Below are 115,343 nucleotides of genomic sequence, written 5' to 3' on the forward strand. Positions count from 1 at the left end.
CCCTCTCCAACGTCGATCAGCGATACCAATCCTCTGTTCTCGCTACTGCTTGCAAAGAAGATGTGGCATCGGTATGACTGGGGCTCGGTGATTAGTCCGCCGTTACGAAAGAGCGGACACAGAATCGCAGTCGATCCCGCCGCAACCTCGCTCCGAAGTGCGTCGTGTGAACTCCAGCGAGCTGACCACCCGCGGTGTCGGTTCTCTTCATTGATGCGGACCAAGTCTTCGAGGCTGGCCATGCGAACGCCGAAATCAGCGTCACGTGGACCGATCTTGGACTCCTGCCGGTACGCCGAGTCGCCCGGCATCAGTCAAGGTCCCAGAAATCGCTGAGATCCCGGCGGTATTCTTCGATCCGAACCTTAGTACTTCCCGTAATCCTCTTGTTGTTGGGATCGTCCGCTCGTCGAATGATCTCATTGATCCGGTGGTGCCCGTTCACGATTGTTCCGCTCTCATTGATTCGCGCTACTCCACCATCACGAGGGGTATTGAACGACGCCAAGAGGTCGTCGTCACTCCAGGTTTGCATGTCCGCAGCCTTATCTGGATCAATGCCGTGCCCCTCAATCGGCTTAGCATTGCGAAGATCATCAACTGAGGTCCCGCAGTTGTGCACGAGCACCGGGGTGTTGCCGGCGACCACATAGTACGTGTGGATGTCGTCGATCGTGAGGTTGTGGACCTGTGCCGGCTCCGTCCACTGCCGGGTCGCGCTGATCTGCACGTGGGTGCCGGCCGAGGTGCGCAGCCACTGACCGGCCCGCAGATCGGCGGCATCGACCCACTCGTCGAGGCCGGGTACCCAGAACGGGTGGTTGTCGGTGGCGACCACGCGCTCCGTGGCGTCGCCGCTGTCACCGTCGGGATCGATGGTGACTTCGACCAGGTTCTTGCTGCCCTGACCGATGATGGTCGCCACCACCGGCTTGATCGTCGTCTTGCCGGTCACCGGATCGGTCACCAACACGATGTCGCCGGTCTTGACGTCCTCGATCGGCTTGCGCGACCCGTCGGCCATCACCACCAACGTGCCGGGCACGAAGCTGTTCTTGCACTTGATGAACGCCTTGGCGTTGTCGACCAGGTCGATGAGCAGGCCCTTGACCCGACTGGTCAGGTTGGCGAGTTTCTTCCACTTCCATGGAGCGCCGTATCTGACTGCGAGTTTGCCCAGCGCACCACCGATCGCCGCACCCGCGACGTTGACTGCCGTGGCCAGGCAGCCGCCCATGTCGCCCTTGAGGAAGCAGTCCAGGGCATCGGTGATGCCCAACTCGTCCATCAGGATCTTCGCCAGGGCCTTGGCGGCGTTGAGCATCTTCGCCTTGGCCGCGGCGATCCGCCGCTGCCTCTCCTTCTCCGCCGCCGCCCGCGCGGCCGCGGCCCGCTCCTCCGCTGATGCCCGCGGGTTGTTGTGGACGTTGATCGTGGGCTCGTCCGGGTCGTACGCGCCCGAGCAACCACCGCAACCGTCGTTGTGGCCCTTGACCTTGTGGTAGTTGCCGTACATGTCCTCGTAGTCGGCGCCCGGCCCGCAGGCGTCGTCGGAGCAGGCCTTGAGACCGTCCGGGTCGGAGAACGAGATCGGGTTGTTGTTGGCGTACGCGTACCCGTTCATCTGCTGCGGGTCGTTGACGTCGATGATCGGGTCGACCGAGATGAACCGGCCGGTGATCGTGTCGTACTCCCGCGCGCCGATGTTGACCAGGCCTGTCGTGGAATCGATGTTCCCGTTGACGAAGCCCTTCTCTGTCGGCCACTGACCTGGCGAAGCGCCCCGGTTCTCGCCGTACGGGGTCATCCGCCGATGCGTGACAGCGCCGCTCTGGTCCACGACTGCCTGGCCGGTGCCGTGGTGGTCGTTCGCGACGTACCGGAGGCCGTCCACCTTGCGGACCAGGCTCGCCCCGCCCGGAAGCGCGTAGTACCGGGTGGCGTCGGTGGACCGGGTCTGGTGGTTCAGCCGGATCTCCATGCCCGGCAGGTAGAGCGTGGTCGAGGCCGGCTCCTTGCGGAGCATCCGGGAGCCGTCGACGTCATAGAGGAAGCTGGTCTTCTTGCCGGCTTCGGTGACCGACTCGAGGTTGCCCTCGGCGTCCCAGACCAGGGTCTGGTCCTCGCCGGCCCTCGTCCGCTTCTTCGTGTTGCCGGCCGCGTCGTACTCGTACGAGTACAGCCGGTCGCCCTGCGGAGTCTTCTCCGTCATCTGGCTCAGCGTGTGCGGCTGCGCCTGGCCGGCGGCCGGATAGGTGTAGCTGCGCTCGATGAGCGGAGTGCCGTTGGTCCCGTACTGGACCTCGGTCTTGCGGTTGCCCGTGACGTCGAAGGTGTAGGCGTGGTGGTAAGGGGCCACGCCGCCCACCCCGGTGACCGAGGGCCCACCGGCGCACGGGTCGGTCGCGGTGCTCGCCGACGTCCAGGCCCGCTCCATCCGGCGCAGGTAGTCGTACGTGAAGCACTGCGTGTCCTGCGTCCCGGACGGGTTGTTGGCGATCCGCAGGATGTTGCCGGACTGGTCGTACGTGTAGCGGGCGTCGATGTCCACGACCGGGGCCGACTCGCGGTCCAGCCGTTGCCGGGTGAGCCGCTTGGAGCCCTGCTCGTACTCGTAGGTCGACCAGACCTTCCGGGTGCCCACCCGAGCCTCGGTCTGCAGTACCTCGCCGGTGCCGGCGTACTCGACGTCGGTCAGGTAAGGGGCGTCACCGGTCGTCGCGGTCAGGCGCTCAAGATCGTCGTAGGTGTAGGCGATCGTCTCGAACGGCAGCCCACCGCCGTCCGACATGCTCACCGACTGGATGCTGCCGTCCCGGTTGTACTCCGTGCCGAAGGTGTAGAAGCCGGCCAGTTCGGCACCGGCGTGCTCGGGCACGGAGTAGTAGGTGGCGTGCGGCCGGTAGAACTCGTCGTAGATCGAGAAGTACGTGGCGTACTCGTGTCCCTCGATCCAGCGGCTCGTCGAGGAGAGCTCACCGAGCATCTCCAGGTCGTACGTCCAGCTGCTCAGCAGCTCCCCGGTGTCGGCGGCCCCCTTGTAGACGGCGATCTTGCGGCCGATCTCGTCGTACTTCGTGCTGATCGTCTGGTTGAGGGCGTTCGTGGTGCTGGTGAGCCGGTCCAGGTCGTCGTAGCCGGACGTCGACGTGCCGGCGTCCGGGTCAATCGACTTCGTCTTGCGGCCCAACTGGTCGTACTCGTGGGACCAGACGTTGCCGGCCGGGTCCTTGACCGTCTTCAGCTGCCCGGCGTGCGTGTAGGTGTACTCGGTCTTGTCGAAGTCGCCCGTAGGACCGCTGCCCTTGTACTGCCGCAGTTCGGTGGTCTTGCCCAGGGCGTTGGTGATCGAGGTCGTCGGGGTGCCGCCGGCCGGCGGGTCGACCGAAACCCGGTCGCCGCCGTAGGTGGTCGTGGTGCGCCACTTCTCGTTGCCCGCGACCGCGAAGATCTCCGCCGTGACCCGGTCCGCGCCGTCGTAGACGTACAGCGTCTGGCCGTTGACGTCACCGTTGACGGCCGGGTAGATCACGTCGGTGGGCGTGCCCGCGACCGTGTACGTCGCGTACGTCTTCGCCAGCTGGCCGGTGCCGGTGTAGAAGGTGTCGGCGACCGTACGGGTGCCGTCGGGGCCCTCCGACTGCACCTGGCGGGGCCGGAGCAGACCGTCGTGCAGCTTGTACTCGACGCTGTAGGAGCCGTCGTTCTGCCGCCGCTCGGTCTTGATGGCGACCGGCTTGTCCGTGCGGACCAGGTAGCTGTAGCGGATGCTCGGCTCCAGCCCGCTGGCGCCCGTCCGGTCCGGCATCCAGACCTTCGCCAGCCGGCCCAGGGCGTCGTACTCCAGGACGCTCTTGAGGCCGTTCTGGTCCACCTGGCCGACCGGCACACCCCACGCCGGGGCGTAGTCGGTGGTGGTGACGAACTGCAGCGGGTTGGTCTCCTTGACCTTGGTGGTCAGGCCGTTGGTGTCCGTGTACACGGTCTTGGTGACCCGGCCCAGCGCGTCGACGGCGGTCAAGGGCCGGCCGTACGCGTCGAACGTGCCCTCCGAGGCGCGGATGTAGGTGGCCGTCGTGCCGTTGTGGCTCTTCAGCCGCTCGGTCCGGGTCGGGTTGCCCAGCGTCGGCGCGACGCCGAACGCCTTGCCGTCGTAGAGCGTCCGGGTGTCGGAGATGACCTGCTTGCTGCGGTCGGGGGTGGCCGAGCACGCCACCGACACCGACTCGACCCGCGACACCAGGCTGTACAGGTGGGCGGTCGCGTTGTCGGCGTACGTGGTCCGGCTGCATGCCTCGTCGCCGGTGACCGCCACGTCACCCTCGTTCTCGGTCTCGGTCACCCGGCCGAAGCTGGTCTCGAAGGTCGAGGTCTGCTTCGTCTCCCGCCACCCGCCGGCGGCCAGGGCGACCAGGCTCCGGGCGGTGGTGGTGTTGATGAACCAGGCCTTCTTGCTGCCCCAGCTGTGGGTCTCCGTCGCGGTGTTGTGCCGCCACGGGACGGCGATGCTCTTGCTGACCGCGTCGGCGCCGTCGTAGACGATGCTCTCCAACTGGTGGCCGGAGAACTCGTTGTGGTCGGTGTGGCTCCCGCCGGTCGAGTCGGCGACGCTGACGGTACGCGTGCCGCCGTCCGGATCCTTGTCGCCGTGCATGCCGCGCAGGTAGCGGTACTCCGTCTTGGTCGTCTGGACCTGACCGTCGCCGGCCGTGACGATCACGCGGCCGTAACCGCGCCAGTCGCTCCAGGTCAGGTCCTTCGGGTCGGAGATGCCGTCCGGGTCGGCGTGCCGCCAGGCCGCACCGTCCAGGTACTGGTAGCGGGTCACCATGTCCGGCGCCCCGCCGGTGCGGTCGGTCTCGACGACCTGCTCGACCACGTACTTGTGGAACCAGTCGGTGATCGGGTCGCCGCTGCCGAGCGGGTTCCACTTCACCGGGTAGCAGCGCCTGGTGCTGTTGCCCGGCGTGGGCAGCGTGCTCTTGGTGCAGTCCGGGGTGGCGTAGTTGACGTCGATCTGACCGCCGGCGTCGGTCCACACGGTCACCAGCCGGAAGCGGACCAGCGGGGCGATGTTGTCGCCGTCGCGGTCGATCCGGTTGGGCAGCTGCAGGCCGCCCAGTTCGACCGACGGCATGGCGATGTCGGCGCCCGGCCCGTAGAGGCCGGTGTGGGTGATCTTGTGGAGCCAGAGGGTCCGCGAGCCGTCACCGTTGTCGGTGAGCAGGTGGTCGAGCTTCCAGTTGTCCACCGGCGTCCAGCCGGTGCCCTCGCGGATCTCGGTGGTGATGCCGGTCAACCGGGCCCGGGTCCAGAACGTCGGGGTGATCTGGTCGAGCTTGCACTTGGTGTCCTTGGCGCAGTTCCGGTCGAACGGCACGTCCGGCCAGTAGGGCGCGGTGGTGGTGTTCAGATCCTGCGGGTCGCAGTCGACGTTGCCGGACGGCAGGCACCGTTCCTTGGTCTCGAAGCGCACCCGGGCGGGGGCGTTGGTCGTGTAGACGGCCTCGTGCCGCTGGCCGTAGTCGACCCGCTTGAGCCAGCCGCCCCGGACGTACGGGACACCGTTGACGTCGGTCTTCTTGCCCCGGGCGTAGTAGTTGATCTCCTTCTCGTAGAAGTACGAGGTGACGTTGCCGTAGCGGTCCTTGACGTAGTCGAGGCTCCAGCGCCACGCCTGGTCGCAGTAGGCCGACGTGAACGTCGCGTTGTAGCAGGGCTCGCCCGAGTCGTCGCCGTAGATCGGCACGGTCCAGGTCGAGCCGGTCTCCTCCTTGCCGGAGGTCCAGCCGGGGAGCCGGTTGAGGCCGAAGTGGTACTGGGTGCCGTCGGTGGTGGTGACCCGCCAGTACTCGCCGTCGTTGTCACCGTTCACCGCGCCGGTGAGCCGCTCGACCTTCGAGCCGTCGTCGGTCCCGAACCGCCAGGTGTCACCGGTCTTGACCAGTTCCGTCGACTTGCCGTTGAGCAGGATGGTCGCGTTGTCGTACGCCCAGCACTGGTCGGCGTACTGGTCGTGCCCGTCGTCCGAGCAGGGCTTGTACCGGCGCTCGATGTGCCCGGGCTCGTAGTTGAAGCCCTCACCGATCCACGAACCCTGGTTGTTGGTCGTCGCGGTCCGGCCGTCGACCGACTGCGACGAGTAGGCAAGCGCGATCGGCGGCGCACCACCACCCGGCACCGGCGGGCTCCGCAGCGGGTAGCTCCAGGAGAAGCCACCCGTGGAAGGGGCCACCGACCACTTGGACGACGGGGACAGCTTCGTGGCGCCGTAGTCACCCTGCGAGGAGGAGTCGGTGGCGGTCATGGCGAAGAGCGCACCGGTGCCCGCCTCGGCGGAGAGCGTCTCGGCGGCGCTGTCGTTCGTCGTCGGCAGCGGAACCGGGGCACACTGGGCCTTTTCCGGCGTGGTCAGCGCGCACTCCGGCAGGCGGACCAGCCGCAGCCGGGCGCCGAAGTCGCCACCGAACGCACCGGCGACCCCGCCGTAGCCGAGGGCGAGGCGGACGTTCCCGGCAGCGGCCTGACCGTCGGCCCGGTCGAGCCGGACGATCGGGCCGTCGACCTTGGCCTTCTCCGAGGCCTTCCGGTCGAGCACCTCGATGCGTACCTTGCCGGGAGCGGAGGCCGCCGGACGGGCCGAGTCCGGCGCGGCGGCCGCCGCGGCGGGTGCGGCCGACACCGCGACCGGCAGGCCACCGATCTTGGCGGTGGCCGCCGGGGCCTTCGAAGAGCCGGCGGTGGAGCGGGCCGACGCGGGCGCCGGCACGGTGATGTCCGCGGCGCCGGCGGCGGGCCAGGTGACCTTCGCCGGGGCGGTGGAGGCGGCAGCCACCGCCGGGTTGGCCGCCTTCGGCTTGGCCGGCAGCGGGTCGCGCTTGGGCAGGACCTTGGACGCGTCCGAGGTCGACGGACGGTTCGGCTTCGCCTCGGCCGAGGCGGGTGGGGTCGCGATCTGGATGAAGCCGGCGGCCATGACACCGGCCATCGCCCAGGAAACCGGTCGTACGGTGTGGCGGACGAACCCGCCGGACCGGACCAGGAGTCGGGAGAACATCACCCCTCCAGGGGTTACGGGAGAAGAACGGGAAAGGTCTCGCGTGCCGGTGGGCCCGCCCGGGAGCGGGCGGACCCACCGCCTGTCACGTCAGAGCGAGAGTTGTTCGCGGACCTGGACGTTGAGCTTCTCGATCAGGACCTTGTCGGCGACACCGTCGTAGACCCGGACGTCGTCGACGGCGCCGGACAGGTGCTCCTTGAAGGCGCCGTCGAGCCAGGCGCGCCCCAGTTGCACCCCGCCGGTGGCGACGAACGGCGACACCAGCTGGATCGCCTCGGTGAAGGACCCGTTGACGTACAGGGTCACTTCGCGGGCGTAGCCGTTGTAGACGAGGGTCAGATGGTCACCCTTGCCGACCAGCTTCGGCGCCTCGTCGGTGGCCTTCGTGGTCCACTCCGGCGCCACCGTGTCGGTGCTCGCCATCGCCAGCTCCCACTGCCCGGCGTTGTTGCAGCGCACGACGACCGAGCTGCCGTTGGTGCCCTTCTGCGAGAAGACGGTCATCGGGGTACCGGCACAGTTGCTGGTCAGCTTGACCCGGGCGCTGATCGAGAAACTGCCCGCCATGTCCGCGTTGGTCGATGTGCTGGCATAGCTGTCCGCGTTACCGGTCAGCGCGAGGTGACCACCGCCGAGCAGGGACAGGACCGGGTGCTTGAAGATGGTCGCACCGGTGCCCAGGGTGAGCCCCGCTCCACCGCGCTCCTCGGGGCTGACCTTGCTGGTCTCCGCGTTCAACCGCCAGTACGCCTTACGGCTCGGAGCGGTCTTCTGCAGACCGGTGACCTCGTCGGCGATGATCAGCCGGTCGAAGACCGAGACGTCCGCCATCGCCCCTCCCCAGTTGTCGGCGTAACCGCTCTTGGTGAGCACACGGCCGATCTGGAGCGGACCGCGCGACTTGGTCAGCGACCTGCGCTGGGCGACGCGCGGGGCGTTGTTCCCGACCTGGAGCGACATCTCCTTCTTCGCACCGTCGAAGATGGCGGACACGTACGTCCAACCCGTGGTGGCCGCCGCACCGTCCACCTGCCAGCGGCCCAGTGAGTTGACGTCGTTGACCGGCATCCGGAAGAACCAGGTTCCTCCCTCGACCCCCAGCGCGAACCCGGGCTCACCGGTGCCGTCCTGGCTGACCGCCACCTGCCGGCGGCCGGCATCGTCGATCTTGAACCAGCCGGTCACGGCGAAGCTCGCCGACGTGTCGGTCAGGACCGGCTTGCTGGTCGTGAGGTGGGCGTCGGCCGTCCCGTCGAACCGGGCGGCCGTGTCGGACGTCCCACCCGGACCCTCGACCCCGAACGTGACGCCGCTTCCGGCCGTCGCGTCGTTGTCACCGAGCCCGTCGCCGGCACCGTCCTCGCCCGCGACCTCGCCGAGCGACCACTGGGCGGTCGGCGGTCGCTTGCCCACCCGGAACGTGCACGAGGCGATGCTGCTCGACCGGCCGGCCCGGTCGACGGCCTGGACGTTGATCGTCCGCGGGCCCTCCTTGTCCGGGTACCAGTTCGGCAGGGTGACCGGCCCGCCGTCGGTGGTGGGCCGAAGCACGTTCACGCCCGGCGCCGGGTTGGTGTTGAAGCCGTACCGGTACTCCACCACGTCCGTGGCAGCGGAGTCGAAGACGAAGTTGCCGGGTACACCGATCGAACCCAGCCACTCGTCGCTCTCGATGCAGTTCGACGCGCTCGCCGTCCCGTTGTCGGCCGCGTCCTGCGGCAGGTACACCGCGGAGTCGACGTCGGGCGCGCTGGGGCTGGTCTTGTCGTAGAGGAACTGACAGACGTTGCGCGAGCCCTCACTGCTCCACGGACCCCAGCTGGTGTTGTCGCTGGCCCGTACCTCCCAGGAGATGGGGACGTTCTGCGCGATGTCACTCGGGACCGTGTACGAGAAGACCGATCCGCTGGCCTTCAGCGGAGTGGTGTACGAGCGCGTCTGCAGCGTCCCGCCGGCCGGCGTCCAGGTCACCTTGAACTCGGCCTTGATCTGCTCGGTGTGGGCCGAGGAGTGGTCCGGGTCCCGCAGCACCGCGTTCAGCCGCGGCGGCACGTCCACGTAGGGCGCGCCGGAACCGTAGACACACTGCCCGCCGGGGGACATGGTGAGTTCGTTGAGGTTGGCGATCACCGGCGCCCGGTTGTAGCGGACCGAGAGGACGCCGTTGTCGCAGAACCGCTTGGTGTGCGTCGAGTCGCTCTCACTGACCGACCGCAGGCCGAGTGTCACGTTGCTCCAGCCCTTGGTCACCGCCTGCTGCACCGCGGCCTTCGCGTTCCACTCCGTGTTCTGGTTGGTGGAGGTACAGGTGGCCTGCGTCTTGGTCGGTGAGCTGGTGGCGAGGTGCGTCGCTCCGGACCAGCCCGAGCCGCCGGGCTGGTTGCTCCAGTTGGTGGAGGAGGTGATCCCGGCCGGCATCAGGTAGAGCGCCGCCGCCCGGGCGGTCGAGTTGTAGACGTGCTGCAGGGTGACCCGGAAGGTGGCCTCCAGGATCGTCTTGCCCGAGTACGGCGTGGCGAGCCGGTAGAACAGGCGCTTGACCTTCGAGTTGTTGCAGGAACTGGGGCAGAGGCCGATCCGTTCGTGCCGCTTGCCGTCGAACTTCCAGTACTCCTCGTTGGGGTAGCCGCTGTCCACCATCGCCCAGGCGCTGTTGGTGCTGCTCTGCCAGACCGGGTCGATGTACAGCGGGAACGAGGCCTCCGGATCGGTCAGCATGGACCGGTCCGGGGTGAGGGTGAGGGTGTTGTCCGAGTAGTCGAGGCCGACCGGAGCCACCTCCGACGTGTCGCCCGGTCCCTCGGCCGAGGCCGCGCCCGGGTCGGTCGACGAGGTGTCCAGCGACCGCGCCGCGGCCGCATCGCCCCCCTCCTGGCTTCCGCTGTCCCACATGGTCGGCGCGTCCGCCTCCAGGACCGGGTTGTCGGTGACCGGGTCCAGGGCCACCACGCCACCCTCGGCCGTCTCCTCGATGGTCAGACCCACCGCGGCGACCCCGAGCCGGAGATTCTGGAGCTCCGGCAGATCGGCCGCCTCCGGCGTCTTGACCACCAGTACGTGCGAGAAGCCCTCGACGGTGACGTTCGTGACCAGGTCGACATCCTGGAAAACGTTCGGGTAGGTCGCCTTGCTCTCCTCGACCACGGGAGCGGGAAGCGGCCCGTGCGGCCAGGTCAGGGTCATGCTCTTCTGGTCCCGGGTGACCACCATCAGCGGTGCGGTGCCGCCCTGGGAGAGCTGCATGCCGAGCAGCGCGGCCGCCGGGGCGTACGAGCCGTCGGGCTGAACCACAAGGGTCGAGTCCGCGGGCACCCAGGCGTCCCCCTGGGTGACCCGCACCGGCTGCGTGTGGCCGTTGGCGATGAGCGTGCCGTCCGGCTGCGCGAAGACGTCGCGGTACTCCGTGCGGTGCGCCAGCACCTCGACCGGCTGGTTGAGTGCCCTCGCGGCCACCAGCGCCTCGGCCTCGGTGTCCCGGACGAGGTCCTCCGAGGCCGCGGCGGTGCGCGGCGCCGGCTCCGGCGGCTGGACGAACACCGCAGTGGACATCAGGCCGGCGAGGCCGAGCGTGAGGCCGAGCGTGAACACCCGGCCCCGTTTTCTCGTACGACGGGCCACCCTCTGGTCCTCCCCCGCTGGATAACTGCTCATGTCGATGGTCTTCATCAGCTGATCGCCGCCCCGAACGCGCTGTGCCCGGTGGGGAGACCGCCCTGTCCCGGCTGCCAGGTGACGCTCGGGACCGTGTTGCCCGCGCTCAGGTCGGACCAGGTGAACCCGTAGACGGCGTCGGCACCGTAGGGAGTGCCGACATAGAGCCGCTGCGAGGTGGCCGAGAGCGAGGTGCCGACCAGTTCCTGGGCGCCGGCCGTCCCCGGCATGCCGCCCGATTCCCGGTGCAGCGTGGTCGGGGTGCCGATCGGATTGGCCAGCGCCGGGAAGACACGTACCCGTCCGGAGTCGGCCACCGACGTGCCCGCGTCCTCACCCGGCACGCCGATCGCGACGAACATCGTCGCGTTGGTGCCCTCGCTGCCCGGCGCGGTGTTCACCACCACGACCTTCTCGCCGAGGTAGTCGCCGTCCTCCGAGGCGTACGTGATCGCGGGCAGTTCGGTGAAGGTGTTCGCGGCCGTGACGTGGAACCGGTGCACCAGCCCGGCGTCCGGCGCCGGGGTGTTGGTGGCCGCGACGACCAGGTCCTCACCCGGCACACCGACAACGACCAGCGAGTCGGCCTGGCCGGCGGGAGCACCGACGGGCCGGTACGGCGCAATCGAGATCGACTTGCCGAAGTTGTCGTTGGCCTCGGCGTCGTTCGAGACGTTGGCGACGTTCTGCTCCAGGCCGGCGGCGAGGGTCGGCAGCCCGTTGCTCAGCGTGTGGCTGAAGACGTTCACCGCTCCGGCGAAGACCTCGGTGCCGATCGCCTCGCCCGGGGAACCGACCGCCCAGTGGTGGGTGGAGGCGGCCACCGCATAGCCCGTCCGGTCGTCGATCTCGGCCGCGCCCGGGATGCCGCTGCCCTGGGACATTGCCACGTTCACGGTGCCGCGCATGTAATGCACGATCCCGGTGACCGGGTTGGCCAGCCCTTCACCGGGCGCGCCGATGACGAGGTACGGCTCACCGCTGGCCGTCCGGCTGCCGGCCACGGCGTAGCCGAACCAGTCGTACGCCTCGGCCGCGTCGGGGACGTTGGCGCTGTCCTGGTGGTACGAGACGGCGGGCGGGCCCTGCGCGAGGCCGGCGGGTGATCCGAGCAGTACGTACACGACACCGGCCTGGGCCTGGCCGCTGACGGCCTGGTTCGGCACGCCGACCGCCAGGTCGGTGCACCCGTCGTTGTTGGCGTCGTACGCGGCGATCGACGTGCCGAAGCGGTCACCCGCCTCGGCTGCACCGGGCATGTTGGCCCCACCCTCGTGCAGGGTGTGCACCGTCGTGCCGCCGCCGTACGTAACGTTGATGCGGCCGGCACGGATCTGGCCGTTGACAGTGGCCTCCGGGTCGGCGATCGCGATGTCGGCGACGCCGTCGCCGTTGAAGTCGCTGTCCGTTCCGCCGGTGCAACCGGTGACCGGAGTGGCCGTGGTGTACACCTGCATCTCACAGAACGACGACCAGATGTCGCTGCCGCTGACCCCGTCCGCGGCCTTCACCCGCCAGCGGTAGATGCCGCCGTCGACGAAGGCCCCGGCCGGCACGGTCGCGGCGGCGGTGGCCCCGGAGGCGACGCCGCTGAGGCTCGCCGCACCGATCGGCCCGTCGGCGTTCATCGCCCACCACTCGAAGGTGACAGTCATCGCGGTGCCGTCACCATCGGTGACTGTTGCTTTGAGCTGCGGCGTGAGGGTGTTGACGAGCGGACGACCCGACCCGGTCGCGCACGTGGTGGCAGGGACGGTCGACCGGGCCGTCACGGTCGGCCACGAGTTGTAGGTGACGCTGGCCTTGGGCACCTCGGCACTGGCGGTCGCGTTGCGGGAGCGGAACTGCTTGAAGGACTTCGAATCGGTTTCGTCGGTGGCCCGTAGGCCCATGTCGGCGCGGGTGTCACCGGCGTTCGCCGCGCGCTGGAAGAACTTGGTACCGCTGATCCCGACCCAGGCGTCGTTGCAACTGGCGTCGTAGCCGGCAGTCGCCAGGGTGGTCGCCTCCTGGTTGTTCCATGCCGGCTGGGTATCCCAGATCATGTCGTCGGCCACGGCCCCCACGGTCCAGAGCTCCCACGACCGGCCCTCGCACAGCGGCGACCACCAGTTCCAGAACGAGACGGTGGCAGAGGTGATCTGCTTGCCGACGAGGGCCGCGGTGTCCCAGCGCAGCAAGGACCGGGTGACGGGCCCGGTCGGACCGAGCCGACCGAGCCGGAGGTCGTCGGTGCCGCCCCGGTTGACCGTGTCGCCGGCCTGGATGAACGTGTCGAAGGTGGTGTACAGCGGGTTGATCGTCGGGTCGATGACGATCGGATACTCCCGCTCGGAGTCGGTCAGCCAGCGCATGTCCGGGGTCAGCGTCAGGTCGAGCCGGCCGGTTCCACGGGCCCCGGCGGCAGGGGCGATCGTGGATGCAACCGCCGTCTCGGCGGTGGGATTGCCGAGCGCGTCGACCCGCGCGTCCCACATTCGCAGTGCGGGAGTGCGCGCAACCACCCGGCCGGCGGTGTCCTGGATGGCGGTGTTGCCGCCGGCGTCGCGGACCGCCCGGGCGGCGTTCGGCCCGGTGATCGGCAGCGTGAGCCGGGCGACCTGCTTCACGGCGCTGCGGTCCTTGACGACGAAGAACGCCTCCATCCCGGCGCGGGTCGCTTCGACGATCAGGTCCACCCCGGGCAGCGTGTCGACATAGGTGGCCCGTCCGCCGTCCAGCTTCGGCTCGGGCAGCCGACCGGCCCAGCCGACCGCGAGCCGGTCGGCCCCGTGGCCGAGGACTGCCAGCTCCTGCGTCCCGCTCGGCTGCGCGCCGGAGACGACCAGATCGAACGGGTGGGCGACGGCGGCAATCCGCCCGTCCGCGCCCTTGCGCAGGGTCAGATCGACCGGAACCCACTGGTCACCGCGCCGGATCCGGCTCGCGCCGACCGAAAGCTCGGCCCGGAACTGACCGTCCGGTAGGGCGAAGACCTCGGTGGTCTCCGATGTGAGGCTCTTGACCTGCACTGGCTTGCCGGACTCGCGGGCGGCCCGAAGGGACACCGCCTCATCGGTCCGGCTCTCCACGCCACCTGTCACGCCGTCCGGTCCAGCGGCGAGAAACTCCGCCGGTTCTCCCGGTACGCCCGCCAACGCGGCCGCCGTCAGTACGGCGACGCCCGCAGCCAGGCACGAACGGACAGTGGCCGTCACTCGACGTGCCACAAACCCTCCCCCGTGTGCTTTCCAGTTGTGCGAGCGGGACTCTAAGGGCGTCCTGCCTCAGCGCACAAGGTCGGACACGTTCTGTCAGGACGGATTACGGCGAACTGGACATCCCATCGATCGATCAACACGCTCGGTAGTCGATTGCGTCTTCCACATTGGAGCGTTCGGCGACTGCCGCACCCACGAGTGGTGGCGTCAGGCGGTCGGATCGATCTTCAAAACCGCAGATCAGTAGATGGTTGCCGCAGTCAACTGACGCCGCACGGGCCACTTCACCATTGCGAACTACTTTCACGCATCACCATCTTCGAATATGACACGGCGTAGTTGCCATTGATCGAACAATCAGCCGATGCGGCACTCGCCCATCGGGAGACAGTGCCGGACCAATCAGACTCATGGACGCACCGAAATGGCGGCGGGCGGCATCACGCCAGCCGCTCGGGCAGGTCATCGGTCCAGCACGGAGCACCGAACAGCGACAACGGAAAACCGATTCGTGTCGTCAGAACACCGAGCGATATTCGCCTCATTCGGGCGTCGGGATCGCCCTCGTCCGCGGAGTGACGCGTCGGTGATCATCATGCGCGACGCGAGCGAGGCAATCGGCGAAGACGATTACCAGTCGAAAGCACTGGGGCACCGATTTCGTCAGGGTTGGCCGACCTTCTGACATCCGGGCTGCGGGCGGGTTCAGCGCTCAAGGTCCTCCGTGGGTGACCCCGGCCGGCGTTCGACGGGCGCGCTGCTCAGCACGCCGTCGGGGCGGACCTCCTGACGCAGACGCGCCAGGTTCACGAACCGGTCGCCGTCGACAGGGGCGGCGTCGAGCAGGCGCAGGACCACAGTGCAGTACTTGGCCATCGTGTTGCGGCCCGGCATGAAGATGGACAGCTCGTCGTGGGCGTCGGGCGTCTGCACGATCAGGCCGGCGGGCAGGGACGGCAGTGTCTCCGGGGTGCCATCCACAGCGACCTTGACCGTCCAGAACGGCCCGGTGCCGTCGAGTACGCGCCGGTCCTGCTCCGGCGTCTCCAGTGCCAGCGTCCGCCACGGCTCACCCCGGCAGGTGACGCCGGCCTGCCGCACGGTGGTGACCAGGTCGGCCGCCGCCGCCGTGATGATCTCCTCGGCCCGGTCCCACTCCTGCGCGTCCCGGCCCAGCGGTGTGCCGGGCACGAGCCGCGCCACCGCAGTCGTGGCCGGCACGTGCCGCAACCGCGGTTCGGGCTGCGCCTCGAAGACGGCGCGGGCCGCAGCGATGGCGTCGGCCTGAGCTTGCCGTTGCCGGCTGACCTCGTCGCTGTGCCGGTCGAGCAGGGCGACCGCCTGGTCCGGTTCGTCGAGGGCGCGCCGGACCAGCTTGACGCTCATCCCGGTGTCCCGCAGCAAGGTGATCAGCATGGCCCGTTCCACCTGGTCGAAGGCGTACGAGCGGTGGCCGGTCCGGTCGTCGATCCCGGCGGGCACGAGCAGCCCCTCGGCGTGGTAGAAGCGCAGCGCCTGCGGGGACAGGTGGCACATCTGGCTGAACTCGCTGATCGACAACATGACCCCAGACTGCCCCTTGCAGTAACCGGAAGGGCAAATGACGCTGGCTAGCGCCTGTCGTCGTCGCACCCGTCCTGAGGCAGTCCGGAGGCAGCCGCGATCGCCTCCACGGCCTGGTCCAGACCGGCGCTCTCCGGGAGGACGAGTTCGCCGGGCCAGCCCAGGACGTCGTGCGCGGCGTACCAGCCGCTCATCTGCGCGGCGGTGAAGTCAGCGGCCTGCGGGCGGGTCAGATGCCGGCGCAGCGTCTCGGCCAGCGACACGTCGAGGTAGCAGAACAGCGACCGCCCCCGGTGACCGTCCCGCAGCGAGGTCAGCACGTCGCGGTAGCGGCCGGTGTACAGGATGCCTTCCAGGACCACGTGGTAGCCGTGGTCGAGTGCGAACCGGACGGTCTGCTCGATCAGGGCGGGCGCCACGCCGCCGGGCTTGTCCCGTTCGCGCAGGACGATGCGACGCAGGTAGTCCTGTTCGACGAGGGCGCAGCCCCGGCCGTGCCGGCGTCGCAGCTCCCGGGCGATGCTGCTCTTGCCCGAGCCGGAGTTGCCCCGGATGCAGACGAGGATCGTGTCCGAGCTGCCGGCGGGTACGGCGCGCACTGTCCCTCCCTGGCGCGAGGAGCGATGCCGAAGGCGGGTGGACGCCCGCCGGTGCCGCTCCTGGCAGCCCGGCGGGCGACCGCACTAGCCCTGGGTCTTCACCAGGAACGCGTAACCGATCACCTTCGTGCCGTCCCAGTTGTACATGGGACGGCACGCCTGCGGCTTCGTCCACGACGACTGGTACTTGGGCCGGGCCTCGTTGCAGGCCTTCAACGTCGAGTAGGTCGGGCTCGAGTAGTCCGCGTACGCGGGCGCACCCAGACCGAGCACCAAGGCGCCCACGACCGAGGTGGCGGCGACGAGGCTGCGGATCCGCGGCCGTCCGAAGGCTTTCATGTCTTCTCCCGTCCTGATCGTCGTCACCCGACCATCCATCGTGGCCGTTACGATCATGATCAGATTAGGGCGACCGCACAAGCGGCGCCGACGGGCGGACCGCGCCTCGGTGGAACGTCATGGGTGCCCTGCGGCCGGTGTGACGCACGTGGCGTCCCACCCACGGGCGGCCACCCCGGCGCGCACCGGGGCACCGTACGCGAAAAAGGCCCCGACCGGCGTGAACGCCTGGTCAGGGCCTTGCTCGTTGGTGCGCCGCCAGGGACTCGAACCCCGAACCCGCGGATTAAGAGTCCGCTGCTCTGCCAGTTGAGCTAGCGGCGCTCGCTGACAACGGGAAGAAGATTAGCACGCCCGCCGAGGCGGGTTCCAATCCGATACCGGGGTCCACCCTTCGGACGAGCTTAACCGGCGAAAGCGGCCAAAACGGTCACCTGATCCGGCGCGGGGGCGGGCGCGGGAGCGTCGATACGGCACGATGTCCGCCAGGCACGCGAGGACAGGGGTGGGCATGGGCAGGTTCGCGCGGGCCGGGGCGACGGTGGGCGCCCTGGTCCTGACGGCGTCGCTGGCACTGACCGGGTGCGGCAGCGGCGGCGACGAGGGGAAGAAGCCGGAGTTCGTGCCCGGCCAGCAGCAGGTCGGCGGCGTCTCGTCCTCCGCGCCCGACCCGAGCGTCGCACCCAGCGACAGCGCCGCCGCGCCGCCGCTGACGGTGAGCCCGGCCGACGGCGCGAGCGGCCGGCCGGTCAGCACCGAGATCAGCGCCCGCATCCCCGGCGGCGGCACCGTCTCGAAGGTGGCGCTCGCCACCGCCGACGGCGCCAGCGTCGCCGGGCGGATGCGGCGCGACGGCTCCAGCTGGGTGCCGTCGGCCGCACTGAAGTACGGCACCAAGTACACCGCCACGGTCACCGGCGCCGGCAAGGACGGCCGGACCTACCAGGGCACCAGCACGTTCACCACGATGGCCAAGCCCAAGTCGATGATCGGCTCCGGCCTCTACATGTTCAGCGGCAAGACGTACGGGGTGGCCATGCCCGTGGTCGCCGAGTTCTCCCCGGGCATCCCGAAGAAGGACCGGGCGGCGGTGCAGAAGCGGATGTTCGTGCAGACCGACCCGCCGCAGCCCGGCGCCTGGCACTGGGTCGACAACGGCACCCAGGCGTACTACCGGGCCCCGGAGTACTGGAAGACCGGCACCACGATCACGGTCCGGCTGGCGCTGGCCGGGATCCCGCTGAGCAACGGCCGCTACGGCAACATCGACCGCAGCGCCACCGCCGAGATCGGCCGCGCGTTCGAGATGACCGTGGACAACGCGACCAAGCAGATGACGGTCTCCGAGAACGGCACTGTCATCCGTACGCTGCCGGTCAGCCTGGGCAAGAAGAGCACTCCCTCCTCCAGCGGCACGATGGTGGTGATGGAGAAGAAGGAGTCCACCGTCTTCGACACCCGCAGCGAGCCCGACCCGGCCAACCGCTACGTCACCGAGATCGACTTCGCCCAGCGGATCACCTGGGGTGGCGAGTACATCCACGCCGCTCCGTGGTCCGAGGGCGTGCAGGGGCGCCGCAACGTCTCGCACGGCTGCGTCAACGTGTCGATGGCCAACGGCCGGTGGCTGTTCGGCAAGACGATGGTGGGCGACCCGATCACGGTGAAGGGCACCGAACGCCGCCTGGCCCCTGGTAACGGCTGGACGGCGTGGAGCATGAGCTGGTCGCAGTTCGTCGCCGGCAGCGCGCTGCCGGTTCCGCAGGGCGGGCAGCCGGCGCCGTTCTGACCGGCGTAACGTGGTCGGACATGCCACCTCCGACAAAGCGCCGGACGACGGCGGAATCGTTACACCCGCGCAGGGTGTTCCGTTTCACGTCCGGCAACGCGTACCCGCTCCGGCGCGTCTGACCAGAGACGACGGGGCACGGCATCACTTTGTGAGGGACTCATGCGAGCTGGCCAGGACGAACCGATCCGGGGCGCGAGCGCCCGACGCGTCGGCCGCCGCCGTGCGCTGGCGGCCGGGCTGCTCGCCGCCGCGATGGCCCTGACCGCCTGCACCAGCGGCGGCGGCGACAAGCCGTCGAGCTGGCAGGGCGGCGGCGACGAGGGCGAGAAGGCCCCGAAGGCGGCGGCCACCATCAGCGAGCCCGCCGCCGACGCCAAGGACGTGCCCGCGTCCACCGCCATCACCTTCACCACGAAGGAGGCGCAGGAGACCACAGTCGAGCTGAAGGACGCCGCCGGCAAGGTCGTCGACGGCACGCTCGCGGCGGACAGCGCGAGCTGGCTGCCGTCCTCGGCCCTGGAGTACGGGCAGACGTACACGGCGACCGTCACCGCGACCGGCGACGACGGCAAGCCCGCCACCGCGACCAGCACGTTCACCACGATGGCGAAGCCGGCCAAGCAGATCCGGGTCACCAGCTTCCTGGGCGACAACCAGGTCGTGGGCGTGGCCATGCCGCTGATCGTGAAGTTCGGCCGGGCCATCCCGGAGGACTACCGCGACGACATCCAGCGCCGGATGACTGTCACCTCGAAGCCCGCCCAGGAGGGCATCTGGCACTGGGTGAGCCCGACCGAGGTGCGCTACCGGCCCAAGACGTTCTGGAAGGCCAACAGCACGGTCAGCTACAAGGTGCAGGCGGGCGGGCTGCCGCTGGGCGGCGGCTGGTACGGCCGCGCCGACCTCAGCGTCGACGTCAAGATCGGCCCGTCGTTCGTGATGACAGTCGACAACCGCACCAAGCGGATGACTGTCACCCGCGACGGCAAGGTGGTCAAGACCATCCCGGTGAGCCTGGGCAAGAAGAGCACCCCCTCCTCCAGCGGCACCATGGTGGTGATCGAGAAGCTCCGGCACACGGTCTTCGACACCCTGGAGGAGCTGGGCCCGGAGGAGGGCTACCGCACCGAGATCGACTACGCCCAGCGGCTCACCTGGGGCGGCGAGTTCATCCACGCCGCGCCCTGGTCCGAGGGCGTGCAGGGCCGCACGAACGTGTCGCACGGCTGCGTCAACGTCTCGATGAAGGAAGGCAACTGGCTGTTCGCCAACACCCGCATCGGTGACCCGATCACCGTCAAGGGCACCGAGCGCAAGCTCCAGAACGGCAACGGCTGGACCGACTGGAACATGAGCTGGGACGAGTACGTCAAGGGCAGCGCCCTGCCGTACGAGCCGCCGTCGGACGACACCACGCCGGACGCCGGTACGCCGAGCGTCGAGCCCACCCCCTGACCCACGCATACGACGAAGCCCCCTCCCGGAGGAGGGGGCTTCGTGTTGGGGTGACTGATGGGAATTGAACCCACGACAACCGGGACCACAACCCGGTGCTCTGCCAACTGAGCTACAGCCACCATGCTCGCCGCTCCGGTCGCCCGGGCGGTGCGCGGACTAATCATAGCCACACTCCGGCCGACCCCGTCCACCGGGTTCGGCCGGGGCGTCAGAGCTGGGCGGCGATCGCCTTCGCGGCCTCGACGTCCGGCCCCGGCAGCGGCACGAACACGGTCCGCCGGTAGTACTCCAGCTCGCGGATGCTCTCCCGGATGTCGGCGAGCGCCCGGTGGGCCAGGCCCTTCTGCGGCTGCCCGAAGTACACCCGCGGGTACCAGCGCCGGCACAGCTCCTTGATCGAGGACACGTCGATCATCCGGTAGTGCAGGTGCGCGTCGAGCCGGGTCATGTCGCGGGCCAGGAAACCCCTGTCGGTGGCGATCGAGTTGCCGCACAGCGGGGCCGTACGCGGGTCCTTCACGTAGCTGGTCACGTAGTCGAGCACCATGTCCTCGGCCTCGGCCAGCGTCACCGTGGAGCGGCGTACCTCCTCGGTGAGGCCGGACTTGGCGTGCATGGTCCGCACGATCTCCGGCATGCCGTCGAGCGCCTCGTCGTCGGCGTGGATCACCACGTCCACGCCGTCACCGAGCACGTTGAGGTCGGGATCGGTGACGAGCGCGGCGACCTCGATCAGGGCGTCCCGCCGCAGGTCGAGCCCGGTCATCTCACAGTCGATCCAGACGAGAAGATCAGCCACCGGAACAGACTACGCGCCGCCGACGCGCCCGCGCCTCGGCCCGGCGGCCGAGGTGGACCGCTAGGGTTTCCTGCGTGCCAGCCGAACCCGTCGCCCCACCCGCCGTCCCCCGTGACGACGCGGGCGGGCGTACGGCCCGCCGGGTGGTCGTGGTGCTGGCGCTGATCGCGATCATGCCGGCGCCCTACCTGCGCAACCTGCGGCACGACTATTACGACCAGAAGATCTACATGTCGGCGATGGACTGGTGGGCGGCCGGGCACCCGCTCTACGACTACGTCCAGCCGGACCGGGTGCAGGGGGCGCTCTACTTCACCTATCCGCCGTTCGCGGCGCTGCTCCTGGCGCCGTTCGGGTATCTGCGGCTCGGGGTGGCCATCGCGGCCTTCGCGGTGCTGACAGTGGCCGCGGTGGTGGTGACCACGCGCTGGCTGGTACTGCCGGTGCTGCGGCGGCACGACCTGCCGCGGGGGTTCGGCCTCACCGTCGCCGTGCTGCTGGTGCTGGCGGTGGAGAGCACCCGGGAGACGATCACGCTCGGGCAGATCAACATGCTGCTCGTGGTGCTGATCCTCGGCGACCTGCTGTTCGCCGTACCGCAGGGCCGGCGCTGGGCCGGCGTGGGCGTGGGACTGGCGGCGGCGCTCAAGCTCTTTCCCGGCATCTTCGTGCTCTACCTGCTCGCCGCGCGGAAGTGGCGGGCGGCGGCCGTGGCGGCGGTGACAGCGGCGGTGGCCACGCTGCTGGCGGCGGCGGTCGCGCCGGGCGACTCGTGGCGCTTCTGGACTCACGAGCTGTGGGTGACCGACCGGGTGGGCCGCCCCGACTACACCGGCAACCAGTCGCTGTTCGGGCTGCTCAGCCGCCTGACCGCGCCGGCCGAGCCGGACCGGCTGCTGTGGCTGCTGCTCGCGCTGGCGGTGGCCGCGTTCGGCCTGTGGCGGGCGGCGCGCGCGGCCCGGGCGGGGGACGCGCTGGTGGGTCTCACCCTGACCGGGCTGGTGGGCGGGCTGGTCAGCCCGATCACCTGGATCCACCACCTGTACTGGTTCATTCCCGCGGTGGTGGTGCTCGTCGACGCGGCACTGGACGCCGATCCGGCGACGCCCGCCGGGGCCCGCCGTCGCGGCGGCCTCTTCGCGCTGGCCGCCGTCGTCGGCCTGCCGATCGTGTACGGGTTGGTGACGTTCCAGGACTGGGGCACCGCCATCGTGCACACGGACGACCCGGTCGACTTCGTGGTCCGCAACATGTACGTCCTGCTGAGCCTGCTGGTGCTCGCGGCGCTGCCGATCCGTCGGCACGCGGACGAGAAACCGATGACCCGGACTGAACGGACACACCTCGCAACAAATGGCGATCAGCGCTAATCTGGTATCAACTACCTCAGTTTTCTCCCAGGTAGCACCGATCCCCCGGTGAAGAACGGCCCTCCGCGTCGGCAGCGCGGAGGGCCGTTCGGGTTCTCGTCGTCAGTCCCGGCCGTCGGGGCACCGGCTGGGCGGCGCGATCGCCGCGCGGGTCCGCCCACCGGGCCCGGAGCCCACTGCCACCAGGTGCCGCTCGGGTCGCGACGCCGGGCCCGGCTGGCGGCCCAGCCCGCTCAGCGAGGTGACGCCGAGACGCCCGGCCAGCACCGGCACCTGGTCCGGCTCGACCACGAAGACCACCTCACGCGGCCGCAGCGGACGCAGCAGCACCACCACGGCGAGGATTACCAGCAGCGTCCCGCCGGCCAGCAGCGCCCACGCCAGCCCGGGGAACCACCCGGCCCGCAACTCGGCACGCATCCGCAGGTCGAGCCCGTCCGCGCCGTCCACGCGCATGACGACCAGGCTCAGCGACCGGCCGGACAGCTCCGCCGGGCTCCACTCCAGGGAGCCGACGCCCTCGCGTACCCAGAAGGGCTGAGTCATCGGCACGGCGGTGCCGGTGCCGGCGGTGGCCGGGTCCAGGTCGACCGGCAGCGGGCCCCGGGTGACCGCCACGCGGCGCACGGTGCTGTGCGGGACGTCGGCCAGCCACCCTCGCACCTGGTCGGTCGGGGCGAGGCCGAGGAAGACCGGGCCGTCGTCGTCCCGCGCGGTCAGGTGCAGCCGGGCCTGTCCGGTGCGCGCCAGCGGCAGGTCGGCGCGCAGCAACGCGTCCACGTCGGTCACCAGCACCGCGCGGGCGGGCGTGCGGACCGGCTCGAACCGGGCGTCGAAGCCGCCGTCCGGGCCGGCGTGCCGGGCGGCGAGCCAGAGACCTCCGCCTGCCAGCAGCGCCGGAATCCCCAACGCCAGCAGCACCATGCCGGCGATCGTGCGTACGAAACGCATTCGCGTCGTCCCTCTCGGTAGCCAACTACCCGGCCGACCTTACCGACGCGCGTCGGCCGATCGCCGGATATCGGCGGCACCCGTCCGGGACGGCGACCGGCCCGGCGGATCGTTCCGCCGGGCCGGTGCGTCGCTCACGTTCAGGACTTCGCGGCGGGCTCCCGCCGGGTACGCGCGAACGCCAGGCCGCCGAGGGCCAGGCCGCCCAGTCCGGCGACCAGGCCGGCCACGCCGAGGGCGACGGCCGCGCCGGAGCCGGCGTCGTCGTCATCGTCGTCGTCGGCCGCGGCGGCAGCCGGCGCACTCGCGCCCGCCGAGGCGGGCGCCGAGGCGGCCAGCTTGAGCACCGGCGCCGGGTTCTCCGGCTCCTCCGCGCCCGGCGTCGGCTCCTCGATCCACCGGGAGACGTTGCCGTCGGAGTACGTCTGGAGCACCTTGAACACCATCGTGTCGGCCTGCGGCAGCGGGCCCATCGACACCGGGAACTCCTGGAACTCGCCCGGCTTCACGCCGCCGTTCGGCGCGGCCGTGAAGGTCAGCTTGGAGACCGCCTCGGTGAGCTGGCTGCCGTGCACCTCGATCGGCGGGTCGACCTTGCGCTTCTCCACCGCCACCGTCCAGCCCGCCACCGGCATGGTGGAGACCGAGCCGACCGGCGCGTTCTCCGGCAGGTTCACCTCGACCTTGACTGTCGACGCCGTGTCGCTCTCGTTCGGCACCCGGAACGCGAACCGGCCGTAGCCGCCCTGCGTACCCTCGGCCGGGTTGATCGTGACGTGCGCCGAGGCCGGACCGGCCAGGCCGAGCACAGCCATGGCGACGGCGGTGAGGGTCAGCGCGGCGATCGTCGCGGGGCGCCGGAGACGGATCATCAGATGGGACCTTCCGTTACTTGATCGGCACGGTGGCGGTCACCGTGGCCTGGTCGATGTCGGTCGTGCGGACGGTGATGCGCAACTGCCAGTCGCCCCGGGCCGGCAGGTTGACCTCGCCGGTGGCGTGGTTGTCGCTCAGCGGCAGCAGCGGGACGGTGATCGGCTCGATCCCGGCCGACGGCAGCGCGGCGGTGACCTTCCACTCCTGCACCGGCTGGGGGCGGCTGTCCTTGGTGTAGGCGTACAGGTGCATCGAGTTGTTGCCGGTCTCGGCCGGGTCCAGCTGGACCTCCAGCGAGTAGATCGGGCTGCTCAGCGTGGTGGAGAAGTAGCCCTGTTCGGTTCCCGCGACGTTCGCGGCGGCGGTCCGCGCCGGGGTGGTCTGCACGAGCGTCGCCGACACGCCCAGCACCACCGCCGTGATCACCAGCTCGGCCACCACGGCCCGCCGCATCGCGCCCGGCCGCCCGGCGGCGACCCGCCGCCGCACCAGCGCCCGGGAGTACGCGGCCACGCCGATCACCAGCGCGAACAGCACGATCTTGGCGAGCAGGAGCCGGCCGTACGTGGTGTCGAACAGCGCCTGCAGGCTGGCCACCTCGATCAGACCCTGCACGGTGCCGGCCAGCAGCAGCGCGGCCACCGCGAGCGCGGCCCAGCGGGACCAGATCGGCAGGATCGCGTCCAGCTCGCGCTCGTCGGCCCGGCGCAGCAGGAACACCGCGAGCATCACCAGGCCGCCCAGCCAGACGGCCATGCCGCCCAGGTGGACCGCGTCCACCACCACCGACACCGCGGGCGCGGGCGAGGCCGCCGCGTGCCCGGCCAGCGGCCAGGTGAACAGCGCCGCGCCGCCGAGGACCGCCAGGATGATCCCGTCGGTACGGCCGATCGGACCGGCGAACAGCGGCCGGAGCAGGAACGCCGCCGCGGCGAGCAGACCCAGCCGGACCAGGTGCGTGGTGCCGTAGGCGCTGCCCAGCACGTCACCCAGGCCGGACCCGGTCACGTCGAACAGGCCGCCGCCGTTGACGTACGGCACCTGGAGCCACACCTCGGCCACCGTGGCCACCGCCAGCAGGCCCAGCCCGGTCCAGGCCAGCCGTGCCGGTCCCCGGCGGGACAGCCGGCGCGGCCAGAGCGCGGCGAGCACCAGCGCCGGGCCGACGAGCAGCAGCAAGCCGGTGTAGCCGGCGTACTTCGCCACCTTCACCGCGTTCTCGGTGACCGGGTTCGCCCGGTTGTCCGAGCCGCTGTCGGTGGGCGGCTCCGACGGCGCGCCGACGGAGTAGGTGAAGGCGCCGGAGACCGGGTGGCTGTCGGCCGAGATGACCCGGTAGCTGACCAGGTAGGTGCCGCGGCCGCCGGACGGGTCCACCGGGATGGTGACCTCGGCGCCCTGGAACGTCGGCTCGCCCCGGTCGGCCCGCGAGCCGTCGGGGGCGATCACCCGTACCTTCCCGGGCACCTTGCGGACGCCCTCACTGAACGTGATCACCACCTGCGCGGGCGCCTCGGGCACCACGGCGGAGGCGGCCGGGCTGCTGCTCACCAGCACCGCGTGGGCGGCGGCCGGGGTGGCCGGTGTGAGCAGCAGGGCGACCAGCAGGAGCAGCAGCCCGGCGACGGCCCCGGATCGGGCGGCGACGACCCGGGACGGGCGGCGTACGGCAGCAGTCATGACCGCAATGGTTCCCGAACCGGGGCGGGTCCGGCGAGCCGGTCTCCGGCAGGCGTGACCGAGCGCCCACCCGGTGCGGCGGCGCGCGCCACGCCGGGCCTGCTCGGAGGTCATGGGAGGGTAGTCGGACGGCCGGCGGAAAAAGTTCCCGGCGTGTGCGGGACCACGGAATGGGTCGAAGGACCCTGTCCCCTCCAGGTACGCCGCGTAACCTCGGGTGACGTGATCCCCGGCCCGCGCGACACCGCCGCCGACCGCCCCGAGTCGGCGCCCGACGCTGCCCGGGACGCGGCCACCGGCTGGGCGCTGGCCGCCCGCGACGGGAACCGCGACGCGCAGGCCGCCTTCGTCCGGGCCACCCAGGCCGAGGTGTGGCGCTTCGCCGCCGCGCTCGTCGACCCGGACAGCGCGGACGACCTGACCCAGGAGACGTACCTGCGGGCGTTCCGGGCGCTGTCCGGCTTCGAGGGGCGCTCCAGCGTGCGTACCTGGCTGCTCGGCATCGCCCGGCGGGCCTGCGCCGACCACCTGCGCACAGTCGTGCGCCGCCGCCGGCTCGACGCGCGGCTCGCCGCCCAGGCCGCCACCGACCGCCCCTACCCGGACCCGGCCGGCCAGCTCGGCGCCACCGACCTGGTCCGCCGGCTACCAGCCGAGCGGCGCTCCGCGTTCGTGCTCACCCAGCTGCTCGGCCTGTCGTACGCCGAGGCCGCCGACGTGGAGGGGGTGCCGGTGGGCACCATCCGCTCCCGGGTCGCCCGCGCCCGCGACGAACTGGTCGACGCCGTCGGCGACACACTGGCCGGATAGCGGGAACCTTTCGTGGCGCTCGGACGACGAATGACTGTGACCCCCTCCCCCTCCCGGGCCGGCCGCTGGCAGGCCCTGCGGCCCTGGCTCGGCGTCGCGGCCCGCCTCGGACTGGCAGCCGTGTGGCTGATCGCCGGCGGCACCAAGGTCGGTGACCTGGCCGCCTCGGGCCGGGCCGTGAACGCGTACCAGGTGATGCCGTACGACGTGGCCACTGTGATCGGCGCGGCGCTGCCGTTCGTCGAGCTGGCCCTGGGCGTCCTGCTGCTCGCCGGGCTCGCCACCCGGATCAGCGCCGGCGTGTCAGCGGCACTGCTCGTGGTCTTCATCGCCGGCATCGCCTCGGCCTGGGCCCGTGGCCTGGCCATCGACTGCGGGTGTTTCGGCAGCGGCGGGCAGCTCGCCGCCGGCCAGACGCCCAGCTACCTCCCGGAGATCCTCCGGGACCTCGGGTTCCTGGTACTCGCCGGGTTCCTGCTGATCTGGCCCCGCACCCCGTTCTCCTTGGACGGGTGGCTGGCGGGCGACGACACCGTGGAGGACACCGATGAGTAGTCGCAAGGGGCGCAAGGACGCGGCCCGGGTCGTACGCGAGCAGATCGCCCGGGAGAAGCGGCGCAAGCGGACGCTCTGGACCTCGATCGCCGCGGTGCTGGTGCTCGTCATCGCCGGCGGCATCGGCTGGGCGGTGTACTCCAGCCAGAAGTCCGACGAGTTCACCGCCCCGCCCGGGGCCAACGACGCCGGCACCGGCATCGTGCTCGGCACCGGGCCGGTCACCATCGACCTGTACGAGGACTACCTCTGCCCGGCCTGCAAGCAGTTCCAGCAGATCAACGGCGAGACACTCAACCAGCTCGTCAGCGAGGGCAAGGCCAAGCTGGTGTTCCACCCGGTCGCGTTCCTCAACCGCTTCTCCACCACTGAATACTCCACCCGCTCCTCGGCCGCCTCCGGCTGCGCCGCGCAGGGCGGCAAGTTCCGCGAGTTCACCGACCAGCTCTTCGCCAAGCAGCCGCCGGAGGGCGGCGCCGGGCTCAGCAACGACGAACTCGTCGACATCGGCGCGGGCGTCGGGCTGAACCGGGACGAGTTCGCCTCCTGCGTCTCCGACGGCACGTACCGGTCGTGGACCGAGCACGTCACCGACGAGGCGAGCAAGTCCGGCGTGACCGGCACCCCGACCATCAAGGTCAACGGCAGTGAGCTCCAGGACCGCAGCCCCGAGGGGATCAAGTCGGCGGTGGAGGCGGCCGGCAAGTGATCGCACCCCTGCGCCGGGCCGCGCTGGTGCTCGCCGTCGCGGCCACCGCACTGCTCACGCTCGCCGCGCCGGCCGCCGCGCACGGCGCGGACGCGCCCGACGGCACCGACTACCGCGCCACGATCAGCGGCGTCGACCCCGACCGCCCCGGGCTCACCGCGCGCATGGTGGAGGCCGGCGCGCGGCTGGAGCTGACGAACGACACCGGCGCCGAGGTCACAGTGCTCGGCTACTCCGGTGAGCCGTACCTGCGCATCGGCCCGGGCGGCGTGTACGAGAACACCCGCTCGCCCGCCTCGTACCTGAACCGGACGCTGGCCGGGGAGACCCGGCTGCCGGCCGAGGCGAACCCGGCCGCCGCGCCCGACTGGCGGCGGATCGACGACGGCTCCACCGCCCGCTGGCACGACCAGCGCACGCTGTGGCGGGAGGAGGCTCCGCCGGCCGCCGTCGCCGCCGACCCGGACCGGGAGCACCGGGTACGCGACTGGGCGGTGCCGCTGCGCGCCGGTGACACCACCGGAGCCGTACGCGGCACGCTGGACTGGGTGCCGCCGCCCGACCCGTACCCCTGGTGGGTGGCCGCCACGCTGGGCTTCCTGCTGATCGGCGCGGCCGGGCTGGCGCCTGGTGGCACCGCCGCCGGGGTGCGGGCGCTGCGCGCGGTCGGCGCTCTGCTCGCCCTGGGCGGCGCCGCCACGGTGGCGCTCACAGTCGCCCGCGCGCTGGACACCGGCACCCCCGGCGTCGGCGGAACGCTCGCCGAACTGGTCACCGGCCAGGTGTGGACGCTGCTCACCGGGCTCGGCGCACTCGCCGCGGGCGGGTACGCGCTGGCCCGCCGCCCGGCCGCCGACTTCGTGCTGGCGCTCGCCGGCGCCTGCCTCACGCTGTTCGCCGGGGCGACGAACCTGGCCGCGCTGTCCCGCGCGATCCCCCCGGCCGCCGGCCCGGCCGTGCTGGTCCGGGTGCTCGTGGTGGTCGGCCTGGCGACAGGCGCCGGCGCGGTGGCGGCGGGCCTGCTGCGCCTGCGCACAGCCGCAAGAGCAGCCCGCCCCACCCCCCACCCAACCCCCGTGCCCTGACCCCCGCCCCGCCCCGCCCCGCCCCGCCCCGCCCCGCCCCGCCCCGCCCCGGCGAGATCTTGGTACCAAACGGCCCCTATAAGGGCCCTTTCCTACCAAGATCTCCACCGCTCCCACCACGCGGAACGCCAATCTCGCGCAACGGGAGGCGCTCGCCACAGCAGCCAGCCGAACGAGGAACCTCCGCCCGCCCACCCCCAAACACCGCGATCTCGCACCTTCCGCCCCGGCATCCACGGCGTTCACGACATCTCCGGGGCCGCAACGGCAAGATCACCGAGCGCTGCGAGCGCCGGGCACGCCCGAGTGGAACACCACGGGTGTCAAAACGCCCCCGACATACCCATCACGTTCCACTCCCGCCGCACTCACCCCTGGGCGGCGTGATCTTGCAGTTGCCGCCCCGCGCGTGCGGCTTTTGCCCCGGAATACGCGGACGGAAAGTGCAAGATCGCGGCGGAGGAGGGCGGGAAGGGCGGGAGGGACGAGGGCCGGGTCAGGTCGGGCGGGGGGCGAAGCCGTAGGGGAGTTCCAGGCGGTGGGCGGTCAGCAGTGCCTCGTCGGACAGGAGGTCCGCGGTGGGGGCGTCGGCGACGATGCGGCCACCGTCCAGGATCACCGAGCGGGGGCACAGCTCGGCCGCGTACGGCAGGTCGTGAGTGACCATGAGTAACGTCACCGGCAGGGCGCGCAGGATCTCCGCCAGTTCCCGCCGGGCGGCCGGGTCGAGGTTCGACGACGGCTCGTCCAGCACCAGGATCTCCGGGCGCATGGCCAGCACCGTCGCCACCGCCACCCGGCGCCGCTGCCCGAACGACAGGTGGTGCGGCGCGCGGTCCCGATGCTCGCTCATGCCGACCGCGGTGAGCGCCTCGTCGACCCGGGCGGCCAGCTCCGCGCCGCGCAGGCCCAGGTTGGCCGGGCCGAACGCGACGTCCTCGGCGACTGTGGGCAGGAACAGCTGGTCGTCCGGGTCCTGGAAGACGATGCCGACGCGGCGGCGTACCTCGGCCAGCGTCTCCCGGTCCCGGCTGACCGTCAGGCCGCCGACGGTCACCGTGCCCTCGGTCGGGGTGAGGATGCCGTTGAGGTGCAGCACGAGCGTGGTCTTGCCGGCGCCGTTGGGCCCGAGCAACGCCACCCGATCGCCGCGCGGCACGGTCAGGTCCACGCCGTGCAGGGCGACGTGACCGTCCGGGTACGCGTACCGGACGCCGCTGACGTCGAGGGAGGGCGGCTGCTGCACGTACCCGATCATTGCAGGACGAGCGCGACGGCGGCGATGGTGGCCGCGATCGCCGGCACCGTCGCGGCGGCCACCCACTGGCCGGCGGTGGCCGCGCCGGCCCCCTGCCACACCGCCGGCATCCGGCCGGTGTAGCCACGGGAGAGCATCGCCAGGTAGACCCGCTCGCCGCGCTCGAACGCGCGCAGGAACAGCGCGCCGACGCCGGCCGCGAAGCCGCGCAACTGCCACAGGAACCGCGGGTCGTCGCCGCGCGACACCCGCGCCACCCGCATCCGGCGGGCCTCGCCGACGAGCACCTCCAGGTAGCGCAGCATGAACGTGGCGATCTGGGTGAGGATCTGCGGGCACCGCAGCCGGTCCAGGCCGAGCAGCAGGTCACGCGTCGTCGTGGTCGCCGCCAGCAGGAGCGACGCGAGTACGCCGAGCGTGCCCTTCGCCAGGATGTTGAACGCGCCGTGCAGCCCGTCCACGGACAGGGCGAGCCCCGCCACCTCGACCCGTTCCCCCGCCCCGAGGAACGGCAGGGCGAACGCGAACAGCACGAACGGCAGCTCGATCAACGCCCGGCTGAGCAGCCAGCGCGGGCCGACCCGGGCCAGCGCGGCCACCACGGCGACCAGGAGCGCGTAGCCGCCGAAGGCCCAGTACGCCTCCCGGGGCGTCGCCACCACCGCGACTGTGAACAGCACCATCGCGGCGATCTTCACCTCCGGCGGGAGGCGGTGCACCGGCGAGCCGGACTCGCGGTAGAGGACGTGCGCGTGCCCGGCGCCCATGGTCAGCGGGTGCCGGTGGACGGGGTCGCGGCGTCGTCCGCCGGGTCGGCGCTCGCAGTGGTCGTGTCAGGCGCGGCGGGGCCGGCGGGCGTGGCGGGCGTGGCGGGGCCGCGGCGGCGGGCCAGCCAGAACAGGCCGCCGCCGAGCGCGAAGGTGAGCAGCACACCGAGGACGCCGGAAAGGCCGGTGGACAGGAAATCGTTGCCGATCCCGCGTACGCCGTAGTCGGCCAGCGGGCTGTCCGCCAGCTCGTGGTCCTTGGCCTGCTGGGCCGGGCAGCTGCCGCCGGTGATCTCGTCGTCGGCGTTCACCGTGCAGCCCTTGAGCAGCGACGAGTCGAGGCCGTCCGGGTGCGAGGAGGCGTAGTTGCTGACCACGCCCGCCAGCAGCAGAGCCACCAGCAGGCCGCCGAGCACGAACGGCCAGTGACGCTTGCTCATCGGGCACCTCCGGCGACCGGGACGGCGGGAGCCGGCGTGACCGGCTTGAGGGCGCGCAGCGCGTACACCAGGTCGGGCCGGACCTTCGCGACGGTGACCACCGTGGTCGCGGTGATCAGGCCCTCGCCGATGCCGATGAGCAGGTGGGCGAAGGCCATGGTGCCGGCCAGGCCGGTGAGGTTGCCGCCGAGGTCGGTGGTGCCGCCCAGCCAGTACTGGAGGACGAAGCCCTGGGACGCGACCACCACGCTGACCAGCGCGGACACGAACGCGGTGACCGCCAGCCCGGCCGGGGTACGCGGCAGTACGCGCAGCAGGAGCGCGATCAGCAGGTACGCGGCGGCGGTGCCGAGCAGCGCCATGTTGGTGATGTTGAGGCCGAGCATCGCCACCCCGCCGTCACCGAAGACCAGCGCCTGCACGATGAGCACCACGGCGACGCAGAGCGCGCCGACCCACGGGCCGACGAGCAGCGCGGCCAGCGCGCCGCCGAGCAGGTGACCGCTGACCCCGGCGGTGAAGATCGGGAAGTTGAGCATCTGCACGGCGAAGATGAACGCCGCCACCAGCCCGGCCATCGGGGCCAGCCGGTCGTCGAGGTCGGCGCGGCCCCGCATCACGCAGAACGCGAGCGCGGCGAGGGCGAGAGCCGCGAAGATCGCGGCGACCGGACCGTTGATGATCCCGTTGGAGATGTGCATCGCCAGGGTGTCCACGGGCTCAGCGTATTTCCAGGAAGGCACTGTTGCCAATATCTGGCAACAACCTCATGATGGCCGTCACCACGCCCGCGCGTCGCCGTCCGCCGACCGTACCGGCCCGGCGGTATCGTCACCGCCATGACCGACCGCCTCAAGCCCGGCGACCCCGCCCCCGAGTTCACCCTCCCCACCGACGACGGCGGCACGCTGTCCCTGTCCGGCCTGCGGGGCCGCAAGGTCATCCTGTACGCGTACCCGGCCGCCATGACGCCCGGCTGCACGAAGCAGGCGTGTGACTTCCGGGACTCGCTCGCCTCCCTCCAGGCCGCCGGCTATGAGGTGGTGGGCATCTCGCCGGACAAGCCCGCGAAACTCGCCAAGTTCCGCGACCGGGATGCCATCACGTTCCCGCTGGTCTCCGACGAGGACAAGGCGGTGCTGACCGCGTACGGCGCGTTCGGCGAGAAGCAGATGTACGGCCGCACGGTCACCGGCGTGATCCGCTCGACGTTCGTGGTGGACGAGGACGGCAAGATCGAGCAGGCGTTCTACAACGTGCGGGCCACCGGCCACGTCGCCAAGCTGCGCCGGGACCTCGGCCTCGACTGAGGTCGTCGCGCGGCACGCCCCGGTCGCGGCCCGGAGTACACACGGCTCCGGCGCGACGCTCTAAACTCAGCGGGTCGGCGGGAGTGGCGGAACGGCAGACGCGCAGGCCTTAGGAGCCTGTGTCCGAGAGGACGTGGGGGTTCGAAACCCCCCTCCCGCACCATCAGCGGTGTCACCCGCATCACGAACGCGGGTCCGGGCCGCGTCGCCACGCGCAGGATGGCGTCGTGGACCTGCGTTTCGTACTCGACCCCGACCTGACCCCCGAGCTGCGCGAACAGATCATCGCGCTCTGGGTGGACGTGACGAACGCCGGCGGCGCCGTCGGCTTCGTCGCCCCGGTGACCGCGGACGAGGTACGCCCGCTCGCCACCTCGACACTCGACGAGGTGGCGGACGGGCCGGACCGGCTGCTCGCCGGCTACGAGGGCGAGAAGCTGGTCGCGGTGCTGGTCATCGCCGACAACCGGTTCCACCTCAAGACGCACTGGCGGGTGCTCAAGCGCGTCATGGTGCACCCGGACACGCAGGGACGCGGCCACGGCGCGGCGCTGATGCGCGAGGCCGAACGGATCGCCCGAGGGCTCGGCCTGGCGGCGCTGCACGTGACGGTCCGCGACGGCCTGGGCCTGGACGGCTTCTACAAGCGCCTCGGCTACCGCGAGATCGGCCGCCTCCCCGCCGCGCTGCGCCTGTCCCCCACCGACGCCCGTGACGAGATCCTCATGTGGCTCGACCTCCCCACCGCCCCCTGACCCTCCCCCGCCCCGCCCTGCCCCGTCGATCTTGCACTTTCCGCCCCCGCAAAGCCGCATCCAGGGCAGGTCGAGGGCCACAAGTGCAAGATCAACGCTGTGTGGGCTGGTCGCGAGGCGCCCACTCCCTCGCCCGTCCGCCCGTCCGCTCCCGGCGATCTTGCGGTTGCGGCCCGGGCGAAAGGTGCGTATGCGGCAACAGCGGGGCCGCGAGTGCAAGATCGGCGAGCTGAGGGCTCGGCAGGAGCCCTGGGCGGGTCAGGAGCAAGGAGCCGGGGTGGGAGGGGCGGCGGCTGCCTGCACCAGGGGTTCCGTTGCGGCTGAGGTGGGGGCGGCGGGGGTGGGCGACAGCGTGAGGGAGGTCGGAGGGCTGGGGGTGGGGGTCCTGGGTGTGGGGGTCGGCTTCTTCGGGGTGGGTCTGGGGGTGGCGGGATCGGCGCCGTACATGCGCGTCTTGCTGCGCTGCACCTGGCCGGGGAGCATCCGGATACCAGTTGCTGTCGCGCGGTGGCCGTACACGTCGGTGACCCGGATCTCGTACGGGCCGGGACCGGCCCCGGACGCGATCAGCCAGTAGTTGTAGTCCTGCCGCTGCGCCGCCCGCCACGAGCCGTTCTGCCGCACCTCGACCGAGCGCAACGGGTTGCCGTGGTCACCGACCAGGACGGCGAACCACCACTGCGACGAGCCCTCCTTCATGCGGAAGGTGAGCGGGCCGGACAGCCTCGGGTTCACCACCGCGCGGTAGCTGACCTTCACCACCCCCTGTACCGGGTCGGCGATCCGGGCGAACGCCTCGGCGGAGAGGTCGAGGTGACCGGGCGCGCACTCCGGGCACTGGTCCATCACCAGCACCCGGACGGTGCCGCGTGGGCCGGTGACGTCGAGGAAGCCGCCGCAGGAGGCGCCGGAGGCGTACTCGCTCGGGCCGAGCGCGACGTACATCCGGTCGGCGGGCGCAGCGGGCCGGGAGCAGTTGCCGCCGGCGCCCTCGGAGTCGTAGAAGGTGGCCTTGCCGCTGTGCGTCGCGCCGCCGACGGGCGGGGCGGCGCAGGCGGGGGCGGCGCCTCCGCGTACCGCGAGGGTCACCGCGACCGCGGCGGCGACTGTGACCAGACCGGCGGCGGCCAGGCGGCGACGGCGCGTGGCGGCGCGGCGACGACCGTCCGGGGCGGCGGGTCCGGGCGGGTCGCCGGCTGTCGGCGGGTGGGGTGCGGTGCCGTCGGTCACGCCGGTCGATGCTGCCGGACCGGCGTGCCACCGGACAAGCGAGCTAAGCGAAAGCTAAACCGGGCGCAGCGTACGGGCGGTGGAGACGACACCGGCCAGCCCGCCGGCGAGGTCGGGGTCCTGCCGCAGCGAGTCCTCCAGGCGGACCCGCCAGACGCCGGTCTCGACCGGCAGCCGGGCGTCGCCGGCCCAGCGGACCCGGTCACGGGTCTCGTCCAGGGCCACCGCCGCCGCGGGGCCCATCAGGGCGCCGAGTTCGCCGCGCAGCCAGCCGAACAGGTGCTCGTCGTGGATCGCCCCGCCGATGACCCGGGCGGCGTCCCACGCCACCCGCGGTTGGTGGACAACCTGCATCTCGACTCCTCGGTCGATGTGGCATTCCTCACCATCATCGATCCGGCGGCCGCCCGGCGGCAAGGCCCGGAACCGGCCACCTCGTCGCGGCGGTCCCGCGCCGCCGGGGCGTCACCGTCCGGGCGCGGGTCCACACGGTACGACGTGACTCAGTAGCATCGCGGCATGTCAGATCGCCACCAGCTCACCGATTCCGACCCGCGCGCGCAGGGCTCCGATGTGGAGCCGGGCGGGCCCGCGGAGGAGGAGCGGCCCCGGCGCCGCCGGGGCCGGCGGATCGCCCTGATCGTGCTGCTGGTGGTGGTGCTGCTGAGCGGCGGCACCGCCCTGGCCGGCGGCCTCTACTACCGCTCGGTCGACAAGTCGATCGAGCGGGTCGACGCCTTCGAGGGCGTGCCGGAGGAGTCGCGCCCTCAGGTCGAGGCCAAGGGTGCCATGAACATCATGATCCTGGGCAGTGACTCCCGCGACCCGGAGAGCACCGGCGGCTCGCGCAGCGACACGATCATCCTGGCCCACCTGCCGAAGGACCGGTCGAGCGCCCAGCTCATCTCGATCCCCCGCGACACCTGGACGGCCGTCCCGAAGTCGAAGGAGGGCCGCGGCGGTCGCGACGCGAAGATCAATGCCGCGTACGCCTGGGGCGGTGTGCCGCTGATGGTGCAGACGGTGGAGAAGTTCAGCGGCGTACGGGTGGACAACGTGGCGATGGTCGACTTCGCCGGCTTCAAGGAGATCATCGACGCGCTCGGCGGTGTCGAGATCGACGTGGAGAAGGGCTTCACCACGAAGTACTCGCTGATCGGCACGCGGACCTTCGAGAAGGGCCGGCAGACGATGGACGGGGCCGCCGCGCTGGACTACGCGCGGGAGCGGCACGCCTTCCCGGACGGCGACTTCGCGCGGATCCGGCACCAGCAGCAGGTGATCAAGGCGATTCTGGACAAGGCCGCCTCGGGCGGTGTGATGACCAACCCGGCCAAGCTCAACTCGTTCGTCCGTGCCACGTCCGACTCGGTTGCCGTCGACAAGTCACTGTCGCTGGTGGATCTGGCGATGGAGATGCGGGGCCTGCGCGGCGGCAACCTGACGTTCTTCACCTGCCCGGTCAAGGGCACCGGCCGGGTCGGCAGCGAGAGCGTCGTGTTCCCCGATCCGGCGCGCTCGAAGACGCTGTTCGACGCGGTGCGCCGCGACTCGGTCCCCGAGATCCTCGCCATCAGCGGAAAGTAGGACGTCGATCTGCCATGCCGGTGCTGGCGGCGGGGCGGGGTCGCTCGTATCCTGCGATCGCCGTCGGTCTCTGTATCCGGGCCGGCGGCGTCACGGGGGAGGATCGACCATGCCACGCCTGCCGGCGTTCGAGCATCCGTCTGCGCCGCCGTCCGGTGTGGCCATGAACAGGCCGATGGACAGCGGCATGGACACGACCACGGTGCTGCCGTACGCGGGGTCGCGGGCATCGACGCGTACCCGATGGTTGCGGGCCTGGATGGTGACCGCGCCCATCGACGTCGCGGCGCTGCTCACGCCGCTGCTGCTGACCCAGAACTACTGGCGTGGCACGTTGTTCAACGCCGCGCTCACCGTGGGCCTGTTCGCCGCGGGCGGGCTCTACCGGCCGCGCCGGCACATCAGCATCCTGGACGAACTGCCGAGCCTCGGCGGCCGGTTGCTGGCCTCCGGCGCGGTGGGGGCGATCATCGCAGCGCTGCGGCACGACTCGGTGCCGTACGTCAGCGGGTTCATGCGCGGCGTCGCGCTCTCCGCCGGCCTGGTGATCGTCGGGCGGGCGCTGAACAGCCGGCTCATCCTGCTGGCCCGCAAGCGCCGGTGGGTGGAGCACAACGCCATAGTCATCGGCGGCGGGCCGATCGGCGGCGAGCTGGCCCGGCTGCTGCGGCGCTACCCGCAGTACGGGCTGCGGTTCGTCGGCGCTGTCGACGCCCCGTCGCGGCCGCGGATCGGCGCGTTGCCGCTCATCGGCACGATCGACGACCTGGAGAAGCTCGCCGAGATGCTGGAGTGCGAGGTCCTGGTCATCGCGGACCCGGACTGCTCCGAGGCCGACCTGATGGAGTCGCTGCTGCGTCCGGCCAGTTCGCGCTGTGACCTGTGGGCGGTGCCGCGCCTGTGGGGGTCGCGGTCGCAGGGCGGCTACCCGGACCACATCGGCGCCATCCCGATCGTCAAGATCGGCGACACCACGCTCACCGGTCCCCGGTGGCGGCTCAAGCGCGCCTCCGACGTGGTGTTCGCGGTGACCGCCCTGCTGGTGCTGAGCCCGCTGCTGCTGCTCTGCGTCGTCGCCACGTTCCTCGACGGCGGCCGGGGCGTGTTCTTCCGTCAGGAGCGCATCGGCCGGTACGGCAAGCCGTTCCACGTGATCAAGTTCCGGTCGATGCGCCCGGCCGACGAGCTCGAGTCGCAGACCACCTGGTCGATCGCGCACGACGAGCGGGTCGGCCCGATCGGGCGGTTCATGCGGCGGACCTCGCTGGACGAGCTGCCGCAGCTGTGGAACATCCTGCGCGGCGAGATGAGCGTGGTGGGGCCCCGGCCGGAGCGGCCGTACTTCGTGGAGAAGTTCTCCATGGAATACCCGAGGTACGCGATGCGGCACCGCGTACCGGTCGGGCTCACCGGGCTCGCTCAGGTCAGTGGGCTGCGCGGGGACACGCCGATCTCGGACCGGGCGCGGTTCGACAACTACTACGTCGAGAACTGGTCGCTCTGGCTCGACATCAAGATCGTGCTGCGTACCGTCACCGAGGTCTTCCGGGGCGGCGGCCGCTAGCCGCGGTCGCCGGCCAGCGCCTGCGCCAGGTCCGCCCGCCAGTGGCCCGGCGGCGGCAGCTTCGCCGCCGACCAGCGGCCGTGCGCCAGCACGCCGTACCGGGGGCGCGGTGCCGGGCGCGGGAAGCGGTCGCTCGTCGTCGGCCGGACCCGGTCCGGGTCGAGACCGCGCAGGGCGAAGACGGCGCGGGCCAGGCCGTACCAGGTGGTCTCGCCGGCGGCGGTGCCGTGGTACGTCCCGGGTGCCGCGTCGCCGGCGAGCGCCGCGTCGGCGAGCGCCACGAGACGCTCCGCGAACCGGTACGACCAGGTGGGCTGGCCGCGCTGGTCGTCCACCACGTCGAGCCGGTCGCGTTCGGCTGCCAGCCGCAGCATGGTGGTGACGAAGTTGTGCCCGTGGGTGGCGTAGAGCCAGGCGGTACGCACCACGTACCCGGTCTCCGGCAGCAGCCGGGCCACCGCCCGCTCCCCGGCGAGCTTGCTGCGCCCGTACGCGTTCACCGGGCCGGTCGGGGCGTCCTCCGGGTACGGCTCGGTGGCGTCGCCTGCGAACACGTAGTCGGTGGAGACGTGCACGAGGCGCGCGCCGGACCCGGCACAGGCGTGGGCCAGCGCGGCGACCGCGTCGCCGTTCACGGCTGTGGCGTCCCGCTCGCGGGTCTCGGCTCCGTCCACGTCGGTCCACGCGGCGGCGTTGAGCACCACGTCGTGGCCGCCCACCGCGTCCCGGACCGCGTGCGTGTCGGTGACGTCGAGGTCGGCGCGGCCGGCGGCGGTGACGGACAGGTCCGGCCGGGTCCGCAGCACGGCGAGCAGGTCCCGCCCGAGCATCCCGCCCGCGCCGGTGACCAGGATCCGGGTCATTCGGGGCCGGCCGTCTTCAACGGCTCCCACCAGGCCCGGTTGTCCCGGTACCAGCGGACCGTCTCGGCCAGGCCCCGGTCGAGGCCGATGCTCGGGGCGTACCCCAGCTCGCTACTGATCTTGCCGATGTCCAGCGAGTAGCGGCGGTCGTGGCCCTTGCGGTCGGTGACCGGCACGACCCGGTCCCAGCCCGCGCCGCACGCCGCCAGGAGCCGCTCGGTGAGCTGCCGGTTGGTCAGCTCGGTGCCGCCGCCGATGTGGTAGACCTCGCCGGCCCGACCCTTCTCCTGCACCATCGCCACGCCCCGGCAGTGGTCGTGCACGTGCAGCCAGTCCCGGACGTTGCCGCCGTCGCCGTAGAGCGGCACTGTGCCGCCGTCGAGCAGGTTGGTCACGAACAGCGGGACGACCTTCTCCGGGAACTGGTACGGCCCGTAGTTGTTGGAGCAGCGGGTCACCACGACGTCCAGGCCGTGGGTGCGGTGGTAGGACAGCGCCAGCAGGTCCGACCCGGCCTTCGACGCCGAGTACGGCGAGTTCGGCGCCAGCGGCCAGTCCTCCGTCCACGAGCCGGAGTCGATCGAGCCGTACACCTCGTCGGTCGAGACGTGCACGAACCGGCTGATGCCGTGCCGCAGCGCGGCGTCCAGCAGCGTCTGGGTGCCGAGCACGTTCGTGGTGACGAACGGTGCAGCACCGGTGATCGAACGGTCCACGTGCGACTCGGCGGCGAAGTGGACGACCACGTCGTGGCCCGGCACCACCTCGTCGACCAGCGCCGGATCGCAGATGTCGCCGCGGACGAAGCGCAGCCGGGGGTCGTCGCGTACCGGTGCCAGGTTCGCCAGGTTGCCGGAGTAGGTGAGCTTGTCCAGCACGGTCAGCGCGGCCGGGTCCTCGACCGGTACCCCGGACGCATCGCCGCCGGGCACGCCCAGCAGCATCCGCACGTACTCCGACCCGATGAAGCCGGCGCCGCCGGTGACGAGGATCCTCACGGATGGTGGAGTCTACGCCGTACCGGCAGCCCGGGCGGGACGTCGACGGGCCACGGGGGCGGCGGCGCCGCGGGTAGTCTCCGCGGGTGCGCGGAATCCTTCTCGCCGGTGGCACCGGATCCCGGCTCTGGCCGATCACCCGGGCCGTCTCGAAGCAACTGATGCCGGTGTTCGACAAGCCGATGGTCTACTACCCGCTCTCCACTCTGGTGATGGCCGGCGTGCGGGAGATCCTGGTGGTGACCACACCGGAGGACCGCACCCAGTTCGAGCGGCTGCTCGGCGACGGCAGCCAGTGGGGCCTGTGCCTGACGTACGCCGAGCAGCCCCGCCCGGAGGGCATCGCGCAGGCGTTCCTGCTCGGCGCCGACTTCGTCGGCGAGGAGGCGGTGGCGCTGATCCTCGGCGACAACATCTTCCACGGTGTCGGGCTCGGACGGCAGCTCGCGCAGCACGGCGAACCGGCCGGTGGGCGGGTCTTCGCGTACCCGGTCGCCAACCCGCAGGACTACGGCGTGGTCGAGTTCGACGACGCCGGCCGGGTCCTGTCGATCGAGGAGAAGCCGGCCCGCCCCCGGTCCCGGTACGCGGTGCCGGGCCTCTACTTCTACGACAACCGGGTGGTCGACATCGCCCGCAAGCTGACGCCGAGCGCCCGGGGCGAGCTGGAGATCACCGCGATCAACGAGACGTACCGGGCGTGGGGCGAACTGACGGTGACGGTCCTCGACCGGGGCACCGCCTGGCTGGACACCGGCACGTTCACGTCGATGATGCAGGCCGCCGAGTTCGTCCGGGTGATCGAGGAGCGCCAGGGCATGAAGATCGGCTGTGTCGAGGAGGTCGCCTGGCGGTCCGGGCTGATCGACGACGAGCGGCTGCGGATGCTGGCCCATCCGCTGACGCGCAGCGGTTACGGTGAATACCTGCTGGGCCTGCTGGCCGAGCGGTCCGGTTCGGGGAGCGCGTCGTGAAGATCCGTCCGCTGAGCATCGAGGGCGCCTGGGAGGTGACCCCGCGCCGGCACGGCGACGCGCGGGGCCTGTTCCTGGAGTGGTATCGCTTCGACCGGCTCGCCGAGGCGGTCGGCCGTCCGCTGCGGCTGGCGCAGGCCAACCTGTCCGTCTCGGCGCGGGGCGTGGTGCGCGGCATCCACTTCGCCGACGTACCGCCCGGCCAGGCCAAGTACGTCACCTGCGTACGCGGGGCGGTGCTGGACGTGGTGGTGGACGTGCGGGCCGGCTCGCCGACGTACGGCCGGTGGGAGGCGGTACGCCTCGACGACACCGACCGGCGGGCCGTCTACCTGGCCGAAGGGCTGGGGCACGGGTTCTGCGCGCTCACCGACGACGCGACGCTCAGCTACCTCTGCTCCGCCACGTACAACCCGGCGGCCGAGCACACGGTGCACCCGCTGGATCCGGACCTCGGGATCGACTGGCCGGCGGCGATGCCGCTGCTGTCCGAGCGGGACGCGGCAGCGCCACGCCTGGCCGAGGCGCGCGCCGCGGGTCTGCTGCCCGGCTACGACGCCTGCCGCTCCTTCACCGAAGCGTCGGCGACCCGGCCGTCGGTCTGACCCGGCACCCCGGCCGGACGGCGCACCGTCGTCGCCCAGAGCGCCCGCACGTCCGCGCTCACCGGAGTGCCGGCCCGGCGGTAGCCGAGCACCAACGCGCTGCCGACTCCGAGCGCCAGGCCGCCGAGCGCACCGCCGAGGGCGTACCACTGCCACCGCACCGGCTCGGAACGCGGCGGCGGCGCGGCCGCCCGGACCACTGCGACGTGGGCCTTGAGCCCGAGCCCGGCGGGCGGCAGGTCGCGTTCGGCGATCCGTTGCAGTTCGGCGGCGAGCGCGGCGGCGATCGCGGCGGCGGTGCCGGCGGACCGGTCGGTGACCGTCACGTCGATCGCCAGCGAGTTCACTGTGGACGAGGCGACGACGCGCCCGGCCAGGTCGTCGGTGGTGTACGGCAGTCCGAGCGAGTCGATCACCGGGCGGGTCAGCCGGGGCGTGTTCATCATGGTGGCGTACGTCTTGACCCGCCGCTGCATCAACCGGCCCGCCTCGTCGGCCGGCGGGCGGGGCTGGGGCGCGGCCGACTTCTCGGCGGCGAACGTGACGACCATCTGGGTCTCGGCCCGGTAGAGCGGCGGTCGCCGTTCGGCGAGGACCCCGGTGAACGCGCCGCACAGCAGTGTCAGCGCCAGCACGATCGGCCACCGCCTGCCGATCGTGTCGCGGAGGGAGTGGGCGAGGTCCACGACGCGTCACCCTACCGGCGGCGGGCCGTTGCGGGCGTACCCGCCCGCCGGGTCCATTGCGCAACGGCGCTCATGTCGGGTAGAACAGGCCCGCACACATCCGCGCATCTTGGGGGAAGACGAGTGGATTCCGCGTGGCGGGCTCGCGGCCGGCGCCGGCGCCTGGGCGCCGGGTGTTAGGCCGGGTCCGGCGGATCGTCTCCCCCGAGCGTCTCTATCTGGCCGCCCTGGGCCTGACCGGGCTCGCCGCGCTGGTGTCGGTCACGTTGCCGGCTGCGGAACGCGGTGAGCTCGCGGCGAACATGGTGAGCGCCACTGTGGGCGCGGCACTCGGCGGCCTGTCAGTGGACACGTTCCTGCTGTCCCGTCCGGCCGGCTGGATCATGTCGCGCGGTCGTCTGTGGATCGCCGGCATCCTCACCGTCTCGCTCGGCCTGACCGCGCTGGCCGCGGCGCTGCTGACCACGCTGGCCGGGCTGGGCAGCCACCCGGTGGGCATCGGTGCGGGCTGCGCGCTCACCGTGTTCAACGCGGCTGCGTCGCTCGGCCTGCGCCTCAAGCGGTTCTGGTTCGTCTACACCATGCGGGCACTCGGCGGCGCGGTGCTGGTGGCCGGGTACGGGCTGCTCTGGCTGGGCCACCGGCTCGACGGTGGCCTGTGGAGCGTGCTCTGGCTTGGTGTGCAGGTCGCCACCGCGACGGTGCTCGGGGTGGCGGTGCTGGGCTGGGCGCGGCGGTTCGGGCCGGTGCCGGCGGCGACGGCGGGGCGCACGGAGTACCGCGCCGACCTGCTCGCGGTGGGCCGGCTGCACGTCGGGGTGTGCGCGCAGATGCTGACGTACCGGCTGAGTCAGGTTCTGGTGGCCCGGTTCGCCGGCGCGGGCGCGCTCGGCGTGTTCGCGCTGGCGGTGGCGGCGCTGGAGTTCGCCCAGTCCGGCGCGGTGGTACGGGCGCAGCGGATCCTGGCCGAGCGTGACCCGGACGCGATCGGCGACCACGGCCGCGAGGTCGTGCGCTCGGCGCTGCCGATCGCCGCGCTCGCCGTGATCGGCCTGGCGGTACTCGGCGTGCTGGCGCCCGACTACCGGGACGCCTGGATCTTCGGGCTTCTCCTGCTACCGGGGACGCTGGCGCTGTCGGCCGGCAAGACGTGGAGCGCGGCGCTGCTCAAGCGCGCGGGCGAGCAGGCCACCACCGCCGTGGCCCTCGTCACCATGTCGGTGTCGGTGGTGCTGTACGTTCTGCTCATCCCGTGGGCCGGCGCGCTCGGCGCCGCGGTCGCGTCGTCTGTCGCCTACGGCGTCTACGCGTTGCGCACCCGGCAGCGACTCCAGCGGTCCACGCACCTCCTCGTCAATCGGATGGCCTAGCGGTGGACGTCTCAATCGTCGTGTTGACCTGGGAAGACTTCGAGCGCACCGACGGCTGCGTCCGCTCGCTCCCAGAGGGTGTGGAAGCCGTCGTGGTGGACAACGGCAGCGCCGCCGAGATCAGCGACAAGCTGCGGGCCATGTGCGCCGAGACCGGTGCCCGGTACGTGCGCTCGGAGACGAACCTCGGCTACGCCAAGGGCATGAACCTCGGTGTCCGGCACAGCACCCGGTCCCGGGTGGTGCTGTCCAACAACGACATCCTGGTGCGGCCCGGCGCGATCGAGCGGCTGGTGGCCGAGCTGGACGACCCGGCCGTGGGCGCGGCGTTCCCGAAGGTGCTGGACGCGACCGGCCGGGACCAGACCGCCGCCGGCCGCTTCCTCACAGTGGGCACCGGCGTCGCGCACGCCACCGGGCTCAGCCTGGTGTTCCCGAGGCTGCGGATCGTGGCCCCGCCGGAGCGTGGTGACTGGCTCTCCGGGCCGTTCGTGGCGATCCGGCGGGAGACGCTGGACCGGATCGGCGGCGTGGACGAGTCGTCGTTCTTCTACTCCGAGGACCTGCGGCTGTGCTGGGCGGTGCGCCGGCTCGGGCTGCGCCTGGCGTACCTGCCGGATGCCGTGGTCACGCACGAGGACGACGCGAGCGCGAAGCGCCGGTGGGCGGCCGAGGAGATCTCCCGCCGGCAGACCCGCGAGTTCATCCGGGCCAGCCGTGAACTGGCCGGATGGCGGGGCACTGTGGCGTGCTCCGCGTACACGCTGGGGGTGCTCGCCCGGGCGGCGGTGGGTGGCGGGGCGGCGCGGCGGGCGATCGCCCGCGGCGCCCTGGAAGGCATGGGCGTCCGATGAGGGTGCTGTTCGTCTGCACCACCGGCGGGTCGGGGCGGCGGCAGCTCGGCGGCGCCGAGCGCTTCCTGATCGAGATGCTGCCCGCGCTCGCGGCCCGCGGCGTCGACGTGGTCGCCGCCACCCCTGAGGACGAGGTGGCGGCGGCGTTGCGGGACGCGGGCGTGCCGTGGCGTCCGCTGGGCGCGGCCAAGCGGGTGGACCTGGGGTACGCGCGCGGCATCCGCGCCCTCGTCGAGGAGCTGCGGCCGGACGTGGTGAGCGCGCACCTGCTCTCCGCCGCGATGCACGCCCGCGCCGGGCTGGGCGTGCGGGGCCGCCGCACGCCTCTGGTGGTGACGCTGCACAACAGCCTCTGGCAGTACCGCGACACGGCGGAGACGCTGCGCGCGAAGGCCGCGGTGCAGGCAAACATCAGCACCGACCTGATGTTCCGGCGGCTGCGGCCGCACGCGACGGTCGCGGTCTCCGGCTTCGAGGCCCACGAGCTTCGGGTACGCGGGCGGATCCGCGACGTGCGGGTGATCCCGAACCCGCTGCCGGCCATCTGGCCGCAGGTGACCGACACCGGTGGTCTCGCACCGGACGGCCCGGTGCGGGTCGGCTTCCTCGGCCGGCTGGAACGGGAGAAGGGCGCCGACCTGCTCGCGGACGTCGCCGCCGCGCTGCCGGACGTGGAGTTCCTGGTCGCCGGCGCGGGCACCGTCGACGTCGAGGAGCGACCGAACCTGCACCTGGTCGGCCGGGTCGACGCCGCGCCGTTCCTGCAACGGCTGCACTGCCTGCTGGTGCCGTCCCGGGTGGAGGCGTTCGGGCGCAGCGCGCTGGAGGCGATGTCGCTGGGTGTGCCGGTGGTGCACTCGGGCGCGGGCGGCCTGACCGAGGTGACAGCCGCCGGTGACGGCGTGCTCGCGTACCGGGCGGACCTGACGCCGCAGGCACTGGCCGCCGCCGTGCGGACGGCCACCGACCCGGCCGCGTGGGACGAGCGGCGGCGCGAGCTGGCCCGGCAGTACGCCGACCGGCACTCGTTCGACGGATGCGTGGACAACTGGCACGACCTGTACCGGACGGTCGCCCGTGGCACCCGCTGAGCGACGCCTCTGGTCGGTCGGGATCCCGTTCGCGCTCGGCGCGGCCCTGCTGCTGGCCACGCTCGACGCCGGGTTCGCCGTCGCGCTCGCGCTGACGGTCGGCACGCTGATCGCCGCGCGCCTGCGGATGTGGGCGCTCGCCGCCTGCGCCGCCGTCTGGACCGCCGCACTGCTGGCCGTACGGGTGCTGCCCGGCCCGTACGACTCCTGGGCCGGTCGTGGGGTGCTGCCGGTGCTCGCCGGTTACGTCACGGTCTTCCTGCTGGCCTGGGCGGTGGGCCGGCGGCTGATCGACAGGCGGGACGAGGACGGCGACCGGTCCCGCCCGGCGCTGTCCTGGCCGTCCGAGCGGCGCCTGCTGACGTACCTGCTCGTGCTGCTCGGCGTCGCGGTGGTGACCGCGGCGATCCGGTTCCGGGGCACTGTGCCGCCGCTGCTCGCCGACAACCCGGACGCCGCCCGGCAGGTGCTGCGCGAGCAGTCGAACCTGATCATCGGACTGCTGTCCGAGGCGTGGACGCTCGGCATGGCCGTCTCGCTGCTGCGCGCGTTGTCCGCGCGCGGCCGGGCGCTGCCTGTCTACTACGCGCTCACGGCTGTCTTCACCGTCGGCGCCGCGCTCGGCGCGAGCAAGAACTCGGTGCTGGTGGGCATCGCACCCGCGCTGATCGCGGCGCTGTCGGTCCGGCGTACCCGGGGACGGGCCGCGTCGTTCCTGGCCGCGCGGACGCCTGTGGTGCTGCTGATCGGCGCGGTGGCGCTCGGCGCGGCGGTGTTCCTCGGCGGGCAGCGCACCATGGCCGGCACCGGCGCGTTCGAGACCGAGTTCCGGGCCCGCTACGGCAGTAACGCGCTGACCAGCAGCGCCGGATCGCTTGACCTGTCGCTGAGTTCGTCCACCGAGACGTTCGGGCGGGTGTGGTCGCAGCGGGAGCACCTGGAGCCCCGGTACGGCACGTACTCGCTGACGTTCCTCGGCTCCCGGGTCGAGCCGATCGTCGGCAAGGCGGACCTGTACGGCCTGACGTCCCAGCTCAGCCAGCCGTACCTGATGAACACCGCGACGTTCGTGGCCATCCCGCTGCTCGACTACGGCCCACTGGGGGCGGTGTTCTTCCTGGCCGCGCTGGGGCTGGCGGTGGGCGCGACCGAACGGTGGTTCGAGTTCTCCCGCGCGCCGGCCGGGCAACTGGCGCGGGCGTTCGTCGTCTACTTCGCGCTGTTCGGCGTCTACGAGCTGTATCCGCTGATCTATCCGACCTGGCTGAGCCTGGTGCCCGGCCTCTGGGTGCTGCACCGGCTGGGCAGGAGCACGGCATGACGTTCGACGGGCTCACAGTGGTCACCGTCCTCTACCGGTCCGCCGGCATGCTCGCCGAGACGTTGCCGACCTGGGTCCGCAGCGCCGGTGACCTGCCGGTCCGGTTCGTCTTCGCGGACAACTGGCCCTCCGACGGGTGCGCCGAGGTGATCGCGGGGAACCTGCCGGCCGACCGGTACGCGTACCTGCCCGACTCCACGAACCCGGGTTTCGCGGCCGGCTGCAACCGGGGTGCGGCGACGGTCACCACGAGTCACCTGCTGCTGCTGAACCCGGACGTGTGGCTGCCGGACGACGCGCTGGCCCGGATCTGCGCCGCCGTCGCCGCCGACCCGGACGCCCCGCTCGCTGTCGGCCTGGCCATGCACGGCGGCGAGTACGCGGGCATCGACCTGAACCCGGTGTCGCTGTTCATCGACAGGCGGTCCACGGCGAGTCGTGCCCCGCTCGGCCCGTCCGGCGGCGCGGCGGTCTTCCCGGCCGCGCTGTACCGACGCTTCGGCGGCTTCGACGAGCACCTGTTCGCCTGGGGCGAGGACGCCGACCTGGCGTTCCGGCTCTACGCCTCCGGGCTGCGCACGCGCGGGCTGGACGTGGTGCTGCCGCACGCGGGCGGCCACAGCGTGGACGGCGACGACCGGTTGCAGGGGTTCCGGGCGTTCCTGCTGGCCCGCAACCGGCTGCTGGTCGCGTCCCGCACGTTCACCTGGCCGCTGCTGCTCGTGGCGGTGCCGGTGCTGGCGCTCGCACACCTCGCGCTCGCCGCCCGGCGGATCCGGCAGGGCCTGCTGCGCCCGTTCCTGCGCGGCATCGGACGCGGGCTCGTGGAGGGGCCGGCGGCCCGCCGCCGCTGGACCGGGCCGCGGTTCGGGTTCGCGTCCCTGCTCGGCTACCTGACCGCTCGGAGGGCGTGATGACGGCACAGCCGTGGACAGTGGTGACTGTCAGCTACCACTCGGCGGACACGCTGCGCCGCTGCTGGCGCGGTCCGAAGCCGTACGAGTGGCTGGTGGTCGACAACGCCTCGGCCGACGACTCGGCGGCGGTCGCCGAGGAGCTGGGCGCGCGGGTGATCCGGCTGCCGGAGAACGTCGGTTTCTCCCGCGCCAACAACGTCGCGTTGCGCGAGGCGACCGGCCGGTACGTGCTGTTCGCCAACCCGGACCTGGAGGTGCGCCCGGACGACCTGGACGTGCTGGCCCGGCACCTGGACACGCACGGCGGACTGGTCGCGCCGCAACTGCTCGGCACCGACGGCACACCGCAGGCCAACGGGCGCGGCTTCCCGTACGCGACGGCGAAACTCGGCAACCGGAAGGTGTGGCCGCTGTCCCGGCTGCACGCCGCGTACCGGCTGGTGGCCGCGCCCGGCGAGACGCGCCACGTGGCCTGGGTGATGGGCGCGGCGGTGGCCGGCCGGACCGCCGACGTCACCGAGCTGGGCGGATGGAACGAGCGGTTCTTCCTCTACTACGAGGATCACGAGCTGGGGCTGCGCGCCTGGCGGAACGGGATGCCGGTGGCGGTGCTCGGTGACGTGCGGTGGACCCACCACTGGGCGCGCGCGACCAACTCGGTGCGCTGGTCCCGGGCGCACACGCTGGAGCTGCGCAGCGCCCGGACGTTCTTCGGCATGTTCCCGGAGTTCCTGGTCGGCCTGCCGCGACCGGCACGCCGGCACCGCCGGGCCGCCGGGCTGGTCGGCACGGCGGTCTCCGCCACTCCGTCCACGCCGGACCGCGCCGGCCAGTGATCGAAGCCGGTCGCGGGGCCGCTGACGTGAATGACGCTTTGATACCGTCTCGCCGTGTCCGTGACACGCCCGGCCTTCTCCCCCTCGATGGCGCCCGCGTCGGCGACGCCGGTGCCGTCGCGGCCGGGCACGCCGGTGGCGCTCGTCGCGCTCGCGTGGGACCGGCTGAGCCGGTCCCCGTACTGGTCCGTCGCGGGCCTGCTCGTCGCGCTGGGCGCCGTGCTGCGGATCCGGCAGTGGGCGTACGCGCGCAGCTTCTGGAGCGACGAACTGTACGTGGCGCACAACATCCGGGAGCGCGGCTACCTGGACCTGTTGCAGCCGCTGGCGTTCAGCCAGTCGGCGCCGCCCGGCTGGCTGTGGCTGGAACGGTTCGCGTTCGAGCAGTTCGGCGACGGTGAGCGGGCGCTGCGGCTGGTGCCGCTGCTGTTCGGGCTGGCGCTGCTGCCGCTCGTGGCGTGGCTCGGCCGGGCACTCCTGCCGCCGCTCGCCGCGCTGGCGGCGTTGCTGCTGGTCGCCGTCGCACCGTTCCTCATCGGCTACTCCAACGAGCTGAAGCAGTACAGCGCCGAGGCGTTCGGCGTCACGCTCGTGGTCGGGCTGGCGTTGCTGCTCGTCCGGGACGGCGTCACCTGGGCCGGGTCGGCGGTGTTCTGGTCGACCACGGCGGTCATGGCGTTCGTCAGCACCCTGTCCATTCCGGTCACCGGCGCGCTCGGTGTGCTGCTGGGCGGGTACGCGCTGTCCCGCCCGGATCGGCAGTGGGCGAGCAGGTGGCGTGAACTGGGCCGGTTCCTCGCCCCGGCGCCGGCCTGGGGCGTGGTCGCGCTTGTGGTGTACGTGCTGTTCCTGGCGCCGGGACTCGCCGATCCGCAGCTCGCCGCGTACTGGCGGGCAAAGTCGATCTATCCGGCGCACTCGCTCACCGACCTGACCGCCACAGTGGAATGGCTCGCGGCGACGTACCGGAGTCTCGCCACAGTGCCGTTCGTGGCCTGGTCGGCGTGGGTCGTCGTACCGCTGCTGGTGCTGGGCGCGGCCGCCGGGCTGCGCCGGCTCTCCACTGTGGCGGTGCTGGTTCTGCTCACCCCGCTGGCGGCGGGGCTGGCCGGCGCGGCCGTGTCGGTCTACCCGTTCAACGGCCGGCTGGCGCTCTACGCGGTGCCGGCTTGCCTGCTGCTCGCCGCGCTCGCCGTCGCACCGCCACCGATGCGGGCCGGCCTGCCCGCCCGGATCAGGTGGGTGGTCGGGGTGGTGCTCCTGCTCGCGCTCGCCGTTCCGCAGCTGGCCACCGCAGTGGTGGCGACTGTGCATCCGGCGCGGGCCTTCGCCCAGGGCGGCGGCGCGAACGCTGTCGACTACCGGGGCGCGCTGGGCTACCTGGACGACAAACGCCGCCCGGGTGACCTGGTGCTGGCCACCACGGTCTCGTGGAACGCCCAGGCGTGGTACGGCCCGGCAGCGGACGCCTATGTGGTCGCGGCCGGCCCCGGCGGGTGCCCGGGGCGGACCGTGTCGGCGTTGCTGCCCGGACGATCCCGGGTCTGGCTGTTCCAGGCCACCGACTGGGCCGACGGGGCGAACCGGGACGTCATCGTCCGGCTCGGCGGCAGCGGCGTGGCGGTCACCGAGCGGCAGTTCAGCGGGGCGCGCGTGGTCCGCTTCGACCTGGCCGCGGGCGTCACCAAGGGCAGCGACGTCTGCCTGGTGCCGCCGCCGAACGGCGCCCGCGTCCGCTAGCGGGCGCGCGGCGTCCTAGCTGTGCCGCTGCCAGAGGTCGCGCAGGGCGTCCCAGTTGCCGCCGAGCCCGGCGCCGCACGGCGTCTCCATGTAGATCGCGCTCGTGTTGTCGTCGCGGCCCCACCAGATGCCGCAGACCGGGCGGCCGTCCTGGCCGTTGCCGGCGTACTCGACGTAGCTGCCCTGCGCCCCGCTGACGCCGCCGGTGGCCGGGCCGGCCTCCCGCATACCCGGTGCGAGCGCTCGGCCGATGATGCCCATCTGCTGGCGGAAGGCGCGCGCCGCCTCCTTCTTCTCGGCCGACTCGTACTCGGCGAAGTGCACCGACACGCCCAGGTAGCGGCAGAAGACGTGCTGCTTCTCGCCCGCGGCGAGCCCGGGGCCGCTCTTCTCGGTGTTGATCGCGCAACCGCCCACCCCGTCGAGCCACGGCTCGGCGATCGGCATGAGCGTGGCGTCGAACTTCGCCTTGTTCAGCGACTGCTGGGTGGCCTCGTAGAGCGCCGGGGAGGCGCTGGCCGCCGGAGTGGACGGTTCGCCACCGTCGGCGAGCGACCGTCCGGCGAGCAGACCGGCGCCGCCGGCCAGCACCGCCGCCATGACCAGACCTCCGATCCACAGGCCGGTACGGCTCTTGGGCGGGCGGGCGACCGGTGCGATCCGGGGACCGCCGGTCGGCACGAGCGGATCCGGGGCGGTGGCCTGGGCCGGGATCGCCGGCACCGGCATGCCCGGCGACACCGGCATGCCGGGTGACACCGGCGCGCCGGACGAGACGGGCGCGCCGGAGACCGGCTGCTGCGGCGTCATCGCCCACGGCTGCGGGCTCCACGGCAACTGCGGCGGGGACGAGACCTGCTGCGGCGGCGCGGACACCGGCGGGGGCGGCGGGAGGATCTCGGCGGTGGCGGTGCGCTGGTAGTCCATGCCCAGGCTGCGGAACAGCCGCTCGGCCGCGCCGTCCTCTTCGGACGGGTACGCCACCCAGGGCTGGCCGGCGGCGAAGTCGGAGTTGACGTACCGGTGGCCGCCGGGCGTCTGGGCCAGCACGTTCGCCGCGTTGGTGAACGCCTCGCGCCAGCGCTGGTCACCGGCTGCGGCGCCGTCCAGAACCGCCACGGTCAGCGCGCGGTCCTGCCCGTCGAGTGCGGCCCAGGCCCTGCCGACCTGGCACTCGCCCAGCACCTCGGTGAACCTGTACGGACCTTCCGGCTGCATGCCCCACTCCTCTGCTCACCCGCCGTGCGGATAGTACAGAAGGCGTGCCCGCCCTTTTCTGCGGCAGCTCAGCCCTCCTCATCGATCAAACGGATCTCGCGCAGCACGCGCCGGCCGTAATCGCTGACCCGCCAGCCAGTGCCCGAAGCATCCGCCACGGCCAAAAGGCCTTCGGCGAGCAGCACTGCCATGCCGGCATCCAGCATGTCCTGGCGAGCCCCGTCCATGATCGACCTGATCGAAACCATACTCACCCCGCCCCGGCCGCCGGAGCCGCCGATAGCCTGCTCGGCGGCGTCCTCGACGGCGTCGAGGAGAAGGATCTCCAACGCGTCGATCCGGCTGACCGTGTGGATCACGCGGCGCGCGTACGCCGCGGCCGCCCCGTCGGCGGTAAGGATGCCGCTGGCGAGAACATCGGCCAGCAGGGCGCGCTTGGCCTCGTGCTCGGTGTCGGTCGCCGCGGCCAGCGCGGTCCGGAAGAGGTCGTACGCTCGTGGGTCCTCGGTGACGGCCCTGAGCACGTCCTCCGCGGACACACCGCGCCTGCGAAGTCGCTCGCCGAACGATGCCGCGCGCCTTTCGACCACAGCCGTCGCGGCGCGTTGCACCACCGGAACCGCAGCGGCGCCGAGGATCGCCGCCACCGCGGATCCCTGGAGCGCGACCGACGCGCCGAGCACGTTTGCCGCGAGGTCGGTTGCCAGGGCCACCGCGCCCACCGCGGCGACACCACCGTCGCCCGGATCCGGCCGGTCGCCATCGCGCCTTAATTCGTCGTTGGTCATCGTGGTCCTCTCTTCTCACGACCGACTGCTACCGCAGCGTCGTATGCCTCTCGGATGGCGACCTCCAAGCCCCGCGGCGCCAACGCGTCACCCAGCACCAGAGGTGCGGTCAGTCCCCGCTGGGCGCTCAACTGCCGCACCGAGGCGACGAGACCGAGGTCGGGCAGGCCGTTGACCACGAAGACAATGCGATCGATGTCATCGAGCACACGGAGCCGATTCGTGACCTGGTCGTACAGGGCAAGGTCGCCAGCGGACGACCGCAGCACCTCCGTCCAGGTCAAGAAGTCGACCCCGGCGTCGCGGAGCCGGCTCAGCCTCGAGGTGAGGGTCACCGGGTCCATCCCAAGACCGGGCGCGTCAAAGGGTGTGGCGACCCACGGCACGCTGGCGCCCCTGCCGAGGATCCATTCGGCGATGCCCAGTGCGTCGAGGTGTCTCTCGCCGTCGACCACCAGCACCCGCTGGTTCGCCCAATCATCCCTGGTCATCGCGTCCGCGTGGCTCATCGCCCGCGCATCGTCGGTGAGTGCCTCGGGTATCCGGAAGTTCACCCCGGACGCCACCACCACGACGTCAGGCTCCATCTCGTCGAGCTGCGTCTCGTCGAACCGGATGTCCGTCGTAACGCTGACGTTCGGGAGCCGTCGGACCGAGTCGACCAGGTACGAGACGCCGAGTTCGAACCGACGTCGGAAGGGCAGGTCTGAGCCGGCGAGCATCTGGCCGCCCAGCATCGGGTTTTTCTCGACCAACGAGACCTGATGGCCGCGCGTACCCGCGACACGCGCGAATTCCAGGCCGCATGGACCACCGCCTATCACGAGCACTCGTCGCACCACGGCGCGCGGTCGCGGCGAGAGGTAGAGGTGTTCGCGGCCGGACCTGGCGTTGACCGTGCACCGGACGGGACGGCCGTACCAGGTGTTGCCCACACAACCCTGATTGCAGCTGATGCACGGCCTCGTGGTGTGCTGGATGCCACGGGCATACCTGGAGACCAGTTCCGGGTCTGCGATGTGCGCACGCGTCATACCGACCAGGTCCGCCGACCCCGATGTCACAACGGCGTCGGCGTCCTGCATCGTCAGGATGTTGCCCGCGATGAGTACCGGTACCGACGAGAGGCCCTTGGCGAGCGAGCCCTGTGCCGCGAGCGTGGCAATGGGGAGGCTTTCGTCCGGGTGCCCCTGCCAGTACCCCCAGGCGGACGAATTGGTCGCCGCACTCAGCGAGACGTAGTCGACCAGACCCGAAGCGGACAACGAGGAGATGAGATCGAACCATTCCGCCTCGGAGAACTCGACCGGCAGGCCGGTGCCCTCGGACTCCGGCTGCAGGGCGGGAAGGCGGACGCCGACCACACCGTGCGGCAGCGCCTCTCGTATCGACCGAAGCGTCTCGATCGTCAAGCGGAGTCTGCGGGTGAGATTTCCCCCGTAGCCATCGGACCGAAGATTGTACCGGCGCGAGAGGAACTGGTGATGAAGCTTGCCCTGGTCGCACTTCAGCTCGACCCCAGTCAGCCCGCTGCCGGCGACGCGCCGCGCAGCCAGCCGAAACTGACCGACAATCTCGCGGATGTCACCGCGTCCCAGCCCGACCGGCATCACGTACGACCTGGCGTGGGGGATGCCCGAGGGAGCGAACGCGACCCGCCCTTCCTCGTGCCAGACCTGGCCGCCGGAATCGTAGAGTTGCTCCAGGATGTGACCACCGGTTTCGGACTGCACGGGGGCCAGCAGGTCGTAAAGGCGCGCGATGCTGTCGTCGCTGGTGGCAGCCCCCCAGGCGCTGCGATGCTCGGCACCCTTACAAATGGCCGTCTCGCCGATGATGAGCGCTCCCGCTCCCCCGTGCAGTCGTGCCCTGACATATGCATGCATCGCATCGTCGCCGACGGGCGTGCCATCGATCAGGCCGTACGTGTGTGCCGTGACCACCACCCGGTTCTTGAACACGACCGGCCCGACCGTAAGCGGCGATAGCACCGCAGCGGCTTCCTCCGTGTTCATGGGCGTGCCACCATCTGAGCCGCCTCGTCGCAGATTCTGATGACCTCCACGAACCCGGCGTCAAGCCCTTCCGAGCTCCACTGCGCCCGGAGCGTGTCCTGGTAGCCGAGATCGACGATCACGCTGAGGATGTTCGCGCGCCGAGTTGCGAGGATGTCGTCGAACAGCTCGACGTTCGACCGTGAGTTGCCGAACTTGGCTACGATCACGAGACCGTCGCGCCAGGCGGCATATGCCTCGTTCAACCGTCCTTCAATGAACTTTGCGTCACCGAGCACCATGAGCGTCCGGCCGCGAAAGACGTGGATCCCGCAGCCCCGAAGCTCGTAGGCCTCGATCTCAGCGAGGCACTCGTCGATCTTGGCATACTCGTGCTCAGCCAGGGCGCGCTGGGCGGTGTGCATCAGGCAATCGAGAATCATGTACATGTTGTTCGACCGCTTGGCCTCCGACAGCCCGTTCTCCAGATATGAGTAGGCCAGACCGGTGTTGCCGGCATCTCTTTCCAGGTGGTACATGGTGTGCCAGTGCTCGGCCAACTCCGCGCCAAACCGATAGGTGGAGGCCAGTTCGAACGATTGGGACTGCAAGTCGCGCGCGGTGTCGTTCGCGCCGTCCAGATATTCGAGCCAGGCCCAGTCGGCATAGAGCGCGCAACGGTTGTTGTCGTCTCCCGCCTCCCTGAAGAACGCCTCGGCGGCGCCGTAGCGTCGTCTCGCCGAAACGAAGTCGCCCGTGTCGCGGTAGGTGTTCGCCGAGTAGTAGTCGGCGACTCCCTTGCCCACCGTGATGTTGTGTTCTACCCGCAGGCGGTAGGAGTCTTCGAGTGTGGCTCGGGCACGCTCGAGATCCTGCATCAGCCGGTAGGTCTGCGAAGCCTCCTCCAGGCACCTAACCGCCAACACGAACTGTCCCACGGACTCGGCTTCTTGCCGGATCGACTCGTAGAGCGACAGTGCTTCGAGGTTTCGCCCGACAGACCTCAGCGCGCGGGCGAGGTCGAACCGGGCTTTGTCGAGCAGATGCCGTGAGCCTGCCATTCGCGCCGCCTCGACCGCCTCCCGCAACAGTTGGATCGCCTCGAAGATGTCGCCGTGCGGAACGGGCACCGGATTTGAGACGCATCGGGCCCGCAACCTCAGCCACTCGGCCGTAGCCACCCTGCTGACCAACCGCCTAAGCCGGACGCCGACGTCGTCGAGCATCCGGGCCGCCGAGGGGGTGTCGAACCTCGCGATCATCGCCTCGACCCGGAGCAGGGAGATGGTCACGTCGTGACTCTCGGGCAGGCCGTCGCGATCGATCGTGCCCAGAAGCGACTCGACCTGATCGAAGTCGAACCGCTCGATCGAGTCCCGCACCTCACGGACGAGGTCGTCGATGGCCCCGGCCGCGTCGGCGCGCACCAGACACCCGAGCCTCTCGCTGACCAGAATCCTGCGCTCACCACGATCCGTCGCGTTCATCAACCGGACGTCGTAATAGTCCTCGACCAGGCGCAGCAGTGTCTGGCGCTGTGCCTCTTGGTCCAACCTCGACAGCTCAGCGATGTAGGGGACGACCGCGTCGTGGAGGCGAAGGCCAGCCGATGAGTCGTAGGAGTTGACAAACGGCAGGCGCTGGACCCGGTGGTAGGCGCCCGTCGAGATGTCCCCGGTTTCGGACGCGGCCTCCATCATGGCGATCGTGAATCGCGCCCGGGCCAGCACGAGCATGCTCAGCAGATGCTGCTCGTCGTCCGACAACCTGCCGAACAGCTTCGCGAAGGCGGCTCCGAAGTCGTGCGACGACAGCAGGTCAGCGTTCATGTCGTCGGTCGTGGCCTGCACTAGGGTCGCGGCAAGCAGCGGGTTCGCGTGCGTGAGTTGCAGGACCCGGTCCACGGCCTCCTGATCGTCGATCCCGGCGGCCTGCCCGCAAAGGCTTTCGATGTCCGTGCGTGTCAAAGGGCGAACCCGCAAGATACGACCCACGTCGACATAGCTCGGGTGGCGCGTCGTAACGTACAGCCTCATCTCGGGCCCGATGGCCGCCAGCGTCTCGTACATCCACCTTCGGAAGTCCTGGCCGACCACATCGAGGTTGTCGATGCCGACGAAGACCGGCGCGTCGTCCTCGACTAGGGCGCGCATCCGGTCGGCGAACACGCCGACCACGTCCTCGAACTCGCGCCGCCGCAGCAGATCGTCCTTCCCCTGGTATTCCGACACGGCGCGCAGGAAAGGACGGAAATGAGCTCGACTCAGCTGACGTGCGATCGTGCCGAGCATGCCGAGCGGCGATCGGTTGGTGGTCTGGTCTAGACGAACGAAGGCGCACCGGCGACCTGCTTCCTGCAAGTGGTCGTGCACCATCCCGGCGATGACGGTTTTCCCGATCCCACCTTCGCCCACCAGGCCGATCAGCGTGGGACCACTGGTGTCGGTCGGTTGACTGAGGTATTGGACGGCGTCGTGCACGACGGCCGTCCGAGGGATCTCAACAGTCACCATTCCGGAAGCTCCACCACGAGATCACCCGCGACGGCACCCTGGCAGGTCAGGACATGCCAGTCGAGCAGCCTCCTGATATCGGGATCCTTGTCACGGTTCAGAACCCCTAGCCGCTCCAGTACCGCGACCATGACGGCCGCGGCCGCGTTTTCGCTCCCGCTCGATATCTTCACGGCAACCCCGGTCCCACTGGCCGGCAACGCCGCAGCCCACACTCCGTCGGACCCCGACTTCGCCACAAACGCGTACCTGCGGATCAGATGCGTCTCGATCCGGTCCGTGCCACCGATGTAGAAGGGGGCGTTCAGGTACGCGTCTCGGATCGTCCCCAGTTCATCGCTCGCGGCCTCGGCGAGCATCCGGTATCCCCTCGCTATTCCCAGCAGGGGCACCGCAAGAGTGGGAACGCCGCACCCGTCCAGCCCCGAAGCGGCGTCCGGTGCGTCCAACATCGATCGGACACCGTCCACGACCATTTTCTGAACCGGATGGTCCTGATGCGAGTAGTTCCGCACTCTCGTGCCGGAGTGCACGCACGCCAGCAACATCGAAACGTGCTTGCCGGAACAGTTGTTGGTGAGCGGCTTCTCGACCACCCAGTCGCGGTAGGGATGATGTGTCCCGCATTCCAGGTCAGATTCGGAAATGCCGTTCGCTGAGAGCATCCGGGTCAGTACCGTCGTGTGCTCCTGCTCTCCGTTGTGCGAACTCGCCATCAGCGCGACTTCTTCATCCGAGAACTCCCCTCGCCGCAGCGCCTCGCGGAGCAGCACGGCCAGTTGGAATGGTTTGCCGCAACTGCGCAATGGCACCGGCACGGAAGCGTTTCCGACGACGATCATCCGGTCGTCCCGAACAATGGCGATGGTGCCCCGATGCGAGACTTCACGCACTCCGCACCTGGTGGTGAATGCCAGCGTGGGGCAGTTTTCGGTCATTGCCACACTCGTCGTCGTCCCGCTATGCGATCGTCAGACCGAGAGAGTCGAGGAGGTTGTCGTCGACGTCGAGGAATCCCGCTTCTGCGACCTTCCTCCGGTTACTGTCCGAACCTTCGCCGGGCACCCTGATTGCGTCGAACCCATACGCCAGCGGAGCCGACTTGACCTCGGCCAGGAGCGCGGAGATCGCACTTTCCACGGTGGCCTTCGGTTGGATGGCGTCCTCCCGGAACACGATGGCCAGCGCCGCATCACCGCCAGGCGCCGCATCACGACCGATCTTTCCGCCGACGAACGCGCCGCAGAGAATCTCGACGGCGAGGCCGAGGGCGTAGCCTTTGTGGCCCGCCATGGGCAGTTGACTGCCGTTGTCCGCGTCGTTCGGATCGGTCGACGGGCGTCCGTCGACCGTCTGCACGACGCCTTCGGGGACCGTCCGACCTTCCCGCATGGCAACCCTGAGGTCGCCGTACGACCACGCGGAGGTCGCCAGGTCGGCCACGAAGGGAGTGGTCTCGGACGGAATGCCGATGGCGATGGGATTGGTCCCCAGGATGGCGCGTCGACCGCCGTGTGGCGCGACGGCGTACTCCGAATGGCACATGATCAGCGCTACGAGGCCGTTCGCGGCAGCTCGCCGCGCATAAGCGCCGATCATACCGGTCGTGCCGACGTAGCCCCGAACCCCGACCATGACCAGGTTATTCTCGTCGGCCTCGGCGATGGCGACTTCGATGGCCCGGCTCATCGCCACGATCCCGAGTTGTCCATCGGCTTCGTACAGCTTGATGCCGCCGCCCGTCGCTACGACCCGGGGCTCGGCCACTCTTCCGAACCCGGACGACACCGCCTTGATGCCGGTAAGTCTCATCAGTCCGTGCGACGGGTAGCCCGCGCACTCGGCGTCAACGAGGTGATCGGCGATGAGCACGGCATCCTCGGTGCCGAGCCCCAGCTCGCACAGATAGGAAACGGTGCTCCCGTGGAGGCGCGCCGGTGAGACCTTCATCAAGAAACCCTTCTTTGTCACTGATGGCATCCCGCCGCTGCGACGATGCCGCGCATTGATCGGACGACCGACGACGGAGAGTCGGCAGACTCGGTGAGCGAGAAGATGACTTGCTCTCGTTGCCCTGGGCTTTCCCCGAACCATGTCGTCGACTCGGCGACGACCGGTGAGACCGTCTCAGCCATGGCCTTCAGGTGAGCGGGCCGGAAGGACGTCTCATGTCGTAGGTAGACGACGGCTCCATGCCCAGCACGGACCCTTCCCCGGTTGGGCCCGAGCACGGACAGGAACGGTATCGTGGAGGAGTTGAACCTGGCATTTAGGTCGATCGGAATGAGGTCGGCGCCGTTCGCGGTCTCGATCAGGTCGACTCCCGCGAAGCCCACCCAGTCGAGGGGGAGCAGTTCGAGGCATCTGCGCATCACGTCGGCGAAGCGACTGACGATGTGCTTCTCGTACTCAGGCTCGTATACGTTGCCGGCGTGGTGAGCCTGGTGCAGGATCTGCCGCAGGACGAATAGGGGACGCCGCACCCCGTTAAACGTGATCCAGTGGAAGACCGGCGAGGATCGGGCGGCTACCCCCTCCTGCACGACGAGTGGGTAACCCTCGGTCGCGGAATATAACTCCAACTGCCCCCGGGTCGTGACACGTGCCGTGCGGGAATCGCGCTTCTTGCAGAAGACGGCAGGCCCGAAATCATCGAAGGCATCTGCTACCTGATCAGCACTCCAGCAGACCCGCGTACGGGGCCAACAGTCGGCAGCCGCGGCGAGCGCGCCAAGGTTGAAACGGTGATCTTCATGACGGCGATAATGCTCCGGCGACGGGTGGATCGCACATTTCCCCCCTCTCCGCTCGACCGCTTTTCTGATTTCCTCGAGTTCGACTCGATCGGCGTAGAATGCGGAAATGTCGAGCCTGTTCATCGCCAGCGCCGCGGCCAGACGGTCAATTTCTTCTTCGGATTCCGACAGTTGCGCCAGCGGCGACCTGGCGTCCGGAGGCATCCGCACCACCGCCGGCGAAATCTTTCCTCCTCTGTCTGGAAAGACGGGGGCCGCCTTCGACGTGAGTACCAGTGGGGCTTCCGGCAGGAGCAACGGATGCCCACTCACCTCGTCCCGGTCGCCTTCGAGATCGAGCCAGGTGTCATCGTGGAGGAACGCATGGGATTTCACGTATTCATCGGCCAACGCCAGGCCTTCCGCACGCATCTGCGCCCATGCTCGCACCGCTGAGCCGCCAATCCCTGTCGTCCGACGGTCCCGCCGAAGCCGGGCGACAACATGGGTTCACACCGGCTCGACAGAAGCCACCGTATCCTACGTCGCCGGTAATGAAGTAGGTCGTAAGAGCGTCGATTTCGAACAATCATGCATCGCCTCGTAAAGGTCTGTCCACAGCAAACATCCACACAGGCAATTTGCGCTCGACACGCAATGTGGTAGCGGATCGTGGAGGGCGTGAGGGCGCGCCCGGAGCCGACCCGCCAACGATCTCCGCACTCCTCCCACCCCTTGCGCGCTGAAAGTTTTCATGCATAGAGTCGCGGGGTGAATGAAAGCAGTGCGGCCGCCCCCGACCGCCTGCTCGACCTCTTCCACGGCGTACGGCTCACCCCGACCCAGCGCCGCATCGCCCACTGCCTGGTGCGGCACGCGGGCGCGGCGGCGTACCTGTCCGCCGCCGAGGTGGCCGAGCTGGCAGGCGTCAGCCAGCCGTCGGTGACCCGGTTCGCCATGGCGCTCGGGCACGACGGCTACCCCGCGCTGCGCCGACGCCTGCGGGAACTGACTGTCACCGGGTCGGCCGGACCGGCCGCCGGCAACGCCCTGCAACGGGCGGTGCACGCCGAGCGGGACAATCTCGACCGGCTCGCCGCACAGCTCGCCGACGCCGGCCGGGTCGCCGAGGTGGGGAAGCTGCTCGCGGCCAGCCGTCCGCTGCCGGTGCTCGGGCTGCGCGCCGCCGCGCCGCTCGCCGCGTACTTCGCGTACTTCGCCGCCAAGGTGCACCCGGACGTGCGGGTGCTCGACGACGGCGGCAGCATGCTGGTCGACCGCCTGGACCAGGCGGTCGCGGCCGGCGCGACGGCGATGCTGGCGTTCGTGCTGCCCCGCTACCCCCGCGAGACCCTCGACGCGCTGCGCGAGGCCCGGGACGCCGGGCTGACGGTCGTGGCGATCACCGACTCGCCGGTGAGCCCGGCCACCGAGCACGCCGAGGTGGTGCTGCCCGCCGCCGTCGGCGCCGACCTGGTCTTCGATCTGCACACCGCCCCGATGACGCTGGCCATGGTGGTGCTCCAGGCGATCTGCGACGCCGCGCCGGCCGAGACCCAGAACCGGCTCGAGGCGTTCGAGTCGTCCGCCGCCCGCCGCCAGTTGTTCCTCGGCTGAGAGGAGTACGAGATGCACCAGCCCGTCCGCGCCGCCCGCGGCACCGCACGCACCGCGAAGGGGTGGCCCCAGGAGGCCGCCCTGCGGATGCTGATGAACAATCTCGACCCGGAGGTGGCCGAGCGCCCCGAGGACCTGGTGGTCTACGGGGGCACCGGCAAGGCGGCCCGGGACTGGCCGTCGTACCACGCGCTGGTGCGGACGCTGACCGAGCTGCGCGACGACGAGACGATGCTCGTGCAGTCGGGCCGCCCGGTCGGGGTGATGCGCACCCACGAGTGGGCGCCGCGCGTGCTGCTGGCCAACTCCAACCTGGTCGGCGACTGGGCCACCTGGCCGGAGTTCCGCCGCCTGGAGTCGCTGGGCCTGACCATGTACGGGCAGATGACGGCCGGGTCCTGGATCTACATCGGCACCCAGGGCATCCTCCAGGGCACGTACGAGACGTTCGCCGCTGTCGCCGAGAAGCGCTTCGGCGGCACGCTCGCCGGCACGCTGACGCTCACCGCCGGGTGCGGCGGCATGGGCGGCGCGCAGCCGCTCGCGGTCACCATGAACGGCGGCGCCTGCCTGATCGTGGACGTGGACCGGTCCCGGCTGGAGCGGCGGGCGCACGACCGCTACCTCGACGAGATCGCCGACTCGCTTGACGACGCGGTCGAGCGGGCGCTCGCCGCGAAGCGGGACCGGCGGGCCCTGAGCGTCGGGGTGGTCGGCAACGCCGCCACCGTCTTCCCCGAGCTGCTGCGCCGGGGCGTGGCCATCGACATCGTGACCGACCAGACCAGCGCGCACGACCCGCTGTCCTACGTGCCGGAGGGCGTGGACCTCGGCGACGCGCGGGACTACGCGGCGGCCGAGCCGGCCGAGTTCACCGACCGGGCGCGGGCGTCGATGGCGAAGCACGTGGAGGCGATGGTCGGCTTCCTCGACGCGGGCGCGGAGGTCTTCGACTACGGCAACTCGATCCGGGGCGAGGCCGAGCTCGGCGGATACGAGCGGGCGTTCGACTTCCCCGGGTTCGTGCCCGCATACATCCGGCCGCTGTTCTGCGAGGGCAAGGGCCCGTTCCGCTGGGCCGCGCTCTCCGGCGACCCGAAGGACATCGCCGCCACCGACCGGGCCATCCTCGACCTGTTCCCGGAGAACGAGTCCCTCGCCCGGTGGATCCGGATGGCCGGCGAGCGGGTCGCGTTCCAGGGCCTGCCGGCGCGGATCTGCTGGCTCGGCTACGGCGAACGTGACCGCGCCGGGGTGCGGTTCAACGAGATGGTGGCCTCCGGCGAGCTGAGCGCGCCGGTGGTGATCGGCCGGGACCACCTCGACTGCGGCAGCGTGGCCAGCCCCTACCGGGAGACCGAGGCGATGGCCGACGGCTCCGACGCGATCGCCGACTGGCCGCTGCTGAACGCGCTCGTCAACACCGCCAGCGGCGCGTCCTGGGTGTCCATCCACCACGGCGGCGGCGTCGGTATCGGCCGGTCCATCCACGCCGGGCAGGTCTGCGTGGCCGACGGCAGCGCCCTGGCCGGGCAGAAGATCGAGCGGGTGCTCACCAACGACCCGGCGATGGGCGTGATCCGGCACGTCGACGCCGGCTACGACGACGCCCGCGAGGTCGCCGGGCGCACCGGCGTCCGCGTCCCGATGACCGAAGCGTAAGGAAGGGCCCCTTGTTAACGCATTCGGTAGAGGAAGGGTCCCTTCCTAACGGGTTCCGGAAGCTGTGGGACGAGATCGCGCCGATCGGGCGCGACGAGGGCAGCAGCGGCTACCTGCGCTACGCACTGACCGAACCGGAGCTGCGGCTGCGGGAGTGGTTCCACAACCAGGCCGACGCCCGCGGGATGCCGGTTCAACAGGACGGCAACGGCAACCTGTTCGCCTGGTGGGGCGACCCCGAGACCGGCGGCGCCGTGCTCACCGGCAGCCACTTCGACTCGGTGCCGCACGGCGGCGCGTACGACGGTCCGCTCGGCATCGTCAGCGCGCTCCTCGCCGTGGACGAGCTGCGGGCCGCGGGCGTCACCCCGGACCGGCCGGTGGTGGTGGCCGCGTTCGTGGAGGAGGAGGGCGCGCGGTTCGGCGTACCCTGCCTGGGGTCTCGGCTGCTCACCGGCGAGATCGACGTCGACCGCGCGGCCGGGCTGCGCGACCAGGCCGGGACGACCTTCGCCGAGGCGCTCGGCGAGCGGCCGGCGGGCGCCGACCCGGCGCTGCTTGGCCGCTTCGCGGCCTTCGTGGAGCTGCACGTCGAGCAGGGCCGCGCGCTGGTCGACCTGGACGCGCCGGTCGCGGTGGCCTCCGCGATCTGGCCGCACGGCCGGTGGCGGTTCGACTTCACCGGCGAGGGCAACCACGCGGGTACGACACGGATGGCCGACCGCCGCGACCCGATGCTCACCTACGCGTTCACTGTGCTGGCGGCGAACAAGGAGGCCCGGCTGCGCGACGCGCACGCCACAGTCGGCCGGGTGTCGGTCGAGCCGAACGCCACGAACGCGATCCCGTCCCGGGTCACCGGCTGGCTGGACGCGCGGGCGGCCGAGGCGGAGACGCTGTACGGTCTGGTCGAGGCGGTACGCACCAAGGCCGCCGACCGGGCCGGCCGCGACGGCACCGCGCTGACCTGCACGCAGGAGTCGGCGACCCCGCTCGTCGCGTTCGACCGCGGGCTGGCCGACCGGCTGGCCGCGCTGCTCGACGCGCCGGTGCTGCCCACCGGCGCCGGGCACGACGCGGGCGTGCTGGCGGCGCACCTGCCCACCGCGATGCTGTTCGTGCGCAACCCGACCGGGGTGTCGCACTCCCCCGCCGAGGCGGCCACCGACGCCGACTGCGCCGCCGGGGTGGCCGCCCTGGCCCGGGTGCTGGAGGAGCTGGCATGCCGCTGACCCGCTGGCTGGCCGAGTACGCCTGGCTGCCCGACCGCGCCGAGCCCACCCGGGACGTGCTGATCGAGGCGACCGACGGGCGGCTCACCGCGGTCACCCCGCTGACCGTGGACGGTCCGCCGACCGCCGGGGTCGAGGTGCTCGGCGACGCGGTCCGGCTGCCCGGCCTGACGGTGCCCGGCCTGGCAAACGCTCACTCGCACGCGTTCCACCGGGCGCTGCGCGGGCGCACCCACGACGGGCGCGGCGACTTCTGGTCCTGGCGCAGCCTGATGTACGCCGTCGCGATCCGGCTCGACCCCGATTCCTACCTGGCGCTGGCCCGCGCCGTGTACGCGGAGATGGCGCTGGCCGGGATCACCTGCGTGGGCGAGTTCCACTACCTGCACCACGGTCCCGGCGGCACCCCGTACGACGACCCGAACGCCATGTCCGCCGCGCTCGTGGAGGCCGCCGCGCACGCCGGGATCCGGCTCACGCTGCTGGACACCGCGTACCTGGCCGGGGGCGTGGACGGTGCGCCGCTGGCCGGGCCGCAGCGCCGGTTCGGCGACGGCGACGCGCTGCGCTGGGCGGAGCGGGTGGACGCGTTCCGCCCGTCCGACGACCACGTCCGGCTCGGCGCGGCCATCCACTCGGTGCGCGCGGTCCCGGCCGGGCAGCTCGCCACGGTGGCCGGCTGGGCCGACCGCAACGGACTGCCGCTGCACGTGCACCTGTCCGAGCAGCCGGCCGAGAACGACGCCTGCCGGGCCGTGCACGGGTGCACCCCGACGCGGCTGCTGGCCGACCACGGCGTGCTCGGCCCGCACACCACAGCCGTGCACGCCACCCACCCGACCGCCGCCGACGTGGCGCTGCTCGGCGACAGCCGTACCCGGGTCTGCGTCTGCCCCACCACCGAACGCGACCTGGCCGACGGGGTCGGCCCGGTACGCCGGATGGCCGACGCGGGCAGCCCGCTGAGCCTGGGCAGCGACAGTCACGCCGTGGTGGACCTGTTCGAGGAGGCCCGCGCGCTGGAGATGGACGAGCGACTGCGTACCCGCAGGCGGGGGCACTTCACGCCGGCCGAGCTGCTCACCGCCGCCACCGTCGGCGGGCACGCCGCGCTGGGCTGGGGCGACGCCGGCCGGCTCGCCGTCGGGCAGCGGGCCGACCTGGTCACGGTACGGCTCGACAGCGCCCGCACCGCCGGGGTGCCGCCGGTCGGCGCGTTCTTCGCCGCCACCGCCGCGGACGTGACGAGCGTCGTGGTGGACGGCCGGCCCGTGGTGGACGGCGGCCGGCACCTGACCGTGGACGTACCCACCGAGCTGCGGGACGCGATCGCGGCGGTGACCGCGAAGGAGGACTCGTGACGCGCGGCAGCCTGCTCGTCGACCACATCGGCGAGCTGGTCACCAACGACGGCCGCGACGGCGACCCGCTCGGCATCCGCCGCGACGCCGCGCTGCTCATCTCCGACGGCGAGGTGGCCTGGACCGGTCCGGCCCGGCACGCGCCGGCCGCCGACCGGCGGATCGACGCCGGTGGCGCCGCGGTGCTGCCCGGCTTCGTGGACAGCCACGCCCACCTGGTCTTCGCCGGGGACCGGGCCGCCGAGTTCGCCGCCCGGATGGCCGGCGAGCCCTACACCGGCGGCGGCATCAGGACCACAGTCGGCGCCACCCGCGCGGCCTCCGACGACGACCTGCGCGCCACAGTGGGCAGGCTGCACGCGGAGATGCTGCGGCAGGGCACCACCACCGTCGAGATCAAGAGCGGGTACGGCCTGAACGTCGCCGACGAGGCCCGCTCACTGCGGATCGCCGCCGAGTTCACAGGCGACACCACGTTCCTCGGCGCGCACGTGGTCCCGGCCGAGTACGCCGACCGCCCGGACGACTACGTGGGCCTGGTGTGCGGGCCGATGCTCGCCGCCGCCGCGCCGTACGCCCGCTGGATCGACGTGTTCTGCGAGCGGGGCGCGTTCGACGCCGACCACGCCCGCGCGATCCTCGCCTGCGGGCAGGCCGCCGGTCTGGGCGTACGGCTGCACGCCAACCAGCTCGGTCCCGGGCCGGGCGTCCGGCTCGGCGTGGAGATGGGCGCGGCCAGCGTCGACCACTGCACCCACCTGACCGACGCCGACATCGACGCGCTGGCCGGCTCGGAGACTGTCGCCACACTGCTGCCCGGCGCCGAGTTCTCCACCCGGTCGCCGTACCCGGACGCCCGGCGGCTGCTCGACGCGGGCGTCACAGTCGCGCTCGCCACCGACTGCAACCCCGGCTCGTCGTACACGTCGTCGATGCCGTTCTGCGTCGCGCTCGCCGTACGCGAGATGCGGATGACCCCGGCGGAGGCGGTGTGGGCCGCGACCGCCGGCGGGGCGGCGGCGCTGCGCCGCACCGACGTGGGGCGGCTGACCCCCGGGGCGCGGGCCGACCTGATCGTCCTCGACGCCCCGTCCCACCTGCACCTGGCCTACCGGCCGGGCGTGCCACTGATCCGCCAGGTCCTGCACAACGGAGTACCGCGATGACCACAGTGACCATCCTGTCCACCGGCGTCACAGCCGCCGACGTGCTCGCGGTGGCCCGCGGCACCGCCAAGGTCGTGCTCGACCCGGCCGCCACCGAGGCGATGGCGACCTCCCGGTCCATCGTGGACCGCATCGAGGCGGCCGGCCGCCCGGTGTACGGCGTCTCCACCGGCTTCGGTGCCCTCGCCAACACGTTCGTCGCCCCGGAGCGCCGGGCCGAGCTTCAGCACGCGCTGATCCGCTCGCACGCCGCCGGGGTGGGCGCGCCGATGCCGCGCGAGGTGGTACGCGCCATGATGCTGCTGCGGGTCCGCTCGCTGGCGCTCGGCCGCTCCGGGGTCCGTCCGCTGGTCGCCGAGGCGCTCGTGGACCTGCTCAACCACGAGGTCACCCCGTGGGTGCCCGAGCACGGCTCGCTCGGCGCGTCCGGCGACCTGGCGCCGCTGGCGCACTGCGCGCTGGTGCTGCTCGGTGAGGGCTGGGTGCTCGGCCCGGCCGGTGACCGCCTCCCGGCCGCCGACGCGCTGCGCCGGGTCGGGCTGAAGCCGGTGTCACTCGCCGCCAAGGAAGGGCTGGCGCTGATCAACGGCACCGACGGCATGCTCGGCATGCTGCTGCTCGCCGTCTCCGACGCCCGGCACCTGTTCGCCATGGCGGACGTGACGGCGGCGCTGGCCATCGAGGCGATGCTCGGCTCGGAGCGGCCGTTCCTGCCCGAGCTGCACGCGATCCGCCCGCATCCCGGTCAGGCCGCGTCGGCGGCGAACATCCACCGGCTGTTGCAGGGCTCGGCGGTGATGGACTCGCACCGCGACGACCTGGCGCACGCGGTGCAGGACGCGTACTCGATGCGCTGCGCCCCGCAGGTCGCCGGCGCGGCCCGGGACACGCTCGACTTCGTCGAGGTGGTGGCCGGCCGGGAGCTGCTGTCGGTGGTGGACAACCCGGTGGTGCTGCCGGACGGGCGGGTCGAGTCGACCGGGAACTTCCACGGCGCGCCGCTCGGCTTCGCCGCCGACTACCTCGCCATCGCCGCCGCCGAGGTGGGCGCCATCGCCGAGCGCCGGGTGGACCGGCTGCTGGACGTCACCCGTTCCCGGGAACTGCCCGCGTTCCTGTCGCCGGACGCCGGGGTGAACTCGGGCCTGATGATCGCCCAGTACACCGCCGCCGGGATCGTGGCGGAGAACCGCCGGCTGGCCGCGCCCGCCTCGGTCGACTCGCTGCCCACCAGTGGCATGCAGGAGGACCACGTCTCGATGGGCTGGGCGGCCACCAAGAAGCTGCGCACCGTGCTGGACAACCTGACCAGCCTGCTCGCGGTGGAGCTGCTGGCGGCCGTACGCGGACTCCAGCTCCGCGCGCCGCTGACGCCGTCACCGGCCGGACGGGCGGCGCTCGACACGCTCGGCCGCACCATCGGCGAGCCGGGACCGGACGTGTTCCTCGCGCCGCTGATGGAGGCCGCGCGCGAGGTGGTACGCGGCCCGGAGCTGCGCGCGGCGATCGAACGGGAGATCGGCCCGCTCGCCTGAGCGGGCCGGTCCGGCGTTCTTCGGGTGCCCGGTCGGCGCTGCGGCCGGGTGCCCGGTGGGGGCGGGTCAGGCGGCGGGTGGAAGCACCTTCGCGACCAGCTTGGCCAGTTCCCGCAGCGCCTTGCCACGGTGGCTGACCGCGTCCTTCTCCTCGGGCGTCAGCTCCGCGTTGGTGCGCTCCTGCCCGTCGCCCAGGAAGATCGGGTCGTAGCCGAAGCCGCCGTCGCCGCGCGGCGCGCGCAGCAGCCGGCCGGACTGGCGGCCGTCGACCAGGTGCTCCTTGCCGCCGGGCAGCACCAGCGCGACGGTGCAGACGAACGCGGCGCCCCGGTGCTCGTCCGGCACGTCGGCGACCTGGTCCAGCACGAGCTGGAGGTTGGCCCGGTCGTCGCCGTGCCCCCCGGACCAGCGGGCGCTGAACACACCCGGCATGCCGTTGAGGGCGTCCACCGCCAGCCCGGAGTCGTCGGCGATGGTCGGCAGGCCGGTACGCCGGCAGCCCTCCCGCGCCTTGATCAGCGCGTTCTCGCCGAACGTGAGGCCGGTCTCGGGCAGCTCCGGGTACTCCTCGACGTCGTCGAGGCCGAGCAGGGCGATCCGGTGCGCGCCGAGCGCGCCGTCCAGGATCCGCTGGAGTTCGACCAGCTTCTTCCGGTTCCGGGTGGCGAGCAGGACCTTGTTCATGACGAGAGCGCCTTCCGCTGCGCGTCGGCCAGTTCCAGGCAGCCCGCCACGCCCAGGTCGAGCAGCGCGTCGAGCTGGTCGCGGGCGAAGACACCCGCCTCACCGGTGCCCTGCACCTCGACGAAGTCGCCGGTGCCGGTGCAGACCACGTTCATGTCGACCTCGGCGGTGACGTCCTCGGCGTAGCAGAGGTCGAGCATCGGCTCGCCGCCGATCACGCCGACGCTCACCGCGGCCACCGAGCGGTGCATCACCTTCTCCACCTTGCCGGCCAGCGCCTTGCGCTCGGCCAGCCAGGTCACCGCGTCGTGCAGCGCGACGTAGGCACCGGTGATCGCGGCGGTACGGGTACCGCCGTCGGCTTGGAGCACGTCGCAGTCCAGCACGATCGAGTTCTCGCCGAGCGCCTTGAGATCGACGCAGGCGCGCAGGCTGCGGCCGATCAGCCGGGAGATCTCGTGGGTCCGGCCGCCGACCTTGCCGCGGACGCTCTCCCGGTCCGAGCGGGTGTTCGTGGCACGGGGCAGCATCGCGTACTCGGCGGTCACCCAGCCCAGCCCGGAGCCCTTGCGCCAGCGGGGCACGCCTTCGGTGACGCTCGCCGTGCAGAGGACCCGGGTCGCGCCGAACTCGACGAGCACCGAGCCCTCCGGGTGGGTGCTCCAGCCCCGGGTCAGGGTCACCGGTCGGAGTTGGTCGGGTTGCCGCCCGTCAGGTCGCGCCATGCCTGCACCCTATGCGGTGCGGTGATCGCACCGCCCGCGGGTGCCCGCCGACACGACAGGGCCGCCGCCGGGCTCAGACCTCGTAGCAGGCGCCGGGCCGGACCACGTCCAGCGGCCCGGCGTACGCCCCGGCCGCCGCCTCCACCGTCTGCGACTCGCTGCCCCAGGCGGGCACGAGATGGGTGAGCAGGAGGCGTCCCACCCCCGCCTTGGTGGCCGCCTCGCCGGCTTCCCGGCCGGTCAGGTGCAGATCCGGCGGGTTCTCCACGCCGTCCATGTAGCTCGCCTCGCAGAGGAACACGTCGGCGTCCTGGGCCAGGCGCAGCAGCGCCTCACAGGGCGCCGTGTCGGCGGAGTAGCAGAACACCCGGCCGCCGTGCTCCAGCCGCACCCCGTACGTCTCCACCGGGTGGTTCATCCGGTCGACCGTGACGGTGAACGGGCCGATCGGAAACGTGCCCGGCTGGAGGCCGTAGAACTGGTAGACGTCCTCCACCGAGCCCTCCTCCTGCCCGTACGCGGTGGCCAGCCGGTCGGGCGCGCCGGAGGGGGCGTACATCGGCAGGGGCGGGTACGGCCCGTCCGGAGCGTACCGGCGTACCACCACGTAGGACACGGCGTCGAACATGTGGTCGCAGTGCAGGTGGGTGAGGAGGATGGCGTCGGGGGCGTGCAGCCCGACGTAGCGCTGGAGCGTGGAGAGCGAGCCCACGCCGAAGTCGATCAGAAGCCGGAAGCCCTCGGCTTCCATGAGATAGGCCGAACAGGGCGATTCGGGCCCCGGGAAGCTGCCCGCGCAGCCGAGGACGGTCAGTCTCATCCGGTGGCCTCGATCTCACCATGAGTAGTCGATGCGCCGGCGGCGGCTCCGCCGATGATCTCTACCGACGCGCTCGCCACGCTGCGCAGCCTACGCGTCGCCCCGGTCGAGCAAGAATCATCTGCCGGAAGTTGTCATCAACGTGACACCCATACACGTCCGCTCCGGACGAGACCGGCGGTCCGGCCGGCGGGCACGCCACCGACCGGACCGGCCATCGGTCCGTCAGGCCCAGAGCTGACCCTCCAGGGCCTCCTCCGCGTCGGCGAGGGTGCCGCCGTACGCGCCGGTCGACAGGTATTTCCAGCCGCCGTCGCAGACCACGAACGCCACGTCCGCGCGGCGGCCGTCGCGGACCGCCTCGTGCGCCACCGCGAGCGCGGCGTGCAGGATGGCCCCGGTGGAGAACCCGGCGAAGATGCCCTCCACCTCGACGAGCTGCCGGGTACGCAGCACCGCGTCCCGGGTGCCCACGGAGAAGCGGCGGGACAGCACCCCGGCGTCGTACAGCTCGGGCACGTAGCCCTCGTCGATGTTGCGCAGACCGTAGACCAGCTCGCCGTAGCGCGGCTCGGCCGCCACGATCTGGATGCCCTCGACCTTCTCCCGCAGGTAGCGCCCGGTGCCCATGAGCGTTCCCGTGGTGCCCAGCCCGGCCACGAAGTGGGTGATGCCCGGCAGATCCTGGAGCAGCTCCGGCCCCGTCGTCTCGTAGTGCGCCCGGGCGTTCGCCTCGTTGCCGTACTGGTAGAGCATCACCCAGTCCGGGTGCTCGGCGGAGATCTGCTTCGCGGTCGCGACCGCCTGGTTCGAGCCGCCGGCCGCCGGCGAGAAGATGATCTCCGCGCCGTACATGCGGAGCAGTTGCACCCGCTCGGTGGAGACGTTCTCCGGCATCACGCAGACCAGCCGGTAGCCGCGCAGCTTCGCCACCATGGCCAGCGAGATGCCGGTGTTGCCGCTCGTCGGCTCCAGGATCGTGTCACCCGGACGCAGCCGGCCGGACTCCTCGGCCGCGCGCACCATGAACAGGGCCGCGCGGTCCTTGATGCTGCCGGTCGGGTTCCGGTCCTCCAGCTTGGCCCAGAGCCGCACCGGCGGCGCCCCGGCCGGAACCGTCGGCGAGAGCCGGGGCAACCCGACCAGCGGGGTGCCGCCGCAGGCGTCGAGCAGGCTGTCGTACCGCGCCATCGCGGACCCCTCAGCGGGCGGCGCGCGTGGAGACCGCGTGCGAGGCGATCGCCGCGGCGGCCGCGAAGCCGAACGCGCCGCCGGCGACGGCCGGCAGGATGGTCACGCTGTCGCCGTCGTTGAGCTTGGCGTCGAGCGCGCCGAGGAAGCGGACGTCCTCGTCGTTGACGTAGACGTTGACGAACCGGTGCAGCACGCCCGCCTCGGTGACCAGGCGGGCCTTCAGGCCGCCGTGCCGGGAGTCCAGGTCGGCGATCAGGTCGGCGAGCGTGTCGCCGCTGCCCTCGACGACCTTCGCGCCGCCGGTGTAGCTGCGCAGGATGGTGGGGATGCGAACCTCGATGGCCATGGTGTCTCGTGCTCCTCGTTCGGGATCGTGCCAGGTGACGGGAAAAGGAAGGTGCCGGCGCTGAAGGTCAGCGGTCGGAACACTCGTAGTCGACCGTCGCCGGGCTCTGCCCGAACATGTAGGACTGGACGGCGTTCGGATCCACGGCGGCATCCACGATCTCCACCGGTTCCTCGGTGACCACGCCGTCGACGATCCGGAAGGAGCGGATCTCCTCGGTGTCGGGCTCGCGGGTCGAGACGAGCAGGTAGTGCGCGCCCGGCTCGCCGGCGAAGGAGACGTCCGTACGCGACGGGTAGGCCTCCGTCGCGGTGTGCGAGTGGTAGATGACGACCGGTTCCTCGTCGCGGTCGTCCATCTCGCGCCACACCCGCAACTGCTCCATCGAGTCGAACTCGTAGAACGTCATGGAGCGGGCGGCGTTGTCCATCGGGATGTGCCGGGTCGGGGTGTCGCTGCCGACGGGACCGGCGACCACGCCGCACGCCTCGTCCGGGTGGTCCCGACGCGCGTGGGCGACGATCGCGTCGATGATCGACCGGTCGATGCTCAGCACGCCGCCAAGCCTAGCGCCTGGCCGGCCCGGGCGGCGAGGTGGCGACCGTCACCACTCAGTCGATCAGCGCGTTGAGCAGGGACTCCTGGAGATATCCGAGATAGGCGTAGACCGACAGTTGGAACACCCGGGACGAACCCGGGTCCGCGGCCACCGCGTCGTCGAGCTCCTCGCCCAGGTCGGTGCCGTCCTTGATCTCCAGGCGTACGCCCATCGCCAGCCGGGCGTCGTTCAGCGCCCGCAGCCACGCCTCGGCCGCCTCCGCGTCCAGCCGTACCTCGCCACCGGCGTCACCGTCGGGCAGCGCGGCGAGGACGGCGCCCGCCTGGTCGATCTTGCCGGTCTTCAGGTCGCCCTCGGTGTAGCGGCGGAACTCGGCGGTGCCGGCGTCGTCGTCCGGGTAGACGTCGGGGAAGAGCCGCCCGACCACCGGGTCACCGTGGTCGAAGCCGTCGGTCAGCAGGCCGACCACCTCGTTGGCGACCTTGCGCAGCACCCGGACCTCGTCGACCGCGAACGTGGCCACGTAGTGGTCGCCCCGGCGGCGGAACATGCTCATGACCGGTCCACCGTCGCCCAGAGCCCGTACGCATGCAGTTGCGCCGCGTCGTGCTCCATCCGCTCCCGCGCGCCGCTGGAGACCACGGCCTTGCCCTTGTGGTGCACGTCCAGCATGAGCCGCTCCGCCTTCTCCCGGCTGTACCCGAAGAGCTTCTGGAACACCCAGGTCACATACGTCATCAGGTTGACCGGATCGTCCCAGACGATGGTCACCCATGGCCGGTCGGAGACCGGCACCTCTTCGGTGTCCGGCGTCTCGACCGGCGCAACCTGTGGAGCCGCCATGCCCCCCATCGTGCCACCGGATCCGGGGAACCGATGAACCGGAACGGCGCGCGGGTCGTCGTCACCCGCCCGGGCCGCGTACGCGAGCCCGGGTCGCCGTGTGCCGGCGGCGTGGTCAGGCAAGCAGGATGCCGTGGTCGACCGCATCGGCGAGCACCGCGCCCAGCGAGAGACGGATCACCTCGAAGCGGCGGGACACCTCGCGGGACAGTTCGAGTTCGACCTCGCGCAGCGCGCGCTGGGCCCAGGAACGGGCGGCGTTCGGGTCGTTGTTGCCGGGCGCCCGCCAGTGCTGCCAGCAGCCGCCGTTGAGGGCGACACCGACCGGCGGGAGCACCTCGTCACGCTGCGCGCCGGGCAGCCCGGCCAGCGCGTCCAGGGCGCCCGCACCGGTCAGCCCGGCGACCCCGGCCGTGCTGGTCACCAGGAGCACCCGGTCCAGTTCGGGGCCGTCCGGGTGGTCGGCCAGGCCCCAGCGCACCGCGTGGGTGATCCGCCGGCGTACCCCCTCGGCCAGCGGCGCGCCGAACACCCGGGCGGCGGCCTCGTCGACCAGGCCGCGCACGGCCTCGTCGCACTGGGCGGTGGCGAGCAGCGACAGCGCCTCCAGCTCCCGGTCGAGCATCTGCGGCAGGCCGGCGCAGCCGACCCCGAAGACGATCTCCTGCACCACCCGCAGGTGGATGTTGGCCAGTTCCAGGGCGAGGTGCTGGCGGATCCGGCGGGCGCAGGCGCGGGCCTGGCGGTCGATCCGGTCGGCCAGCTCACCCGGCTCGACACCGGCGAGCACCGGCACCCGGCCGTGCGCGCCGGCCGGCACCGGCGGGCGGGCGCTGCCGCGACGCAGCACCTCGTCGGCCGCCCAGCCGACCAGCGCCCGGCGCAGCTGCGGCAGCTCGGCGCGGCGGGCCGGGAACCACCGGGCCGGGGTGAGCGCCGGCACCGCGGCCAGCAGCGCCGCGCGGTGCGCCTCGATCGAGACCGACACCGGGTCGAGCCGCCGGGTGGGCCCGGTCCGGCCGGACGCCGCCCGGTCCTGGGCCTGTGCGCCGTCGCCCGGCGTCGCCGGGCCGGTCACGCCGGGCGTGACGGCGAAGAACACCTCGACCGGGGTACGCGCCACCTCGGCGAGCAGGTGCAGCTCGGCCGCGCTGAACGCCTGGTCGGCGGAGATCACGAAGAGCAGCGCGCCGGCCCGGCCGACGGCGTCGCGCAGCACCCGGCCGCCTGCGACGCCGAGCGTGCCGGTATCAGGCGTGTCGACCACCGCGAAGTGCCGCAGCAGCGGATCGGGCAGGCTCAGTTCGACCCGGCGCGGCGGCCGGGCCAGTGCCGGGCCGGCGGCGAGCGGGTCGGCGCCGTAGGCGTGCGGCTGGCGGTAGCCCGGGACGTACGCGGCGCGGGTGGCGGTGGCGGCGTGCTGGACCAGCAGGTTGCTTCCCGGCGGTACGGCGAGCGTCGCGGCCTCGACCCCGAGCAGGCCGGCGATCAGCTCGCGCCGGTTCGCGCCGGCCGGACCGGCGACGACCACCGCCATCGGCTCGTCCGGGCCGGGCGCGGTCACCCCGAGCCGAGTCGGCAGCGGGGCACATCCGGGGGGCTCGGCCTGCCGGCGTGGGTCGGGCACGTCGACCGAAGGGAGCGGACCTGGCGTCATCAGGCGGGCCTCCCGGTCGGGCGACCGGGGTACCGGTCGCGGATTCTCCCTGGTTGCAGGGACTGCCGGAAGAGTACGGGTGTCGGCCATCCGACAACCAACACATCCGGTACTCACGGGTAATGAACAGATTACTCAACTTCACTGCGTGACGGTGCGTACGCGGACGGAACACGGTCGATATGCTGCATCGATGAGTAGGTGGGAGTTCGTCGGCCGTACTGATGAACTCAACCGTCTGTTGTCGGCGGTCGGTGGCCCGGAGGGGCGCGGGTTGCTCTTCAGCGGCGACGCCGGGGTCGGCAAGAGCCGGCTGCTGCGCGAGGGGGTGGCCGCGCTCTCCCCCGAGCGGTACGCGATCTGGTCCATCGCGGCCAGCGCCACCACAGCCGCGTTGCCGTTCGGCGGGCTGGTCCAGGTGCTGCCCGCCTCACAGCCGCAGGGCCTGTCCCCCGCCGGGATCCTGCGCTGGGCCGTGGACGTGCTGCAGGAACAGGCCGCCGGGCGGCCCATCGTGCTCGCCATCGACGACGCGCATCTGCTCGACCCGCCCTCGGCGGCGCTCGTGCACCTGGTCGCCCGCTCGGAGAACGCCTACGTCATCGGGACGCTGCGCAACGGCGAGCAGGTCCCGCTGCCGATCCGCGCACTCTGGACCGACGACCTGGCCGACCTGGTCGAACTGCGCCCGCTGTGCCGCAGCGAGACCACCGGGCTGCTCGCCGCCATCCTGGGCGGCCCGGTCGACGCCGGCTCCTCCGACCGGCTGTTCCAGCTCTCCGCCGGCAACCCGCTGCTGCTGCGGGAGCTGGTGCTGGCCGCCGACGACGAGCTGAACCGCAGGTACGGCATCTGGACCTGGACCGGGCGGCTGGAGCTGGCACCCAGCCTCACCGAACTGATCGACACCCGGATCGGCCAGCTCACCGCCGGCGTCCGGGCGGTCGTCGAACTGGTCGCCTTCGGCGAGCCGCTGGGCCTGCAACTGCTGGAACGCGCGGCCGACCCGGCGGACGTGGAGACGGCCGAGGAACGCGGGCTCATCGCGCTGGTCCACGACGACCGGCGGCTCAACGTCCGCCTGGCGCACCCGCTCTACGGTGAGGTGATGCGCCGGCACTGCCCGGTCAGCCGCACCCGCCGGCTCCAGGCCACCCTCGCCGGACTGCTGGAACAGGTCGGCAAGCGCCGCCGGGAGGACCTGCTGCGCGTCGCGGTGTGGCGACTCGACTCGGGTACGGCGCAGGACGTGGCACTGCTGCTCGAAGCGGCGGTGCAGGCGTTCGGCCGGTACGACGTGCCGCTGGCCACCCGGCTGGCCCGGGCCGCGCTGGAAGCCGGCGGCGGCACTGACGCGGCGGAGCTGCTCGCCACCATCCTCATGTTCGGCGACCGGCCGGACGAGGCGATCGGCGTGCTCGACCAGGTCGCCGGTGAGATCCACGACGACCGGCGGCGCAGCCGGTGGCTGACCGTCCGGGGCATGGTCAGCTACTGGGGGCTCAACCGTGAGTCCACCGTGGAGGAGATCGCCGCGCGCGGCGAGGAGCTGAGCGACCCCGCCGACCGGGCCCGCGTACGCGCGTTCGAGGCCACCATGCGGCTGCACCGGCTCGACGTCGACGTCGCGGTACGGCTGGCCCAGGAGGTGCTGGACCGGCCCGCCGCCCCGATGGCCGCCCGGGAGCTGGCCCGCTGCACGCTCGCCCACCTCCAGGCGGCGCAGGGGCAATACCAGCTCAGCGCCACAGCGATCGCCCGCGTGCAGGCCGAGGCGGCGTGCTGGCGGGGCGACATGCCCTACCTCCAGCTCGCCATGGAACTGGCCCGGGGCACCCGGCTGACGCTCTCCGGCGACCTGCCCGGCATCGACGCGATCGTCGCCGACGAGTTCGCCGACCTGGCCGGAGCCGGCGACTTCCGGCTCGGCACCGGCTACCTGGCCATCCTCCAGGCGTACGCGGCACGGCTGCGCGGGCGCGGCGACGAGGCGCTGCGGACCAGCCTGGAGGCGTGCGCGGTGCTCGCCACCAGCCGGGTGTACGCGGGCCTCGCGCACGCCGAGCGCGCCCAGGCCGCCGCGCTGCGCGGGGACGTGACGCACGCGGCCGACGCGATGGCCGAGGCGGACCGGACGCACGCGCCCGGCATGGCCGTGCTCTACCCGTGGCTGGAGCAGGCCCGGGGCGCGGTCCAGGCCGCCACCGGTGACCTGCCGGCGGCCACCAAGCACCTGTGCGCGCTCGCCGACCGGCTGCGCGAGGACGGCCTGGCCGGGCACGAGCTGCTCGTCCTGCTCGACCTGGTCCGGCTGGACCAGGCCGCCGCGCCGGTCGGCCCGACCTGCACCGACGGTGGCCGGCGCACCGTGGCGCAACGCCTGGCCGAACTCTCCGAGCAGGTCGACGGCGTGCTGCCGCCGCTGGTCGCCCGGTTCGGCCGGGCCGCCGTCGACGGCTCACCGGACGCGCTGCTGGCCGTCGCCGACGGCTTCGCCGACCGGGAGCTGATCGTGTACGCGGCCGAGGCGACCGCCCTGGCCCTGCACCGGACGCGACACGTCCGGGCCGGCGCCACCGGGCCGATCCGGGAACGCCTCGCCGACCTGCTGCGCCGCTGCGACGAGATCTCCACCCCGGCGCTGCGGCTGCTGCGCCCGACGCTCAGCGAGCGGGAATGGGAGATCGCCCGCCTCGCGGCCGACGGCGTGACCAGCCGCGCCATCGCCGAGCGGCTGTTCCTGTCCACGCGCACCGTGGAGAACCACCTCCAGCGCGTCTACAGCAAGCTCGGCGTCGCCGGGCGCGGCGAGTTGCGGGCCGCACTGCGGTCGATGCCGGGGCACGACGGCGCGGACCCGGGCTGAACTCTAGGCTGGGGCGGTGAGCACCCTTCGCCCCGCGCTGCTGACCGACCACTACGAGCTGACCATGGTCAGCGCGGCCCTGCGTGACGGCACGGCCGACCGACGCTGCGTCTTCGAGGTGTTCAGCCGGCGGCTGCCGGCCGGGCGCCGGTACGGCGTGGTCGCCGGGACCGGCCGGCTGATCGAGATGATCCGCGACTTCCGGTTCGACCCGGCGGAGATCGACTTCCTGCGCCGTACCGGAGTGGTGGACGACCGGGCCGCGCAGTGGCTGGCCGACTACCGGTTCACCGGCGACATCGACGGCTACGCCGAGGGCGAGCTGTTCTTCCCCGGCTCTCCGATCCTCACCGTGTCCGGCACGTTCGCCGAGTGCGTGGTGCTGGAGACGCTGGTGCTGTCAGTGCTCAACCACGACTGCGCCATCGCCGCCGCCGCGGCCCGGATGGTCACCGCGGCCCGGGGCCGGGCGCTGATCGAGATGGGCTCCCGGCGGGCGCACGAGGAGGCCGCCGTCGCCGCGGCGCGGGCCGCGTACCTGGCCGGGTTCCGGTTCACCTCCAACCTGGCCGCCGGGCAGCGCTACGGCATCCCCACCGCGGGCACCGCCGCGCACGCCTTCACGCTGCTGCACGACGACGAGCGGGCCGCGTTCGCCTCCCAGGTCGCCACGCTGGGCAAGGACACCACGCTGCTCGTCGACACGTACGACATCGCCCAGGGCATCCGCAACGCCATCGCGGTGGCCGGGCCCGAGCTGCGCGCGGTCCGGATCGACTCCGGCGACCTCGCGGTGATCGCCCAGCAGTCCCGCGAGCTGCTCGACTCGCTCGGTGCCACCGAGACGAAGATCATCGTCTCCGGCGACCTCGACGAGTACGCCATCGCCGCGCTCGCCGCCGAACCGGTGGACATGTACGGTGCCGGCACCGCAGTGGTGACCGGCTCCGGTGCGCCCACCGCCGGCCTGGTCTACAAGCTGGTCGAGGTGGAGGGGCGGCCGGTGGTCAAACGCTCCGAGCACAAGGCCACCATCGGCGGCCGGAAGGTCGCGGTCCGCCGGCACAAGCCGACCGGCACCGCCACCGAGGAGGTCATCGTGCCGCAGGGCGTACCGGACCGGCAGCCCAACGACCGGCTGCTCCAGCACTCGTACGTGGTGTCGGGCGAACCGGAGACCCTGCCCACGCTGGAGGAGTCCCGGGACCACCTGCGCCAGTGCCTGATCTCGATCCCGTGGGAGGGGCTCAAGCTCTCCGCCGGGGATCCCGCCGTACCGGTGACCGTCGTACCCGCGAGCTGAGGAGGAACCCGTCAGATGGCGAACGCCCTGATCATCGTGGACGTGCAGAACGACTTCTGCGAGGGCGGCTCCCTCGCGGTCGGTGGCGGAGCCGGCGTGGCCGCCGGCATCTCCCGGCTGCTGGCCGCCGAGCCGGACCGGTGGGACCACGTGGTCGCGACCAAGGACTACCACGTCGACCCGGGCGCGCACTTCGGCGACCCGCCGGACTACGTCGACTCCTGGCCCCGGCACTGCGTGGTCGGCACCTCCGGTTCCGAGTTCCACCCCGAGCTGGTGACCGACCGGGTGGAGGTGATCTTCCACAAGGGCGAGCACGCGGCCGCGTACTCCGGTTTCGAAGGCCATGCGCCCGACGGCGAGTGCCTGGCCGACTGGCTGCGCCGCCACGACGTCGACCGGGTCGACGTGGTCGGCATCGCCACCGACCACTGCGTGCGCGCGACCGCCCTGGACGCCGCCCGGGAGGGCTTCCGGACCACTGTGCTGCTGGACCTGACCGCCGCTGTCGCGCCGGACACGCTCGACGTGGCGCTGCGGGCGCTCGACGGCGCCGGGGTGACGATGGTGGGCGAGCCTGTGATCACTGCCGCTTGACCGGGTAATCGCTTGCGGGTGTCGTACCCCGGCCCCAGGATGGCGCCGGAGGTACGGACCGTCGTGAACCTGAAGCCTTACCGGGAGGCGCTCGCCCTACCCGGTCTCCGATCGTTGCTGCTGGTGTCGGTGCTGGCCCGCGTGCCGCTGACCGCCACCGGTGTGACGCTCACCTTCTACGTGGTGCTCGACCTGGGCCGCGGCTACGGCGCCGCCGGCCTGGTCGGCGCCGCGTCGACGGTCGGCGCGGCGCTCGGCTCCCCGCTGCTCGGGCGGCTCATCGACCGCCGAGGGCTCCGCCCGGTGCTTGTGCTCACCACCGTCGCCGAGGCGCTGTTCTGGTCCGCCGCGCCCACGCTGCCGTACCCGGTGCTCCTACCGGCCGCGTTCTTCGCCGGGCTGCTCGCCCTGCCGATCTTCTCGATGGTCCGCCAGTCGATCGCCGCGCTCGTGCCGGTGGAGAAGCGCCGCCCCGCGTACGCGCTGGACTCGATGGCCGTGGAGTTGTCGTTCATGGTCGGCCCGGCACTCGCCGTGGCACTGGCCACCGCCGTCACGCCGCGCCTGACGCTCTGGGCGGTCGGCGCCGGGATCGTCGCCTCCGGCATCTGCTTCTGGCTGCTCGACCCGCCGATCCGGGCCGCCGACGAGCCGGCCGGGCCCCCGCGCCCGGTGCACCGCCGCGAGTGGCTCACCCCGCGCCTGCTCGCCGTCCTGGCGGTCAGCCTCGCCGCCACGCTGGTGCTCGGCGGCACCGACGTCGCGGTGGTAGCCGTGCTCCGGTCCGGTGGCGAGGTCGGCTGGACCGGCGCCGTGCTGGCCGCCTGGGCGGTCGCCTCGCTGGCAGGTGGCTTCGCCTACGGCGCGGTACGCCGCTCCTTCTCCCCGCTGGCGCTGATGGCCGCGCTGAGCCTCACCACCATCCCGGTCGGGCTGGGCGGGTCGCACTGGTGGCTGCTCTGCCTCGCGCTGATCCCGGCCGGTGCGCTCTGCGCCCCCACCATCGCGTCCACCTCCGACGCGGTCAGCCGGCTGGCCCCACCCTCCGTCCGAGGGCTGGCCATGGGCCTGCACGGCTCCGCCGTGACGGTCGGCATCGCGCTCGGCGCGCCGCTGGCCGGCGCGGTGATCGACGCCTCCGCGCCCGCGTGGGGCTTCGTGGTCACCGGTGCGATCGGCGCGCTGGTGGCGCTGGCGGTGCTCCCGATCGAGCTGCGCCACCGCCGCACCCAACTCCCCACCCCGCCCGTGGACCCCGACCTGGCCCTCGCCTCCCGCTGACCCCCGCCCGGCGTGATCAAGGAGTCCGTGTCTCCCCGAGGCGGGGCCGAAGCCCGCACGGGGAAGTGGCTGCATCCACGCACCCCGGACACCCCCACTCCCCCGACCTGGCTTCGCGCGACGGCCCCAACCGAAACCCCACCCTTCCCCGAAGTTGACCAAGGAGTTGGCGTCCCCTCAGGCAGGCCAAGACGACCCAAACCCCTTGATCACCGGAGCGCCCGAGGCGGGCGAAACCAGAACGGGGAAGTGGCTGCATCCACGCACCCCGGACACCCCCACTCCCCCGAACCGGTGCCGCGACCCCGCCCTCACCTCGGCGATCATGAGGTTGGCGGCGACAAATCGGGCACGAACTGCCGCCAACTTCATGATCAACGGGGACAGGCGGGAGGGGCAGGAGGGCGGGGACGGGGCGGGCGGGGGACGGGGCGGGCGGGGGCGGGGCGGGAGGGAAAAGGGCGGGCGCCGCACCCCTTAGGGGTGCGGCGCCCGGCCTTGAGCTACTGCGTCAGCGCTGGTCGAGGTTGCCTGCGGTGTCCTCCTGGTAGCTGGCGCCACCGTTGACCTCGCTGGTCAGCGGCTTCGCGCCACCCTCGGGCGGACCGGCCAGGCTCTGCCCGGCGGCCAGCTCGGGGAACTTCGCGTCGAACGCCGGCCGCTCGGAGCGGATGCGCGGCATCCGGTCGAAGTTGCGCAGCGGCGGCGGGGAGCTGGTGGCCCACTCGAGCGAGTTGCCGTGGCCCCACGGGTCGTCGACCTCGACGACCGGGCCGGTCTTGTACGACTTCCAGCAGTTCCAGATGAACGGCAGCGTCGAGATACCGGTGATGAACGCGCCGATCGTGGAGATCGTGTTCAGCGTGGTGAAGCCGTCGGCGGCCTGGTAGTCGGCGTACCGGCGCGGCATGCCCTCGTTGCCCAGCCAGTGCTGCACCAGGAACGTGGTGTGGAAGCCGATCATGGTGAGCCAGAAGTGAATCTTGCCGAGCCGCTCGTCGAGCATCCGGCCGAACATCTTCGGGAACCAGAAGTAGATGCCGGCGAACACCGCGAACACGATGGTGCCGAAGAGCACGTAGTGGAAGTGCGCCACCACGAAGTACGAGTCGTGCAGGTGGAAGTCGAGCGGCGGGCTGGCCAGCAGCACACCGGTGAGACCACCGAAGAGGAACGTCACCAGGAAGCCGATCGAGAACAGCATCGGCGTCTCGAAGGTGATCTGGCCCCGCCACATGGTGCCGATCCAGTTGAAGAACTTCATACCGGTGGGCACGGCGATCAGGTAGCTCAGGAAGCTGAAGAACGGCAGCAGCACCTGGCCGGTGGCGAACATGTGGTGCGCCCAGACGCTCATCGACAGGGCGGCGATGGCGATGGTGGCGGCCACCAGGCCCTTGTAGCCGAAGATCGGCTTCCGGGAGAACACCGGGATGATCTCGCTGATGATGCCGAAGAACGGCAGCGCGATGATGTACACCTCGGGGTGACCGAAGAACCAGAACAGGTGCTGCCACAGCATCGGCCCGCCGGTCGCCGGGTCGTACACGTGGGCGCCCATCAGGCGGTCCGCGGCGAGCGCGAACAGCGCGGCGGCCAGCAGCGGGAAGACCAGGATCGCCAGCAGGCTGGTGACCAGCATGTTCCAGGTGAAGATCGGCATCCGGAACATGGTCATGCCGGGCGCGCGCAGGGTCAGGATCGTGGTGATCAGGTTGACCGCGCCGAGGATCGTGCCCAGACCGGAGATGGCCAGACCGACGACCCACATGTTCGCGCCCACGCCCGGGGCGTGGTCGGCGGTGCTCAGCGGCGTGTACGCGGTCCAGCCGAAGTCGGCCGCGCCGCCCGGGGCGATGAAGCCCGCGGTGGCGAGCGTGCCACCGAACAGGTACAGCCAGTAGGCGAAGGCGTTGAGCCGGGGGAACGACACGTCCGGCGCGCCGATCTGCAGCGGCACCACGTAGTTCGCGAAGGCGAACACGATCGGCGTCGCGAAGAACAGCAGCATGATCGTGCCGTGCATCGTGAAGAGCTGGTTGTACTGCTCGGGCGACAGGAACTGCAGGCCCGGTCGCGCGAGTTCGGCGCGCATGATCAGGGCCATCAGGCCACCGATCATGAAGAACACGAACGCGGTGACCATGTACATGATCCCGATCTGCTTCGCGTCCGTGGTGCGCAGCAGCCGCGCGATGGCCGACCCCTTGACCGGCTCCCGGACCGGCCAGGGCCGGGTCACGACCGGCTTGGGTGCGACGGTGGTCACGAGTGGCCTCCGGTTCTGGTTGTCCCGCTCGGCGCGCTGGTCATCGGCGCAGCCGTCATCCGTAGGGAGGATAGTCCCCGGTAGGTGGCCTCGCCGCGTGGGGTGGGCGGCTACGATCTCCCGCCTTTCAGAGCGGGCCGGTCAGGAGCCGGTAGTGCTCCCGGAAGATCCGGCCGCCGCGTCCGCGCAGCAACGGGTCGCGCAGCGCCGGCGGCACGTCGCGGGTGCGGTTGCGGTCCCGGGTCCGGTCCCGCACCCAGCGGGTACGCGGCCGGCGACGACTCTCGTACGCGAGCAGCGCGGCCTCGACGCTGCCGGCGGCCCGCAGCGACTCGGCGAGCACGACGGCGTCCTCCAGCGCCATCGCGGCGCCCTGGGACAGCGTCGGCGCGGTGGCGTGAGCGGCATCACCGACGAGCAGCACCCGGCCGTGGAACCAGCGTCCCAGCTCGACCTCCTCGGTGCGTTCCACTGACACGGTCTCCAGCGCGGCCAGCACCTCGGGCACCGGGCCGCCGTACGAGCCGAACAGCTCGTGCAGGCGGGCGAGCGGGTCGGCGGGCAGTTCGGTGCCGGCCTCGTCGGCGTAGCAGTAGAGCCGTCCGGCGCCGAGCGGCACGACCAGGAACCCGGCCCGCTGGCCGAGCAGGGCGGTCCAGTCCGCGATCCGGGGGCCGCCGCGCACCAGGGCGCGGTAGACCACCTGCCCGGCGGGGCGTGGTGGTCCGCCGAGCGCGGCGAGCGTCCGTACCGCCGAGCGGGGCCCGTCCGCGCCGACGACCAGGTCGTACTCGCCGCTGGTGCCGTCGGTGAAGCCGACGGCGACCCGGCCGGGCAGCAGGTCGACGGTGCTCACCTCGGCACCGTGGCGCACCGCGCCGCCGGCGCCGGTGAGCAGCACCCGGTGCAGTTCGGCCCGGGGCAGCGCCCGGCACTCCCCCACGCCGGCCCAGAGCGCGTCGAGGTCGACCTCGCACAGCGGTGCTCCGGCGGCGTCCAGGAAGCGCTGCCGGTGGATCACCTGACCGAGCGGGCGCAGCGGCCCGTCGAGGTCGAGCCGGCGCATCGCCCGGGCGGCGTTGCCGGGCAGGTAGAGGCCGGAGTCGATCGACTCGGTGGGTGGCAGCCGCTCGGTGACGTCGGGCCGGAACCCCGCCAGGCGCAGCGCCCGGGCCACGGCGAGGCCGGCGATGCCCGCGCCGACGACGAGGATGCGCAGGGGGGAACCACCCATCACGGGGTACGCCTCCGGAGGGGGATCGGAACGCGTTGGAGGCAAGACATTACTCGCCGCAACCAGGCGGCGGAAGTGCCCATGCGCCCTGGCGCGGGCCGCCGGTCGGCGGCACACCCCGTCCCACCGGCAGGAATCCCGCCTCCATCTGGGGGAAGGGGGCGGTCGCGGCTCTCCGCCGTGCCACCGGCCGGACGCGGAGCGTTAACGAGCCCGGCGCAATTGCGCAATGATTTCAGACATGTAAATGTATTCCTTGCATCGTGGGAGCGCTCCCGCCCGTATCACCGACCGAACCGGCGCCGTCCCGCGCCGAGCCAAGGAGCATCATGAAGCGTCCACTCAGGGCCCTCGCGGCAGCCGGACTGCTGGCCGCCGGCACCCTCGTCGCCGTCGCGCTCGGCGGCACCGCCTCCGCCGACACCCAGATCTGCGAGCAGTACGGCTCGACCACCATCGGCGGCAAGTACGTGGTGCAGAACAACCGCTGGGGCACCAGTGCCCAGCAGTGCATCAACGTCACCTCGACCGGCTTCTCGATCACCCGCGCGGACGGCTCCGCGCCGACCAACGGGGCACCGGTCGCGTACCCGTCGATCTTCGTGGGCTGCCACTACACCAACTGCTCGCCCGGCACGAACCTGCCGGTGCAGGTGAAGAACATCAGCAGCGCACCGTCCAGCATCAGCTACAACTACGTCAGCGGCGCGATCTTCAACGCGTCGTACGACATCTGGCTCGACCCGTCGCCCAAGCGCGACGGCGTGAACCAGATGGAGATCATGATCTGGCTCAACCGGCAGGGCTCGATCCAGCCCATCGGCTCGCCGGTCGGCACCGCCAGCATCGCGGGCCGCACCTGGGAGGTCTGGCGCGGCAGCAACGGCTCCAACAACGTCATCTCGTACCTGTCGCCGTCGGCCATCCCCAGCTTCAGCTTCGACGCGATGGCATTCATCAACGACACCCGTAACCGGGGTGCGATCACCAACGACTGGTACCTGACCAGCATCCAGGCCGGCTTCGAGCCGTGGCAGGGCGGCGTCGGGCTCGCGGTGAACTCGTTCTCGCAGAGCGTCAACACCGGCTCGAACCCGCCGCCCACGTCGGCTCCGCCGACCACGTCGGCGCCGACCACGCCCCCGCCGTCGGGCGGCGCGTCGTGCACCGTCACCTACAAGGCGGCGAACGTGTGGAACAACGGCTTCACCGCCGACGTGACGGTCAAGAACACCGGCTCCGGCACGATCAACGGCTGGACCCTGAACTACAACCTGCCCTCCGGGCAGACAGTCACCAACGCGTGGAACGCCACCGTGAGCCAGAGCGGCTCGGCGGTGACCGCCCGCAACGCCGGCTACAACGGCACGCTGGCGCCCGGCGCGTCGACCAGCTTCGGCTACCAGGCGACGCTGAACGGCAGCTACTCCGCGCCGAGCAGCTTCACGCTCAACGGCTCCACCTGCGCCCGCGGCTGACCACCGCACGCGGAAAGGGGCGCGGTCCGCTGCGGACCGCGCCCCTTTCCGCGGGTACGTCTCAGCCGGCGAGCGCGTCGATGTCGCGCATCTCCTCGGCGGTGAGCGAGAACCCGAACACGTCGACGTTGGCACGGATGCGCTCCGGCGTGACCGACTTCGGGATGACCACGATCTCGTGGTCGATGTGCCAGCGCAGCACCACCTGGGCCGGTGACACGTCGTGCGCCTGGGCGATGCGGACCAGCACCGGGTCGGACAGGTCGCTGGCCTTGAACGGGCTGTACCCCTCCAGCGCCACGCCCCGGTCCCGGTGGGCGGCGTGCGTGTGCCTGTCGTACAGCGACGGGCTCCAGCGGATCTGGTTGACCGCCGGCGTCTCCTCGGTGGCCTGGATCAGCTCGTCGATCTGGCCGATCGAGTAGTTGCTCACCCCGACCGTGCGCGCCATGTTCTCGTCCCGCGCGGCGAGCATCTCCCGCCACACCGGGATGCTGTCGCCGGGCGCGGACGGCGGCCAGTGCACCAGCCACAGGTCGACGTAATCGGTGTCCAGGGCGGCCAGGCTGGCCTCGATGGTCTCCCGCTCCCGGCCCACCCGGTCCGGCGGCAGCTTGGTGGTGATGAAGACGTCCTCCCGGCGCAGCCCGCTCTCCTTGACCGCCCGCCCGACCTCCTTCTCGTTGCCGTACATCGTGGCCGTGTCGATGTGGCGGTAGCCGGCGTCCAGCGCGGCGAGCACCGCCTGGCACCCGGCCTCGCCGGTGGCCTGCCACGTGCCGAAGCCGAGCAGCGGGATCCGGACGTCGCCGGCGAGCGGAAGGGTGGGCTGGTCGCTGTCCATGTCCCCCGTTCTACCCCGGTTCGCCGCACACACACCGGCATCCCGGCGCGCACGGCGCGTCTGGGGGAGGATGCGGGGATGGCGGACCGGCTGGAGGAGTACCGGCGGAAACGGGACGCCGCGCGTACCCCGGAACCGGTGCCCGAGCGGGCTCCCGGGCGGAAGCGGTCGGCGCGGCGCGCACCCCGCTTCGTCATCCAGCAGCACCACGCCCGGAGCCTGCACTGGGACCTGCGGCTGGAGCACGACGGCGTGCTGGCCTCCTGGGCCGTGCCGCGCGGCCTGCCCCGCGACCCGGGCCGCAACCACCTGGCCGTGCACACCGAGGACCACCCGATGGAGTACCTGACGTTCCACGGGGAGATCCCCGCCGGGGAGTACGGCGGCGGGCGGATGATCGTGCACGACACCGGCACCTACCGCGCGGAGAAGTGGCGCGACGACGAGGTGATCGTGGTGCTGGACGGCGAGCGCACGAAGGGCCGGTACGTGCTGTTCGCCACCGGCGGCCGGGGCCGGGACTGGATGATCAGGCGTACCGACCCGGCGCCGGAGGGCTGGACGCCGATGCCCGAGCTGGTCCGCCCGATGCTGCCCGCCGAGGGCGGGCGGCTGCCGCGCGACGCCGCCGCCTGGGGGTACGAGCTGCGCTGGGCGGGCGTGCGCGCGATGGCGTACGTCTCGGGCGGCCGGCTGCGGCTGCTCGACGGCGACGACACGGAGGTCACCGGGGAGTACCCGTGGACGCGGGCGATGGCCGAGGCGCTGGCCCCGGCCGAGGCGGTGATCGACGGCGTGCTGGTAAGGATCGACCCGGCCGGGAGGGTCCGTCCGCCGACCCGGCGCGACGGGCAGTTCCTCGCCGTCGACCTGCTCTGGCTGGAGGGCGTGTCCAGCCTCGACGTGCCGTACGCGCAACGCCGTGACCTGCTCGACGGTCTGGCGCTCACCGGTCCGCACTGGCAGACTCCGCCGTGGTTCCCGGGAGTCGGCGCGGACGCCCTACGGGCCGCCCGTGAGCAGGGGCTCCCGGGAGTGGTGGCGAAACGCCTCGACTCCCCGTACGAGCCGGGCCGGCGCAGCCGGCACTGGCTGAGCATCGACGCGAGCTGAGGACCACCGTGCACCTGACGCACCTGGAGTGCCCGCGCTGCGGCAGTGAACACCCGGCCGACGTGTTGCAGAACCTGTGCGGCTGCGGCTCGCCGCTGCTGGCCCGCTACGACCTCGCCGCGGTGGCCGCCACCGTCGCCCCGGAGCAGTTCGGGCTGCGCCCGGCCGACCTGTGGCGCTACCGGGAGCTGCTGCCGGTGGCCGATCCCCGCTTCGTCACCACGCTGGGCGAGGGCTGGACGCCGATGTGGCGCGCGCCGGCGTACGGCCACGAGATCGGCATCGCGGACCTGATCGTCAAGGACGAAGGGCTGACCCCGACCGGGTCGTTCAAGGCGCGCGGCGCGTCGGTGGGCGTGAGCCGGGCCCGGGAGCTGGGCGTGCAGCGGATCGCCATGCCCACGAACGGCAACGCCGGCGCGGCCTGGGCCACGTACGCGGCGCGGGCCGGGATGGGCGCGACGATCGCCATGCCGCTGGCCGCGCCGACGATCTGCCGCGAGGAGTGCCTCGCCGCCGGCGCCGACCTGCGGCTGATCGACGGCCTGATCAACGACGCGGGCCGGGACATCGCCGAGCTGATCGCCGGGTCGGACGGGGGGATCTTCGACGCCGGCACGCTGCGCGAGCCGTACCGCCTCGAAGGCAAGAAGACCATGGGGTACGAGATCGTCGAGCAGCTCGGCTGGCAGGTGCCCGACGTGATCGTCTATCCGACCGGCGGTGGCGTCGGGCTGATCGGCATCCACAAGGCGCTGCACGAGCTGCGCGAACTGGGCTGGGTGGAGGACCGGCTGCCCCGGCTGGTCGCGGTGCAGTCCACCGGGTGCGCGCCGATCGTGCGGGCGTTCGCGGCCGGGGAGGAGCGCGTCACCCCGTGGGAGGACGCGCACACCGTCGCGTTCGGCATCACCGTGCCCGCGCCGCTCGGCGACGAGCTGATCCTGTCCGCGCTGCGGGACAGCGCCGGCACCGCGATCGCGGTGGACGACGCGGAGATCCTCACCGACCTGCGTGACTTCGCCGCCCGGGAAGGGCTGCTGCTCTGCCCGGAGGGCGCGGCCTGCCTGACCGCCGCCCGGCACCTGCGCGCGGGCGGGTGGATCCGGCCCGGGGAGCGCGTGGTGGTGCTCAACACCGGCGCGGGCCTGAAATACCCCGGCCTGGTGCAAGGAGGGGCCCCTTCTTAACGTCTCCGGTAGAGCAGGGGCCCCCGCTTAACACGTGCGCACCGGGCGTCAGGACGTCGGCGGCTCGTCCTCGCCCGCCTCCTCGGCGGCGTCCGCCTCCTCCTTCGTCTTGTGCACCGCGCCGTCGGCGTGCTCCGGCGGACCGTAGACGGTGTAGAGGACCAGCGGGTTCGGCCCGGTGTTGACGAAGTTGTGCTTCGTGCCGGCCGGCACGACCACCAGGTCGCCGGAGACGACCTCCTTCTTCTCCCCGGCCACCCGCGCCTCGCCGGTGCCGCTGACGAACGTGAGGATCTGGTCGATGCCCTCGTGGACCTCCTCGCCGATCTCGCCGCCCGGCGGAATGGTCATGATGACCAGCTGGGTGTGCTCCCCGGTCCAGAGCACGCGGCGGAAGTCGGGACTCTTCTCGGCGACTGTCGCGATCGTGAAATGCTCCATGGTCCGCTCATACCCCGATCCCGCGCCCGCCACGCCGGGAGTCGCAGATGGTGGAATTCCCCACGCCGATCCGGTTTGGATCCCCTGAGAGGGGGCATGTGCTGCCGACAAGACCGGTGCGGGCTGGGCCGGTCGAGCCAGGTCCCCGCCGGCGTACCGCCGTACGGCTGCGGTGGTGGGAGACGGCCGGAGCGCGGCGACGTTACGACCGGAGGTCGTGCGGCGCCGTGCGCTCGTCTGCGCGTCCGGTCAGGCCAGCACGGCCAGGTGGAACGGGCGGTCCGCGTGCCCGCTCGTGCCGTGCGTCTCGACGAACACCGCGTTGGCGATGCCCGAGCGCGGCGCCACGGTGATGACACCCTGCGGGACCAGCCCGTTGGCGGTCGCGGGGCCGACCGTCCCGACGTACGCCGCTCCGGCCACGTCCTGGTCGAACGAGACCTGGTACATCCCGGCGGCGAGCCGGGTGGCCGAGGTGGCGCCGAGGCCGCGGACGAGCCTTCCGTTGGCGTCGACCACGGCGAACAGCATGCGTGCGGTGGCCGGCAACCCGACCGGCGAACACGAGTTGATCTCGGTGTCGGCGCGCGCGGCCTCCCGCATGCTCGGGATCGGCTGGCCGGTGGTTTCCCTCCTAGCTCTACGGCTGGGCATGGTGATCCTCTCTCCCGCCGGTACGCCGGCAGGAGGCGTTCGTACGCGTCCGGGCGATCGTCGGCGGTCCCCCTCGGTGATTCCGACGCTATGTCGGCGAACCGCCCGGCAACCAGCCGGAGGACTGTCCGATCACTGACAGTGGACAGCTCTGAGCTGCGGATACGTCGGCCTTGCGGTCGATTCGCGACCGGCTCCGCCGACCCCTGCGACGCCCGCTCCGGCACCGGAGCCGACCGGAAGCCATGACGCAGCGCAATCGTCTGGCTACATTGAAGTATGGTGCCGCCGCTCCGAGGTCGATCTCCGGTCTACCGCCCGGTGCTGGCCGCGCGGCGTGGGGAACTGGAGGCGCTGGCCCGGCTCGACGACGCCTCCGCCGCGCTGCTCGCACCGATCCTCGACGTCCCGGCGGACGCGACGTCCATCGTGGACTCCCTGACCCGGCTGCCCGCCGGGCTGCTGCCCGCCGTCGACGTGTCGGCGCTGCCGGACGCCACGGAACACGACCCGGTCCGCTGGGGCGTACCGCTGGTGCCGGTCATCGGTCTCGCGGACAGTGACCGGCGGCTGGCCGCGCACGGCGCGGCGGCCCGGGTCTGGGCACACCACGCGGTCGTCCGGTTGCGCGTCGGTCCGGACCGGGCCGGGCCGGACGCCGCAACCGCGGCCGCGGAACGGGTATGGCGGGTGACCGGCCTGCTGCCCGAGCAGTGCGACCTGCTGCTCGACGCCGGGGACGTGTGCTGCCAGGCTGACGTCCGGCTGGCCGAGCCGAGGGTCCGGCGGGCGGCGCAGTGGGCCCGGCGGCACGCCTGGCGCTCGGTGACGGTGGCGGCCGGCGGGATGCCGCCGGCCCTGTCCCGGCTGCCGGTGGACGAACCGGTCCGCCTGGAGCGGTACGACTGGTCGCTCTGGCGGCGTCTGGCCGATCTGCGCCTCGGGTACGGCGACTACGGCGTCGGCTGCGCGGTACGCGACGCGGACGAGCCGGGCGACCGGACACCGACGCTGCGCTGGGCAGCCGACGACGCGTGGTGGGTCTACCGCTGGTCGCGGCGGGGTGGGCGGGGCGACGAGCGCTTCGCCGACCTGTGCCGCTCGCTCACTGCCGCACCGCACTGGTCTTCGGCCGGGGCCGGCTTCTCGTGGGGCGACCACGAGATCGTCCGGCGGGCCCGGCGGGGCGCCGGCGCGGGCTCACCCGCCAACTGGATCGCGTGGAGCACCTCGCACCACCTGGCGCACGTGCTGGCCGCGCTGGTCCGGCCGGAACCGGACCAGCGCGCCGGCTGAGTTCACTCCTTCTCGGTGAACCCGAACTGGACCACGCCCTCCTCGTCGACCATCGCGTCCACCGACGTGTCGTTGAGCAGCTCGGCCGCGTCCGAGTCGAGGAAGATGCGCGCACCCTCGGTGTCCACCACCTGGTCGCCCTGCACCGGCTGCGGCACCAGCTCGATCGAGAGCGAACCGGCGTCGGTGTCGGCGGCGATGCGCAGCCCGCCGGCGTCGGCGACGTCCTGCTGGGCGGCGAGGTCACGGATCACCAGGACGGCGTTGTCGGTCATGGTCAGCATGGCTGAACTCCTCATGGCTGGATGTCGGGTTTCGCGGGCGACACGGCCCACGCGGTCGGCTCGCGACCCGGAAGCGGGCGAGACACGATCTCGCCGCGCTGGAAGCAGGGCGGTTCCACCGCCCTCACCCCCACCGTGCCCGCTGCCAGGTCATCCGTCAAACGGAACCCGGCGATCGGCCGCTCCCCGGTGAACAGGGGTTTTCCCCGAGCCGTACCGGGAACACCGGGGGTTTGCGGTGGCGGCATCGGCGGCCGCAAATAACCTTTCGCGCCGGAGCCTTTCCCGCAGGAAATCTCCGTGGCAGCATCTTCCCATGCATCGTCGCCTATTCCCCCGGGCGCTCGCGGTGCTGGCGCTGGTCGCCACCGCGGCTGCCGCCGGCACCACCACCGCCACCGCCGAAGCGCCCACCCCCGCGCAGACCCGGCTGAACGCCACCATCGACGCCGTCCTCGCCGACAGCCGGCTCAACGGAGCGCAGGCGGGCGTGGTCGTCGTCGACACCACCACCGGCCGCACGCTCTACGACCGCAACGGCACCCGGCGGCTCATCCCCGCCTCCAACACGAAGCTGCTCACCTCGGCGGCGGCGATGGAACTCCTCGGTCCGGGCCACCGCTTCACCACCGAGGTGAGCGCCGACGGGCCGCGGCGCGCCGGGATGCTCTCCGGCGACCTCTACCTGCGCGGCGGCGGCGACCCCACCATCCTCGCCGCCGACTACGACCGGCTCGCCGAGCAGGTCGCCGCGGCCGGCGTACGCGTGGTCGCGGGCGATCTGATCGCCGACGACACCCGGTACGACAAGGGCCGCCTCGGTCCGGACTGGACCTGGGACGACGAGCCCTACTACTACGCCGCCCAGGTGTCGGCGCTGACAGTGGCCCCGGACACCGACTACGACGCCGGCACCGTGATCGTCCACGCCGCGCCGGGCACCCGGGCCGGCGCCCGGCCGAAGATCACCATGACGCCTGACAACGGCTGGCTGCGGATCGACAACCGGGCCGAGACGGTCGCCGACGGCGAGACCACCATCTCCTTCGAGCGCGAGCACGGCGGCAACACGGTGGTGGTGACCGGCCAGATCGCCGTCGGCCAGGCCGCCGAGAGCGACTGGGTCACCGTGTGGGAACCGACCGGGTACGCCGCCGACGTGTTCCGCTCCGCGCTGCGGCGGCACGGCGTACGGGTGCTCGGCCGGACCGTGCTCGGCACCGCCACCCCCGACACCGCCAAGCCGCTCGCCCGGCACGACTCGATGCCGCTGGCCGACCTGATGGTGCCGTTCCTCAAGCTCTCCAACAACGGTCACGCCGAGGTGCTGACCAAGGAACTGGGCCGGCAGCTCTCCGGATCCGGCACCTGGGCCGCCGGGCTGTCAGCGATCAGCGGGTACGTGGGCGACGCCGGAGTGGACACCGGCACGCTGCGCCAACGCGACGGTTCCGGGCTGTCCCGGCGCAACCTCGTCCCGCCGGCCCAGTTCGTCACGCTGCTCTCGGCGGTCCGCGCCGAACCGTGGTTCGACACCTGGTACGCCGCGCTGCCGGTGGCCGGCAATCCGGACCGGTTCGTGGGCGGAACGCTGCGCAGCCGGATGGGCGGCACGGCAGCAGCGAACAACGTGCACGCCAAGACCGGCAGCCTGACCGGCGCGTCAGCACTCTCCGGCTACGTCACCGACGCCGACGGGCGGCTGCTCGCCTTCTCGATCGTGCTGAACAACTACCTCACCTCGTCGGTGAAGGGGCTGGAGGACCAGATCGCCATCGCGCTGGCCTCGTACACCGAGAAGGAGACGGCGACCGCCCGGCGGACGGTGCCGGCCGCGCCCGAGTCGCCGCGCGTGCCGGAGGGCCGGGAGTGCTCCTGGGTGAAGCCCGCGCTCTGCTGACCGGCCCGTGCCGCCCCGGTGCTCAGGCGCCGGGGCGGTACGGACGCGGGTCGGCCGCGGGATCGCCGCGCTCGACCAGCGCGTCGATCTCGGCCGACGGCAGCCCGCGCAGCGTGAGCACCCGGCGGCCCCACACGTGCAGGCGGCACGGGTGCGGGCTGGCGTCGTTGCGGCAGATGGTCCCGCCCGACCAGGCCCGCGGCGCGTGCACCACCACCGCCCGCACCGCGAACTGGACGTCCTCGACCGTCACGTACGGCGGCATCGGGATCTCGCGCAGCACGTCACAGTCGGTGCGCGGGCGGGCGGGGGCGACGGGGGCAGGGCCGGTCATCGGTCGGGCCTCCACAGAGGATGGTCGGACGGGACAACCGAAACGTACGACGCCCGGCCGGGTACGCGACGGACAAACTGTCCCCGCTCAGCGCAGCGCCACCGCCTGGAGACTGACGTTGCCGCAGTCGCCGAGCGACTCCTCCACCGTCCAGTTCATCAGCAGCTTCGCACCGCGCGGGGCGCGGAACCTGATCGTGAACTCGGCGGTGAGCGCGGTGTGCGGATCCTCCATCCGCAGCGTGGTCACCGAGCCGCCGCTGGAGACGCGCACGTCGAGGCGGCCGCGGGCCATCCAGAGCCCGGCGTACAGACGCACCGTGCGCTGCTGCCCGTCGGCCGCAACCGCGAGGTTGAACCCGCTGCCCCGGTTGCAGGTGTAGACGCCGGACATGGTGCCGCTCGCCGACGCGACCGGGTTGCCGTCACGCCAGGCGTACGCCTCGGGGTTGTTGCTGAAGCTCTCCCGCCGCCCCCGGCCGCCCTCGTCGCGGATCTCGCCGGAGCCGCCCCGCTTGCGGACCGTCCGGTCGGCACCGGTGAGCCCCCAGTGGACCCAGTCGGTGGGGCCGGCGGCGGTGAGGTCGACAGTGGCGGGCACCTCGGCGCGGGTGACGGTGACGGTCGGCGGCAGCGCGGGCGTCGGTGACGGCGACGGCGACGGCGTGGACGGCGACGGGCTCGGCGACGGCGGCCGCTGCCGGGGACGCAGCCCCGGGTTGACCACCGAGTCGCCGGCCTCGTTCGGCAGCCCGACCCGGCCGGGCGGCGCCACCGGCACTCCGGCGTGCTCCTCGCGTGGCGTGCCGTGCCGTTCGACGCCGAGGTAGACGGCCAGCGCCGCCAGGCAGAGGACCGCGGCCAGCCCTTCCAGCATCAGCCGCCGCCGGCGGCGCAGCCGGCGCAGCGCGGACCGGGTACGCGGAAGGCCGTGCCGGTGCGAGCCGGGGCCGGTACGCGGACGGTCCTCCTGGCCCACCACACCCTCCACTTCGGTCACGACACCGCCGGAAACGACAGGTGCGCGACGGGCTTCACGGTGTCACCGCACGGCTCTTTGCGCCATATGTCGAGTGACGGGCGTTTCCAGTTCGTTACCTGACGACCGCCCGCCGGACCGGCCGCTCAGCTTACCGTGATCGCCTGCAACGCCACCCCGTCGTTCTGCCCCCCGGTCACCGTCAGGGCGTGCCACCTGATCAGCAGCCGCTCCCCGGGGGCCGCCCGGAAGCGGATGACGTACTGGTAGAAGCGGTCGCCCGCGGCGAGGGCGACCTCGCGGACGGCGGGATCTCCACCGCTGGACAGCGACAGGTCGAGCCGCGCACCGGCCGAGAACGTGCCGACGAACAACCGGACCGTACGCACATCCCCGCTCCCGGCCACGCCGAGCGTGAAGCTCTTCCCGGCGCCGCGCTGGAAGACACCCGCCCGGGTGCCCTCCTGACGCGCCGTCGGCGTGCCGTCGGTCCACTGGAGATCACACGCGCCCGCGTTGTGCTCCAGCCGCTCGCCACCCGGATCCTGGATCTCGCCCGTACCGCCCGCCTTGCGATGGAAGCTGTCCGCGCCGGTCCCGCCCCAGTGCCGCCAGTCCCGCGTACCGAGGTCGGTGAGCGACAACGACCCCGGCAGCGGCGCCAGGTCCACGTCGAGCAGCGGCCCGCCGGGTGCGACCGGGTCGCCGGTGGCCGGTGCCTGGTCGCTGGGCGCTTGTCGGCTCGGCGCCTGGCCGCTGGGTGCTTGGCCGCTTGGTGCTTGGTCGTTCGGTGCCTGGTTGCCGGGTGCCGCCACGGGCGCGGTCTCCCGGGTCAGCGGGGGTGGCGTGGACGACCTGGCCGCGTACGCCAGCGCCGCCACCAGGCCGGTCACGGCCACGGCCGCCAGTACGGCGCGCCGGCGTCGACGCCGCGCCCGGGCCGCGGCGACGCGGGTGGCCGGGGCGTCGGGCGGGGGGCGCATCGGACCGGCGATCGGGGCTAGGGTCCGGCTCAGCCGGGCCTTGGCCGCTCGGGCGGCGGCGCGCAGCCGGGCACCGATCCCGCCGGTCACGTCGGACAGGCCGCCGGTCAGGCCGGCGAGGCGCGCCGGGATGCTCTCCCGGGCGGAGTGCCGGCCCGGTCTCGCCTCCGCCTCCTGAGGCAGACCGGAGCCGGCCGGCTCGTCGGCTGCACCCGGCCGGACCGGTGACGGGCCGGACAGGTGCAACCCGATCGGGGCCGGCCCGACCAGCGGAACCCGGCCGCCGGGCGGACTCGGACGCGGCTCGGGCACCGACGCCGACGTCCCGGAGGCGAGCGGGCCTGGCCCGAGCGTCCGGGAGGCTGGCGGGTCGGGGCTGGGCGGAGTCGACGTAGGAGGGCCGGGCGCGGGAGGGCCTGCGGGGAGCGTGCCGGGCACGGGCATGTTGGCTGGAAGCGGGCCCGCGGCGGGGAGGTCGGGAGTCGACGGGCCGGCGGTACGCGGAGGCGGCCAGACAGCGGTACCCGGCGGTTCCAGGTCCCCCACGGAAACCCGATCGTCCGGGTCGGCCGGTGGACGGTCCCCGTCCGGCGGGGTCACCGTCCGGGGCGTGGCGGGATCCGTGTCCCCAGGGAGGCGGCGTGGACCGGCGGGGCGCTCCGGCGCGTCGACCCCGTCGTCCGGTGTGGGCAGCCAGCCCCCGACCCGGATCCCGGTACGCGCGATGTCGTCCTCAGCCACCGACCCTCCCTCGGCCACCGGCGGCGAGCGGCCCGGCCCCGTGGCTCGCCGTAGGGAGGATGACACAGAACGCGATCTTGCAGAAGGCATCAGCCCTCGCAATTCCCACGCCTGCCCGGCGCCGGCCATCCCAGCAGGACAGATCTTGGAGATTTCCGCCCCCACAGGGGCCATTCCGTACCAAGATCTCCGTACCCAGCCACGGCGGACCGCGCCCACCCGAGACCGTCGGGTCGATCATGAAGTTGGCGGCGGCAAAACGGGCATCCAAGGCCGCTAACTTCATGATCGACGCGTGTCAGCGGGTGGGGGCGGCGGGTCAGTGGCGGGTGCGGCGTTCGAGGCCTCGGGTGGGGTGCCAGCTCTCGATCACGAGGTGGTCTGGTGGGTCGCCCACCCGGGTGAGCACCACCTCGGTCAGCTCGATCCGGAAACTGTGCGAGCCGTCCTCGGCGGGCGGCTCCTCGTGCGCCCGGCCGGCGATCTTCGCGTCTCCGTCCCAGGTGGACGGGTCGTCCGGCGGGGCGTCCTCGGTCGGGCTGTGCAGCGCCACCCGGGGATCGCGGCGCAGATCGAGCGCCTTGACCGCGCCGGCCATGCTGCCCAGCCGCAGCTGCCCGTCGTCACCGAAGTCGAACTCGGTACCGCTGATCCGCGGCGAGCCGTCCCGCCGCAGTGTCGCCATCGTGCCGTGCTTGCGGACCGCGAAGCGGGCGCGTACCCGCGCCGCGAACTCGGGCTCGGCCGCCACCAGGTCGGACCACCATGTCATACGCCCGAGTGTGTCCGGAAAACCTGACAACCCGCGGCACATTTCCCAGCGGACTCAGCCCACCTGGAAACCGAGCGCCTGGGCCAGCATCACCGCCTGCTCGGCGTCGATCCGCGCGCCGGAACGCTGCACCGCAGTCGGGTCGAGCGCGGACAGGTCACTGCCGCGCAGGTCGGCCCGGATCAGCTTGGCGGCGTGCAACTCGGCGCCGGAGAGGTCCACGCCGGTCAGCGTCGCGCCGGTCAGGTCGGCCCCGGTCAGGTCGACCTCCCGCATCCGTACGTCGGTGATCCGCGCCCCGCGCAGGTCGGCGCCGGCGAGCGTGACGAAGGACCAGTCGCCCCGGTCGACTCGCAGCGGGCGCAGGTCGCAGCGGTCGAACGTGCTGCCGACCAGCTTGCAGCCGGTGAACTCGGCCTCGAAGAGGTTGCACTTGCTGAACGAGCACCTGGTGAACGCCGAGTCGGTGTGCCGGGAGGCGTTGAACGCCACGTTGCCGAACACGCAGTCGGTGAAGACAGCGCCCCGGCTGACCGCCTCGGTCAGGTCGACGTGGAAGAACTCGCATCGCACGAAGTGCCGGTCGGCCAGCTCCTCGGCGTACCAGTCCTGCTGGCGGTAGGTGACGTCCTCGACCGGCTCGGGCATGCCACCGACCCTAATGACACTTCCGGGGCCGAGGTACCTGCGGGTAGGTTCGCGTCGTGAGTGTCACGGTGAGCACCGATCCCGGCCACGTCGGCTTCGCTTCCGCCCGGCTGGCGCGGATCGACGAGCACTTCGCCCGGTACGTCGACGACGGCCGGCTCGCCGGCTGGCAGATCGTCGTCAGCCGCCGGGGCGAGGTCGCCCACTCCTCGACGTACGGGCTGCGGGACCGGGAGGCCGGTACGCCGGTCGAGGCGGACACGCTGTGGCGCATCTACTCGATGACCAAGCCGATCACCTCGGTCGCGGCGATGATGCTCTGGGAGGAGGGCCGGTTCGAGCTGAACGACCCGGTCAGCCGCTGGCTGCCGGAGTTCGCCGACGTACGCGTCTACGACCGGGGGTCGGTGCTCAAGCCGTACACCGTGCCGGCGGTCGAGCCGATCCGGATCTGGCACCTGCTCACCCACACGGCCGGCCTGACGTACGGCTTCGCCCAGGTCTCGGTGGTCGACGGCCTGTACCGGGCGGCCGGCTTCGACCTGGGCGTGCCGGCGGGCGCGGACCTGGCGGCGGCCTCGGCCGGGCTGGCCCGGCTGCCGCTGCTGTTCCAGCCGGGCACGAGCTGGAACTACGGCGTCTCCACCGACGTGCTGGGCCGCCTGGTCGAGGTGATCTCCGGGCAGTCGCTGGACGCGTTCTTCGCCGAGCGCATCCTGGGCCCGCTGGGCATGACGGACACCCGCTGGTGGGTGGACGCGGCGGACTCCAAGCGCCTGGCCGCCCTCTACGCCCCGCACCCGGCCACCGGCCAGGCGGTACGCGCCGACGGGGTGGGCCGGGCCGCGCTGGCGGAGCCGACCTGGCACTCCGGCGGCGGCGGGCTGGTCTCCACGGCGGCCGACTACCACCGGTTCACCCAGTTTTTGCTGCGCGGCGGCGAGCTGGACGGGGTCCGCCTGCTCGGCCCGCGCACGGTGCGCTTCATGACCCGCAACCATCTGCCGGGCAACCGGGATCTGGCCTCGTTCTCGCCGGAGGGCTTCGCCGAGACGATCCTCGACGGGATCGGCTTCGGGCTGGGCTTCGCGGTGGTGCTGGACCCGGTGCCGTCGCGGGTGCCGAGCAGCGTCGGCGAGTTCTACTGGGGCGGCCTGGCCAGCACCGCGTTCTGGGTGGACCCGGTGGAGGAGGTCACCGCGCTGCTGTTCACCCAGCTGATGCCGTCGAGCACGTACCCGCTGCGCAGCCAGTTGCGCCAGCTCGTCTACTCGGCGATCGTCGACTGAGCCGGTTCGGCGGAACTCCCGCCGCCCGCCTGTGGGCTGCCTAGCCTGTGAGGCATGAGCGACATCGTCGTGTTCGGCGCCGGCGGGACGGCGGGCTCGCGGATCGCGGCCGAGGCGGTCGAGCGGGGGCATCGGGTGACAGCGGCGGTGCGGCGTCCGGAGGCGGTCGGCTACCTACCCCCCGGCGTACGCACGGTGACCGGCGACGCCACCTCGGCGCGGAGCGTACGCGAATTGGCCGAGGATGCGGACGTGCTGGTGGTGGCCATCGGCGGCGGCGAGCGCGAGTTGTGGCGCGACGCCGCGCGGACGCTGGTCGACACGCTGCGTGAGTTGCCCGACCCACCTCGGGTGATCCACGTCGGCGGCGGCTCGACGCTGCTCACGCCGAAGGGCACCCGTTACCTGGACGAGCCGGACTTCCCGGAGGAGTACCGGGACTCGGCGCACGGCCAGGCCGACGCGCTGGAGTTCTACCGCACCAGCGCGGACGGGGTGACCTGGACGTACGTCTCCCCGCCGCCGCTGGAGTTCCACCCGGGTGAGCGGACCGGGCACTACCGCACCGGCACCGACCAGCCGGTGACCGACGCGCAGGGCCGGTCGGTGCTCACCTACGAGGACCTGGCGGTGGCGATCGTCGACGAGATCGAGAATCCCCGGTTCGGCAACGCCCGCTTCACCGTCGCGTACTGATCCGGCGCGTACTGCTTCAGTCGGCCAGCCGGGCCGGGAAGCCGCCGGTGGCGATCGGACCCCAGGACTCGATCGTGACGCGGATCAGTGACTTGCCCTGCGCGACCATCGCCGACCGGTACTCGTCCCAGTCCGGGTGCTCGCCGGAGATGCTGCGGAAGTAGTCGACGAGCGGCTCCAGCGCCTCGGGCAGGTCGAGCACCTCGGCCACGCCGTCGACCTGCACCCACGGGCCGTTCCAGTCGTCGGAGAGCACGCACGCGGAGACGCGCGGGTCGCGGCGGATGTTGGCGACCTTGGCGCGTTCGGGATAGGTGGAGATGACCAGGCGGCCCTCGGCGTCCACGCCGCACGCCACCGGGGAGGACTGCGGGCGCCCGTCGGAGCGGGTGGTCATGAGCACGACGTGGTGGCGGGGGCGGAGGAACTCGATCAGGGCGTCCCGGTCGACCCGGGTGTTCTTCGCGATGCTGCGTGCCATGCCCTCGGTTCTACCAGGCCGGCCGGTCGATCTCAGCGCGGACGCCCGGCGGCCCGCTGCGCCGGGACCTGCTCCGGCACCCGCGGGCGGGCCGAGGGCCGCCAGGCACGGCCGTTGGCGTAGATCACCCGGAAACCGAGGTACGCGGCGAGCGGCGCCCAGTGCGCCGAGCGCATCCGCACCTCGGCGGCGTTGTGGCGCTGACCGTTGGCGAGCACGTCGAGCAGCACCGTCTCGAAGGCGGCCGACTCGACCCAGTCGACCTCGCGGGTGAAGCCGCAGATCAGCGCCGCGCCGGTGACGTCGAGGAACTCGCGCAGCGTGGCGTCGGAGGCGCGCAGCACCGAGCAGCTGCCGAAGTAGAGGCGGCGGCCCTCGCAGCGGCCGGCCATCCGCTCGGCCACGTCCGACAGCTCGACCGAGTCCCAGTCGGTGAGGCAGAGCCGGCTCGGCTCGCCGTGCATGGCGAAGAAGCCCACCCGGTGATCCGCGTACTGCTTGAGCAGCCACCTGTCGACGAAGTAGAACAGCTCGTCGCGGGTGGCCGCGTCCTTGTGGATGTAGCGGATGCGGCCGAGCCGTTCGAGCAGGTCGAGCGTGGGCAGGACGGATCCTCGTTCGTTGAGGTCGCGGTGCCACTGCCCCTCGACGCAGAACACGCCGCCACGCGCCAACGCCCACCTCCCCGCCCGTCGAGGTCGCCGCCCGGGTCCGGGAGCAGACGTTACCGCCCACCTCCGACGGGCGACACCCGGCGGCGCGTTCGCAAACAGGCACTATTCACAGCCGATATCCAGCAACCGCCTGATGTGAGAACAATTTCGGCTAATCACCACGAAGAATCCTCTCACCTGTCACGGTGAGAGAGACGGGACGTACCGGTCGATGTGCCCGTCCAACCCCAGTTCCGCTCTGACATCGGGAGGACTCTGTGCGCGTCAACACCCTGAAGCGGGCGGCGGTCGCGTTCGCGCTGGCCCTGCCCGGGGCCGCCGTGGCGACCGTCGTGGCCGCGCCACCGGCCCACGCCGACGGCTGCTACACCTGGAACCGCATGCTGTCCCAGGGACAGTCCGGCTCCGACGTACGGCAGCTCCAGATCCGGGTGGCCGGCTGGGCAGCGTACGGCGGCATCGTCCGGGTCGACGGCGTGTACGGCCCGGAGACAGCCGCCGCTGTCAAGCGCTTCCAGGCCGCGTACGGGCTGCGGGCCGACGGCGTGGCCGGACCGAAGACGTTCGCCAAGATCTACGACCTGCAGAAGGACAGCGACTGCACGCCGAAGCACTTCAGCTACGCCGAGCTGGACAACGGCTGCGGCAAGGGCGGGTGGGCCGGTGGCCCGCTCTCGTCGTCGGCCACCCGGGAGAACGCGCTGCGCACCATGTGGAAGCTGGAGGCGCTGCGGCGCAGCCTCGGCGACAAGCCGCTCTACGTGACCAGCGGGTTCCGCAGCATCGCCTGCAACCGGCAGGTCGGCGGCGCCGCGGACAGCCAGCACCTCTACGGCAACGCGGCCGACCTGATCGCCAAGCACCGCAGCCTCTGCGACATCGCCCGTTCCGCCCGCGACCAGGGCTTCAGCGGCATCTACGGCCCCGGCTACCCGGACCACGACGACCACACGCACGTGGACTCGCGGCGGGAGAACAACCGGGACAAGGTGCCCAACACCAGGGACTGGTCCGCCCCGGACTGCGGGGTCGAGTAACGCGGTGACGGCGGCCCGGCACGGGGGTGGGGGCTCCCCGGCCGGGCCGCCGTCGGCATGCTCCGGCACGACCGACGCCGCTCCGCGACGGGGCGTCGACGCGACCGGAACCGGGCGCCGGGCGTCGGCTCACCCGGACCGGGCGACGGGTCGGATCGCCCAGGGCCTGGCGACGGGGTCAGCTCGCCCGGGGCCAGCGGGGCCGGGCGGTGGGAGCCGACCGGGCGGCGACGGGCCGCAGACCGGGCCGGACCGGCGGCGCGGCGACCCGCGGGACCGGACCGCGCGCCGCCTGAGCCGCGGCGGCCGGGCGGACGGCCTGACCCGGCACCGCCCGCGCCGGCTGTCCCGGCACCGGACGTCCGGCCTGCCCGGCGGCCGGACGGGCGCCGGACGGGCCGGTCAGCACGAACGGGAAGGGCACGTGCACGAACGGGTTGCCGTGCCGGATCAGCGCGTCGATCTGACGGTCGTTGAGACCGTGTGTCTCCAGTACCCGCCGGCCCCAGCGATGCAACCGGCAGGGGAACGACGAGCCGTCGTTGCGGCACTTCGGCCCCGCGGGCCACTCCTCGGCGGCGTGCACCACCACCGCCCGGACCGCGAGGCGGACGTCCTCGGGGGTCAACGGCGCCGGTACCGGCACCTCGCCCAGGATCTGGTCGATGGGATCCGTCGACTGCTCACCAACTCGCACGGCAGGCCTCCCGCAGCTCGGCAGCGGTGCAGCGGAACGGCCGCACCACATCCTCGACCACTGGTACGGCCGGGAAACGGCAGCAGTTCAATCCCGCCACGCGGCGAGCAGTTCGGCCGGCCCGATCGCCGTGACACCGTCAACCGCACGGCCACTGCGCACCACCGCGACGACCGGCGTCTGGTCGTCGGCGCCCGGTAGCTGGGCGCGGTGGTGAAGCAGCCGGGCCAGGTCGTGACCGTCGAACGCGCCGTTCTCCAGCCACTTGACCGAGCCCACGAACGTGATCCGCTTGGCCACCGGGCTACGGTCACCGCCGACCAGGTCGATCTCGGGATCGTTGATACGCGTCCAGTACCCGCCCACCACCGCCGTCTCGAACGGCAGGTGCCCCGGCGGCAGCCGGCGCAGCGACTCCCGGATCACCGGCTCGACCGCACGTCCCCGCCATGAGGTCCAGGACGAGTGGATGCGGGCGAGGGTCAGATCCCCTCTGCCGCGCTCGATCTCGGCGAGGTAGGGATCGAGGAAGGCGAGCCAGAAGCGGAGATGCGGATCGGCGACCACGTACCGGGTCTCGCGCGAAGGACGGGTGGACAGCGGGAGGGTGGCCTCCACGATCCGTTTGTCAGCCAGCAGTCGGAGCGCGCGGTGCAGCGAAGCCTGCGGGATTCCGCCGGCGGCCCGCGCGATGGAGGAGGCGGTGCGCTCCCCGGAGCCGATGGCGCGCAGCACCACGCCCGGCTGGGACTGCGGCGGAAACTCGGCAGCGAAGGCCCGTTCCCCGCTGACGATCAGTGCGGACGTGGGATCCGGGACAGCCTTGGCGAGGTAGTCGCGCACGGTCTCGCCGGGGGCCCAGTCGTCGAGGACGAGCGGCAGGCCGCCGGTGACGAGGTACGCATCGATGGCATCCGCCGACGGCAGCTGGAGCATCTCGCCCACGTCGCCGGGGCTCAGCGGCGGCACGACCATTTCGGTCGCGCGTTGGTGGAACGGCCGACCGTAGTCGTTGAGCGCCTCCATCATCGCCAGGTCCGAGCCGACGCAGATCAGCAGGACCGGCCTACGGGACAACTCCCGGTCGAAGACCTTCTGGAGGGTGCCCTCGAAACCTGGATCGGTGGCGATGAGGTAGGGCATCTCGTCGAGCACGACGACGCTGGTCTGGTCCGCGGGCAGCGCGGCGGCGAGGAGGGTGAGTGCCGCGTCCCAGGTGGCCGGTGCCTGCCCGGCGAACAGACCCGCTCCGGGAAGTGTCGAGCCGGCCGCCGCCGCAACGAAGAGCCGCAGGTCGGCGGCGGGTGTGGGTTGCGCCGAGGCGGTGAAGAAGAGGTGGGGTACGCCCGTACGCTCGACGAACTCCTCCACGAGGCGGGACTTGCCCACCCGGCGACGTCCTCGCATGAGCACTGCTCGTCCGGGCCGTCCTGCGCGTCAGACCAGGCCGGCGTCCTGGACCAGCAGGGCCACCTGCACGCGGTTGTTCAGGTCGAGCTTCGTCAGCAGGCGCGACACGTACGCCTTCACGGTCGCCACGCTCATGAACAACTCGGCGGAGATCTCCGCGTTGGTCCGGCCCCGGCCGAGCAGCACCGCGACCTCCCGCTCCCGCTCGGAGAGGCCGTCGAGCAGCCGTACCGCCCGCTCCCGCTTCGGGTCCGGGCTCGCCACCGGCGCGGTGCCGGTGACGTGCGCGATGAGCTTGCGGGTCACCGCCGGGGACAGCGTCGCCTCCCCCGCCGCGACCCGGCGTACCGCCGCCACGATCTCGGCCGGCGGGGTGTCCTTGAGCAGGAAGCCGCTCGCCCCGGCGCGCAGCGCCCGCAGCACCTGCTCGTCGGCGTCGAACGTGGTGAGCACCAGCACCTCGGGCGGTTCCGGGGTGGCCCGCAGCGCCTCGGTGGCGGCCAGCCCGTCGACCCGGGGCATGCGGATGTCCATCAGCACCACGTCCGGGGCGTACGCGGCGACCGCCGCCGGCACCTCGGCGCCGTCGGTGGCCTCGCCGACCACCGCCAGGTCGGGTACGCCGCCGAGGATCATCGACAGCGCGCCGCGGACCAGGGGATCGTCGTCGACGATCAGCACCCGCACCGGCGCGCTCACCGGGCCGCCCAGGGCAGCCAGGCGGTCAGCCGGAACCCGCCGTCGGCGTCCCGCCCGTGTTCGAGGCGGCCACCGGCGAGCGTGACCCGTTCCGCGATCCCGACCAGCCCGGTGCCGGCGCCGGGAATGGCGGTGGGCGACGCGCCGACCGGCCACGGGTTGTGGATCTCCACCGCCAGCCCGTCCCCCGGGCCGCCCGCCAGCCGGACCGTGACCACCGCGCCGGGCGCGTGCTTGCGGGCATTGGTCAGCCCTTCCTGCACGATCCGGTACGCGCTGCGCCCGATCGCCGCGGGCACCGCCTCCGGCTCGATCACCTCGTCGACCACGGTGACCCGTACCCCGGCGTCGCGACTCTCGGCGACCAGCGCGGGCACGTCGGCCAGCGTGGGCTGCGGCCGTTCCGGCGTGGCCTCGGAGCCGACCTCGGCCCGCAGCACGCCGATCACCTCGCGCAGGTCCTGGAGCGCGGCGTGCGCGCTGGCCCGGATCACCCCGGCCGCCCGCGCCACCTCCTCCGGCGGCGCGTCCGGCCGGAACTCCAGCGCGCCGGCGTGCAGGCTGAGCAGGGAGATCCGGTGGGCGAGCACGTCGTGCATCTCCCGGGCGATCCGGCCGCGTTCGAGCTGCCGGGCCTGGTCGAGCCGGAGTTGCTGCTCGGCCTCGGCCCGCTCGGCCCGGTCCCGCAGGGACAGCACGAGCTGGCGGCGGGCGCGGACGAACAACGCCCACGCCACCACCACGCAGATGAACAGCCCGGTCCACACGGCGGAGGCCCAGACCGGCAGCGTCGGGTCGGGCCGGACCGCGAGGTAGACCGGCAGGCTCAACAGTTGCCAGGCCACCAGCGCCAGGCCCACCGGCAGCGGCCGGTGGACCAGCACGGTGAACACGATGACCAGCAGCGCGACACCGCCGGTGACCGAGAAGAGCGCCAGCGGCGCGGTCGCCACCGCGAGCCCGACCGGCCAGCGCCGGCGCAGCCAGAGCGCGCCGCTGACGAGCAGGCCGACGAGCAGGTCGACCTCCTCCAGCCAGGCCGGACCGGCGTTGAGGCCGAACTCCGGGGTGGCGCTGGTCACGTCGCCGTGCGCGATCAGCACCCAGAGCAGCGAGGCCACGAACAGCACGCCGTCCACGAACCAGTCCCGCGGCGTCCGCCGGGCGGCTCGGGCGGGCACCAGGGAGCCCGGCAGGAGCCAGGGATGATCGGGTACGGCGGCACTGGTCACCCGTCCATGCTAGGAAGCCCTCCGGACCGGCTACCAGCTACCAAAGTCGACGCCTGCGGTGAACCGAGGTCGACGGCGGCGCAGACCGCCGGCCGCAGCGCGTGACCGGGTGGCCCCGGCAGGCTCGACGGCATGATCGAAGTCGACCAGCTCACCAAGCGGTACGGTCCGCACACAGCCGTCGAGGACGTCACGTTCCGGTGCGAACCGGGTTCCGTGACCGGTTTCCTCGGGCCGAACGGCGCCGGGAAGTCCACCACGATGCGGATGATCTGCGGGATGACGCCGCCCACCTCGGGCGGCGCCACAGTCGGCGGACGCCCGTACCGGCACCTGCCCAACCCGGGACGGGAGATCGGCGTGCTGCTCGACGCCTCGGCGCAGCACGCCGGGCGCACCGGGCGGGAGACGCTCACGCTCGCCGCCCGCACCATGGGCGTGGACCGGGGGCGGGTGGCGGCGGTACTCGACCAGGTCGGGCTGAACGACACCGCGGCCCGGCGCCGCGTCGGCGCGTACTCCCTGGGCATGCGGCAGCGGCTCGGCCTGGCTCTGGCGCTGCTGGGCGACCCTCGGGTCCTGATCCTGGACGAGCCGGCCAACGGCCTCGACCCGGAGGGGATCTTCTGGATGCGCGGCCTGCTGCGCGACTTCGCCGACCGGGGCGGCACGGTGCTGCTCTCCTCGCACCTGCTGCGCGAGGTGGAGGCGGTGGCCGACCGGCTGGTGGTGATCGGCGGCGGCCGGGTGGTCGCCCAGGGCGGCAAGGACGAGCTGCTCGCCGGCGCCGGCACGCTCGTGCGCGCCCGCGACCCGCACGCCCTGCGCCTGACGCTGGACCGGGCCGCGCTGCCCGCCACCGCCGGCACCGACGGCGGCTTCGTGGTCCGGGCCGAGCCGGGCCGGGTCGGTCAGGCCGCGGCGGACGCCGGACTGGTCCTCACCGAGCTGCGCCCGGCCGGCAGCGGCGGCCTGGAGCAGCTCTTCCTCACCCTCACCGCCGGCGCGTCGACCAAGGAGGCCGTCCGATGACCACCACTGCCGTTCCGACCGCCCGGCCGCGGCACGAGCCGGCCGTCGCCGGTCCCTCGCTGGCCCGGCTGACCGCCGTGGAGCTGCGCAAGCTCGCCGACACCCGGACCGGACGCTGGCTGCTGATCACGATCGGGCTGATCGCCGCCGCGATCGTGGTGGTGCAGCTGTTCGTCGTCGACGCGCCGGACCAGACGTTCACCGCCTTCTTCACGCCGTCGCTGCTGCCGGTCGGGCTGCTGCTGCCGGTGCTCGGCATCCTCTCCATCACCGGCGAGTGGTCGCAGCGCAGCGCGCTCACCACGTTCGCGCTGGTGCCCCGCCGCGAGCGGGTGATCGTCGCCAAACTCGCAGCGGTGGTGCTCGCCGCGCTCGCCTCGGTGCTCGTCAGCCTGGCCGTCGCCGCCGCCGGCACGCTCGCCGCCCGCGTCACCGGCGGGGCGGGTGCCTGGACGTTCGACTGGCAACTGCTGCCGCACGCGGCGGTGTTCCAGGTGGCGAGCGTGCTGATGGGCGCCGCCTTCGGCCTGCTGCTGCTGAACACGCCGCTGGCGATCGTCACCTACCTGCTGCTGCCCACGGTGTGGAGCCTGCTCGCCGCGATGATCTCCGCGCTGCGTGAGCCGGCCCGCTGGCTGGACACGTCGTACACGATGGAGCCGCTGCTCGGCGCCGAGATGAACGGCGGGCAGTGGGGCCGGCTCGGCGTCTCACTCGCCGTCTGGGTGCTCCTGCCGCTGGTCGCCGGTCTGGTGCGCACCATGCGCCGGGAGGTGTCCTGACAGTGACCGCATGGCAACCCGGCGAGGACGTCGTGGTCGACGGCGGACGCGGCGAGCTGGTGCTGATGTGGGCGGGGTTCCCGCTGCTCGGGGCGGGGCTGGGCGCCGGGCTGACCGCGGTGTCCGGCTGGATCGCCGGGCTGGCCTGGTTCCCGTTCCAGGGCCTGTTCGAGTTGCTCGACCGGTGGCCGGACGATCGGGCGTACCCGATCGGGGCCGGGGTGGGCCTGCTCGGCGGCCTGTTCCTGGCGGTGGTGGCGGTCCGCGAGCGGCTGACCGTCACGGTCGGGCACCGGACGGTACGGCTGCACCGCGACGGGCACGGCCGGGACCTGGCGCGCGCCGACGTTGCGGGGGTGTTCGTCGACGGCAAGGCGCTGGTGCTGCTGGACACCGCCGGTGGCGAGCTGGCCCGGGAGAAGTCCGACCTGGACGCCGAGCGGCTGCAGGAGGCGTTCACCCGGCAGGGCTGGCCGTGGACCGGGCAGGACCCGCACCGGGACGCGTACCGGCGGTGGGTGGAAGGGCTGCCCGGCCTGCCGTCCGGCGCGGACGCCCTGCTGCGCGCCCGGCAGCGGGCACTCGACGGCGGCCACGACGCCGAGACCCGGGAATTGCACGGGGAGCTGGCCCGGCTCGGCGTGGTGGTCCGCGACGAGGGCAAGCGGCAGTACTGGCGGCTGGTCGCCGGCCCGCCGCCGGGGTGACCGCCGCCGCCGGGCTGCGATCTTCGCGCCGAGGATTTACGTTCGTCCATGCGGGTGCGGCTCGCCGGACGGCGGCGGCCCGGCCGGAGTACGTCGGTGCGACGGGAGGGACCGGCATGGCGGTGGGACAGGGCATCTTCCGGCGCAAGCCGGTCGAGCAGATCGCCGACGAGACCGACGCGGGCCTCTCCCGCGAACTGGGGTTGTGGCAGCTCACCGCGATCGGGGTCGGCGGCATCATCGGCGCGGGTATCTTCGCGCTGGCCGGGGCGGTGGCGAACGAGACCGCCGGCCCGGCCGTGCTGGTGTCGTTCCTGATCGCCGGTCTGGCCAGCGCCGCCGCCGCGCTGTCGTACGCGGAGTTCGCCGGCATGATCCCCAAGGCCGGCTCGGCGTACACCTACGGGTACGTGGTGCTGGGCGAGGCGGTCGGCTGGTTCATCGGCTGGGACCTGCTGCTGGAGTACACGGCGATCGTCGCCGTGGTGGCCATCGGCATCTCCGGCTACTTCGGCTTCCTCGTCAACGAGCTGGGCGCGGACCTGCCGGCCTGGATGCTCGGCGCGCCCGGCACCGGCGACGGGCACCGGGTCGACCTGTTCGCTGTGGTGCTCTGCCTGCTCATCGCGTTCCTGCTGACCCGGGGCATCAGGGCCGCCGCCCGGTTCGAGACGTTCGTGGTGGGCCTCAAGGTCGCGGTGGTGCTGCTGGTGATCGTGGTCGGCTTCTTCCACGTGAAGACCGCCAATTACTCGCCGTACTTCCCGTTCGGCGTCGGCGGCGCGATCACCGGCGCGGCCACCGTCTTCTTCGCGGTCTTCGGGTACGACGCGATGAGCACCGCCGCGGAGGAGTCGCGCGACGCCCGCCGGCACATGCCGAAGGCGATCATCTGGTCGCTGATCGTCTCGATGGTGCTGTACGTGCTGGCCACGCTGGTGCTCACCGGCATGCAGAACTACCGGGACATCGACCCGGAGAGCGGCTTCTCCTCGGCGTTCGCGTCGGTCGGGCTCTCCGGGCTCGCAAGTGTGATCGCGGTCGGGGCGATCATCGGCATCCTCACCGTGATGTTCACGTTCATGCTCGGCGTGACCCGGGTGTGGTTCTCGATGAGCCGGGACGGGCTGCTGCCGGGCTGGTTCGCCAAGGTGCACCCGGTACGCCGGGTGCCGACCCGGGTCACCTGGATCGTCGGCGTCGGCTCGGCGCTGATCGCCGGCTTCCTGCCGATCCGGCAGGCCGCCGAGCTGACCAACATCGGCATCCTGCTGGCGTTCGTGGTGGTGTGCGTGGCGGTGATCGTGCTGCGCTACCGCCGTCCGGACGCACCGCGGACGTTCCGGCTGCCCGGCATGCCCGTGGTGCCGGCGCTCGGCGCGTTGTTCTCGATCTGGCTGATCACGTTCCTCGACCCGGTGACGTGGCTGCGGTTCGGCGCCTGGTTCCTGCTCGGCGCGCTCGTCTACGCGCTGTACGGCTACCGCCGTTCAGCGCTGGCCCGGCGCGACGAGGACACCGCCGACCGGGCGCGCTGACCGCGCGCCGCCCCGCCGGCCGACGTGACATGCCACATCCGCTGGCGCGTTTCCGGCATCAGAACGAACTGTTCGGGCATGTTCTCCGTACACACGTGTGGTTCGTGACGTCTACCTCGGAGGCATGGTGTCCGCACTTCGAACTGATCCATTCGCGGGGGCGATTCTCCAGGTCGGCGTACTCGCGGCCCTGGCCGGCACGGTCGGCCTGAGCGCGTACGGCTGGCTTGCCGGTCTGCTCTTCGGGGTGGTGACGGTCGCGGCGCTCGGATACGGGCTGCGCCGCTCGGGCGCGGACCGGCTCGGCCCGGCCGACTGGGTGACGCTCACCCGGGCGACGCTCACCGGCGGGGTTGCCGCGCTGACAGTCGACTCGTTCCGCGAGCCGATCGTGGTGCCGGTGCTCGTCGTCCTGAGCGCGGTGGCGCTGTCGCTGGACTGGGTCGACGGGCAGGTGGCCCGGCGTACCGGCACGGTGAGCGCGCTGGGCGCACGGTTCGACATGGAGGTCGACTCCTTCCTGGTCCTGGTCCTCTGCGGGTACGTCGCCGACCAGGTCGGTGCCTGGGTGCTGGTGATCGGCGCGATGCGGTACGTCTTCGTCGCCGCCGGCTGGGTGCTGCCGTGGATGCGCGGCTCGCTGCCTCCGCGCTACTGGCGCAAGGTGGTCGCCGCCACGCAGGGCATCGCGCTGGCGGTGGTGGCGGCTGGTGTCCTGCCCCGGCTGCTCGCGGTCGCGGTGCTTCTCGGCGCGCTCGCGATGCTCGTCGAGTCGTTCGGCCGTGACGTCGCCTGGTTGTGGCGGCACCGCGTACCGTCGCGGCGGCGCCCGGTGGCGCTCCCGGCCGCGCCGGTGTCCCCCGCGCCCGCCGTTCACCGCTCCGAGTGGACGCCGGGCGCGCGGATCGCGCGCGAGCCCGCCGAGGTCGGCGGGCGGCGCCCGTGACCGACCTGTCCCGCCGGGCGGACGGCGACGACGCCCCGAACGGCACCACGACCGACGGCACCGCGAACAACGGCACCACGACCGACGGCACGACGGCCGGGAGCGACCGCGCCACGAGCGACCCGGGCGACAGTGCCGCGTCCGACGCCGGCCCGGTCGACCGCACCCCCGGCCACACAGGGGCCGGGGACGACGGCGTCGCGACGCCCGGCCGACCGCGCGCCCGGCGGCTGCTCGCCGCGACGGTCACCGCGCTGGCCGCCGCACTCGTGCTGGTGGCGCTCGTCGCCCCGAGCGACGTCAACGGGTTCAGCCCTGGCGCGTTCCTGCGCATCCCGGTGGAAGGGCTGGTCGCCGTCGCCCTGCTGCTGGTCCTGCCGGCACGTCCGCGCCGGGTGGTGGCCACGATCCTCGGCGCGCTGCTCGGCCTGGTCCTCGTCCTCAAGGTCGCCGACCTCGGGTTCTCGCTGGTCCTGGACCGCCCCTTCGACCTGATCGCCGACTGGACGTTCCTCGGCGCGGGCGCGGAGTTCCTGTCCGAGTCGTACGGCCCGGCCGCCGAGGTGGGTGCGGTGGCGCTGGCAGTGGTCGCCGTTCTCGCCGTACCGCTGCTGGTGACGCTGTCGGCACGGCGGCTGGCCCGGGTGGTGGCCGGCCACCGGATGGTCTCCGCGCGCGCGACCACCGCGCTCGCCGCCGCCTGGGTGGTCTGCGCCGTGCTCGGCGCGCAGATCGTGCCGGGCGTCCCGGTCGCCGCAGACACGGTGGCGGCCGGTCTCTACGACCGTGCCCGGCAGGTACGGGCGGGCCTCAACGACCAGGAGACGCTGAACACGCAGCTCGCCGGCGACCCGTTCCAGAACGTGCCGGGCGACGAGCTGCTGACCGCGCTGCGCGGCAAGGACGTGCTGTTCACGTTCGTGGAGAGCTACGGCCGGGTCGCGCTGGAGGACCCGGGCCTCGCACCGGAGGTGGACGCCGTCCTGGACGAGGGAACCCGCCAGTTGCGGGCGGCCGGATACGGCAGCCGCAGCGCGTTCCTCACCTCGTCCACCACCGGCGGCGGGAGCTGGCTCGCGCACGCCACGCTGATGAGCGGCATCCGGGCGGACAACCAGTTGCGCTACACCAACCTGGTGCGCAGCGACCACCTGACCCTCAACGGCGCGTTCAAGCGTGCCGGCTGGCGGACCACACTGGTCATGCCGGCGCTCACCCGGGCCTGGCCGGAGGCCGACTTCTTCTCCCCCGACCAGGTGTACGGCGTGAAGGAACTCGGCTACCGGGGTCCGCTGTTCAGCTTCTCCTCACCGCCGGACCAGTACACGCTGTCGACGTTCCAGCGCCGCGAGCGCGGACCCGGGCACGCACCCGTGATGGCCGAGATCCCGCTGCTGTCCAGCCACATCCCGTGGACGCCGGTGCCGCCGCTGGTGGACTGGGACGACGTCGGCGACGGCTCGGTGTACAAGGGGACCGCGCGCGCCGACCGCGCCAAGGAGGGCACCCGGGAGGCGTACCGGCAGTCGGTGGTCTACACGCTGCGCACGCTCATCTCCTACGTGCAGCGGTACGGTGACGAGAACCTGGTGCTCGTGTTCCTCGGCGACCACCAGCCGGCCCGGGCGGTCACCGGTGAGGGCGCCGGCAAGGACGTGCCGATCACAGTCGTCGCCAAGGACCCGGCAGTGCTCGACCGCATCGCCGGGTGGGGCTGGCAGGACGGCCTCAACCCCGACCCGCAGGCCCCGGTCTGGCCGATGGAGTCGTTCCGTGACCGGTTCCTGCACGCGTTCGGACCGAAGTCCACCACTCACAGTTAGGGATGTCGTGACGATGCTCGCGCGGGCCTGGGGGATCACCCGTTCCCTGGCCGTCTACCACGGTCAGCCGGCCAAGCACCGGCGTGCCCGGCAGCTCTACGGGCAGTTCCTCTCCCCCGGCGACCTCGGCTTCGACATCGGCGCCCACGTCGGCGGCCGGGTGCGTACCTGGCGGCGGCTGGGCGCGCGGGTGGTCGCCGTGGAGCCGCAGCCGGACTGCCTGCGGGTGCTGCGCCTGGGCTTCGGGCGGGACGCCGACGTGACGATCGAGCCGACGGCGGTCGGTGCGCGGTCCGGCAGCGCGCGGCTGGAGCTGTCCAGCGCGACGCCGACGGTGTCCACCATGTCGTCGTCGTGGATCGAGTCGGTCACAGCCGATCCGAGCTTCGCCGGGGTCCGCTGGGACCGGTCGGTCGAGGTGCCTGTGGTGACGCTGGACGACCTGATCGCGCGGCACGGCGTACCGGCGTTCTGCAAGGTCGACGTCGAGGGCTTCGAGGTCGACGTGCTGGCCGGGCTCAGTCGTCCGGTGCGCGGGCTGTCGTTCGAGTACCTGCCGCCCGCGCACGACGCCGCGCTGGCCGCGCTGGAGCTGGTGGAGCGGCTGGGCGCGACGGCGGGCGGCTACCGCTACAACTACTCGCCGGTGGAGACCATGCGGTTCGCCGGCGACCGGTGGCTGGACGCGGCCGGGCTGGTACGCCTGCTGGAGACGTACCGCCCGTCCGGTCGCTCCGGCGACGTCTACGCCCGGCTGGCGGCCTCCTGAGCGGCGCCGTCAGAATCGGTACGCGGTGTGGTACTCCGGCACCAGCACGCGGCTGCGCGGCGAGACCCGGCGCACCTCGGCGACGAGGGCGTCGAGGCGTTCCCGGTCGCTGTCGGCGACAGTCGGCGGGTTGGTGAGCGGCGTCTCGAAGTTGTCCCAGTGCACCGGAACCACGACCTTCGGACGGTCCAGCGCGGCCATCAGCCGGGGCACGTAGTCGGCGGTCGCCGTGGTGGCGGCGGAGGCGACCATCGCGACGTCCGGGGCGAGCCCGCTGAGCTTGCGCTCGTCGAAGTCGCTGGCACCCATGAAGAACACGGCCGGGCCGCCGTCGATCCGGATCTGGTACGCCAGCGTGTCGCCCTCGGGCAGGTCGGCGATCGTCTCCGGACGGGGCGGCCGGCTGATCCGTACCCCGGGGAAGGCCATCGACCAGGTGGGGTTCCGGCTGTGCAGCGAGCCGATCACCTCCACCGTGTACCCGTCGAAGTCGAGCACCTCCCCGCCCTTGACCGGGGCCAGTTGCCCGGTCGGCAGCCCGTACGCCAGGCCGAGGTGATACGCGGTGAGCGTGCCGAAGACCCGGGCACCGGTCCGGGCGGCGATGTGCGGCACGTCGTTGAAGTGGTCCCAGTGGGTGTGGGTGACGAAGATGTTCTCCGCCCGGTCGGCGAGCCGGTCGACCACGTCGGCGGCCACTGTCAGCCGGGTGTCGGGGTTGAACGGCTTCCGGAACAGCCCGGTGTCGTACCGGCTCAGGTACGGGTCGACGAGCACCGTCCGGTCCCCGATGTCGATCCGCCAGCCGGAGGTCCCCCACCAGCGGAAGCTCACCGCGCCGCCGCGTCGCGTACCGCCGGCGGCGCGGCTCGGCGCGGCGACGGGGCTCGGCCCGGCGGCGCGGGCCGGGGCGCCGGCGACGAGTCCGGCGGTGGTGACGGCGGCGGCGCCGACCGCTGTGTCGCGTAGCAGTCGACGGCGGGCGTAGCCGGACGGCCGGTTCTCGGGCATGTGTCGTCCTCCCGTTCGGGATCGGTGATCGGTAGGCCCAGACCACCACCCCGCCGGCGTCGATGTCCAAGATCGACGAGCGCAACGACCGATATCCGGACCGATATCACCGCAGGCCAGGCCGGTGGCCCGGCCTGGATCAACGCAATGAATCGACGGCGGTCCGGGCCGCCTCCCCCATCGCCAGGTCCACGTCGATCCGGCGGGCGGCCAGCCGTTCGGTGCGTACCGCCACCGCGATCGCGTACCTGCGGCCGTCGGGGTACTCCGCGACGCCGGCTTCGAGGTGCAGTCCCGGCAGGGTGCCGGTCTTCCCGGCGACCCGGACCCCGGGTGGGAAACCGGCGGCCAGCCGGGTCCAGAAGAGCTGCCGTGCCATCAGCTCCCGGACCATGGCGCACGCGGGCGCCGGGCCGGCCTCGTCCCGCCACACCAGACGCAGCAGCCGGGTCAGCTCCCGGGCGGTGCTGGAGCTGGTGTGCTCGGGGTCGAAGACCCGCATCGCGCGGACCCGTTCGGGCGACAGGGTGGGGAAGATCCGCGCGAAGTCCGCCTCGGTGCGTGCGCCCACGTCGGAGAGCATCGTCTCGACGAGTTGCCGGGGGCCGCCGACGATCCGGGTACGCGGCAGGTCCAGCTCCGCGGCCAGCATCGGCAGCACGTCCGCCCCGATCCGGCGCAGGAGCAGGTCGGCCGCCGTGTTGTCACTCACCGACATGGCCAGGTACGCGAGGTCGCGCAGGGAGACCTCCACGTCGTCGGCGCAGCCGGCCACGCCCCAGCCGCCGAGCCGGTCGGCGGCACCGACGAGCACCCGTTCGGTCGGGTCGAGCTGGCCGGCGGCCGCCTGCCGGGCGAACTCCAGCACCACCATGATCTTGAAGACGGAGGCGATGACGATCTGCTCGTCGGCGCGCAGCGCCACCTCACCGCCGGCCGGGTCGTCCACGTCCACGACGTGCAGGCAACCCCGCACCCCGGCCCGCCCGAAGATCTCCCCGA

99 protein-coding genes and 3 tRNA genes (1 of these 102 only partly in view) are annotated in these 115,343 nt (G+C 72.1%); 46 read left to right on the plus strand and 56 right to left on the minus strand.

Annotated elements, in window-relative coordinates:
* Positions 1-310 precede the first annotated feature (310 nt).
* The 7 genes from BFV98_RS13290 to BFV98_RS13320 all read right to left on the minus strand — a co-directional run bounded on the left by BFV98_RS13290 (position 311) and on the right by BFV98_RS13320 (position 16,736).
* Positions 311-7,057, minus strand: coding sequence for a polymorphic toxin-type HINT domain-containing protein (locus BFV98_RS13290; RefSeq protein WP_071096487.1), 6,747 nt, complete (start codon positions 7,055-7,057; stop codon positions 311-313).
* Positions 7,058-7,147: 90 nt separating this feature from the next.
* Positions 7,148-10,609: a LamG domain-containing protein gene (locus BFV98_RS13295; protein WP_176921770.1), complete on the minus strand. Its 3,462-nt coding sequence runs from the start codon at positions 10,607-10,609 to the stop codon at positions 7,148-7,150.
* A gap of 116 nt (positions 10,610-10,725) precedes the next feature.
* Positions 10,726-13,920 carry a DNRLRE domain-containing protein gene (locus BFV98_RS13300; RefSeq protein WP_071096491.1) on the minus strand — a complete coding sequence of 1,065 codons (3,195 nt, stop codon included), beginning with the start codon at positions 13,918-13,920 and terminating at the stop codon, positions 10,726-10,728.
* Between the two features lie 696 nt (positions 13,921-14,616).
* Entirely contained in the window at positions 14,617-15,474 is an 858-nt protein-coding gene (locus BFV98_RS13305; protein ID WP_030270203.1) for a MerR family transcriptional regulator, read from the minus strand.
* Positions 15,475-15,521: 47 nt separating this feature from the next.
* Positions 15,522-16,073 (minus strand): kinase, encoded by a 552-nt coding sequence (locus BFV98_RS13310; protein ID WP_030270205.1) that lies wholly within the window; start codon positions 16,071-16,073, stop codon positions 15,522-15,524.
* A gap of 84 nt (positions 16,074-16,157) precedes the next feature.
* Positions 16,158-16,412 (minus strand): hypothetical protein, encoded by a 255-nt coding sequence (locus tag BFV98_RS13315; protein WP_013284403.1) that lies wholly within the window; start codon positions 16,410-16,412, stop codon positions 16,158-16,160.
* 248 nt (positions 16,413-16,660) lie between these two features.
* Positions 16,661-16,736: transfer RNA gene (locus BFV98_RS13320), tRNA-Lys, on the minus strand.
* Between the two features lie 187 nt (positions 16,737-16,923).
* Between BFV98_RS13320 and BFV98_RS13325 the strand changes: the two genes are divergently transcribed.
* The gene (locus tag BFV98_RS13325; protein WP_013284402.1) at positions 16,924-18,201 is read left to right on the plus strand and encodes an Ig-like domain-containing protein; all 1,278 of its coding nucleotides are present in this window, start codon (positions 16,924-16,926) and stop codon (positions 18,199-18,201) included.
* 162 nt (positions 18,202-18,363) lie between these two features.
* Positions 18,364-19,659, plus strand: a complete 1,296-nt coding sequence (locus tag BFV98_RS13330; RefSeq protein WP_071096493.1) for an Ig-like domain-containing protein — start codon at positions 18,364-18,366, stop codon at positions 19,657-19,659.
* 46 nt (positions 19,660-19,705) lie between these two features.
* On the opposite strand, the gene BFV98_RS13335 is transcribed toward BFV98_RS13330, so the two are convergent.
* Positions 19,706-19,781: transfer RNA gene (locus tag BFV98_RS13335), tRNA-His, on the minus strand.
* A gap of 89 nt (positions 19,782-19,870) precedes the next feature.
* A complete protein-coding gene (orn, locus tag BFV98_RS13340) occupies positions 19,871-20,461 on the minus strand; it encodes an oligoribonuclease (RefSeq protein WP_013474266.1) in 591 nt (196 codons plus the stop codon).
* Positions 20,462-20,535: 74 nt separating this feature from the next.
* Between orn and BFV98_RS13345 the strand changes: the two genes are divergently transcribed.
* Positions 20,536-21,831: a glycosyltransferase 87 family protein gene (locus BFV98_RS13345; protein WP_071096495.1), complete on the plus strand. Its 1,296-nt coding sequence runs from the start codon at positions 20,536-20,538 to the stop codon at positions 21,829-21,831.
* A gap of 102 nt (positions 21,832-21,933) precedes the next feature.
* Here BFV98_RS13345 and BFV98_RS13350 read toward each other — a convergent pair whose 3' ends face one another.
* The 3 genes from BFV98_RS13350 to BFV98_RS13360 form a co-directional block, all read right to left on the minus strand.
* Positions 21,934-22,782, minus strand: a complete 849-nt coding sequence (locus tag BFV98_RS13350; protein ID WP_071096497.1) for a hypothetical protein — start codon at positions 22,780-22,782, stop codon at positions 21,934-21,936.
* A gap of 140 nt (positions 22,783-22,922) precedes the next feature.
* Complete coding sequence (locus tag BFV98_RS13355; RefSeq protein WP_071096498.1) at positions 22,923-23,654, minus strand: YcnI family protein; 732 nt, start codon at positions 23,652-23,654, stop codon at positions 22,923-22,925.
* Positions 23,655-23,670: 16 nt separating this feature from the next.
* Positions 23,671-25,338: a copper resistance CopC/CopD family protein gene (locus tag BFV98_RS13360; protein WP_030270218.1), complete on the minus strand. Its 1,668-nt coding sequence runs from the start codon at positions 25,336-25,338 to the stop codon at positions 23,671-23,673.
* A 222-nt stretch (positions 25,339-25,560) separates the two neighbouring features.
* On the opposite strand from BFV98_RS13360, the gene BFV98_RS13365 reads away from it, so the two are divergent.
* Genes BFV98_RS13365 through BFV98_RS13380 form a run of 4 tightly spaced genes read left to right on the plus strand, consistent with a single transcriptional unit; the run spans position 25,561 to position 28,497 of the window.
* Complete coding sequence (locus tag BFV98_RS13365) at positions 25,561-26,148, plus strand: sigma-70 family RNA polymerase sigma factor (protein ID WP_013284395.1); 588 nt, start codon at positions 25,561-25,563, stop codon at positions 26,146-26,148.
* Between the two features lie 30 nt (positions 26,149-26,178).
* Positions 26,179-26,703 carry a MauE/DoxX family redox-associated membrane protein gene (locus BFV98_RS13370; protein WP_071096500.1) on the plus strand — a complete coding sequence of 175 codons (525 nt, stop codon included), beginning with the start codon at positions 26,179-26,181 and terminating at the stop codon, positions 26,701-26,703.
* Positions 26,696-27,412, plus strand: coding sequence for a thioredoxin domain-containing protein (locus BFV98_RS13375; RefSeq protein WP_030270220.1), 717 nt, complete (start codon positions 26,696-26,698; stop codon positions 27,410-27,412). Before BFV98_RS13370 ends, BFV98_RS13375 begins: the two co-directional genes overlap by 8 nt.
* Entirely contained in the window at positions 27,409-28,497 is a 1,089-nt protein-coding gene (locus BFV98_RS13380) for a hypothetical protein (protein ID WP_071096502.1), read from the plus strand. The genes BFV98_RS13375 and BFV98_RS13380 overlap by 4 nt, the downstream gene beginning before the upstream one ends.
* Before the next feature lie 496 nt (positions 28,498-28,993).
* Here the strand turns inward: BFV98_RS13380 and BFV98_RS13385 are convergent, their stop codons facing one another.
* Genes BFV98_RS13385 through BFV98_RS13400 form a run of 4 tightly spaced genes read right to left on the minus strand, consistent with a single transcriptional unit; the run spans position 28,994 to position 31,678 of the window.
* The gene (locus tag BFV98_RS13385; RefSeq protein ID WP_071096504.1) at positions 28,994-29,755 is read right to left on the minus strand and encodes an energy-coupling factor ABC transporter ATP-binding protein; all 762 of its coding nucleotides are present in this window, start codon (positions 29,753-29,755) and stop codon (positions 28,994-28,996) included.
* A complete protein-coding gene (gene cbiQ / locus BFV98_RS13390) occupies positions 29,752-30,522 on the minus strand; it encodes a cobalt ECF transporter T component CbiQ (protein WP_071096506.1) in 771 nt (256 codons plus the stop codon). Before cbiQ ends, BFV98_RS13385 begins: the two co-directional genes overlap by 4 nt.
* Positions 30,523-30,524: 2 nt before the next feature.
* Positions 30,525-30,962 carry a PDGLE domain-containing protein gene (locus BFV98_RS13395; RefSeq protein WP_071096508.1) on the minus strand — a complete coding sequence of 146 codons (438 nt, stop codon included), beginning with the start codon at positions 30,960-30,962 and terminating at the stop codon, positions 30,525-30,527.
* Positions 30,959-31,678 carry an energy-coupling factor ABC transporter permease gene (locus BFV98_RS13400; protein WP_041798831.1) on the minus strand — a complete coding sequence of 240 codons (720 nt, stop codon included), beginning with the start codon at positions 31,676-31,678 and terminating at the stop codon, positions 30,959-30,961. The genes BFV98_RS13395 and BFV98_RS13400 overlap by 4 nt, the downstream gene beginning before the upstream one ends.
* Before the next feature lie 123 nt (positions 31,679-31,801).
* Between BFV98_RS13400 and bcp the strand changes: the two genes are divergently transcribed.
* From bcp to BFV98_RS13415, 3 genes are all read left to right on the plus strand, one after another.
* Complete coding sequence (gene bcp / locus BFV98_RS13405; RefSeq protein ID WP_047894783.1) at positions 31,802-32,272, plus strand: thioredoxin-dependent thiol peroxidase; 471 nt, start codon at positions 31,802-31,804, stop codon at positions 32,270-32,272.
* 77 nt (positions 32,273-32,349) lie between these two features.
* Positions 32,350-32,435: transfer RNA gene (locus BFV98_RS13410), tRNA-Leu, on the plus strand.
* A gap of 64 nt (positions 32,436-32,499) precedes the next feature.
* A complete protein-coding gene (locus BFV98_RS13415) occupies positions 32,500-33,027 on the plus strand; it encodes a GNAT family N-acetyltransferase (RefSeq protein WP_013284386.1) in 528 nt (175 codons plus the stop codon).
* A gap of 258 nt (positions 33,028-33,285) precedes the next feature.
* On the opposite strand, the gene BFV98_RS13420 is transcribed toward BFV98_RS13415, so the two are convergent.
* Positions 33,286-34,257 carry an expansin EXLX1 family cellulose-binding protein gene (locus BFV98_RS13420; RefSeq protein ID WP_071096510.1) on the minus strand — a complete coding sequence of 324 codons (972 nt, stop codon included), beginning with the start codon at positions 34,255-34,257 and terminating at the stop codon, positions 33,286-33,288.
* A 54-nt stretch (positions 34,258-34,311) separates the two neighbouring features.
* Positions 34,312-34,611 (minus strand): hypothetical protein, encoded by a 300-nt coding sequence (locus tag BFV98_RS13425; RefSeq protein ID WP_013284384.1) that lies wholly within the window; start codon positions 34,609-34,611, stop codon positions 34,312-34,314.
* A 165-nt stretch (positions 34,612-34,776) separates the two neighbouring features.
* On the opposite strand from BFV98_RS13425, the gene BFV98_RS13430 reads away from it, so the two are divergent.
* Both BFV98_RS13430 and BFV98_RS13435 read left to right on the plus strand, forming a co-directional pair.
* The gene (locus BFV98_RS13430; protein WP_013284383.1) at positions 34,777-35,844 is read left to right on the plus strand and encodes an LCP family protein; all 1,068 of its coding nucleotides are present in this window, start codon (positions 34,777-34,779) and stop codon (positions 35,842-35,844) included.
* Between the two features lie 109 nt (positions 35,845-35,953).
* Positions 35,954-37,408: a sugar transferase gene (locus BFV98_RS13435; protein ID WP_036310515.1), complete on the plus strand. Its 1,455-nt coding sequence runs from the start codon at positions 35,954-35,956 to the stop codon at positions 37,406-37,408.
* On the opposite strand, the gene rfbD is transcribed toward BFV98_RS13435, so the two are convergent.
* Together rfbD and rfbB are read right to left on the minus strand one after the other, a co-directional pair.
* Positions 37,405-38,271: a dTDP-4-dehydrorhamnose reductase gene (gene rfbD / locus BFV98_RS13440; RefSeq protein ID WP_071096512.1), complete on the minus strand. Its 867-nt coding sequence runs from the start codon at positions 38,269-38,271 to the stop codon at positions 37,405-37,407. The two genes, BFV98_RS13435 and rfbD, sit on opposite strands and share 4 nt — an antisense overlap.
* Positions 38,268-39,269: a dTDP-glucose 4,6-dehydratase gene (gene rfbB / locus BFV98_RS13445; protein ID WP_071096514.1), complete on the minus strand. Its 1,002-nt coding sequence runs from the start codon at positions 39,267-39,269 to the stop codon at positions 38,268-38,270. Before rfbB ends, rfbD begins: the two co-directional genes overlap by 4 nt.
* An 86-nt stretch (positions 39,270-39,355) precedes the next feature.
* Between rfbB and rfbA the strand changes: the two genes are divergently transcribed.
* Positions 39,356-40,243 carry a glucose-1-phosphate thymidylyltransferase RfbA gene (gene rfbA, locus BFV98_RS13450; RefSeq protein WP_071096516.1) on the plus strand — a complete coding sequence of 296 codons (888 nt, stop codon included), beginning with the start codon at positions 39,356-39,358 and terminating at the stop codon, positions 40,241-40,243.
* Positions 40,240-40,848, plus strand: a complete 609-nt coding sequence (gene rfbC, locus BFV98_RS13455) for a dTDP-4-dehydrorhamnose 3,5-epimerase (RefSeq protein WP_030270250.1) — start codon at positions 40,240-40,242, stop codon at positions 40,846-40,848. The genes rfbA and rfbC overlap by 4 nt, the downstream gene beginning before the upstream one ends.
* Here the strand turns inward: rfbC and BFV98_RS13460 are convergent.
* Positions 40,794-41,534 (minus strand): YveK family protein, encoded by a 741-nt coding sequence (locus tag BFV98_RS13460; protein ID WP_071096518.1) that lies wholly within the window; start codon positions 41,532-41,534, stop codon positions 40,794-40,796. The two genes, rfbC and BFV98_RS13460, sit on opposite strands and share 55 nt — an antisense overlap.
* 173 nt (positions 41,535-41,707) lie before the next feature.
* Here BFV98_RS13460 and BFV98_RS13465 point away from each other — a divergent pair, with 173 nt between their 5' ends.
* Genes BFV98_RS13465 through BFV98_RS13495 form a run of 7 tightly spaced genes read left to right on the plus strand, consistent with a single transcriptional unit; the run spans position 41,708 to position 49,663 of the window.
* Entirely contained in the window at positions 41,708-42,904 is a 1,197-nt protein-coding gene (locus BFV98_RS13465) for a hypothetical protein (protein ID WP_232236642.1), read from the plus strand.
* 2 nt (positions 42,905-42,906) lie between these two features.
* Positions 42,907-43,758, plus strand: a complete 852-nt coding sequence (locus BFV98_RS13470) for a glycosyltransferase (protein ID WP_030270255.1) — start codon at positions 42,907-42,909, stop codon at positions 43,756-43,758.
* Positions 43,755-44,849: a glycosyltransferase family 4 protein gene (locus BFV98_RS13475; protein ID WP_030270257.1), complete on the plus strand. Its 1,095-nt coding sequence runs from the start codon at positions 43,755-43,757 to the stop codon at positions 44,847-44,849. The genes BFV98_RS13470 and BFV98_RS13475 overlap by 4 nt, the downstream gene beginning before the upstream one ends.
* Entirely contained in the window at positions 44,836-46,170 is a 1,335-nt protein-coding gene (locus BFV98_RS13480) for a hypothetical protein (RefSeq protein ID WP_030270259.1), read from the plus strand. The genes BFV98_RS13475 and BFV98_RS13480 overlap by 14 nt, the downstream gene beginning before the upstream one ends.
* Entirely contained in the window at positions 46,167-47,084 is a 918-nt protein-coding gene (locus tag BFV98_RS13485; RefSeq protein ID WP_030270261.1) for a glycosyltransferase family 2 protein, read from the plus strand. The genes BFV98_RS13480 and BFV98_RS13485 overlap by 4 nt, the downstream gene beginning before the upstream one ends.
* Positions 47,084-47,923: a glycosyltransferase gene (locus BFV98_RS13490; RefSeq protein ID WP_013284371.1), complete on the plus strand. Its 840-nt coding sequence runs from the start codon at positions 47,084-47,086 to the stop codon at positions 47,921-47,923. The genes BFV98_RS13485 and BFV98_RS13490 overlap by 1 nt, the downstream gene beginning before the upstream one ends.
* 54 nt (positions 47,924-47,977) lie before the next feature.
* Positions 47,978-49,663: a glycosyltransferase family 39 protein gene (locus tag BFV98_RS13495; protein WP_255368099.1), complete on the plus strand. Its 1,686-nt coding sequence runs from the start codon at positions 47,978-47,980 to the stop codon at positions 49,661-49,663.
* 15 nt (positions 49,664-49,678) lie between these two features.
* Here the strand turns inward: BFV98_RS13495 and BFV98_RS13500 are convergent, their stop codons facing one another.
* The 7 genes from BFV98_RS13500 to BFV98_RS32265 all read right to left on the minus strand — a co-directional run bounded on the left by BFV98_RS13500 (position 49,679) and on the right by BFV98_RS32265 (position 59,343).
* Positions 49,679-50,881: a hypothetical protein gene (locus BFV98_RS13500; protein ID WP_013284369.1), complete on the minus strand. Its 1,203-nt coding sequence runs from the start codon at positions 50,879-50,881 to the stop codon at positions 49,679-49,681.
* 68 nt (positions 50,882-50,949) lie between these two features.
* Positions 50,950-51,669, minus strand: coding sequence for a hypothetical protein (locus tag BFV98_RS13505; RefSeq protein WP_071096520.1), 720 nt, complete (start codon positions 51,667-51,669; stop codon positions 50,950-50,952).
* Positions 51,666-53,684: an NAD(P)-binding protein gene (locus BFV98_RS13510; RefSeq protein WP_071096522.1), complete on the minus strand. Its 2,019-nt coding sequence runs from the start codon at positions 53,682-53,684 to the stop codon at positions 51,666-51,668. The genes BFV98_RS13505 and BFV98_RS13510 overlap by 4 nt, the downstream gene beginning before the upstream one ends.
* Positions 53,681-56,176 carry a tetratricopeptide repeat protein gene (locus tag BFV98_RS13515; RefSeq protein ID WP_071096523.1) on the minus strand — a complete coding sequence of 832 codons (2,496 nt, stop codon included), beginning with the start codon at positions 56,174-56,176 and terminating at the stop codon, positions 53,681-53,683. The genes BFV98_RS13510 and BFV98_RS13515 overlap by 4 nt, the downstream gene beginning before the upstream one ends.
* Positions 56,170-57,114 carry an asparaginase gene (locus BFV98_RS13520; RefSeq protein ID WP_071096525.1) on the minus strand — a complete coding sequence of 315 codons (945 nt, stop codon included), beginning with the start codon at positions 57,112-57,114 and terminating at the stop codon, positions 56,170-56,172. Before BFV98_RS13520 ends, BFV98_RS13515 begins: the two co-directional genes overlap by 7 nt.
* 22 nt (positions 57,115-57,136) lie before the next feature.
* Complete coding sequence (locus tag BFV98_RS13525; RefSeq protein ID WP_176921694.1) at positions 57,137-58,126, minus strand: Ldh family oxidoreductase; 990 nt, start codon at positions 58,124-58,126, stop codon at positions 57,137-57,139.
* A gap of 17 nt (positions 58,127-58,143) precedes the next feature.
* Positions 58,144-59,343: a hypothetical protein gene (locus tag BFV98_RS32265; protein ID WP_176921695.1), complete on the minus strand. Its 1,200-nt coding sequence runs from the start codon at positions 59,341-59,343 to the stop codon at positions 58,144-58,146.
* 339 nt (positions 59,344-59,682) lie between these two features.
* Here BFV98_RS32265 and BFV98_RS13535 point away from each other — a divergent pair, with 339 nt between their 5' ends.
* The 6 genes from BFV98_RS13535 to hutH are packed head-to-tail and all read left to right on the plus strand — an operon-like array spanning position 59,683 to position 67,484.
* Positions 59,683-60,528 (plus strand): MurR/RpiR family transcriptional regulator, encoded by an 846-nt coding sequence (locus tag BFV98_RS13535; RefSeq protein ID WP_071096531.1) that lies wholly within the window; start codon positions 59,683-59,685, stop codon positions 60,526-60,528.
* 12 nt (positions 60,529-60,540) lie between these two features.
* Positions 60,541-62,190 (plus strand): urocanate hydratase, encoded by a 1,650-nt coding sequence (hutU, locus tag BFV98_RS13540; RefSeq protein WP_030270267.1) that lies wholly within the window; start codon positions 60,541-60,543, stop codon positions 62,188-62,190.
* Between the two features lie 11 nt (positions 62,191-62,201).
* On the plus strand, positions 62,202-63,422 hold the full coding sequence (locus tag BFV98_RS13545; protein WP_071096535.1) for an allantoate amidohydrolase: 1,221 nt from the start codon (positions 62,202-62,204) through the stop codon (positions 63,420-63,422).
* Positions 63,419-64,783 (plus strand): formimidoylglutamate deiminase, encoded by a 1,365-nt coding sequence (locus BFV98_RS13550; protein WP_041799179.1) that lies wholly within the window; start codon positions 63,419-63,421, stop codon positions 64,781-64,783. Before BFV98_RS13545 ends, BFV98_RS13550 begins: the two co-directional genes overlap by 4 nt.
* Positions 64,780-65,949, plus strand: a complete 1,170-nt coding sequence (gene hutI / locus BFV98_RS13555; RefSeq protein ID WP_071096537.1) for an imidazolonepropionase — start codon at positions 64,780-64,782, stop codon at positions 65,947-65,949. The genes BFV98_RS13550 and hutI overlap by 4 nt, the downstream gene beginning before the upstream one ends.
* Complete coding sequence (gene hutH, locus BFV98_RS13560) at positions 65,946-67,484, plus strand: histidine ammonia-lyase (RefSeq protein WP_071096540.1); 1,539 nt, start codon at positions 65,946-65,948, stop codon at positions 67,482-67,484. The genes hutI and hutH overlap by 4 nt, the downstream gene beginning before the upstream one ends.
* A 66-nt stretch (positions 67,485-67,550) precedes the next feature.
* Here the strand turns inward: hutH and rdgB are convergent, their stop codons facing one another.
* The 9 genes from rdgB to BFV98_RS13605 all read right to left on the minus strand — a co-directional run bounded on the left by rdgB (position 67,551) and on the right by BFV98_RS13605 (position 74,219).
* Positions 67,551-68,168 (minus strand): RdgB/HAM1 family non-canonical purine NTP pyrophosphatase, encoded by a 618-nt coding sequence (rdgB, locus tag BFV98_RS13565; protein WP_013284362.1) that lies wholly within the window; start codon positions 68,166-68,168, stop codon positions 67,551-67,553.
* The gene (rph, locus tag BFV98_RS13570; protein WP_013284361.1) at positions 68,165-68,893 is read right to left on the minus strand and encodes a ribonuclease PH; all 729 of its coding nucleotides are present in this window, start codon (positions 68,891-68,893) and stop codon (positions 68,165-68,167) included. The genes rdgB and rph overlap by 4 nt, the downstream gene beginning before the upstream one ends.
* 73 nt (positions 68,894-68,966) lie before the next feature.
* Entirely contained in the window at positions 68,967-69,713 is a 747-nt protein-coding gene (locus BFV98_RS13575) for an MBL fold metallo-hydrolase (RefSeq protein ID WP_013284360.1), read from the minus strand.
* Between the two features lie 225 nt (positions 69,714-69,938).
* Complete coding sequence (locus BFV98_RS13580; protein ID WP_013284359.1) at positions 69,939-70,904, minus strand: PLP-dependent cysteine synthase family protein; 966 nt, start codon at positions 70,902-70,904, stop codon at positions 69,939-69,941.
* A gap of 10 nt (positions 70,905-70,914) precedes the next feature.
* Entirely contained in the window at positions 70,915-71,253 is a 339-nt protein-coding gene (locus tag BFV98_RS13585; protein ID WP_013284358.1) for a MoaD family protein, read from the minus strand.
* 67 nt (positions 71,254-71,320) lie between these two features.
* Positions 71,321-71,809: a Mov34/MPN/PAD-1 family protein gene (locus tag BFV98_RS13590; protein ID WP_013284357.1), complete on the minus strand. Its 489-nt coding sequence runs from the start codon at positions 71,807-71,809 to the stop codon at positions 71,321-71,323.
* Between the two features lie 55 nt (positions 71,810-71,864).
* On the minus strand, positions 71,865-72,368 hold the full coding sequence (locus BFV98_RS13595) for a DUF2017 domain-containing protein (protein ID WP_013284356.1): 504 nt from the start codon (positions 72,366-72,368) through the stop codon (positions 71,865-71,867).
* On the minus strand, positions 72,365-72,655 hold the full coding sequence (gene clpS / locus BFV98_RS13600; protein WP_018786685.1) for an ATP-dependent Clp protease adapter ClpS: 291 nt from the start codon (positions 72,653-72,655) through the stop codon (positions 72,365-72,367). Before clpS ends, BFV98_RS13595 begins: the two co-directional genes overlap by 4 nt.
* A 115-nt stretch (positions 72,656-72,770) precedes the next feature.
* On the minus strand, positions 72,771-74,219 hold the full coding sequence (locus BFV98_RS13605; protein ID WP_255368100.1) for a hypothetical protein: 1,449 nt from the start codon (positions 74,217-74,219) through the stop codon (positions 72,771-72,773).
* A 286-nt stretch (positions 74,220-74,505) separates the two neighbouring features.
* Between BFV98_RS13605 and BFV98_RS13610 the strand changes: the two genes are divergently transcribed.
* From BFV98_RS13610 to BFV98_RS13625, 4 genes are read left to right on the plus strand one after another with little or no spacing between them, the layout of a single operon-like run.
* Positions 74,506-77,178 carry a LuxR C-terminal-related transcriptional regulator gene (locus BFV98_RS13610; RefSeq protein ID WP_013284353.1) on the plus strand — a complete coding sequence of 891 codons (2,673 nt, stop codon included), beginning with the start codon at positions 74,506-74,508 and terminating at the stop codon, positions 77,176-77,178.
* A gap of 16 nt (positions 77,179-77,194) precedes the next feature.
* Positions 77,195-78,481, plus strand: a complete 1,287-nt coding sequence (locus BFV98_RS13615) for a nicotinate phosphoribosyltransferase (RefSeq protein WP_013284352.1) — start codon at positions 77,195-77,197, stop codon at positions 78,479-78,481.
* 15 nt (positions 78,482-78,496) lie between these two features.
* The gene (locus tag BFV98_RS13620; RefSeq protein WP_013284351.1) at positions 78,497-79,078 is read left to right on the plus strand and encodes an isochorismatase family protein; all 582 of its coding nucleotides are present in this window, start codon (positions 78,497-78,499) and stop codon (positions 79,076-79,078) included.
* Between the two features lie 39 nt (positions 79,079-79,117).
* Positions 79,118-80,359, plus strand: a complete 1,242-nt coding sequence (locus BFV98_RS13625; RefSeq protein WP_071096542.1) for an MFS transporter — start codon at positions 79,118-79,120, stop codon at positions 80,357-80,359.
* A 511-nt stretch (positions 80,360-80,870) separates the two neighbouring features.
* On the opposite strand, the gene ctaD is transcribed toward BFV98_RS13625, so the two are convergent.
* Together ctaD and BFV98_RS13635 are read right to left on the minus strand one after the other, a co-directional pair.
* Entirely contained in the window at positions 80,871-82,628 is a 1,758-nt protein-coding gene (gene ctaD / locus BFV98_RS13630) for a cytochrome c oxidase subunit I (RefSeq protein ID WP_013284349.1), read from the minus strand.
* A gap of 127 nt (positions 82,629-82,755) precedes the next feature.
* On the minus strand, positions 82,756-83,862 hold the full coding sequence (locus BFV98_RS13635; protein WP_030272913.1) for an FAD-dependent monooxygenase: 1,107 nt from the start codon (positions 83,860-83,862) through the stop codon (positions 82,756-82,758).
* Positions 83,863-84,191: 329 nt separating this feature from the next.
* Here BFV98_RS13635 and BFV98_RS13640 point away from each other — a divergent pair, with 329 nt between their 5' ends.
* Positions 84,192-85,340 carry a cellulose binding domain-containing protein gene (locus BFV98_RS13640; protein WP_013284347.1) on the plus strand — a complete coding sequence of 383 codons (1,149 nt, stop codon included), beginning with the start codon at positions 84,192-84,194 and terminating at the stop codon, positions 85,338-85,340.
* 61 nt (positions 85,341-85,401) lie between these two features.
* Here the strand turns inward: BFV98_RS13640 and BFV98_RS13645 are convergent, their stop codons facing one another.
* Complete coding sequence (locus BFV98_RS13645) at positions 85,402-86,184, minus strand: aldo/keto reductase (RefSeq protein ID WP_013284346.1); 783 nt, start codon at positions 86,182-86,184, stop codon at positions 85,402-85,404.
* A 78-nt stretch (positions 86,185-86,262) separates the two neighbouring features.
* Here BFV98_RS13645 and BFV98_RS13650 point away from each other — a divergent pair, with 78 nt between their 5' ends.
* Entirely contained in the window at positions 86,263-87,297 is a 1,035-nt protein-coding gene (locus BFV98_RS13650) for a DNA polymerase ligase N-terminal domain-containing protein (RefSeq protein ID WP_071096544.1), read from the plus strand.
* An 8-nt stretch (positions 87,298-87,305) separates the two neighbouring features.
* The gene (locus tag BFV98_RS13655) at positions 87,306-88,487 is read left to right on the plus strand and encodes a threonine synthase (RefSeq protein WP_071096546.1); all 1,182 of its coding nucleotides are present in this window, start codon (positions 87,306-87,308) and stop codon (positions 88,485-88,487) included.
* A 48-nt stretch (positions 88,488-88,535) separates the two neighbouring features.
* On the opposite strand, the gene BFV98_RS13660 is transcribed toward BFV98_RS13655, so the two are convergent.
* Positions 88,536-88,928, minus strand: coding sequence for a cupin domain-containing protein (locus tag BFV98_RS13660; protein WP_013284343.1), 393 nt, complete (start codon positions 88,926-88,928; stop codon positions 88,536-88,538).
* A gap of 249 nt (positions 88,929-89,177) precedes the next feature.
* Positions 89,178-89,582 carry a hypothetical protein gene (locus BFV98_RS13665; protein ID WP_013284342.1) on the minus strand — a complete coding sequence of 135 codons (405 nt, stop codon included), beginning with the start codon at positions 89,580-89,582 and terminating at the stop codon, positions 89,178-89,180.
* A gap of 279 nt (positions 89,583-89,861) precedes the next feature.
* On the opposite strand from BFV98_RS13665, the gene BFV98_RS13670 reads away from it, so the two are divergent.
* Positions 89,862-90,878: a beta family protein gene (locus BFV98_RS13670; RefSeq protein WP_176921696.1), complete on the plus strand. Its 1,017-nt coding sequence runs from the start codon at positions 89,862-89,864 to the stop codon at positions 90,876-90,878.
* A 2-nt stretch (positions 90,879-90,880) separates the two neighbouring features.
* Here the strand turns inward: BFV98_RS13670 and BFV98_RS13675 are convergent, their stop codons facing one another.
* Positions 90,881-91,162 carry an iron-sulfur cluster biosynthesis family protein gene (locus tag BFV98_RS13675; protein ID WP_013284340.1) on the minus strand — a complete coding sequence of 94 codons (282 nt, stop codon included), beginning with the start codon at positions 91,160-91,162 and terminating at the stop codon, positions 90,881-90,883.
* A 316-nt stretch (positions 91,163-91,478) separates the two neighbouring features.
* On the opposite strand from BFV98_RS13675, the gene dacB reads away from it, so the two are divergent.
* Positions 91,479-93,062, plus strand: coding sequence for a D-alanyl-D-alanine carboxypeptidase/D-alanyl-D-alanine-endopeptidase (dacB, locus tag BFV98_RS13680; RefSeq protein WP_071096549.1), 1,584 nt, complete (start codon positions 91,479-91,481; stop codon positions 93,060-93,062).
* 22 nt (positions 93,063-93,084) lie between these two features.
* Here dacB and BFV98_RS13685 read toward each other — a convergent pair whose 3' ends face one another.
* From BFV98_RS13685 to BFV98_RS13705, 5 genes are all read right to left on the minus strand, one after another.
* On the minus strand, positions 93,085-93,396 hold the full coding sequence (locus BFV98_RS13685) for a hypothetical protein (protein WP_013284338.1): 312 nt from the start codon (positions 93,394-93,396) through the stop codon (positions 93,085-93,087).
* A gap of 87 nt (positions 93,397-93,483) precedes the next feature.
* Positions 93,484-94,395 (minus strand): hypothetical protein, encoded by a 912-nt coding sequence (locus BFV98_RS13690; RefSeq protein WP_255368101.1) that lies wholly within the window; start codon positions 94,393-94,395, stop codon positions 93,484-93,486.
* A gap of 125 nt (positions 94,396-94,520) precedes the next feature.
* Positions 94,521-95,669, minus strand: a complete 1,149-nt coding sequence (locus tag BFV98_RS13695; RefSeq protein WP_255368102.1) for a hypothetical protein — start codon at positions 95,667-95,669, stop codon at positions 94,521-94,523.
* A 748-nt stretch (positions 95,670-96,417) separates the two neighbouring features.
* Positions 96,418-96,870 (minus strand): pyridoxamine 5'-phosphate oxidase family protein, encoded by a 453-nt coding sequence (locus BFV98_RS13700; protein WP_013284335.1) that lies wholly within the window; start codon positions 96,868-96,870, stop codon positions 96,418-96,420.
* A gap of 54 nt (positions 96,871-96,924) precedes the next feature.
* Positions 96,925-97,518: a pentapeptide repeat-containing protein gene (locus BFV98_RS13705; RefSeq protein WP_071096553.1), complete on the minus strand. Its 594-nt coding sequence runs from the start codon at positions 97,516-97,518 to the stop codon at positions 96,925-96,927.
* A gap of 56 nt (positions 97,519-97,574) precedes the next feature.
* On the opposite strand from BFV98_RS13705, the gene BFV98_RS13710 reads away from it, so the two are divergent.
* Positions 97,575-98,807, plus strand: a complete 1,233-nt coding sequence (locus tag BFV98_RS13710) for a serine hydrolase (protein ID WP_013474203.1) — start codon at positions 97,575-97,577, stop codon at positions 98,805-98,807.
* A gap of 54 nt (positions 98,808-98,861) precedes the next feature.
* Positions 98,862-99,503 carry an NAD(P)-dependent oxidoreductase gene (locus BFV98_RS13715; RefSeq protein ID WP_013284332.1) on the plus strand — a complete coding sequence of 214 codons (642 nt, stop codon included), beginning with the start codon at positions 98,862-98,864 and terminating at the stop codon, positions 99,501-99,503.
* Positions 99,504-99,519: 16 nt separating this feature from the next.
* Here BFV98_RS13715 and BFV98_RS13720 read toward each other — a convergent pair whose 3' ends face one another.
* Together BFV98_RS13720 and BFV98_RS13725 are read right to left on the minus strand one after the other, a co-directional pair.
* On the minus strand, positions 99,520-99,984 hold the full coding sequence (locus tag BFV98_RS13720; RefSeq protein WP_013284331.1) for a PPOX class F420-dependent oxidoreductase: 465 nt from the start codon (positions 99,982-99,984) through the stop codon (positions 99,520-99,522).
* Between the two features lie 32 nt (positions 99,985-100,016).
* Positions 100,017-100,658 carry a hypothetical protein gene (locus BFV98_RS13725; RefSeq protein WP_030272928.1) on the minus strand — a complete coding sequence of 214 codons (642 nt, stop codon included), beginning with the start codon at positions 100,656-100,658 and terminating at the stop codon, positions 100,017-100,019.
* Positions 100,659-100,915: 257 nt separating this feature from the next.
* On the opposite strand from BFV98_RS13725, the gene BFV98_RS13730 reads away from it, so the two are divergent.
* Positions 100,916-101,695 carry a D-Ala-D-Ala carboxypeptidase family metallohydrolase gene (locus tag BFV98_RS13730; protein WP_013474201.1) on the plus strand — a complete coding sequence of 260 codons (780 nt, stop codon included), beginning with the start codon at positions 100,916-100,918 and terminating at the stop codon, positions 101,693-101,695.
* Between the two features lie 178 nt (positions 101,696-101,873).
* Here the strand turns inward: BFV98_RS13730 and BFV98_RS13735 are convergent, their stop codons facing one another.
* From BFV98_RS13735 to BFV98_RS13750, 4 genes are all read right to left on the minus strand, one after another.
* Complete coding sequence (locus tag BFV98_RS13735; protein WP_013284328.1) at positions 101,874-102,392, minus strand: hypothetical protein; 519 nt, start codon at positions 102,390-102,392, stop codon at positions 101,874-101,876.
* 87 nt (positions 102,393-102,479) lie between these two features.
* Positions 102,480-103,799, minus strand: a complete 1,320-nt coding sequence (locus tag BFV98_RS13740) for an ATP-binding protein (RefSeq protein ID WP_255368103.1) — start codon at positions 103,797-103,799, stop codon at positions 102,480-102,482.
* Between the two features lie 30 nt (positions 103,800-103,829).
* The gene (locus BFV98_RS13745; RefSeq protein ID WP_013284326.1) at positions 103,830-104,501 is read right to left on the minus strand and encodes a response regulator transcription factor; all 672 of its coding nucleotides are present in this window, start codon (positions 104,499-104,501) and stop codon (positions 103,830-103,832) included.
* Positions 104,498-105,733 (minus strand): sensor histidine kinase, encoded by a 1,236-nt coding sequence (locus BFV98_RS13750; protein ID WP_013284325.1) that lies wholly within the window; start codon positions 105,731-105,733, stop codon positions 104,498-104,500. Before BFV98_RS13750 ends, BFV98_RS13745 begins: the two co-directional genes overlap by 4 nt.
* Positions 105,734-105,865: 132 nt before the next feature.
* Between BFV98_RS13750 and BFV98_RS13755 the strand changes: the two genes are divergently transcribed.
* From BFV98_RS13755 to BFV98_RS13785, 7 genes are all read left to right on the plus strand, one after another.
* Complete coding sequence (locus tag BFV98_RS13755) at positions 105,866-106,765, plus strand: ABC transporter ATP-binding protein (RefSeq protein WP_013474198.1); 900 nt, start codon at positions 105,866-105,868, stop codon at positions 106,763-106,765.
* On the plus strand, positions 106,762-107,547 hold the full coding sequence (locus tag BFV98_RS13760) for an ABC transporter permease (RefSeq protein ID WP_071096557.1): 786 nt from the start codon (positions 106,762-106,764) through the stop codon (positions 107,545-107,547). Before BFV98_RS13755 ends, BFV98_RS13760 begins: the two co-directional genes overlap by 4 nt.
* Before the next feature lie 2 nt (positions 107,548-107,549).
* A complete protein-coding gene (locus BFV98_RS13765) occupies positions 107,550-108,254 on the plus strand; it encodes a hypothetical protein (RefSeq protein WP_071096559.1) in 705 nt (234 codons plus the stop codon).
* Positions 108,255-108,370: 116 nt separating this feature from the next.
* Positions 108,371-109,792 (plus strand): amino acid permease, encoded by a 1,422-nt coding sequence (locus BFV98_RS13770; protein ID WP_071096561.1) that lies wholly within the window; start codon positions 108,371-108,373, stop codon positions 109,790-109,792.
* A 124-nt stretch (positions 109,793-109,916) separates the two neighbouring features.
* Positions 109,917-110,738 carry a CDP-alcohol phosphatidyltransferase family protein gene (locus BFV98_RS13775; protein WP_255368105.1) on the plus strand — a complete coding sequence of 274 codons (822 nt, stop codon included), beginning with the start codon at positions 109,917-109,919 and terminating at the stop codon, positions 110,736-110,738.
* Positions 110,735-112,561 (plus strand): sulfatase, encoded by a 1,827-nt coding sequence (locus BFV98_RS13780; protein WP_071098873.1) that lies wholly within the window; start codon positions 110,735-110,737, stop codon positions 112,559-112,561. Before BFV98_RS13775 ends, BFV98_RS13780 begins: the two co-directional genes overlap by 4 nt.
* A 13-nt stretch (positions 112,562-112,574) precedes the next feature.
* Complete coding sequence (locus BFV98_RS13785; RefSeq protein WP_071098874.1) at positions 112,575-113,330, plus strand: FkbM family methyltransferase; 756 nt, start codon at positions 112,575-112,577, stop codon at positions 113,328-113,330.
* 9 nt (positions 113,331-113,339) lie between these two features.
* On the opposite strand, the gene BFV98_RS13790 is transcribed toward BFV98_RS13785, so the two are convergent.
* Both BFV98_RS13790 and BFV98_RS13795 read right to left on the minus strand, forming a co-directional pair.
* Entirely contained in the window at positions 113,340-114,341 is a 1,002-nt protein-coding gene (locus BFV98_RS13790; protein WP_071096563.1) for an MBL fold metallo-hydrolase, read from the minus strand.
* Positions 114,342-114,480: 139 nt separating this feature from the next.
* Positions 114,481-115,343, minus strand: partial view of a serine hydrolase gene (locus tag BFV98_RS13795; protein ID WP_030272950.1) — the 3' portion only. The gene runs 19 nt beyond the window's last position; 863 of the gene's 882 nt are visible here — the last part of the coding sequence; its start codon lies beyond the right edge, outside the window; its stop codon occupies positions 114,481-114,483.

The organism is Micromonospora sp. WMMB235, from assembly GCF_001855515.1.
GTDB classification, from domain to species: Bacteria; Actinomycetota; Actinomycetes; order Mycobacteriales; family Micromonosporaceae; genus Micromonospora; species Micromonospora aurantiaca.

Coding starts and splice junctions, on each gene's coding strand:
- BFV98_RS13290 (WP_071096487.1), bottom strand. CDS start 7,057: ATGTTCTCCCGACTCCTGGTCCGGTCCGGCGGGTTCGTCCGCCACACC.
- BFV98_RS13295 (WP_176921770.1), bottom strand. CDS start 10,609: ATGTCCACTGCGGTGTTCGTCCAGCCGCCGGAGCCGGCGCCGCGCACC.
- BFV98_RS13305 (WP_030270203.1), bottom strand. CDS start 15,474: ATGTTGTCGATCAGCGAGTTCAGCCAGATGTGCCACCTGTCCCCGCAG.
- BFV98_RS13315 (WP_013284403.1), bottom strand. CDS start 16,412: ATGAAAGCCTTCGGACGGCCGCGGATCCGCAGCCTCGTCGCCGCCACC.
- BFV98_RS13325 (WP_013284402.1), top strand. CDS start 16,924: ATGGGCAGGTTCGCGCGGGCCGGGGCGACGGTGGGCGCCCTGGTCCTG.
- BFV98_RS13330 (WP_071096493.1), top strand. CDS start 18,364: ATGCGAGCTGGCCAGGACGAACCGATCCGGGGCGCGAGCGCCCGACGC.
- BFV98_RS13350 (WP_071096497.1), bottom strand. CDS start 22,782: ATGCGTTTCGTACGCACGATCGCCGGCATGGTGCTGCTGGCGTTGGGG.
- BFV98_RS13355 (WP_071096498.1), bottom strand. CDS start 23,654: ATGATCCGTCTCCGGCGCCCCGCGACGATCGCCGCGCTGACCCTCACC.
- BFV98_RS13360 (WP_030270218.1), bottom strand. CDS start 25,338: ATGACTGCTGCCGTACGCCGCCCGTCCCGGGTCGTCGCCGCCCGATCC.
- BFV98_RS13370 (WP_071096500.1), top strand. CDS start 26,179: ATGACTGTGACCCCCTCCCCCTCCCGGGCCGGCCGCTGGCAGGCCCTG.
- BFV98_RS13375 (WP_030270220.1), top strand. CDS start 26,696: ATGAGTAGTCGCAAGGGGCGCAAGGACGCGGCCCGGGTCGTACGCGAG.
- BFV98_RS13385 (WP_071096504.1), bottom strand. CDS start 29,755: ATGATCGGGTACGTGCAGCAGCCGCCCTCCCTCGACGTCAGCGGCGTC.
- cbiQ (WP_071096506.1), bottom strand. CDS start 30,522: ATGGGCGCCGGGCACGCGCACGTCCTCTACCGCGAGTCCGGCTCGCCG.
- BFV98_RS13395 (WP_071096508.1), bottom strand. CDS start 30,962: ATGAGCAAGCGTCACTGGCCGTTCGTGCTCGGCGGCCTGCTGGTGGCT.
- bcp (WP_047894783.1), top strand. CDS start 31,802: ATGACCGACCGCCTCAAGCCCGGCGACCCCGCCCCCGAGTTCACCCTC.
- BFV98_RS13425 (WP_013284384.1), bottom strand. CDS start 34,611: ATGCAGGTTGTCCACCAACCGCGGGTGGCGTGGGACGCCGCCCGGGTC.
- BFV98_RS13430 (WP_013284383.1), top strand. CDS start 34,777: ATGTCAGATCGCCACCAGCTCACCGATTCCGACCCGCGCGCGCAGGGC.
- BFV98_RS13435 (WP_036310515.1), top strand. CDS start 35,954: ATGCCACGCCTGCCGGCGTTCGAGCATCCGTCTGCGCCGCCGTCCGGT.
- rfbD (WP_071096512.1), bottom strand. CDS start 38,271: ATGACCCGGATCCTGGTCACCGGCGCGGGCGGGATGCTCGGGCGGGAC.
- BFV98_RS13475 (WP_030270257.1), top strand. CDS start 43,755: ATGAGGGTGCTGTTCGTCTGCACCACCGGCGGGTCGGGGCGGCGGCAG.
- BFV98_RS13485 (WP_030270261.1), top strand. CDS start 46,167: ATGACGTTCGACGGGCTCACAGTGGTCACCGTCCTCTACCGGTCCGCC.
- BFV98_RS13490 (WP_013284371.1), top strand. CDS start 47,084: ATGACGGCACAGCCGTGGACAGTGGTGACTGTCAGCTACCACTCGGCG.
- BFV98_RS13500 (WP_013284369.1), bottom strand. CDS start 50,881: ATGCAGCCGGAAGGTCCGTACAGGTTCACCGAGGTGCTGGGCGAGTGC.
- BFV98_RS13505 (WP_071096520.1), bottom strand. CDS start 51,669: ATGACCAACGACGAATTAAGGCGCGATGGCGACCGGCCGGATCCGGGC.
- BFV98_RS13510 (WP_071096522.1), bottom strand. CDS start 53,684: ATGAACACGGAGGAAGCCGCTGCGGTGCTATCGCCGCTTACGGTCGGG.
- BFV98_RS13515 (WP_071096523.1), bottom strand. CDS start 56,176: ATGGTGACTGTTGAGATCCCTCGGACGGCCGTCGTGCACGACGCCGTC.
- BFV98_RS13520 (WP_071096525.1), bottom strand. CDS start 57,114: ATGACCGAAAACTGCCCCACGCTGGCATTCACCACCAGGTGCGGAGTG.
- BFV98_RS13525 (WP_176921694.1), bottom strand. CDS start 58,126: ATGAAGGTCTCACCGGCGCGCCTCCACGGGAGCACCGTTTCCTATCTG.
- BFV98_RS32265 (WP_176921695.1), bottom strand. CDS start 59,343: ATGCGTGCGGAAGGCCTGGCGTTGGCCGATGAATACGTGAAATCCCAT.
- hutU (WP_030270267.1), top strand. CDS start 60,541: ATGCACCAGCCCGTCCGCGCCGCCCGCGGCACCGCACGCACCGCGAAG.
- hutH (WP_071096540.1), top strand. CDS start 65,946: ATGACCACAGTGACCATCCTGTCCACCGGCGTCACAGCCGCCGACGTG.
- rdgB (WP_013284362.1), bottom strand. CDS start 68,168: ATGAACAAGGTCCTGCTCGCCACCCGGAACCGGAAGAAGCTGGTCGAA.
- rph (WP_013284361.1), bottom strand. CDS start 68,893: ATGGCGCGACCTGACGGGCGGCAACCCGACCAACTCCGACCGGTGACC.
- BFV98_RS13575 (WP_013284360.1), bottom strand. CDS start 69,713: ATGAGACTGACCGTCCTCGGCTGCGCGGGCAGCTTCCCGGGGCCCGAA.
- BFV98_RS13580 (WP_013284359.1), bottom strand. CDS start 70,904: ATGGCGCGGTACGACAGCCTGCTCGACGCCTGCGGCGGCACCCCGCTG.
- BFV98_RS13585 (WP_013284358.1), bottom strand. CDS start 71,253: ATGGCCATCGAGGTTCGCATCCCCACCATCCTGCGCAGCTACACCGGC.
- BFV98_RS13595 (WP_013284356.1), bottom strand. CDS start 72,368: ATGAGCATGTTCCGCCGCCGGGGCGACCACTACGTGGCCACGTTCGCG.
- clpS (WP_018786685.1), bottom strand. CDS start 72,655: ATGGCGGCTCCACAGGTTGCGCCGGTCGAGACGCCGGACACCGAAGAG.
- BFV98_RS13610 (WP_013284353.1), top strand. CDS start 74,506: ATGAGTAGGTGGGAGTTCGTCGGCCGTACTGATGAACTCAACCGTCTG.
- BFV98_RS13620 (WP_013284351.1), top strand. CDS start 78,497: ATGGCGAACGCCCTGATCATCGTGGACGTGCAGAACGACTTCTGCGAG.
- BFV98_RS13625 (WP_071096542.1), top strand. CDS start 79,118: ATGGCGCCGGAGGTACGGACCGTCGTGAACCTGAAGCCTTACCGGGAG.
- BFV98_RS13635 (WP_030272913.1), bottom strand. CDS start 83,862: ATGGGTGGTTCCCCCCTGCGCATCCTCGTCGTCGGCGCGGGCATCGCC.
- BFV98_RS13640 (WP_013284347.1), top strand. CDS start 84,192: ATGAAGCGTCCACTCAGGGCCCTCGCGGCAGCCGGACTGCTGGCCGCC.
- BFV98_RS13645 (WP_013284346.1), bottom strand. CDS start 86,184: ATGGACAGCGACCAGCCCACCCTTCCGCTCGCCGGCGACGTCCGGATC.
- BFV98_RS13650 (WP_071096544.1), top strand. CDS start 86,263: ATGGCGGACCGGCTGGAGGAGTACCGGCGGAAACGGGACGCCGCGCGT.
- BFV98_RS13660 (WP_013284343.1), bottom strand. CDS start 88,928: ATGGAGCATTTCACGATCGCGACAGTCGCCGAGAAGAGTCCCGACTTC.
- BFV98_RS13665 (WP_013284342.1), bottom strand. CDS start 89,582: ATGCCCAGCCGTAGAGCTAGGAGGGAAACCACCGGCCAGCCGATCCCG.
- BFV98_RS13670 (WP_176921696.1), top strand. CDS start 89,862: ATGGTGCCGCCGCTCCGAGGTCGATCTCCGGTCTACCGCCCGGTGCTG.
- BFV98_RS13675 (WP_013284340.1), bottom strand. CDS start 91,162: ATGCTGACCATGACCGACAACGCCGTCCTGGTGATCCGTGACCTCGCC.
- dacB (WP_071096549.1), top strand. CDS start 91,479: ATGCATCGTCGCCTATTCCCCCGGGCGCTCGCGGTGCTGGCGCTGGTC.
- BFV98_RS13685 (WP_013284338.1), bottom strand. CDS start 93,396: ATGACCGGCCCTGCCCCCGTCGCCCCCGCCCGCCCGCGCACCGACTGT.
- BFV98_RS13700 (WP_013284335.1), bottom strand. CDS start 96,870: ATGACATGGTGGTCCGACCTGGTGGCGGCCGAGCCCGAGTTCGCGGCG.
- BFV98_RS13705 (WP_071096553.1), bottom strand. CDS start 97,518: ATGCCCGAGCCGGTCGAGGACGTCACCTACCGCCAGCAGGACTGGTAC.
- BFV98_RS13715 (WP_013284332.1), top strand. CDS start 98,862: ATGAGCGACATCGTCGTGTTCGGCGCCGGCGGGACGGCGGGCTCGCGG.
- BFV98_RS13720 (WP_013284331.1), bottom strand. CDS start 99,984: ATGGCACGCAGCATCGCGAAGAACACCCGGGTCGACCGGGACGCCCTG.
- BFV98_RS13740 (WP_255368103.1), bottom strand. CDS start 103,799: ATGCGAGGACGTCGCCGGGTGGGCAAGTCCCGCCTCGTGGAGGAGTTC.
- BFV98_RS13755 (WP_013474198.1), top strand. CDS start 105,866: ATGATCGAAGTCGACCAGCTCACCAAGCGGTACGGTCCGCACACAGCC.
- BFV98_RS13760 (WP_071096557.1), top strand. CDS start 106,762: ATGACCACCACTGCCGTTCCGACCGCCCGGCCGCGGCACGAGCCGGCC.
- BFV98_RS13770 (WP_071096561.1), top strand. CDS start 108,371: ATGGCGGTGGGACAGGGCATCTTCCGGCGCAAGCCGGTCGAGCAGATC.
- BFV98_RS13775 (WP_255368105.1), top strand. CDS start 109,917: ATGGTGTCCGCACTTCGAACTGATCCATTCGCGGGGGCGATTCTCCAG.
- BFV98_RS13785 (WP_071098874.1), top strand. CDS start 112,575: ATGCTCGCGCGGGCCTGGGGGATCACCCGTTCCCTGGCCGTCTACCAC.
- BFV98_RS13790 (WP_071096563.1), bottom strand. CDS start 114,341: ATGCCCGAGAACCGGCCGTCCGGCTACGCCCGCCGTCGACTGCTACGC.